Raw genomic sequence first — 85546 nt, 5'->3', positions numbered from 1 at the left:
TAATTATAAAATTCAATCAATAATTATAAAATCAGTAATCAATATTAGTGAGTGCCTTAAATCGCTTATATGATCGTAAGCAATTTAATGTTTCTATATATAAGATTAATAGGAGGAATGAAAATGAAAGTACTATTTGTTTGTTCGGGTGGCATGTCAAGTGCAATTATCGTTAAAGCGTTGAAAACAGAAGGCGAAAAACAGGGAATGAATTTGGAAGTTTTAGCAGTTGGTACTCAGGAATTCGATGCGGAGGTTCGTAATGGCTGGGACGCAGCAATGGTAGCACCTCAAGTTAGACATCGTTTCGATGGGTATAAAGCTTCAGCAGATGAAGCAGGCGTTCCTTGTCAAATCATTCCGCCGCAGGCTTATAGTCCATTGGGTGGACCAACGTTGGTGAAACTAATAAACGAATTAGTAAAGAAATAGACGTACCTATTAACTAGTCAAAAGGGGAAAAAAGAATGAATAAGTTTATCGCTTTTTTAGAAAATAATCTCTCAACACCCATGGCTAAACTATCAGAGCAAAAACATTTACGCGCAATACGGGATGGCGTTGTTTCTGCCTTACCATTCATCATTTTTGGGAGCTTATTCCTCATTATTGCCTTTCCACCTGTTGCAGCAGATTCTGCGGTTGGGGAGTGGGCAGCAAAACATATCGCTGAAATTTTAATTCCTTATCGATTAACGATGTTTATTATGACGTTATATATTACTTTTGGCATCGGCTATAGCCTTTCTCAAAGTTATAAATTGGATCCTTTATCTGGAGGTTTACTATCATTAGCCGCCTTCTTATTCACAATCGGTGTAGAAGTGATGGATGGTGTGGGCTTTGTTCTGCCCATGACCAATCTCGGGGGTCACGGACTTTTTGTAGGAATGATTGTATCCATATTTTCTGTTGAAATTCTACGTCTTTGTAAAACGAAAAATATTACGATTAAAATGCCAGATTCCGTGCCTACTTCAGTAGCCCGTTCATTTGAAGCATTAATACCAGTTACATTTGTGTTAATCGTTATGACCATTATTACAGTTGTTTTCGGTGTTGATTTACATTCACTGATTGATAAGGCCGTTGCACCGCTGGTTAAAGCGGGAGATACCTTACCTGGTGTACTTGTTCCAGTATTTTTAATTACTTTCTTCTGGTCATTTGGTATTCATGGAGTATCAGTTGTCGGCGCGGTTGCTCGGCCTGTATGGGAAGTTTATTTAGCTAATAACTCAGCAGCTGTTGCAGCTGGTCAGGACATTCCTCACATAGCACCTGAAACATTTTTCCAATGGTTTATCTGGATTGGTGGTTCGGGAGCGACGTTGGGGTTAGTGATTGCCATGCTCTTAACCGCAAAGTCAAGTTATAGCAAGGCTATGGGGAGAGCAACGATTGTTCCAAGTATATTTAACATCAATGAACCCGTTATTTTTGGAATGCCGATTGTATTGAATCCGGTATTAATTATTCCATTTATCATTACTCCACTGATTGGTGCTACTCTAGCTTACATTGCAACGACAGTAGGTCTGGTGAACCCTACCTATGTAATGGTTCCGTGGACACTGCCAGCTCCGATTGGTGCTTACCTTTCAACCGGCGGTGATTGGCGGGCTGTTATTCTCGTCCTTATTAATATTACGATTTCTGTGCTTGTTTACCTGCCATTCTTTAAAATGTACGATCAAAAGCTTTTAGAACAGGAAAAACTAGAAGAAACTTCTGATAATAAGGTTGCGATATAAGATAAAAGGAGTTTGGGACTAGTTGCTCCAAACTCCTTTTATGTAAAAGAAAAAGGAGGAAATAACGATGAATGTAACAGCAGGACTTCACTTTTTCAGTTATAAAAGTGCCTTTTTATTTTTTCTTTTATTATTGTTTTTAATCTGATCTTTAACCCAATCATGAATAGTTTGGAGATTGATAAGCAATTATCTCTTTTTATAGGGAATTCCTTTGCGATAAGTGCTGGACTTACGATGATTACGAATATCGTTGAAGGTAAATGTAAAACGAAGAAGCAGTCGGCGATCTTATTCTTATCGTTATTAGCAGTCAGCACAATGGTTTGTTATGTGATTGTATATCAATAAAAGATGAGGTGTATAAATTGAACAACGTAAAAGGGTTGAAAATTGTCACCATCGGCGGCGGTTCTAGTTACACTCCTGAATTAGTAGAAGGTTTTATTAAACGGTATGACGAGTTACCCGTTAAAGAACTTTGGTTAGTAGACATTGAAGCAGGACGAAAAAAACTTGAAATTGTAGGTGCCTTAGCACGAAGAATGGTTAGAAAAGCAGGAGTACCGATGGAGATTCATTTAACATTTGATCGGCGGGAAGCTTTACAAGATGCTGATTTTGTTACTACACAGATGAGGGTAGGGTTACTTGATGCACGAGTAAAAGATGAACGAATTCCATTACAATTGGGGATGATTGGACAAGAAACAAATGGTGCAGGGGGATTATTTAAAGGACTACGAACAATACCCGTTTTACTGGATATTGCTAAAGAAATACAAGAGCTCTGCCCTCAGGCCTGGTTGATTAATTTCACAAATCCAGCAGGTATGGTAACGGAGGCGCTTCTTCGCTACAGCGAACACAAAAAAGTGATTGGCGTATGTAATGTACCTTTCAATATGCACTTGTCTATTTCGAAGATGCTGGAAGTCGAAATGGACAGGGTACGTATTGATTTCGCCGGTTTAAATCATATGGTTTATGGAACACATGTATTCCTTGATGATCAAGAAGTAACCGATAAGGTCTTAGATATGTTAGGGAATTCAGAAATCCAGATGACAATGAAGAATATCGCTCCGCTTCCTTGGAATCCAAGGTTTTTAAAATCGTTAGGAGTCGTACCTTGTCCATATCATCGATATTATTATAAAACAAAAGAAGTTTTAGAGGACGAGCTGGAAGCGTTTAAATCGGGGAATACTCGCGCTGAAATTGTGAAAAAGTTAGAAGAAGGATTATTTGAACTATATAAAGATGAAAATCTTGATATCAAACCTCCCCAATTGGAACAACGTGGTGGTGCATACTATAGCGATGCAGCGTGTAATGTTATTTCGTCTATTTACAATGACAAAAAAGATATTCAAGTTTTAAATGTCCAAAATAAAGGTTCTTTAGTAGAAATTGATTATGATTCAGCCGTTGAAGTATCGTGTGTCGTAACAAAAAATGGGCCGGTTCCATTGAATATGGGCAAATTGCCTATACAAATACAAGGGTTAATCCAACAAATTAAATCATTCGAACGAATAGGGGCAGAAGCTGCTGTCACTGGCTCTTATGACAAAGCATTATTAGCCTTAACCATTAATCCGCTAATACCTAGTGATGAGTTAGCTGAAATGGTCTTACAAAAACTATTAGAGGCACATAAAGAATATCTTCCTCGATTTTTTCAATAATCTTAAATTCTAGTAAATTAGGAGTGTTATCATATGTCAATGGAAATGAATAATAATGAAATGGATATTTTTGAAATCATATCTCATAGTGGAAATGCACGAGGGTTAGCCTTTGAAGCATTATCAGCAGCAGAAGAATTTAACTTCAAAAAAGCCGAGAAGAAGAAATGATTACGGCTCATAAGACACAAACAAAGCTAATCCAAGCTGAATTGAATGGTGCTGCAAGTGAAAAAACGTTACTGATGATTCATGCTCAAGATCATTTAATGACCGCAATGAGTGAACAAAAATTAATTGAACATATGATTCGGATTGTGAAAAAATTAGCGCCAAAAAATGAGAAGTAAAGAGGTGATAAAGTTATCATGAAAAACTTGGTATCTCCATCTATCCAGAGCACTCTACCGTTGAAAGAGACAAGGAATATATTGAACTTGCCCACAAATATGGCTTCAAAAAGATTTTTACTTGTTTGCTTTCAGTTGAAGGTGATAAAAATAAGATAATGAGAGAATTTAAAGAAACGATTTCCTATGCCAATCAATTAGATATGGAAGTTATGGTTGATATCGCCCCTCGAGTATTCGGCGTGCTGGGTATTTCCTACAATGACTTGTCCTTCTTTGCAGATTTAGGGGCTTATGGCATCAGACTGGATATGGGGTTTACCGGAAACGAAGAATCGATTATGACACATAATCCATATGATTTAAAAATCGAAATAAATATGAGCAATGCAACAAAATACTTAGAAAATATTATGGCATATCAGCCTAAAAAAGAGAATTTAACAGGATCCCATAATTTTTATCCTCATCGCTATGCAGGGTTAAGCTATGCTCATTTTCAGAAATGCTGTGAAGAATTCAAAAAACACAATATTCATACGGCTGCCTTTATCAACTCTAGTGCGGCAACGTATGGGCCTTGGCCAATAACTGAAGGATTATGTACAGTAGAAATGCATCGTGATTTACCGATGGCAGTGCAGGCAAAGCATCTCTATGCAATGGGATTAATTGACGAGGTGATTATTGCCAATGCCTATGCTTCAGAAGCTGAGTTAAACGCTCTTAGTCAGGTAGACAGTGATATGCAGACATTTACAATTAATCTTCACGATACTGTTACAGAATTAGAAAAGAAAATAGTGTTAGAAGAATTACATTTTTATCGCGGCGATGTCTCTGATTATCTTATTCGCTCGACTCAATCCCGTGTGAAATATAAGAATGAAGAGTTTAAACCGACATTTACGCCCGATATTAGACGGGGAGATATAATAGTTGAAAATGAACTTTATGGACAATACAAGGGTGAATTGCAGATTGCTTTGAAAGATATGAAAAACTCAGGAAAAACAAACGTGGTCGGACGAATAGTTGAAGAAGAAATTTTCCTTTTGGATTATTTAGCACCGTGGGATAAATTCCGTTTCACGCTATAAATCGATACATATAAATATTTGAGGGAAGGGAGGATGGTTCCTTCCTTTTCTTTATAGAAATGGGAGAATGATATGAGATATATTATGGGTGTTGACGGCGGGGGGACTAAAACAGAAGCAGTTGCTTATGATTTAGATGGCAATAAAATTAGTGAGGGAAAATCTGGATACGGAAATTTGCTAATTAATGAAAAGCAAGCAATAATCAATATTATCCAAGCAATAAAACAGTGCAGCATCACCTTACAAAATGAACAATGTCTTTTTATATGTTTAGGATTAGCCGGCTTTGGTGGAGTGGAAGATCCTCAAAACATAGAATCTGAATTAAAAAAGACTTTTGATAGTCCTTTTATTATTGTTAATGATGGAATGATTGCTCATGCTGCATTATTAAAAGGAAAAGATGGTGTTTTAACCATTTCAGGTACTGGTTCCGTGAGTATTGGCGTACATAATGGGAATGAAAAAATGGCAGGCGGCTGGGGACATATTCTTGGTGATGAAGGAAGCGGATACTGGATTGCTGTACAAGCTTTTATGAACATGACGAAAGAAGAGGATGAAGGAATACCATATAGTCATTTAACAAGGGTAGTCCTCACAGAACTAGGATATTGCAGTGTAACAGAGCTGAAAAAATTTATCTATTCTGCAACAAAGGCAGAAATCTCAGCATTTGTTCCCTACATTGTTCAGCAAGCAGAATCTGGGGATGAATTCTCCGAGAATGTTCTTATCCAAGCAGGATCTCATCTTGCGAGTAGTACATTAACTGTCTGTCAAAAATTGAACTACAGGAAAAATGTTACGGTTGCCATAAAAGGAAGTGTCTTAACAAATATTCCTATGGTGCAAAATTCATTTATTAAACAGGTTAAATCTGCCCTCCCAGAAGCTACATTTATTTTAGAAGATGTGTCATCTACGCTAGGTTGTTACTACCTATCAATGAAGTATATTAGAAAATAGCATGTAAGGAGTTTGATATGCAAGTCGAGAATGTTCTATTTAGAATTCAAAGTTTGATTAATCAATTACCAAATTCAGAAAAAAAAGTAGCGCAATATATTTTAACGAATCCTAAAGAGAGTGTCAGAATGACCATTCATGAATTAGCCGATCATGCTAACGCAAGCAGTTCAGCTGTAACACGATTTTGTCGGTCAATTGAAGTAAATAGTTTTGCAGATTTAAAGGTTTCTCTTTCTTCTCATATTTCACAGCCAGAGAAAAAAGGGTTCTATGATATCGAACCGAATGAAACAATCGCATCCATTAAAGAAAAAATTGTTTCTAACTCTGTGCAAACTATAGAAGAAACAGCGCACTATTTGGATGAAGAAGTGATCAATAAGATAGTGGAGAGTATGAGAAATGCGGATGTGATTTATGTATATGGGTTGGGAGCATCATGGCTGGTTGCAGAAGACATTACCCAAAAGTGGTTGAGATTAGGGAAAGTAGTGAGTGCGAATCAAGATCCTCATATTACGGCAACAGCACTTGCAGCATCTTCAAAGAATACGGTGTTTTTCTGCATATCGAATAGTGGGGAAACGGAAGAAATTCTTCGGCTAGTTGATATTGCTAAAATAAATGACATAAAAACGATTGGTTTATCAAAAATCGGCAACAATGGATTAGCTAAAAAAGTAGATATGTCTTTACATCATGTACGAGCTCCAGAGGCAGAATTCAGAAGTGCAGCCACAAGTTCATTATTTGCCCAATTTCTTACAATCAGCATTATTTTCTATGCTTATGTGTCTAAATATTACCAGGATAATAAAAATGAGATAGAACGTTCTCGAGAATCTGTATTAAAATTCACGAAAAGAGACGCTTAACTGCACCCTAAATGTTAGATGCTATCTAACAAATGGAGGTGCTTTTTTTGTGTGTCTTAAGGAGCTTTTACAGTTTGTCTTATTAATGTATGATTGACGATCGCGATAATATCTGAAAATTTAGAATAGTTATTGACTAAAAGACTATTAATTTATAATATGTAGTTTAACTACATATTTTTACATATAAAGCAAGTAAAACTCCTTAAAAAGAAAAAGGGTAAAGGGTGAAGGATATGAATGGTGGATTGGAACGGGTGCAGCAGGGATGTGCTACCCTTAAGCCTGCTGAAAAAAAGGTGGCGCTTTATGTTCTCAACCATCATGAAAAGGTGCTGATGATGCCGATAAAGCAATTGGCGAAGAAGTGCCAGACAAGTGAAGCAACCGTTATCAGGATGTGCCGGTCACTTCAATTTAGAGGGTATCGAGAACTGAAGCTCAGTATTTCGGCGTCGACTGCAAAACCTCAGGATTTAAATGAGCGGTATCGCGATTTAACAGCTGATGCGAGTGTTGGTGAGATTATAAGAGTGATTTCTAATAACAGTCTTCGTTCAATTGAAGCGACATTATCAGTAATAGATGAAGCAGCTATTGAGCAGGCGGTCGATGTACTGAGCAAAGCACGTAAGATTCTGGTTATTGGAGTAGGTGCTTCGGCGATCGTGGCATTGGATTTTGAACAAAAATGCCAGCGTATCAACCGTTGGTGCGAGGCACTGACAGATAGTCATACTCAGTTGACTTCTGCTGTGCATGTAACGTCTGAAGACGTGGTTATTGCGGTTACATATTCAGGAGAGACTGCTGAAATTATTGATACGGTAAATATAGCTCGTAACAATCAAGCGAAAATTATTTCGATTACGAGCTATGGGAATAACCAGGTTCAAAAATTGGCAGATATTAATTTGTACGTTTCAGCGCTTGAACAGAGTGTCAGAAGTGGAGCAACAGCATCACGTATTGCTCAACTGACTATCATTGATATCCTGTTTATGAGTCTTGCATCTAAGAATTATAGTCAATCGATTGATTATCTTGAGCGTACTCGTGAAGCTATACAGAACCGCTTCAAAAAGTGAAAGGAGTGATTGCATGATTGCTTCCAGAATTAATGAGCTTTTTACTGAACATATTCAAAAGCAAGAGTTTGCTGGAGGTGTCTGTCAGGTTTCCGTTGCCGGTAAGACAATGTTTAAAGAAGCATATGGAATAGCCAATAAAAGTACTAATCTGAAAATGACCATGAATACTAGATTTGACTTAGCAAGTGTGACGAAGTTATTTACGGCTACTTTAATACTACAGCTTATTTCAAATAAACGAGTGTCCTTAGATACTAGTTTAAGTGAAGCACTTCCGGCAGCAGCAGAGAATGAATGCTTAGCACCCATTACCATTCGTCAGCTTTTGACACATACCTCAGGATTAATTGCTTGGTATCCATTGTATACACATTTACCTAATCGTGATTTATTCTCCATTCTTTCAGAGATTTCATTATCAAACGAGATGGAATTAGGTTCTGTTTTGTACAGTGATTTAAACTACATCCTCCTCGGTGAAGTTATCAAGCATCAACTTAAGACTACACTCCACGAAGCTATTCAAACAAATATTTCCATACCGCTCAATCTAGCAACACTTTCCTATGGACCCATCAACAATCTAGCCGCGGCTACTGAGTACGGAAATAGAATCGAAAGAAAGATGTGCGATGAGCGTGACCTGACATTTACTTCTTGGCGTAAGAAAGATGTTCCGATTAGTGGAGAAGTCAATGACGGAAATGCACACTATTTTTTTCAAGGAGTAGCTGGTCATGCAGGCTTATTTGGAAACGCTGCAGATTTAGTTAAGCTGGGTGAATTTTATCTGAGGGGAGGTGATGAAATAATTGATCGTTGTCTTATTGAAACCTCAATGACAAAGCAAAATGGTACACGAGGGCTTGGATGGGACTTATCAGAAACTTTTCCAATAGGCTGCGGACATACTGGTTTTACTGGAACTGCTCTTTGGATTGTCCCAGAACGAAGATTGGTTGTCGCACTTCTAACAAACCGTCTGAATGTTCCAACGCCAATTAATAGTAAGGATTTTAGACAAACTATTTTTTCTGAAATTATGAATGGGGGATTTAATTAGATGAAAAAGTTTTGGGTGCTAGTGTTACTTTCTTGTATTGCGATATTTACGGTTGCCTGCTCTGGTAAAGATACGAAAACAGAAGGAGAAGCTGGGGAAAAGAAGCCAAATGCTGAACAGACGTTAAAAATTGCCAATGATCAGGAGCCCGCAGGTCTTGATCCACATAAAACACCTGCTGCTTCATCTGTACGAATTTACTCTCAAGTATATGAGGGGTTATTAACCTTCGATAAAGACATGAAAATTGTTGGACAGCTGGCTGAGAAATGGGAGCAGCCGGATGACCTAACGTATGTATTCAATCTTGTAAAAGGTGTTAAGTTTCACAATGGCCGTGAAATGACGGCTGAGGATGTCAAGTACAGCTTCGAACGCATCCTTGATGAAAAAACCGCTTCACACATTAAATCATATTTTGCCAATATCGATTCGGTAGAGGCGGTTGACCCCACGACAGTCAAATTTACGCTGGCCAAGCCTGATGCAACATTTCTTGCTAATTTGACTCATTCAAGTGCAGTTGTCGTAGCGAAGGAAGTGGTTGAAGAAAAGGGTGATCTTCAGCAGACTGCGGTTGGTACTGGTCCTTTCAAGTTTGAAAAATGGGTCCCAGATAACAGTGTAACACTTACAAAAAATCCTGATTATTACATCAAGGATACACCAAAGCTTGATAAAGTAGTTTATTACACAATGAAAGAAGAATCTGCACGTCTTTCGGCGATTCGTACGGGCGAGATTGACTTTACCACTGTTTCAGCTAAATCTGCAGAATTACTGGGAAAAAGCAAAGACTTAACCATTAAGCCTTATCAATCGCTGGAATACAGTTATGTTGGGTTTAATGTAAACAATAAGCCATTGAATGATGAAAAAGTACGACAGGCATTGAGCTTGGCAACCGACCGCCAAAGTATTGCCGATATCGTTTGGAATGGTGATGCAGTTATCTCAGGTCCAGTAGCTCCATCAATGAGCGATTGGGCAATTGATGTAACAAAAGAAGAATTTTATCAAAAGGATCAGGATAAAGCAAAAACACTCTTAGCCGAGGCAGGTTATCCAGATGGATTTGAAATCGTCATTACAACCGCTTCCACGTATCCAGACATGGTTGATACTGCCCAATTGTTGCAGCAGCAATGGAAGGAAATTGGCGTGAAAGCGACAATTAAACAAATTGAGTGGGGCGATTATATTGATACTTGGTCTAATAAGAAGGCAGATATCTTAATCGGGCGTAACGGTTCTGGGACAGATCCTGATCGGGCGCTAAATTACTTCTTCCATAGTACTGGTTCTGCAAACGTCTGGAACTTTGCGGATAAGAACTTTGACAGCATTGTTGAAAAAGGAAAGCAGACAATAGATACCGGAGAACGTAAGCAATTATACACACAGGCACAGAAGGAATTACTGAATCTATCTCCAAATCTATTTCTTGTTTCACCGATGAATTTTGTCGCAGTACGTAATAATGTTGAAGGCTTTACACCATATCCGCATAATGCTCAGAATATTATCGGTGTTTCAATAAAATAAGGACAGCGTCAGCTTTCTTAAACAGTAAGGGTGAAGATGATGTATGCATATATTACAAGGCGTCTGTTGATGCTGATTCCCGTTCTGTTCGGCGTTTCGATTTTTATCTTTGTGATGATGCGGGTTGTACCTGGTGATGTAGCAATGACCATTTTGGGTACCGATGCCACACCGGAGTCGCTTGCTCAGCTCCGTAAGGAATTTGGTCTCAATCTTCCATTGCATCAACAATATCTAAACTGGATGGGCGGAGTCTTAAGTGGAGATTTCGGGGAATCGATGCGGTCCGGACAAGCTGTACTTCCAGATATTCTTAGCCGATTTACCATTACCTTTGAATTAACGCTTCTTTCAGCACTGATTTCTTGGATTATAGCCATCCCAATGGGAATCATTGCTGCTATTCGACATAATACAAAAACTGATTTCAGCGTCCGAATGGTTTCCCTGCTTGGTGTTTCGGTGCCCAACTTTGCAATGGCAACGGTTTTAATTCTTGTACTTGCGCTCTTCTTTTCTTACAGCCCGCCTGTAGGATATATCGGCTTCTTCGAAGATCCACTAAGAAATTTACAAATTCTGATTCTGCCGTCTTTAGTCCTTGGCACTGGTATGGCCGGTGCAGTGATGCGAATGACACGATCTTCTGTACTGGAAATATTGAGACAGGATTTTATTCGGACAATCCGTGCCAAGGGAGCTCGTGAACGGGTTATCATCTTTGATCATGCACTGCGTAATGCGATGATTCCAATTCTTACAATCATAGGCATGCAAGTAGGGACACTGCTTGGAGGAGCGGTCATCATTGAGCAAATCTTTTCACTGCCTGGTCTAGGACAGCTCGTATTAACGGCTATTACCCAGCGAGATTTTACGGTTGTTCAAGGGTCTGTTCTGTTTATTGCTTTTGTGTTTGTGATGATTAATTTACTCGTTGACGTCCTCTATTCGTACTTAGATCCACGGATCAACTATAAATAACAGCGATGAGAGAGTGATACCATGAAAGAATTTTTTGTAAAATTATCACATGATAAAGTTGGTATTATGGGCTTTACCGGGATATTTCTTGTTGTTATTATTGGTCTTTTCTCTCCATGGATTGCACCATACAGCCCAGAGAAAATGTTCACCTCTCATGTCATGGAAGGACCAAGCAGTCAATTTCTGTTTGGGACCGATGAATTTGGTCGAGATATCTTATCAAGAATTATTTTAGGAACACAAGTGTCGCTTAAGGTTGGGCTCATATCAGTCGGCATCGGAGCATCAATGGGCCTCCTATTTGGCTTAATCAGTGGTTACTTTCAGGGAAAAGTAGACAGTATTATTATGAGGGTAATGGATGTGCTGTTTGCTTTTCCTGATATTTTACTCGCCTTGGCAATTGTCGCAGTACTAGGACCGAGCCTGAGTAATACCATGATTGCAATTGGGATTGTTTTTACTCCGGTATTCACAAGGACTGTTAGAGCTGCCGTTATTTCTGTGAAGGAAAGTGAATATATTACAAGCGCTGTTGCAATCGGGGTTTCTCCTGTAAAAATTATTATGAAGCATATTACGCCTAATATTCTTGCACCTTTTATCGTTCAGATTAGTTTAGCTTTGTCGGGAGCTATTTTGACCGAAGCAGCACTTAGCTTTCTTGGACTGGGCATTCAGCCGCCTAATCCTTCTTGGGGAGGAATGCTAGACGCAAGCAGGACCTATATGGAATTTGCCCCATGGACGATTTTATTCCCGGCTGCAGCGATTGTATTTACGATTTTCTGTTTTAACTTGTTTGGCGACAGTCTGAGGGACATCCTTGATCCAAAGATGAGAAAGTCCTGAGAATACTTACATTAGGATAGCCCTATTTGTTTTAAGTCAGTTAATAACTATATAAAGGGGTCATTCCTTGGCCACTTTCATAACAAAGAAGAGGTGAGGAACTATGGTAAAGCATATCGGAATTGGTTTAATGTCTGGTACATCTCTTGATGGCATTGATGCCGTCCTCGTGGAAATAGAACAAGTTGACCGAGACACAAACGTTCATACACTCAGTTCCCTATTTCAACCATATTCAGATGAATTGCGCCAACGGCTTCTTCAGCTTTGTTCACCAGATACAGCAAATATCGAGCATATTACATCAATGAATATGTATCTTGGACGTGAGTATGCAAGAATCGTAGAAAAGTTGATTGGTAATAGCGGTGTGAAGCACGAAGATATTTTATTTGTCAGCTCGCATGGACAGACGATTTACCATAAACCAACGGGCACAAATGATTTAGCGGATGTACCGGGAACGCTGCAAATAGGAGATCTTTCCGTGCTGTCTGAATTGACGGGGCTTCCTGTCGTTGGTGATTTCCGTACAGCAGATATGGCAGCTGGAGGTCAAGGAGCACCGCTTATATCTTTTATTGATTACATTTTATTTCGTGATGAAAATAAGTCACGTGCGATTCAGAATATCGGCGGTATTGGCAATGTGACCTTTTTGCCAAAAGGAGCTGCTGAAACAGAGATTATCTCCTTTGATACGGGTCCCGGTAATATGGTGATTGATGCGGTCGTTTATCATGTAACGGACGGGAAGCAAACCTATGACAAGGATGGGTTGATAGCAGCATCTGGGAACATTCACGCTGCTTTTCTTGAACAGCTGATGTCACATCCTTATTTTGTATTAACACCACCGAAAACGACTGGCCGTGAGTTATTCAATAAGCATTTTGTCGATGAAGTGATGGAAAGTGCCAACCAAATCGGTCTTTCAAATGAAGATTTGGTTGCTACAGTGACGGCTTGGACTGCACAGACAATTTCAGATAGCTACAGCAGGTTCCTAGAGACAGAAGGTCGCACCATCGACGAAGTTATTATCGGTGGCGGGGGCAGCTATAATCCTTACTTGCTTGAACAGTTACGAAAAAACCTTCCGGGCAAAATAGTTAGCACCCATGAGAATTTTGCTATATCAAGTGATTTAAAGGAAGCGATTGGCTTTGCTATTCTCGGGTATCATTGCCTGCTTGGCCAGTACAATCAGCTTCCATCGGCAACTGGTGCTGGAAACTCCGTCATTATGGGGAAGATTGCTTATACTCAGCCTCAAGCCTTTCAACGTTTACTTAGCTTATGGGGGAATTAATTATGAACAGCATCCTTGAGATTAAGAATCTATCTATCGATCTTGTTGACGGAAGGAAAACATATCCTGTCGTTAACGATATAAATCTATCAATTAAGAAAAAACAGAGATATGGGATAGTTGGTGAATCAGGGAGCGGTAAAAGCCTTACATCACTTGCCATCATGAACTTACTAGCTGATTCACTAAAGATTACTCGTGGCAGCATCGTTCTAGATGGCAAGCATGAATTAACTAAAATGAAGAAAAAAGAGCTTCGAAAAGTCAGAGGGCATGATATTTCAATGATTTTTCAAGAACCTATGACGGCACTCGATCCCCTTTATCCGATTGAACATCAAATTCTTGAGGTGCTTCGTTTTCATTTCACATTCAGCAAAAAGCAAATGCGTGACATGGCGGTTGAAATGTTGAAAAAGGTGGGGATATCTCGTCCCGAGCAAATTATGAAAAATTATCCGCATCAACTGTCTGGCGGGATGAGGCAGCGGGTGATGATAGCGATGGCACTCATTTGCAGTCCTAAGCTGTTAATTGCGGATGAACCAACCACTGCCCTTGATGTGACCATTCAAGCTCAAATTCTTGATCTGATGAATGAACTTACCGAAGACTTTGATACCTCCATATTAATGATCACTCATGACCTGGGCGTTATTGTCGAAATGTGTGAACGAGTGGCTGTGATGTATGCGGGCGAAATTGTTGAGGAAACGACAGTGGCTAAGTTATTTAGCAATCCAGCTCATCCATATACTAGTGGACTATTAAGATCTGTTCAATCACTTGGCAACCGTACCCAATCGCTTTATTCAATACCAGGAACGGTTCCGACACCAAAGCAGCAGACAGCTGGCTGCCGTTTTGCCTCACGCTGTCCGCATGTCATGCCTGTTTGTAATAGTTCACCCCCGTTTCTTGAAATCGGGAATGACCATTCAACAAAATGTTGGCTTTACGCGAAGGAAGGTGTGGTCAATGCATAAGAACATAGTGCTGGAAGTCAATCATCTTAAACAATATTTTCCGATAAAAACGGGTGTGCTGCGTCGTACGACCGGAAGGGTTAAAGCAGTTGACGACATAAGCTTTGAGGTTCATGAACAAGAGACTTTTTCACTGGTCGGGGAGAGCGGCTGTGGAAAGTCAACAACAGGTAGAACTATACTACGCTTGCTCGAGCCAACCGAGGGTGATGTTTTTTATAATGGTAGAAATCTGCTCGATTATTCAAAGCGTGATTTCCGGAAAGTACGCCGCGATCTACAAATGATATTTCAGGACCCATACAGTTCGCTGAACCCGCGTATGACGGTTAAACAATTACTGATTGAACCAGTTTTAACACATAAACTTGCTTCAAAAAAGGAAGCAGAAAAAATGGTCATTGCGATTGCTGAGAAGGTAGGTTTGTCAACGGAACAGATTAATCGCTATCCACATGAGTTTAGCGGTGGACAAAGGCAGCGAATCAGTATTGCCCGGGCTTTAATTGTTAAGCCAAAGCTAGTTATTCTAGATGAAGCAGTATCAGCACTTGATGTCTCAATCCAAGCACAAATTTTGAACCTTTTAATAGAATTGCAGAAGGAATTTAAGTTGACCTATGTATTTATCTCTCATGATTTGAATGTGGTTCGCCATGTCAGTGACCGAGTTGGGGTAATGTATCTTGGACAGATGATGGAAACAGCAGCAACCGATACGTTATATGAACGACCACTGCATCCTTATACGCAATCACTTTTGTCGGCTATTCCATCTCATGACCCGAGCGTAAAGAAAAAAAGAATCATTCTAAAAGGAGATGTTCCAGACCCTTCCAACCCACCATCAGGGTGTCCGTTTCACCTTAGATGCCCAAAGGTACATGACAGATGCAAAATAGAAAAACCAATCTTTAAAGAATCGGAACCAGAACATTGGGTAGCCTGCCATCTTTATGACAATGAAGAACTAAGTCTCCAGCCCTAGTAAAGATAACCCCTCCGCCAGATTCAGCGGAGGGTTTTGTTTGCGATAATAAAGGAAAGACTGCTAAGGGTTATGTCAAAGCAGTTGTCGTCATATGTATGAAAAGATAGGCGATTTATAGATGCGTATTGGAATGGAATTTGTTAGACTAAAGATAGAAGATTGCGGGGAGTGAACGAAATGAAGCCTATTCTATCCATCATGTACACGGTGTTGTCACTTGGGATTGCGTCGTTGTCAGGTTTTTCAATCTGGGCAGTTAGTTGGATTGGTATGGATATCTCCTACTTATTGTCGTCAGTATATGCACTTGCAGGTGCTGCGGTTGTCTTTACAGGACTTAAAGTTGTAGGAAGACATAAGATGCTTAAGAATATCGGGATGAGTGGACGTGAATATAAATTTGTTAAAGAGAATCTAATCGAGGGTAAAGAGAAGATTAAACGTCTGCAAAAGTCAATGTTCTCCTTTAAAGATTTGTTGGCCTCAAAGCAGAATTATGAAGTATTGCGGAAGGTTAAGCGGATTGATTCGCTCGTCCGAAATGAGCCAAAACGCTTTTATCAAGCCGAGTCCTTTTATTTCTATCATTTGAATTCGCTTGTTGAATTAACGGAAAAGCATGCTTTTCTGAATAAGCAGCCGCATCGCACAGTCGATCTGGTTATTTCGTTAAATGAAACACGTGATGCGATTAAATTACTTGAGAAACAAATTGATAGCGACCTAGGTATCTTGCTTGAGGGGGATATTCAGACGCTGCATATGGAGCTTGATATGGCTAAGCAAACCTTAAACAAAAAGCCGTTGATTAAATGAATATAAATGTATCTGGTCACAGAGCGAGTGATCAAGCAGCCAAATTAGCTAGTCAAATTGATTCTTCTACAGTGGCTGAGTTTGGACTGATTGTGCAGGGAGCTTGTACCGACTTGAATCATTATCTCCTGCGTCATGTACAAAAACATGAAAGTCATGAACTAACCAAACAGCTGCAATTGTTGAAAACGCAGGTGGCAAGATTAAGCGTTGAAAGCCGGAAGAAAAGCAGTAGTTTATGGAGCAGGCTGCTGTTTTGGAGACGTACGATTCCAGAACGAGAAGCACTCGCACGGTTGCACCGGAGCGAAGCAGAACTTGATCGAATGGCAGTGAAGCTGACTCACCTCGTTCGGATCTTTCGTGAAGATGGGAAGATGCTGGGGAAGCTTGAGCAACTTACGTTTGAGTCTTATGCTGAGGTTGAACTTTATCTTTCTGCTTTAGAAATACGTTTGGTTGATTTGAGGGTTGAACAAGCAGGGACCATGCTTCATCAAGCCGCAGAAGAGCGTAAGTATGAGCTGCAGACCAGTCGAACGATATTGCTGCAAACCGGAGAACAGATCAAGATGCTCCAAAATAATACCCAGTTGATCGATGATAAAATTGATCACGCTCTTCAAACCATTATTCCACTCTGGAAAAAGCAAATTGCCGATGTCCGAAACTTGAGTCGCAAACAAACTGACGCAGCGAAGCAATTTGCTGATAGTCTGGAAGAGATTGATGGAATGGTTAGGGAATTGGATAACGTGAAGTAAGACCGGCTGTAGGCAGTCGGTCTTTTTTTTATGGAAGTTGATGAACGAACTTAACTTTATCAAATGATTTACTGCATAAGTAATAAATAACGTAGGCGGTCAGGCTGAATACAATGATAAACGTTAAGGGGATGAAAACGATAAGAATCGTACCGAAAAATAAAGTTATTATGCAGATAACCGTGATCGGCAGGTGAATAATAGAAAGTAATAGGGCGTTTTTGAGTAGGTTTTTCCAATTATCTTTATAATTAACTAAAAGCGGAAACAAGTAAATACAGGTAAACGTATATAATAGGCTGAGAAAAGATAAGAAAACTACATAAATCATTTTTAGCGGATTTTCCAACTGGAGGGCTAAAGAAAAATTAACAGCTACTAGCGTTCCAAATAGTAGGATAATAACGCCTAGGAGTAACCCGTGCCTAAAGTTCTGCTTGAACAGTAAGAAAAAAGACCGAGTCAGCCCTCTGTCATCTTCTTTATTTATCCACTGTCTAATGACGCCGAACATAGCAATGGTAGCTGGAAAAATCGTGATGATGGGAAGACACATCAAAATCCATAATAAATTAAGAATAACCAAATTTGAAAAGCTTTCTAGGGTGCGATAAATAGGACGATCAATACTGAAAAGTTCCCTCAATATTTACACCTCAAATCTGAATGATTTCTATTACCATTATTCTATCAAAAATAGTATGAATTGGATATTTATGTTTATTTTTTCGTTTTTTTTGACATAATAACCCTAATATATATGTAATCGATTACATGAATAGCTGAGAGAAGGTGATAGGATGGTTAATATTCACGATGTAGCACGAAAGGCACAGGTCTCCGTTGCGACGGTCTCTAGGGTGCTGAATAAGAGTTCTGCCGTATCCTTTTCTACAAAAATCAGAGTTGAACAAGCCATAACAGAGTTGAATTATGAGCCGAGTACTCTAGGTAGAAATCTTAGAAAGTTAGAAAGCAGACTATTGCTCGTATTGATTCCGAGTATTTCTAATCCCTTTTACACAGATGTTATTAAGGGGATTGAGGACACGGCTATTAATCTAGACTATAATATCCTCCTTTGTCAAACTAATTCAAATCCAAAAAGGGAATCTATTTATTTTAATTTAATTAAGAATCACTTAGCGGACGGTATTATATCAATGGATCCTACCGTAAATAAAAGGAATTTAATGGATCTTGCAGAAAAACACCCAATTATACAGTGCAGCGAATATGACATTGATGGAAGCATTGCTTATACGACGATTAATAATGAATTAGCTGCCTATCATGCTATAAGGTACTTAATCAAAATAGGTCATAAGAAAATTGCCCTAATAAACTCGGATGAAAAGTTTTTGTATGCACGGGAGCGACGTCAAGGGTATGAAAGAGCGTTAAAAGAATTTGGAATTGAATTAAACCTGTCCTGGGTTTACCATGCTGAAAGTTTAGGCTTTGAAGGGGGCCAACAGGCAATGAGGCAGCTATTAAACCATCCAAATAGGCCAACGGCTGTATTCGCCGTATCCGATATTCTTGCCATTGGAGCTTTAAATGAAATTCATACTAATGGTTTACACATTCCCAATGATATTGCTTTGGTGGGATTTGATAATATTAGTTTTTCTACAATGACCCATCCAACGCTGACGACAATCTCTCAGCCTATGTTTAAAATGGGGTGCATTGCAGCGAAGATGATTATCAACAAAATTCAAGGAAAAAAGGTTGAAAGTATTATTTTAGACCATGATTTAGTCATTCGTGAGTCAACCTAAATACGGTAAAAAATTTCTACGAAATAAAAATTCTGTATTTTCAGAAATTTAATTGACTAATATTTACATCCGTATTAATATGGAGGAGAAATGTAAACGATTACATTTTTATGACTTAAAGAAATAAAAATATAAATATGGGAGGATTGAAGGTAACTTTATTCTATATTTATTTAAACATCTTGGGCTCCTTTGCTTAACTACTCCTGAATAATTGTCAACACACGTTATGTCCTCATGTAAGATCCTTTCATCATTGATTTAAAAAATTCTAAAGATGTAAGAAAGTAATCGTATGAAATATTCAAATTCACCTAAAAAGTAAGCGCTTTCTTTTTTGTGTATACGTATTAATGACTGTTTTTAACCCAAGAAGGGAAAGGGGAATTTAAATGGTATATAAAAAGAGTGTTCTATTTAAATTAATGAGTCTTTTGTTTGTATTTGTCCTTGTATTATCTGGTTGTTCTTCTGATAAAAAAGTGGAGGGAGACAAGGATGGAAAAACAACCATTACCTTTTGGCATTCCACGACTTCTGAAACCGCTAAAGGGATGAATAATGTTATTAAAGCATTTGAAAAGCAGAATCCTGATATTAAGGTTAAATCCGTATATATTGCCAATCAGGGTGAAGGTTCAAATGAAAAACTCTTGACATCAATAGCTGGAGGGAATCCTCCAGATGCTGCCTATTTTGACCGATTTGAAGTAGCCTCTTGGGCAGCAAAAGGTTCTCTGGAAGACTTAACTGAATTAGCGGCAGCAGATGGAATAAAAAAGGAGAATTATTATCCTTATACTTGGGATGAAGCAAGTTATGAAGGGAAACTCTATGGAATACCAACGACAACAGATGCAAGATTAGTATTTTATAATAAAGATCATTTTAAAGAAGTGGGGTTAGATCCTGAAAACCCGCCGAAAACAATCAAAGAATTAGAAGATGCTGCATCTAAACTTACGATTAAAGATGGGAAACGTTTTAAACGAATTGGTTTTATTCCTTGGTATGCACAAGGATGGTTTTATGGTTGGGGGTGGACATTCGGCGGTGATTTTTATGATAAAGAAACGAAAACGGTAACCGCTAATGATCCAAAAAATGTTGAAGCATTGGAATGGATAACTGATTTTGCCAAAAAATATAATGTTGAGGATATTTCCGGGGTTACTGATTCGCAAGGGACAGGTGCAATGGATCCATTTTTAACTGGCCAAATCAGTATGAAGATTAGTGGAAATTTCAATGTTGCGACAATTGACATGTATAAGCCAGATTTAAATTATGGAGTATTTCCTATTCCAACTCCTACAGGAACCGATCATACAACTTGGTCCGGCGGATGGTCAGTGGTTATTCCAAAAGGAGCGAAGAAAAAAGAAGCTGCATGGAAGTTTCTAAAGTTTTTTGGTGAAGAAGAGGGACAGAAACTTTTTAGTGAATCAAGCAGGGACTTTTCGGCTATTGAGTCGGTAAATATTGATCTTGGTTATGCTGATGATCCTATCTTTAAGGAGTTCATTAATATTCTTCCCAATTCAAAAAGTCGTCCAGTTATGACAGAAGGATCTCTATACTGGAATGAATTACAAACTGCTGTAGAAAACTCTACGAGGGATAAAGGCACTCCTAAGGAGAACTTAGATAAAGTGACCAAAACCGTTACAGACGCCCTAGAAAAATAAATACTACTTAGAAGGGGAGGGTTTCTTTCCTCCTCTTTAATAAAAGGGAGGGATAGCTGTGGCACAAGTAACGACAAGTACCCATAAAAAAACTTTAATTCAACCCACATTAAGAAAACCGTTGAGAAAATCATCGTTGAATGGTTGGCTCTTCGCTTCTCCATGGATTATTGGATTGTTATTATTCTATGCTTATCCATTAATTTCTTCTATGTATTATAGCCTGACAACATACAGCATTCTAGATGCGGGGGAATTTGTTGGATTTAAGAATTATACTGAACTTTTTCATGATGAATTATTTTGGAAATCAATTTCAAATACTATTTATTTCGCGGTGTTCTTTGTACCTCTAAGCATACTATTCGGTGTCTCTCTTGCCATGATGCTAAATATGAAGGTTAAGGGGTTAGCCATCTATCGGACGATTTTCTTTCTGCCTACGCTTGTTCCACAGGTAGCTTTAGCTGTACTTTGGATGTGGCTTCTTAATCCCGGATTTGGACTAGTGAATGGCATGCTGGATTCGGTGGGAATCCAGGGACCTAATTGGCTGGGAAGTATGAACTGGTCTAAACCATCGTTGATTCTCATGTCTCTATGGACAATAGGACAACCGGTGATCATTTATCTGGCAGGCCTCGGGGATATATCAGAAGAATATTATGAAGCTGCTGAGGTAGATGGTGCTAGTTGGTTTCAAAAGACCAGACACATTACACTCCCTTTATTAACACCCGTTATTTTCTATAACTTGGTAATGGGATTAATAGGGGCTTTTCAACAATTTACTTTACCGTATACGATGACCCAGGGCCAAGGGACGCCAGCCAACTCCTTAACCTTTTTATGTCATGCATATGTATGATAATGCCTTTAAGTATTTCAAAATGGGATATGGTTCTGCGATGGCGTGGATTCTTTTCGTTATCATTATGATTTTAACAGCCATCATATTCAGTACATCTAAACGATGGGTCCACTACCAAGGAGAATAGGGAGGGATAATGATGAATGCAAAAGTTAGAAAAAAAGTTAACGTAACTTTTACCCATATCATTTTAATCATCGTTTCATTGTTGTTTATTCTCCCGTTTATATGGATGGTTTCCACTTCCTTAAAACCAATCACACAGGTATTCACATTCCCAATCGAGTGGATTCCAGATCCATTTCAATGGATGAATTATCTTGATGCAATCGAGTACATTCCTTTTTTTACGTATCTTAAAAATACTGTCTTAATTACGGTGTTAAGTACATTGGGAGTGATTATTTCTTGTCCGCTTGTTGCTTATAGTTTTGCAAAGCTTGAGTGGAGGGGCAAAAATGTATTATTCGTCATAACCATTGCGGTAATGATGATTCCATCCCAAGTGACCATGATTCCTTTGTTTTTATTATTTAATAAAATCGGCTGGGTAGGCACACCACTGCCGCTAATCGTCCCTGCTTTCTTTGGGGTTCCATTCTCCATTTTCTTACTTAGACAGTTTTTCATGGGGCTGCCTGATGCCTTAAGAGATGCAGCAAAAATAGACGGTGCTAGTGAGTTTCGTATTTATTGGCAGATTATGCTCCCATTAGCTAAGCCCGCCATCCTCGCTGTAGGATTGTTCCAGTTCATGGGAAGCTGGACAGACTTTATGGGACCTTTACTTTATTTAACGGATGAAGCTCAATATACGTTGTCATTAGGACTTCAGCAGTTCCAAAGTCAAATGGGGACAGAGTGGGGGCTGATGATGGCTGTAGCCACGATGATGACCATTCCTATTATTATTCTATTCTTCTTTTTACAAAAGACATTTATTAAAGGGATTACATTTAGTGGAATTAAATAGTTAATTCAAGGAGGTCAACAGAATGACAGGAAAATTAAATGTAGGAATTATCGGTTGTGGAGGTATTGCACATGGCAAGCATTTGCCAAGTCTTAAAAAACTTGAAGAAGTAAAATTGGTTGCCTTTTGTGATATTGATTTAGCAAAAGCTGAAAAAGCCGCCAAGGAATATGGAACATCTGATGCATCTGTCTATGAAGATTATAAGGAGTTATTAGCAGACCCATCCATTGATGTGGTTCATGTTTTGACACCTAATATCTCTCATGCTGAAATTTCAATTGCCGCTTTGGAAGCTGACAAGCATGTTATGTGTGAGAAACCTATGGCAAAGACGTATAAAGAAGCTAAACAAATGGCTGATACAGCAAAACGGACAGGCAAAAAACTAACAATTGGCTATAACAATCGCTTTAGACCAGATAGCCAACATTTATACAAGGTGTGCCAGCAAGGTGACTTAGGGGAAGTGTATTTTGCAAAAGCACATGCCATACGTCGTCGTGCTGTCCCAACATGGGGAGTGTTTTTAGATGAAGAAAAACAGGGTGGAGGACCACTAATTGATATTGGGACGCATGCTCTCGATTTAACCCTATGGATGATGGATAACTATCAACCCAAATCGGTGATGGGAAATGTTTATCATCAATTGGGGAAAAAGAAAGACGCAGCTAATGCGTGGGGTCCTTGGGATCCAGAAAAGTTTACAGTAGAAGATTCAGCATTTGGATTTATAACCATGCAAAATGGCGCAACGATTGTATTAGAGGCAAGTTGGGCATTGAATACACTCGATATTGATGAATCCAAATGTTCCCTCAGTGGTACTGAAGGCGGTGCAGACATGAAGGGTGGATTGCGGATAAACGGAGAAAAGTTCAGCAAATTATATCAAACCGATGTGGAACTAGATGCCGGCGGCGTAGCGTTTTATGACGGTAAGTCAGAAAGTGATGCTGACCTAGAAGCATCACTTTGGATAGAATGCCTCATCAATGATACAGAGCCCATTGTCAAACCAGAACAAGCGCTGGTAGTCACTCAGATACTTGAAGCAATCTATGAATCAGCTAAAACAGGTAATGCCGTTTATTTTGAATAGAGGAGGAATATAAATGATTAATGTAGCTTTATTAAGCAGATGGCATGTACATGCCAATGATTATGAAAAGGAAATACGGGAGAATGAAAATTTTTCCGTTCAAGTTATATGGGATGAAGAAGCGGAACGGGGGAGTAAGTGGGCAGAAGAACTGGGTGTCCGATTTGAACAGGATTTACAAAAGGTTTTGACGGATTCTTCTATTGACGCTGTCGTGGTCAATACGCCTACTAGTATGCATAAGGAGGTTATACTAGCTGCAGCAAAGAACCATAAACATATTTTCACTGAAAAGGTGTTGGCTTTTTCACTAGAGGATTGTCAGGAAATCTATCAAGCAGTAGAAGAGCATGGAGTTAAGTTGGTTGTCTCTTTACCTAGATTAACGAAGGATTATTATTTATATGCTCAAAAAGTGGTAGATGAAGGGTTACTAGGTACGTTAACGATGATTCGCTGTCGGCTTGCTCATAATGGAGCGGTACCGGTTAACCAGGAAACCTCAGGATGGCTGCCGGAACGGTTTTTTGATAAGGAATTATGCGGGGGAGGTTCGTTAATAGATTTAGGAGCACATCCCATCTATTTAACCAATCGTTTAGCTGGTCCTGTTTCCGCACTTCATGCACGGTTACAGCAAACCAAACAATTGGGCGTGGATGACAGTGCTGTTGTTTTACTCGAATATACATCTGGTGCGCTTGGCGTAATAGAAACTAGTTTTCTATCACAGAGCAGCCCCTTCCAATTAGAGTTATATGGCACCCATGGGACACTGCTTATTGAAAATGAAGAGATTCGGTTGCTAAAGGACGGCGGGGTGATGTCTATAGAAAAATTGGACTCATTACCAATGCCGATTGAACAATGGGGAGCACTTATTAAGAATGATAAACCTTCAACGATTACTAAAGAAGATGTGGTTAACTTGACCGTAATAAATGAAGCCGCTGCTTTATCTCATCAACGGAAATGTAGAGTGGAAATAAAAGATATCCTGGGGGAGTCAGATGAGTAATATCCTTCGAGTTGGCATTATCGGGGCAGGGGGTATTGCAAGAAATGTACATCTCCCGAATTATAGTAAACATAACGATAAAGTAAAAGTGGTTGCTATTGCAGATGTCGTAAGAGGAAATGCTGAGGTACTGGCTATTGAGTTTGGTATTGATCATGTTTTTAGTGATTATAAGGAAATGTTGGAAACCGTTGAACTGGATGCGGTGAGTATTTGTACACCTAATAAATTTCACGCTGCTGCGACCATCGCTGCCTTAGAAGCGGGCTGCCATGTAATCTGTGAAAAGCCGCCGGCCATGACGGTTGAAGAAGCTGAATTAATGGCTCACACGGCTCAGAAGATGGGAAAAATATTAACCTATGGATTTAATTTCAGACACACGGAAGAAGTTAGTGCACTGAAAAAATATATTCAGGCTGATGAATTAGGTGAGATTTATGCAGCTAGAGTTCATGCTATCAGAAGACGGGGCATTCCTGGATGGGGAGTTTTTACCAATAAAGAATTACAGGGCGGCGGTCCGCTTATTGACATAGGTGTGCATATGCTGGATACAGCTTTATACTTAATGGACTATCCTGAACCAGACACGGTATTTGGGGTTGCCTATCAAAAGCTTGGAAACAAAAAGGGTGTAGGACTATTTGGAGAGTGGGACTGGGAAAAATTCTCGGTAGAAGACATGGTACGCGGCATGATTACGTTTACCAACGGTTCTTCCATTATTATTGAAACGGCATTTGCGGCTAATATTCAACAACATGAAGAGATGAGTGTTGTGCTAATGGGGGATAAGGGCGGGGCAGATGTATTTCCTTTGAAAATCTATCAGGAAAAACATGACACGCTCGTAGACGTAACCCCTACCTACCTTCCCAAAAACCGCGACCATCCTCTTCAGATGGAACGGTTTATTCAGAGCTGCATCGCAGGTGAACCTCCTATTAGTACACCAAAACAGGGAGTGATTCTACAAAAAATTATTAATGGACTGTATGAATCAGCTGATAAAGGTGAAGCGATAAAACTTAACAATCCAGCAGAGGATTGAGCATCTAAAAGAGCAATTTATATTGAATTGCTCTTTTTTAGATTAGGATTCTTTATATATTTTCAATAGATACCTGTACCCGTCTTTGTAAAAGAAGGCGGGGTATCGTTCATTATCAATAGTTCTCAATAGATTGAATTGCTGGAGTAGGGATTTTGTAATGTCCAACTCGCTATCTTGTGGGGTTCTCTTTTGGAAAAAGGTCTCCTCGCCGATTTGTTCTTCTCCAATTATGGTGTCATAGTGTTTTACATAATTTACTGCCATTTCGCTCATTTTAGCGGCCATTTTCTCTCGCAGTTCATCGATTAATTCATTTCCCTCATATACCACTTTATCCTTGAGGTAGATCACTCCGCTGTCCACTTTTTCTGCTGCTTCAAATAACGATAGCACGATCTCATTCTTACCCTCTATGATTTGCCATGGCATGGGGGACCAGCCTTTTCCCTTTGGCAAATCACTCGCATGGATGACAATATTATGAGGGTGTAATGTTAACTTTTCAGGAGGGCAGATTTTAGTCACACTTAGAAAAAAAGCGATATCACCGTTCGTCATTTCGTTAAAGTCGTATATGATTTCGGTAGTATGATCTTTCTTCAAGATCAATTGAAGTTTTTTGGCATGGTCAACGAACCAACTGTCTTTAGAATCTAGAATAAGTGTTATCTTCATGTTTCGGCTCCCTTTATCTCAGATACCATATACTATGGAATGATTGTCCACAGAGTGATTAATGGGTAAGCCTAATCGATATCCACATTCTTTTTCTTTAACAGTTTATTATGGAGTTTCGAGAGGAAAAGCAGGGCGAGAATGGCGCCGAGGAAGGTTAGCGACATATCCCATTGTGCATCCCACCGGTCGCCTTGTGATCCTAAAAATTCTTCTGAAGCTTTTCCGCCCTTTGAAATGATGGAAGCTAACCATTCGATGATTTCATACAGTGCTGAGATAGCAAGGATATAACTCAATGTAATCGCGGTTAACCACGGACCTTTCTTCAGTGGTGTTTTACGGATGGTGATTTCTCTAAGTACGATGGCGAGTAACCCTTTTAGAAAGTGTCCGAACCGGTCATAGTGGTTCCGGTTTAATTCAAAATGGTCTTTAAGCCAATTAAAGAATGGAACCTTTGTGTACGTATAGTGAGCACCTATGAATGTCGTAATCGAAAGCAGCGCGATAATGAAATAGGATAATGTCGTGAGACGAAACCGCTTGTAGGTTGCCAGGAGAATAATGAGTGCCACAATCGCCGGGAGTGCTTCCATTGTCCAGATTAAGTAACCGTTTGGCTTAATAAGGGACCAAATCAAAACAGCAAGTACGACCACTAACAATAATAAATGAAGCTTAGTACTCTTTTCTTTCAGCAATCTTTTCACTCATTTCATTGTTTTTATCTATTCTTTTCTTTAAATGCCGCTTTTATTAAAAAACACTGCCAACTGTAGAGGTTGGCAGTGTTTTTTAGGTCTATTCTTCTAGGTACGGCCAGATTTGATAGGTATCAGATGTTTCTTTTCCTTGTAATAAGACTTTTTTTACATGTCGTAATTTGTCATCTTTAATTTCGATGGAGAAGTCGCCGCTTTTACCAATGAACAGACGATTTTTAATCGTGACATACATGGTGTCCCCTTCGATTTCATAGTCATAGCCGCTGTATTTAATCGCTCCGCTACTGAAACTTCCATCCGTAGTCAGCGTTTCACCTTCAAAATTTGTGCTGCTGATATAGAGTAGATCCATTTCTGTTGGGTCTGTTTTAAAGAGTGCCCATGAAGCTAGTATTACGATGATTATGACTACGATTCCGATGATTCGTTTCAATGTAGTGCCTTCTTTCTAAGTTTTTTTAGGTGGATTCTTTGTGACAAAAATAGGAGGAATGGAGTATTAAGTCATATTTTAACAGAAAAATTATTGTATTAGTGGATAAATTTATGTAAGATGTACTTAAATGTTAACGTTAACAAAATTTAAACGTATTCGGAATTTAGGTCTAGTAATTTGTTTTTATTAAAAATGTTAACGCTAACATAATTTGAAAAGGATGCGGTGAACTTTATGAAAGACTTTATGGGAGAGAATTTTTTACTATCTACGGATACAGCGGTTGAGCTTTACCATACATATGCCAAGGATATGCCGATTATTGACTATCATTGTCACTTGAGCCCTAAAGAGATTTATGAGAATAAGCGATTCAAAAACATCACGGAAGCTTGGCTGTATGGTGACCATTATAAATGGCGGTTAATGAGAGCAAATGGGATTTCTGAGGAATGTGTGACAGGGAATGCCGATGATTATGACAAGTTTCTGGCATGGGCCAAAACGGTACCAATGACCATCGGAAATCCGTTGTATAACTGGACGCACTTGGAGTTACAACGCTTTTTTGATGTACATGAACTCTTAAACGAAAAAAGTGCTCCGGTCATTTGGGAAAAAGTAAATGGTTTGCTGCAAGGGGAGAACTTTGGTGCCAGAGATTTAATAGTGAAATCAAATGTTAACGTCATCTGTACAACCGACGACCCAATCGATTCACTAGAGTATCATCAGTTATTACAAAAAGATCAAGACTTTAATGTAAGCGTTTACCCTAGTTTCCGCCCAGATAAGGGCTTAGCCATTAATCTGCCAGGTTATCTTGAGTGGGTCAATCAATTGGCAAAGGTATCTGAACAGCAAATTGAAGATTACGATAATTTTCTGAAGGCTTTAGAATCTCGGGTCCGCTTTTTCCATGAAGTTGGCGGCAGAGTGTCCGATCATGCGCTCGATGTCATTGTGTATGAAGAAGGGACGAAAGAAGAGGTCGCCGCGATTTTCGCTAACGTCCTGCAAGGCGGGGAAATCACAAAAGAAGAAGAAAGAAAATATCGGACGTATACCCTGAATTTCTTAGGCGGGTTATATGCGGAGCTCGGATGGACGATGCAATTCCATATCAATGCGCTTCGTAATAATAATGACCGGATGTTTAATGTGCTGGGACCAGATACAGGCTATGATTCGATGAATGATGATGGCATCGCGAAGCCGCTTGTCTCCATTCTTAATGCTATGGAAAAAGAAAACAGCTTGCCAAAAACGATTCTCTATTCCTTGAATCCAAATGATAATCCAATCATCGCAAGTATTATTAATAGTTTTCAAGATGGAAAGACACCTGGAAAGATCCAGTTTGGTCCAGCATGGTGGTTTAATGATTCGAAGGAAGGCATGATTGATCAAATGAAGGCACTTGCGAATGTAGGTCTCTTTACCCGTTTTCTTGGAATGCTGACGGATTCGAGAAGCTTTCTCTCTTACACAAGACATGAGTATTTCAGAAGAATTCTTTGCCAGCTGCTAGGTGAATGGGTTGAAAATGGAGAAGTGCCAAATGATATGGAACTGTTGGGCAGTATCGTGCAAGGGATTTCCTATGATAATGCCAATACCTATTTTGGATTTGAGTAAGTAATAAAAAGAGCTCTCTATTCGTCCTTCGCCAAAAGTAGAATAGAGAGTCCTTAAGAAAAAAATAGTCAGACTTAGTATAACAAAATGTGTGGACATTATAAATCTATATCCTTGGGAGGATACCATGAGTACAAATCTTGCTCCAAGCATACCCATTATAGAAGCACCTAAAGAAAAGCTAAGTTTAAAAGAAAAAATCTCGTATGGGTTCGGTGATTTTGGTAACGGTTTCATGTTCGACTTAGGCCAGTTGTACCTCTTGAAATTCTTAACCGATGTCGCCGGTATCCATGCCGCTGCGGCGGGAATGATTTTCTTAGTCAGTAAGTTGTTCGCAGCCGTAGCCGATCCGATTGTTGGTTCATCGATTGATTATCGGAAAAATATTGGGAAGCGTGGTAAGTTCAGACCGTATTTAGTATTTGGTAGTTTGGCGTTAGCGTTTATCACGGTTTTACTGTTCATTTCGCCTGATTTTTCTTATACAGGAAAACTCGTTTATGCGTATGGAATCTATATGATCTGGGGAGTTGCCTACTCCTTTACCAATATTCCTTATGGTTCACTTGCAGCAGCGATGACGCAGGATGCAGAAGACCGGACGTCACTTGCTACGTTCAGACAAATCGGTTCACTAGGCGCATTATTGATTACAAGCATTGTGGTTATGCCGTTGGTCGTACAATTTGAAAACCCAAGTGTTGGATTCCCTGTGACGATGGGCATTATGTGTGTGATTGGGATTATCAGCTTCTATATTTGTTTCCGCAATACGAAGGAAAGAAATGTATGTACAGCACCTCCAACTGAAAAACTATCGTTCAAGTCGATTTTTAAAACATTTGTTCAAAATAAACCATTGTTAACACTTGTGCTGATGACTATTTTCTCAATATCCGCTTATAATATTAAATCAGCGTTATTAATCTATTTTGCTCAATATAATTTAGGGAGTGTTACGCTAGTTGCTAGTATGAGTTTCATCATTATTGGTTCTTCTTTCTTAGGTGTCATCATGATGCCTAAACTTGTCGCAAGATTCGGAAAGAAGAATACAGCGATGCTCGGATTTGCGATTTGTATTGTGGCTGATTTAATCAATTTCTGTATCCCAACAAATATCTACTCATTTACGATTCTATCAGCAATCGCTTTCATTGGAATCAGTATTCCAAACGGCATTACATGGGCTTTTGTTTCCGATATCATTGATTATGGAGAATGGGTATCAGGAGAGCGGAAAGAAGCAACAACGTATTCATTATTTAATTTTTCACGAAAATTAGCTCAATCGCTTGCAGGTTTCATTTCTGGTATTGGTCTAAGTTTGATCGGTTATATCCCCAATGTGGCCCAATCAGCCGGAACCCTGCTGGGAATTAAGGGGCTGCTGACCCTATATCCAGCCGTAACGTTGACGTTCGCTTTGATTATCATTGGATCATTGTATAAATTAACAGACGAAAAACATGCCGAAATCATCCTGGATCTTAAATCAAGACACGTATAACCGGGAAATTAAATATGGTATGCTTATCAGAAGTATACTTCGTGATTTTAAAGGATGAGTAGAATGGTAACGATAAAAGATATTGCTAGCTTATTAAATGTTTCGCATACGACGGTATCAAGGGCGTTAAATAATAGTCCATTGATTAAAGAGGATACAAGAAAAAAAGTCCTGGATTTAGCTTCTCAGCTGGATTATACGCCTAATTATAATGCCAAAAATCTAGTGCTGAAGAAATCCCACACGATTGGCCTGTTTTTTACGAGTATTACAAATGGAACGTCGCCCAGCTTCTTTTCAGATACGATCAAAGGTGTTAACAGTGTGATTAATGAACAGTTAAATTTGTTTGTCCGGGGGATTGATGATTACCACGATTTTTCGACCATTAACAGCGGACGGTTCGATGGAATCATTTTAGTGAGTCAAAGTGATGAGGATAATATCTTCATTTACCACGTCCTTCAAAAAAAGATCCCGCTCGTCGTCCTAAACCGGCAAGTGGATGAAAAAAAACTGATTAATATCTTATCGAATGATCGAGAAGGCGCGTATCAGGCGATTGAATATTTGATTCAAAAAGGCCATCAGGACATCGCGATTATTGAAGGGAAGGAAGGATTCAATTCAACTCTCAAACGTAGAGACGGGTACGTAAAAGCGTTGATTGATTATCAAATTCCGATTAAAAGTGAGTATATGGTCAAAGGGAATTATGATATGCAGAGCGGGTATCATGCAATGGAACAGCTGCTTTCGATGAAAAAGCCGCCGACTGCTGTATTTTGTTCCAATGATGATATGGCGCTCGGAGCAATGAATTCAGTCTTTGCTCATCAGTTAAAGGTTCCAGATGATGTATCGATTATCGGATTCGATGATATTGGTTTTGCCCAATATACCACGCCACAGTTAACCACGGTGAAGAGGCCGATTGAGGAGATTAGTGTCATTGGAGCTGAAAAATTAGTAGATTTGATGGAGCAGCCGAGTGAACGCGGCGAACTAATCTTTGTTAATACGGAATTAATAGTTCGGAATTCCGTGAACGAATGAGACCCGTTTAGGGTTACCTAAATTGTTAACGTGTGCATTTTGAGGGGAGGAAAAATAAAAATGGAGAAATTAAGTAGAAAAATAGGCGAAGACTACCCCGTCTACCCTGAAAAGGTCCTTCAGTTTGGAGAAGGCAATTTCTTACGCGCCTTTGTCGATTGGCAGTTATATGTTCTAAATAAGGAAACCAATTTTAACGGAAGTGTGGTGGTTGTTCAGCCAAAGGGAACGAATAAAATTGTCGGACTCAATGAACAAGAGGGGTTATTTACTTTATACCTGCAAGGAATGAAAGAGAATAAAGCCGTTAATGAACATATGATCGTCGATACAATTAGCAGAGGCATTGATTTATTTACTGATTATCACCAATATATCGAATTAGCACACAGTGAAGAGCTGCGATTCGTTATTTCGAATACAACCGAAGCAGGGATTTATTTTGAACCGACGGACCGGTTAGAAGACCGGCCGCAGATTAGTTTTCCAGGAAAACTAACAGCGTTCTTATTCCACCGTTTTCAAGCATTCAACGGAGATCAGCAAAAAGGCTGTATCGTGATTCCTTGTGAATTAATTGAAGAAAACGGAATTAAGTTGAGAGAAATCGTTCTTCAATATGCGGAGCTCTGGAATCTTGGTGAAGAGTTTGTTTCATGGATTATGCAAAACAACACATTTTGTAATAGTTTAGTAGACCGTATCGTACCTGGTTTCCCAAAAGACAATATTGACGAAATTACAGAAGAGTTAGGGTATCAAGACGATCTAGTCGTTGTGGGCGAACAGTATCATCAGTGGGTGATTGAAGGTCCGCAGTGGATTAAGGATGAATTCCCCATTGATCAAGTGGCTTTAAACACGTTTATTGTCGATGATTTAACGCCTTACCGTACACAAAAAGTGAGGATTTTAAACGGTGCTCATACAGCGATGACGCCGATAGGGTATTTAGCTGGTTTGGAAACGGTCTCAGAAGCGGTGGAAGACGAAGAAGTCGGCCGTTATATTCATGAACTGATTTATGAAGAAATTGTGCCGACGCTCAACTCTGATGTAAAGGTGTTCGCTAATGATGTAATTAATCGGTTTAGAAATCCATACTTTAAGCATTACTTACTAAGCATAAGCTTAAATTCAATATCTAAATTTACAGCGAGGATTTTACCAACTCTCTTAGATTACCTAGAGAAGAAAAAAGAGCTGCCGCAGCGGATTGTTTTTTCCTTAGCCGCCTTATTACATTTTTATCGGGGGAAAAGAGAAGATGATGCAGCTGTGCTAGACTGGTTTGTCGCATCATGGAAAGCGGTGGATGAGCAAAGTATAACTCTTGATCAATTTGTTCAAAGCTGCCTGAGTAACCAGTGTATATGGGGAATGGATTTAACCAGCGTAGACGGTCTAACGGAATTGGTGACGGAATATTTGGATAAAATCGAACAAGCTGGAATGAGGGATGCACTGATGAGTGTCAATAAGGAGGGGATTTCATGAAGGAAATTATGCAAATCACGGAACAAGACAATATTGTCTTGGCTTTACGAAAGCTGGCTAAAGACGAGAAGATCGTTGTAAACGGAAGCGAAATAGTCATCAAACAAGAGGTTGATCGAGGGCATAAAGTAGCTTTGAAGGATTTAAAAAAAGGTGACCATGTGATGAAATATGGCTTTCCAATCGGTCACGCCCTAGAAGATATTGGAGTTGGCGAGTGGGTTCATACGCATAATACCAAAACGAATTTGTCTGGGACGCAAGAATACAGCTACAAACAAAAATTAACAGAAAATCCATTCCAAAATGAACAGTTAACCTTTAAAGGCTATAAGCGAAGCAATGGGTTAGTCGGAATCAGAAATGAGCTGTGGATTGTCCCAACTGTCGGCTGTGTCAATGGAATTGCCGAGAAAATCATCAAACGATTTGAAAAAGAAGTGAACGATATTGCCCCTTTTGATAATATGCTAGTTTTTAAGCATAGTTTCGGATGTTCGCAATTAGGCGATGACCATGAAAATACGAAGAAAATTTTATTGAATGCCGTTAACCATCCGAATGCCGCCGGGGTATTGGTGCTGGGACTTGGGTGTGAAAATAATGAGATGGTCACCTTTAAAGAGTCACTGGGAAATGTAGATGATAATCGGATTAAATTCCTTGTGTCACAATATGTCACTGATGAAATCGAAGCAGGAGTGGAGCTGGTCAAAGAAATCCATGCTCATGCCCAAAACGACAAGCGGGAAGATGTTCCGTTAGCCGAATTGAAAATCGGTCTGAAGTGCGGCGGGTCCGATGGCTTTTCAGGGATTACGGCCAATCCTCTTTTAGGAAGATTTTCTGATTTTCTGATTGCTCAAGGAGGAACAACTGTCTTGACAGAAGTTCCGGAAATGTTTGGGGCAGAAACGATTCTGATGGAACGAGCGGAAACCGAGGAAGTCTTTCATAAAACGGTCGCGTTAATTAATGATTTTAAAGATTATTTTCTAACATTTAATCAGCCAATCTATGAAAACCCTTCGCCTGGTAATAAAGCAGGCGGGATCACTACGCTTGAGGACAAATCACTGGGCTGTACCCAAAAAGCCGGTTCAGCACCCGTAGTCGATGTTTTAAAATACGGAGAAGTATTACAAAGAAAAGGCTTGAATCTCTTGAGTGCTCCAGGAAATGATTTGATCGCATCCTCCGCACTAGCTGCGGCAGGCTGTCATATCGTCTTATTCACAACCGGAAGAGGAACACCATTTGGCACATTCGTTCCAACGATGAAGGTTTCGACCAATACACCAATCTATGAAGCGAAACCGCATTGGATCGACTTCAATGCAGGCACGCTGCTCGAAGATGACGTATCACCCGAGCTTGTCTTACGCGACTTCATCGACTACATCATCCAAGTCGCCAACGGAGAATTCGTCAACAATGAAAAGAACGACTTTAGAGAACTGGCAATCTTTAAAACAGGGGTAACACTGTGAAAGGAGGAGCAGATGCTTCTTCTTTTTTTGTGTGTCTTGTGAAAATGGGTATCTTTCTCTAGTAATGTTTGGAAATCAAACTAGGATTCTAGTAAATGACGCATTTTCAACAACCCCAGGGATCTTGAAACGTTTTCAAGAGCCTGGAGATGCTTCCGCACATAGATAGGCTTGTTCCGCACCAAAAATGACTGAAGCGCACATGAATTAGCCTTTCCGCACATAAATAAGCTCCAAGCGCACATAAAACCTGCCATTTCGCACAAAGTCGTCGCTGGGAAGCGGCAAATAAGCCCGCAGCGCAGGGTTAAGAGCGGTTTGTCTTGTGAAAATGGGTATCCTTCTCTAGTAATGTTTGGAAATCTAACTAAGATTCTAGCAAATGACACATTTTCAACAACCCCGCTGAAATGCTTCCGCACAGAAATAGGCTTGTTCCGCACAAAAAATGGCTTAAGCGCACATTAACCCTGCGATTTCGCACAAAGTCATTGCTGGGAAGCGGCAAACAAGCTAGCAGGCAGGATCAGGGGAGGTTTTGTTTTGTGAAAATGGGTATCTTTCTCTAGTAATGTTTAGAAGTCTAACTAAGATTCTAGCAAATGACACATTTTCAACAACCCCGCTGAAATGCTTCCGCACATAAATAGGCTTGTTCCGCACAAACAAGTGGCTGAAGCGCACATGAATTAACCATTCCGCACAAAAATGAGCGCCAAGCGCACACAAACAGCATTTTTCCGCACAAAGTCATCGCTGGGAAGCGGCAAATAAGCCCGCAGCGCAGGGTCAAGGGAGGTTTGTCTTTTAAAAAAGTGTATCTTTCTCTACTAACGTTTGGAAATTCCACTTAGTTTAATAAATGACACATTTTCAACAACCCCGCTCTTTTTTGAAACTCACTAAAAAGACGACAGCCTCCCTAAAGGAGAGTCTGTCGTCTTTGTGTTATTTGTTGACTCCGTAGCTGAGCAGGTTGGTGAAGATTCGGTAGCCTCCTGGGACTTGGCCTTGGATTTGGCGGTAGAAGACTAGATTGGTGTAGAGATAGGTGCCTTTTCCGTGTTTCGCCATCAGGATGCCGCCATCGAATGGAGCTTCGTTGGGATCAGCCATGCTGACAAAGGTTTCGAAGCGTTCATCCCATTTCATTGGGTAGTAGAGACCGCGTTCTTGAATCCAGTTGTCCCAGTCTTTGTCGGTAATTTTATTCGGGTAGTTGAACAACGGTGAGTCGGGCTTTAAAACAGTCACTTTAGCCTTTTCATCGGTTACGCGCCATTTAATCGACACATCCCCAAGTTTGAGTTCATACGGTGCGGTAGTCAAGGCATTCCAGCCGTCAGAAGGCTTATGGTATTGAACAACTAGATGACCTCCGTCTTCTACGTATTTCATCAGTCGGTTATTGTTCGCCTTCAAATCTTGCCTTGATAGATAGGCGCGGATTCCGGTTACAATCGTATCGTATTGACTCAAATCGCCGGTTGCTAGATCACTTTCGGTTAGGTTTGTAATGTCAAAACCGGTATTAGTCAGGTACTCATCGACTTTATCAAAGCCGCTGCTAATGTAGCCGATTTTCAGCTTGTCGGGCTTTAATAGCTCAAACGCAACGGTGTTGACTTGTGCTGGGTATTGATAATAAAAGGTACCGATATGATCATAGTGTATTTCTTGGATGGTCGAGCTGAATGCTTTTCCATTGACGGTAGCTTCTGCTGAAATTTTTGTACTGCCTTCCTTAATATCAGAAGGCGGAACCAGCTTGAAGTTCACGCTTTTCTCTTCAGCATGTTTTGTAAAGGCAACATTCGCCTGATGTGGAGTCACACTCCAGCCTGCTGGAACTTTCAACGATACAGCTGTGTTTATCTTGCCTTGTTTGTAGTTCTTTACCTTTAGTGTAACCGGGATTTCTTTTTGAACATCTGCTGTATTGACGGTAATATCTTCAGGGGACAGCGTCAAACTAACATCTGGAAGCACCGCCGTTGTGCCTGCAAGTTCTTCAAGGTGAACGGTTTTCGTGCTGTCAGATTCATAACTGATGGAAGCTGTGACCGCAGGGGCATCATAGGCGTGATAATTCTTGGCCTTTGCTGGGATTTGCAATGTATACGTATAAACTAAGGATTTGCCTGGCTTTAAATTAGCCGGTTTCGTTTTGGTCGTCGCTTTCCAACCGCTTGGAATCTTTAGTGCGGCGTGCGCTTTTTTCAACGTTTGCTTGCCTGTGTTTTTCAGGCTGACCGTAACTGTTGTTTTTTCACCTTTTGTCCAGACGTTTGCTGCTGCTTTTGCGCTTACTTCAAGTCCCGAGGAAACAAAGCTGACTTGTTGCAGCTGCTCTTCTTTTGTGGAAAGTTTATGAAGTAAATCGGCTTTTACTGATTTAGAGAGTTTTGATTTTTCGGTAAGTTTAGTGAGTTGGCTAAGATTTTTTAATCCTTTTTGTGATTTAGTATAGACGCTGTTGGAATTCGGATAAGCTGCTACGATGCCATCCAGCTCTTTTTGCAGTGATTTTAGCTTGGCTCTAACTGAATATTCACTGTAAGGGAGCGTTTGAGCCCATTCAGTCAGGTTATAGGGAACACCTGCAAAAAGGTCATTGTTATTCTTTGCTTTGACTATGCTATGAATTAAATCAAGGTGGGTTTGCTTAGGAGCAGCAGGGATATCTGAGCCCATTCCCTGACTTTTATGCATGTAGCGGGATTGCTCGCCAAGCTGAGGATACGTCATGTTGTAGATTGGATCAAACATTCCGATTTCAATAGAGGTTGTGGCGTTTGCCGCCTTTTCAGCCGGTAGATATAGTTTTTTGATTTGCCAAACAGATAAGCCTTTTTTCAGTTGTTCAGGAAAAACCGAAGGATCAGCAGCATCCTTATAGGCGCGTTCAGTTAAAATGGCCATGGTACGATGATGTCCATGCTGCGTGTCATCGTTGCGGAAGGAGGGCATCACAATATCTGGCTGGTAGGTGCGGATAAAAGCAATTAATCGTTCATAGGTTAACTCTTCTCCCCAATTAGCCAATGTTTCTTCAGGAGTTTTGGAAAAGCCAAAGTCGAAGATCGGATCAGAGGTGGTTTCGCTAAGGTGGTAAGCTTTGACGCCGGTAATCTTCGCCGCTTCGATCATTTCACGGGTGCGGATGATTCCCAGGGCATCGTTTAATTCATCACCAATCTCATTTTGTCCGCCTTCCCCGCGGTTAGCGATTAAACTCGATGTTTTTACCCCAAGACCACGCGAGAGGTAGGCTAGGAAATCACTTCTTTCATCATCTGGATGAGCCCCAGAATTTAAAAAGGTAACCGTCGTTTCTAATGGTTTGACAACATTCCATAAATCAACATCAGGTGTGTTTTTCTCCGCTTGGCCGGTAATAGGAGCCATAGAAACAATCAACAGTATCGAGAACAAAATTAAGAAAACCTTCTTCATTCGTGCACCCCTTTCGATTGTTAAGCATGTTAAAAACACGAACCTTTCAATTACCCCTCCTTTGGTAATAGGTATAAAGTAGGTTAGTAAACCTTCCTAACTAACGAAAGATAACCCCTTACTTAATGTAATACCACATAAGGATAATATTGTAAATATCTGACGGGCGAAATAAATCATTGAATGCGTGCATAGCTTATGATTAGTTAGAATATTTAAAATATTAGTTGTAATTTTTTGGAACTTATTTTATATTGAAGTTAATTAGTAAATTTTACTAACCAAATTAAAGGCCGTGATGTGATGAGGAGTAATCAAACACCTATGAATCTTAAATTGATGAATAAGAAGAGAGTCCTTCAATGTATCCAAAAACATGAGGCAATCTCACGAGCAGAAATCGCAGTAAAGGTTCAGATTTCAAAACCTACCGCATCCTTGTTGGTTGATGAGCTGATCTCAGAAAAGTGGGTCATCGAGAAAGGAAATGGTGAATCGACTTCACAAGGAGGACGAAAACCGATTCAGTTGTATTTCAATGCAAAAGCCGGCTACATCCTCGGTGCAGACATTGGAGGAACAAAGGTTAAGGCGATTTTATGTGATTTAAGAGGAACAATTATCGCGGAAAGTGAGTTTAACACGAGCCGTTATTTACAATCAGGCTTACTTAGTCAGCTCGCTTTTGAGGTTGAACAGATGATTCAGAAAAGCACTATTAAAATGCAAGAGATTCTCGGAATGGGGGTCGGGATCCCAGGGGTTACTGAATCGAAGAGCGGTCTTATTATTGATGCACCAAGTTTGAATTGGGTTCAATATCCCTTTCTTACAGAAGCAAAGCGTTATTTTTCTTTTCCCATTTACATTGATAATGATGTGAATGCCGCAGCACTAGGTGAGCAGTGGCTTGGGAATGCGCAGAATAAGAAGAATGTCTTGTTTATCGCGGTAGGGACGGGAATTGGCAGCGGGATTATTATTAATAATCAGCTGTATCGAGGCGCAACTAGTGCAGCGGGTGAGATTGGCTATATGGTAACAAATAAAAATGATATGAAATCTGCGTTTAGACCTATTTTTCAACGTTATGGATACTTAGAAAGCGTGGCTGGAGGGAAATCAATAGGGATTAACTTAACAGAGGCAATACAGAAGCAGCCGGATCATCCGTTATACGAACAAGCCATGAAAGAAGAGCTTTCAGGGGAATTGGCTTTTTCACTGGCAGAAAAAGGCGACAAGCTGGCAGAAGCGGTCATCGAAGACGCGATAGAACATTTAGCATATGGAATCATCAATGCCGCGAGCTTACTTAATCCAGAAGTGATTATTTTGGGAGGTGGTGTTTTTAAATCTGCAGATTATATTTTGCCGAAGCTGCGCAGCATGATTACGCATTATCTGCCAAGCGCAGTCAAATTGAAAACCTCACAACTAGGCGAAAAAGCGGGCGTCTTAGGCGCCGTTTCACTCTTTTTGCATGAGCATGACAGTCTATTACACTATCAATATGAGGGGGATTATTATTGATGAACATTAAAAAGAAATCGATATTAACGGCGATGACATTGTCGGCTGTAATGGCGCTTGGTGCCTGTAATTCTGATGAAAAAACGGGCGGGGAAACCGAAGATAAAAAAGATAAATTAGAGGAGAAAATCGTTGTCTATTCACCGCATGGCAAGGACATTCTGTCAAAATTTGAGAAACAATTTGAAGAGAAATATAGCGGGGTCGATGTGGAATGGCTCGATATGGGTTCACAGGAAATTCTCGATCGGGTACGATCTGAAAAAAATAATCCTCAAGCCGATGTCTGGTGGGGGGCTCCTTCAACGAGCTTCGATCAAGCCAAGGATGAATCGTTATTGACTCCTTATAAACCAAGCTATGCGTCGAATTTAGATGATAGTTTTTATGATCCGGACTGGAATTGGTCAGGAACTAGTCAGACACCGGAAGTAATTATGTATAACACTAAAGAATTGAGTGCAGATGAGGTTCCGAAGGATTGGGATGAACTACTGGATCCAAAGTGGAAGGATGAAATCATTATTCGTTACCCGCTTGCTTCCGGAACAATGAGAACCATTTTCTCAGCGATGATTTACCGCGATTTTAAAGATAGCGATGATCCCGCAAAAGGATATGAGTGGTTAACGAAACTTGATCAAAATACGAAGGAATATTCAGCCAATCCAGAAATGATGTATAACAAGGTGGCAAAAGGTGAAGGTGCGTTATCAGTTTGGGCGATGCCTGATGTTGTCATGCTGAAGGAAAATAAAAACTACCCGTTTGACTTTGTCATTCCAGAAAGCGGTACACCTGTATTAACAGAAGGAATCGCTGTGGTGAAGGATGCACCTCATCCTAAAGCAGCTGAAGCGTTTTATGAATTTGTGAATTCACCTGAGGCAGCTAAAATTCTAGCTGAAGAATTCTACCGGATTCCAACTAGAAGTGATGTAACCGATCTTCCAAAGTGGATTACGGATACGGAAATCAAAAGCATGGAGATTGACTGGAAAGTCTTTCAGGAAAAGAGTGACGAATGGATGAAGTATTGGGACGAAAACATCAAGAGCGGTGATAAAGAAATTAAAGAATAGGAAGTGTATGGTATGGCGTCGATAAAAATAGAAAATGTCCAAAAGGCGTTCGGCAAGACCATTGCAGTGGATCAATTAAATCTGGAAATTAAAGACGGAGAGTTTTTTACTTTTCTTGGCCCAAGCGGCTGCGGGAAAACGACAACACTCCGAATGATTGCCGGGTTTTACTATCCAACGAAAGGTGTTGTCCGCTTTGGTGATAAGGATATGACGCGTGTGCCCCCGGAGAAACGAAATACAGGCATGGTTTTTCAAAACTATGCCCTTTTTCCTCATATGACGGTATTTGAAAATGCTGCATTTGGGCTCAGGGTTAGGAAAGTACCTGGAGCTGAATTAAAGAAGCGGGTACAGGATGTTCTTCAGAAGGTAAGACTCGACCAATATTCAGACCGTCAAGTGAGTCAGTTGAGCGGAGGGCAGCAGCAGCGTGTCGCGTTAGCACGTGCACTTGTGATTGAACCGGAAATTCTTTTGCTGGATGAACCGTTAAGTAATCTTGATGCAAAGCTTCGTGATGAAATGAGAAGTGAGATTCTTAGACTGCAGCGCGAGTATAAAATCACGACCATTTATGTTACACATGATCAGGCAGAGGCCTTATCGATGAGCGACCGAATTGCTGTTTTTAATTATGGTGTTTGTCATCAAGTGGGAACACCTTCTGATATCTATAATGCACCTGTAAATGATTTCGTCGCGGGTTTTATTGGGGAAAGTAATTTATTGCCTGCACGGGTGGAAGACATGAATCAGGAAAAATTGAGTGTTGGGTTAGTCGATTCCTCCAATGAAATGAGACTTGTTGTACATAATAATCCGCTGAATGTGAAGGGTGATTTAACAATTGGCGACAGTGGACTTGTGACCTCCATTCGCCCGGAAGCCATTACTGTTCACCGAAATGATACCGGCGGTGAGAACGTTTTTAAAGGAAGTGTTGAAAGAGTGGAGTTCTTTGGCTCTACAATTAACGTGAGTGCACGTATTAATCAAGTATTGCTGCAGGCAAATATGCTGAATAATGGTGCTGGCGGATTTAAGGTGGGAGAAGATGTATGGGTCGAGCTTCCCGCTGCACATATTCGGGTGCTTCCGGTTGTCAGTGGTGACAGCCTATGATGAAAAATCGTGAGCATCGATTAACGTTCTTCCTGTTGATTCCGGTCGTCCTGGTGCTCGTGGCGTATGTGCTTTATCCGTCATTACGGACCTTTTTTGAAAGTTTGCAAAGTGACGGGGGACTGACGCTTTCGAATTATCAGGATTTCTTCAGCCAAGAATCAAAAACCAATTTAGAAGCGTTATGGAACTCGGTTTATATTTCCGTCCTAAGTGTGGTAGCTAGCGGGTTAATTGGTATTCCGCTCGCACTCATTTTTAATAGGTATCAATTTCCGGGCAGGGGGCTGTTTGCGACAGCAGCGATTATGCCGATTGTACTGCCGTCACTTGTTGGTGTAATGGCCTTTATGTTTTTATATGGTGAATCAGGTCTTATTCCCAATTTGGTTAAAGATTTATTCGGCCTTAAAGAAGTACCGTTCCAGATTGGCGGCGTGTCGGGGATTTTAATTGTTCATGCTTATACGATGTATGTGTACTTTTATATGATGGTCTCAGCAGCCATAGGTAAAATTGATCCTTCTCTAGAAGAGGCTGCATCTAATCTAGGTGCGAGTAAGTTTAAGGTGTTTTGGAAAGTAACCTTTCCATTAATGACACCGGCGATTGTTGGTGCGTCACTACTTGTATTCATGATTTCTATGGCATCCTTTAGTGCACCGTTTCTTCTAGCAGGCGGGTACCGGGTGTTGAGTTTACAAATTTATTTCTCGAAAATTAACGGTGATATGGAGATTGCCGCTACACAATCTGTGATTCTCTCTGTTGTTTCCATTGGTTTCTTACTCTTAATGCGCTGGTATCAGAATCGTAAGGATTACCGAATGGCGTCTAAAGGAATCGGAGCGCATCGCAGCGAAGTGAAAAATCCGGTGATGAAATGGGTCATGGCTGCAGTTGGTGTAATTGGCGTCATTATTTTACTGCTGCCGCATTTTACGATTTTACTGCTTTCATTGGTCCCAGATGGAACATGGACATTCCAAACGTACCCGTCCACGTTTAATTTTGAAAACTTCCGTCTGTTATTTGAGGATCCGAACATCTTCAAGCCGTTAAAGAACAGCTTGGTGCTTGCAGTAATTGCGACTGCAGGAAATTTGGTTTTTGGTGTGATTGCTTCATACGTACTGGTGAAGCGCAAATTTGTTGGGAAAAGCTTTATTGATATCTTGGTAATGATCCCTTGGGCATTGCCTGCGACCGTTATTGGGATGAACTTGGTTTTTGCTTTTAATGAAAAAAGTATTTTCAGTTTTGGGCAGATTTTAGTCGGGACATTTTGGATTCTGCCTCTTGCTTATTTTATCCGTCATATTCCGCTCGTTGTTCGGTCGACGAATGCGGTGCTTGAGCAGTTGGATGACTCGATTGAGGAAGCATCGAGAAGTCTTGGTGCAAAATGGTTTTATACGTTTAGAAAAGTAATTCTGCCGATTATTATGCCTGGTGTATTATCGGGTACCTTGCTTGCCTTTGTTGAATCAGTGGGCGAGTTTCCAACCTCTGTCTTACTGTATACCATCTCAAATCGGCCGATTTCAATTGAAATTATGAATCAACTTCGGATGTTTAATATGGGTCAGGCAGCTGCATATGGAATGATCCAAATTACCTTAATCGCACTTGTCCTACTTATTTCAAACAAGTTCTTCGGAGTGAAAGCCGAACGATCTTTGACATAGGGAGTGGAAAGATTGAATAAACTTGATGATTTTCTGAAGAATGAAGGGCAGACGTTTCCTGGAAAAACGTATGTCGAAGAACTGCTTATGCCCGTCTTTAATGATCAACGCGATTTTTTATTTCATGTCATGTTCGATATTCACCGTGCACATGTCATCATGCTGACTGAACAAGGGATCATTCCTGAAGTTGAAGCGAAAGTGATGTTACAAGGGATAAATAAGGTGGCACAGACAGATGTTGGGCTGCTGCTTTATGAGCCTCAGTTTGAGGATTTGTTTTTTATGATGGAAGCAAAGATTGGTGAGGAAATTGGTGCAGAGTTAGCGGGCAAGATTCATATTGCCCGAAGTCGGAATGATATGGGGGTGGCCATGTACCGCCTTGTGCTGCGTAGTCATTTCATACAGCTGCTTGGAAGTGCACATTCGTTAAGCGAAGCTATATTGACTCAGGCAGAAAAGCACACCACCACGTATATTACGGGCTACACACATACGCAGCCGGCACAGCCGACAACACTTGGTCATTACTTTCTCGCAATCTATGATGTGTTACAACGTGATATTCACCGTCTCTGGTCCGCCTATGAAAATGTCAATCAGTCTCCGCTTGGTGCTGCGGCACTAACGACAACCGGCTTTCCAATCAACCGAGAACGAACACGCGATTTACTTGGGTTTGATAGAATCGTTGAGAATTCCTACGATGCAATTGGCGGTGCCGATTATCTGCTTGAAACGGCGACTGCCTTGATGACGTGTATGGTCGATACTGGCCGCTGGATTCAAGATTTTCTTCAGTATGTTACACGAGAATTCGGGACTTTTTATGTGGCAGATCCTTATGTGCAGGTGAGCAGCATTATGCCGCAAAAACGTAATCCTGTATCAATTGAACATTCTCGTTCCATCGCAAGCTCCGCATACGGCGATGCACTTGCTGCGATAAACATGATTCATAATACGCCGTTTGGCGATATTGTGGATACAGAGGATGATTTGCAGCCGCATTTGTATCGTTCGTTTACCAATGCGAACCGGGTGTTTAAACTGATGTATGCGGTCATCACGACACTGAAAGTGAATGAAGAGCATACAAAGAAAATGGCCGCTAAATCGAGTATTACTATCACCGAACTTGCGGACACCCTTTCAAGGGAGTACGGGGTTTCCTTTAGAAAAGCTCATTCGATTGCCAGCCATATCTCGAAGGTAACCATCGCAGAAAAAAAGGAGCTCTATGACTGGAGCGTGGATGAAATCAATCAAATTATTAAGGCATTTGTTGTGGTCAGACTGACAGAAGCTGAGTGGAAAAAAATCATCTCACCCGAATACTTCGTCGAAATCCGCAGCGTCCAAGGAGGACCCAACCCAACTGAAGTACAACGAATGATTGACGAACGCAAGCATTCATTAGCTAATAAAATCAAAGACTATGAACAAACCGTAATGACCCTAAATCAAAAACATAAAACGCTAATAGAATTTAGCTTTTAATTGGAAAGAGGCTGTGACAAGATGTCACAGCCTCTTTTGATTTGAATCTTATGACTCCGCTCTATCTAAAAGTTACTTCCACACAATTTAGCCCGTTCCGCACATAAAAGTGGCTGAAGCGAACATGAATTAGCCATTCCGCACATAAACCCTGCGATTTCGCACCAAGTCGTCGCTGGGAAGCGGCAAAGAAGCCCGCAGCACAGGTTCAAAGGACGTTTTGTTTTGTGAAAATGGGTATCTTTCTTTACTAATGTTTGGAAATCTAAATTAGATTTAGTAAATGACGCATTTTCAACAACCCCAGGGACCTTGAAACGTTTTCAAGAGCCTGGAGATGCTTCCGCACATAGATAGGGCTTGTTCCGCACCAAAAATGACTGAAGCGCACACGAATTAGCCATTCCGCACAGAAATGAGCGCCAAGTACACATAAACCCTGCGATTTCGCACAAAGTTGTTGCTGGGAAGGGCAAAGAAGGATCAAGGGTGGTTTTTCTTGTGACTTTCGAACAGGTTTGTAGATTTAAAGATTCAGATAGTAATTTTTAAAGTTTGATATATCAGAAAAATGATAAAAATGAAAAAAAGATTGACGTGCTTCAATTTCTCGCTTATGCTAATTTCATTATTAAATACATAATTGATTTCTTATCCAGAGAGGTGGAGGGATATGGCCCTTTGAAACCTCGGCAACAGGTTCCTTGTGAATACTGTGCCAATTCCATCAGGTTCGCCTGATAGATAAGAAGAACAGAAAGCTAGTTATTATTTATTCTGTCCTCTTCTTAAAAAAGAAGGGGACTTTTTGTTGTTTGGGGATGAAAAAAGGGGGAGTAAAAAATGGAGAAAATAGTTAGAGAGCTTTCTGTGCTGCACGGACCTTCAGGCTTTGAACAGCCAGTTATCCGTTACATAACGTCAGAACTGGAATCATTATCAGACGAGTGGTCTGTGGATCATCTTGGTAATATTACTGCGATAAAAAAAGGAAGTAGACCGGGGCCAAGGCTGATTCTTACAGCGCATATGGATGAGGTAGGCTTTATTATTCGAAGCATTACACCTGATGGCTTGATTAAGGTCGAGTCTTTAGGAGGACATGATATTCGAATACTGGCCGGTCAAAAGGTGCGGGTTCGAACTGGTACTGGGTATTTAATTGGTGTGTTTGGCGGGATTTCTGCCCATTATCGGAAGTTTGAAAGTGAAAGCAAGCTTAAGTCTGTCAGAGAATCCTATATCGATATTGGAGCCCGGTCCAAGAAACAAGCGATCGATATGGGTGCTGCTATTGGGGATTCCGTTACCTGGCTTTCAGACGTTACCGTTTTGGGCAACAGCGATACAGGGAGGCTAGTTGGCAAGGGCTTTGATGACCGGGCAGGCTGTGCGGTGTTGTTACAGGTGCTGAAGGATCTTCCGGATTTCTCTGGAGAGCTCGTTTTTATCTTTACGGTTCAGGAAGAGGTAGGCCTAAGAGGGGCGAAAGTAGCAGCAGAAGGGATTGCCGCAGATGCAGCGATTGCCATTGATACGACAGCAGCCAGTGATACGCCAGAATCTGTCCTGGATGATGAGCTTCATATCGGTGGAGGAGTTGGCATTAAGGTCATGGATGCGAGCTTAATCGCCCATCCAGCCATTAGAGAGAAGCTGAAGACACTAGCAGTAGAGGGAGGAATTCCGTATCAGCTGGAAGTATTTCCTGGAATAGGGACAGATGGTGGAGCTGTTCACCTCTCCAACAAAGGGATACCGACAGGCGTGCTTTCTATTCCATCCCGTAACGCACACTCTCCAATCGAAATTATTGATATCACAGATTTAGAAGCTGCCAAAGACTTGCTTACTTTGTTTATTACTAATGAAGATGAGCTGCTAAGCTTCACTTCCTTTTAAAAATATGTAAATAAGACAGGTGAATCCTATGTATGTAATAAAACGCTTAATAACGATGGTTGTGACCCTCTGGATTATTATGACGCTGACCTTTGTCATTATGAACAGTATACCGGGCGATCCATTTGCGTCAGATGCAAAATCATTACCGGAGGAAATTGTTAAAAATATGAGAGCGAAATATAATTTGGACGAACCGCTGCCTGTTCAATACGTTCTCTATATGAAGGATTTGCTTCATTTTGACTTTGGTCCTTCGATTCAGTCTAAGACAAGAGATGTAAATACATTGATAGCAGAAGGGTTTCTGCCATCAGCTATATTGGGTCTGCAAGCAATGGTTGTTGCCATTATACTAGGTTTGGCTTTGGGCATTATCGCTGCCCTCAATCATAATCGAGGGCTAGATTACCTTTCAATGATTGTGGCAATAGTGGGGATTTCTGTACCGAGCTTTATATTGGCACCTTTGTTGATTAAATACGGTGCTGTCGAGGCAGGAATCCTTCCGGTTGCCTCGTGGGGAACGTGGCAGCATACAATTCTTCCTACTATTGCCTTGGCAGTCGGTCCGCTTGCGATTATCGCCCGATTTGTCAGAACAAGCATGTTGGAGGTCTTAAGCCAAAACTATATGAAAACGGCTGAGGCGAAGGGACTTTCCACGGTATATATTGTCTGTAAGCATGGAATTCGGAATGCAATCATCCCAGTCATTTCCTTTATTGGACCGCTGTTTGCATCAATAATTACCGGAACATTCGTAGTAGAGAAAATATTCGCAATTCCCGGTATTGGAAAATATTTTGTAGACAGTATTTTTAATCGAGATTATCCAGTCATTCTGGGTACAACCATTTTTTACAGCACTATTTTAGTCTTAACGCTATTTCTGATTGATTTGTGCTACAGATTTGTCGATCCGAGAATAAAAATGACGAGCGGAAGTGAATAAGCGTGCCAGAAGTAAATGACAGTATGTTTAAGCCTGTCGATCGCAGCAGGTTACGAATCAGAACAAAGAGCCGTCCTGTTATGGGGTATTGGCATGAAGTGGCACTAAAGCTTGCGAAGAACAAGTTGGCGTTAACGGGTTTCTTTTTATTACTAATCATTCTAACGCTGTCGATAATTGGACCTCACCTCCTGCCTTTCACTCCAAGCCATCAATCATTGACGGAAGGCAACTTAAAACCTTCTGCCAAGCATTGGTTTGGTACCGATGACTTAGGGAGAGATATTTGGGTACGGGTCTGGACAGGGGCTAGAATTTCGCTATTGATTGGGATTATCGCAGCCATTATTGATTTAATTATGGGGGTTTTGGTAGGAGGAATCTCAGGTTATATGGCTGGAAGAAGCCGAGCAGGAGATAGAATAGACGGCTTTTTAATGAGAATTGTAGAGATTTTGTATGGAATCCCTTACCTTCTTGTCGTGATTCTACTGATGGTTGTTATGAAACCGGGATTGACTACGATGATTCTGGCACTCTCGATAACAGGATGGGTGGGCATGGCGAGAATTGTGAGGGGGCAAATTTTGCAGTTAAAGCAGCAGGAATACGTGATGGCCGCTGAAAAGCTGGGGACCTCCCATTTCAAGATTATTTCAAAGCATTTGCTGCCAAATATGATGGGCATTATTATTGTCAATCTAACTTTTACCATTCCACAAGCCATTTTTTCAGAATCATTTTTGAGTTTTTTAGGATTGGGTGTTCAAGCGCCGACAGCAAGCTGGGGAACGATGGCTAACGACTCTCTAGGTGTAGTTTTAAGCGGTCAGTGGTGGAGATTGTTTTTTCCAGCATTGATGATTTCGTTAACGATGTTTGCCTTTAATGCGTTTGGAGATGGGTTACAGGATGCGCTTGATCCGCGTTCTGAGAAGTAAGGAGAGATTATGTATGAGAGTATTAGAAATTGATAATCTACATGTGTCATTCAAAACACGTGGAGGAGAAATCCATGCGGTGAGAGGTGTAGATCTTCATGTAGAAGATGGTGAGACGCTAGCGATTGTAGGAGAAAGCGGCTGCGGAAAAAGTGTGACTGCCCAATCGATCATGGGGATGATTCCAAAACCCCACGGACGAATAAAAGGAGGCAGCATCAAATTTCGAGATCACGAAATGACGACTCTATCGTCTAAAAAACTTAGAGAAATAAGAGGAACAGAAATTGGCATGATTTTTCAAGATCCAATGACATCGCTTAATCCTACGATGAAAATAGGACATCAAATTGATGAAATCTTTATAAAAAAATTAAAACTTTCAAGGGACGAGGCAAAGAAAAAAACGATCAAACTGCTTCAGGAAGTTGGAATAGCGGATCCCACTACACGTTATTCCGATTATTCGCATCAATTTAGCGGTGGGATGAGGCAGCGCGTTGTCATTGCAATCGCCTTAGCAGCTAACCCAAGTTTACTCATAGCGGATGAACCGACGACAGCACTTGATGTAACCATCCAGGCTCAAATACTCGAATTATTAAAACGAATTCAGTTAGAAAGGCAGACATCAATCGTGTTAATTACTCATGACCTTGGTGTCGTAGCTGAACTGGCTGATAGAGTATCCGTGATGTATGCAGGAATCGTCGTAGAATCGGGCACGGTCCATGACTTATTCGAGTCTCCTAAGCATCCCTATACATGGGGACTGCTGAAATCCGTTCCAAATATTCATTCTCAGGAGAAAGAACGGCTTATGGCTATTGAAGGAACACCTCCAGACTTGTTCGATCCACCTATGGGATGTCCGTTTGCACAGAGATGTCCGTATGCGATGGAAGTGTGCATAGAGTATCTGCCCGAGAAAGAGTTCTTTTCCGAAAGTCATAGCGCACGCTGCTGGCTTCAAGATAAGCGGGCAAAAGGGTACAGTGAAATTGCGGCCGGAGGTGAACGTCATGGGTGAGACCATTCTCGACGTACAGAATGTTAAGAAGCACTTTAAGGCGGGCAAGCATCAAACCATAAAATCTGTCGATGGAATCTCCTTTGACATTCGAAAGGGAGAAACATTAGGACTTGTCGGAGAAAGCGGCAGCGGGAAAACGACCTTGGGAAGAACCCTTGTGGGAATCTATGAAGCTACTGAAGGAAAAGTGATTTTCGATGGAAGGGATCTATCCAAACTGGATCGAAAAAGCAAGAAAATGGTCAATCGAGAAATTCAAATGATCTTCCAGGATCCGCAGGCCTCCTTAAATCCTAGAATGAAGGTAGGAGACATTATTGCTGAAGGACTGGATGCCTATCGTTTGAAAAAAGGCAGTGCAAGAAAACAGAGGATTATTGAGTTATTGGAGAAGGTTGGACTAAGTCCCGAGCATGCTGATCGTTTTCCACATGAATTCAGCGGCGGGCAAAGACAGCGTATTGGTATAGCGCGTGCACTTGCTGTGGAACCTTCTTTCATTGTAGCCGATGAGCCGATATCTGCTCTGGATGTCTCCATTCAAGCACAGGTTGTTAATCTATTAGCTGATTTACAGCAAGAGTTTGGGTTGACCTACTTGTTCATTGCCCATGATTTGGCCATGGTTAATCATATCAGCGATCGAATCGGTGTGATGTATTTGGGACAAATGATGGAGCTTGCTGCAAGCGATGAGTTATTCGCTGAACCGCTGCATCCCTATACGAAGGCGTTATTATCCGCCATTCCTGCAAGTGAGCCGAGTTTAAGAGGAGCCAAAGAAAGAATCCTTTTGGGAGGTGATCCGCCAAGTCCTATCGAGCCCCCTTCAGGCTGCCCATTCCGTACCCGCTGTCCTGCAGCGATGGAGGTTTGCGCTAAGCAAAAACCACAGTGGAAGGAAATAAAAAATGAGCATTACACCGCATGCCACTTATATGGATAAGGTGAGAAGAGCATGTACATAAATCAACGTTAGATAACGGGAGGAAATTATGAAGAAATTATCATTATACATACTAACAGTCATCCTGGTCGTTCTTACTGCATTAAGTGGATGCGGCAAGAATGAAAAGACAGCTCAGGGAGGGTCAGCCAAAGAGGTTGATCAAACCATTACAGCCAATCTAGGCGGTGAACCGTATACATTGGACCCGGCCTTTGCATCTGATACGACTTCCTATTGGGTAATTGACCACTTATATGAGGGATTGTATTCATATGATAAGAATGGCAAGGTCGTAAAGGGAACAGCAAGCAAGGTAGATGTATCAGAGGATGGTAAAACGTATACCTTTACGATTCGTGATGATGCTAAATGGTCAAATGGAGATGCCGTAACGGCGAATGACTTTGAATATTCGTGGAAAAGGGTGTTAAATCCAAAGACAGCAGCCTATGATCCTTCTAGCTTCTATTATATTAAAGGAGCCGAAGAGTACAATACAGGCAAAGGTTCGGTAGATGATGTCGCTATTAAAGCGGAAGATGAGAAAACCCTCGTCGTACAATTAGATACACCAATTAAGTTTTTCCCAACTGTTCTGCAAGGACACGGATTCCTGCCAGTCAACCAACAAGTAGTCGAAGCAGATGAAAAGTGGGCAGCAGAGGCAGAAGGCATTGTCTCAAATGGGGCGTATGTTGTGTCTGCTTGGAAGCACAACGACGAAATAACGCTTGATAAGAACAAAGAACACTGGAATACAAAGAATATCGGTCTGGATTCAATCAAGTTTAAAATGATTGCCGACGCCACGACTGAATATCAAATGTTCAAGTCCAAGGAATTGGATTTAGTAAAATCAATTCCCTCTGAAGCCATTGATCAAGAGAAGAGTAGTGATGAATATATCAGCTCCCCTTCTTTTAGTGTTTATACCTATTCATTTAATGTCAACGAGAAACCATTTACGAATAAAAAAATTAGACAGGCATTTGCCTACGCAATCGATCGAGATGCCATTACGAAAAATGTTTCCAAAGGTGGAGAGAAAGCTGCGTACGGGTATGTAGCATACGGAGCAGAAGCCCCTTCAGGAAAGGACTTCCGTGATGAGGTTTCCGACTATTATTCCTTTGATGCAGATAAAGCGAAAAAACTGCTGAAAGAGGGACTTAAAGAAGAAGGCTGGAGTACTCTTCCTGAAGTAACGTTAAAATACAATTCTGAAGCTAATCATAAGAAGATAGCGGAAGCACTTCAGGAAATGTTCAAAGAAAATCTTGGAGTAGAGACAGTGCTTGAAAATCAGGAGTGGAAAACATACATTGATTCATTTAAACAAAAGAACTTCCAAATCGCTCGTATGGGCTGGGTCGGAGATTTCCTTGATCCGTATCCAGTATTGAATTTATACAGTACGAAAAGCTCCAGCAACTTTACAAATTGGAGCAATACGAAATATGATAAACTACTGTCTGATTCCTTAGTAGAGCAGGATGAAGCCAAGAGATATGAATTGCTCCATCAAGCTGAAGAACTATTAATGACCGAAATGCCAATCATACCTATTTATTTCTCATCACAAAATGCACTAGTCAGCAAAAAGGTAGAGGGAATTCGCTTTGACGCTTTAACAAGCCCTGATCTGCGATTTGCCAAGGTTACAGAATAAGCGGATGTACAAGAATTATTTCCTTTCATGTGCGGCATCGATGTTACTCTGCCAACTGCTAACCTTCACATCAGTACTATCACAAGATAGAGTCATAGATGTAAACCATCTCTTTATAGCTGGTTTATTCCTCTTGATGGTTTCGGCTGTAATCTATGTAGTGAACAGTGGCTTTTTTCACCTGTTCTTTATAGGCTTTCAACAGCTTAAAAAGGGATTGTTTAGAGAGCCGGAATATATGAAGGAGATCAATATAGGACTTACCCAGTGGAAACAAAGGCTATACAAAGGAACCGCCAGTTTTGCAGGCGGAATTGGAACAGGGCTAGTAGTGCTATCCACTTATTGGTCATTTTAAGAATTAAAAAAAAGAAGCAACCAGATGTAATAATGGTTGCTTCTTCTTTTTATTTTGCTGATTTTAATAGTTGGATGACTTTTTTGGCAACTGCACCACCTGATGCTGGATTTTGTCCACTGACCACGCGATCATCAGCTACGGCGAATGCTGCCCAGTCGTCGCCTTTCACGTAATTGGCGCCTCTATTGACAAGTTCATCTTCTGTTAAAAATGGAACTGCTTTATCTAATCCAAGGGCGATTTCTTCAGTATTTGCAAAGCCTGCAACCTTTTTGTCCGCAATTAGATAGTTACCTGCCGCATTTTTAATATTTAATAAGCCAACAGAACCATGACAAACAGCTGAGACAATTCCGCCATTTTCATGTATATTACTTGCGATACTTTGTAACTTTTCATCATCAGGGAAATCCCACATTACACCGTGCCCGCCTGTATAATAAATGGCATCATAATCTTTAGGATTCACTTCATCTGCTGATAAAGTAGCACTTAGCTTATTTAAAAAGTCAGGGTTGGAATAATATTGCCAATCTAATTCAGTCATTTGATCTGCTTCCAAGCTGTGTGGATCTATCGGTGTAAATCCACCATTAGGGCTTACATAATCAACGTTATATCCTTCCTTTTCCACTTCGTCTACAAAATGAACAGCTTCTCCTAACCATAACCCTGTTGCACGGTCCTGATTTGGGTACTTAGAAATATTAGTGACCACTACTAAAATGTTTTTCATTATGCATTCTCCTTTTTATTTGATAGTATCAACCTTAAAGGTTAAACCATACTTTAAGTCAAGGAGGATGAATTATGTATTCCATTCAACAAGCTAGCCAACTCGCTCAAATTCCTTCAAGTACTATTCGATATTATGAAAAAATAACGTTAATTCCTCCTATAAAAAGAAACAAACAAGAACATCGTACATTTGATGATAAAGACATTGAAATCCTTAATTTGATCAGATGTTTCCGACATCTAGGTATGTCGATTGAAGATATAAGAGCAAGTATTTCAACCATAAATTTAGAACATGATGAGATGAACACCAAAGCAATTTTATTTCAGCACAAGAAAAAGTTAGAGGAACAAATTGGTATTTTAAATGCCTACATTGATGAAATCGAGAAAAAAATAGTTAGTTGATGAATAAATGGATAGACAGCCTTTTGCTAGTCTATCTAGTGATTAATAAGTTTGAAAATTCTAATAAGTTATTGTCAAACCACTGGCTATTGGATATATTTTAGATACTTATATAGTAGGGGTGGCGTTGTTGTGAAACCAATTATTTTAGGCATCTGTTCCGCCTTCTTTTTTTCGATTACGTTTATTTTAAATCGCTCGATGGAGTTGTCTGGCGGGAGCTGGCTTTGGAGTTCGTCGCTGCGTTATTTTTTTATGGTGCCTTTTTTATTGTGTATCGTACTGGCACGAAAAAATCTGAGGCCGCTTTTTGACATGATGAGGGAACGGTGGGGCAGCTGGATTCTTTGGTCCACCGTCGGTTTTGGTCTATTTTACGCTCCCCTTTGCTTTGCTGCCGCATATGCACCTGGCTGGCTGACGGCTAGTACTTGGCTGATTTCCATCATTTCAGGCTCGCTTTTGGCGCCCTTATTTTTCGTGACAGCAGGTGGGAAAACGGTACGGGGGAAAATTCCATTCCGAGGCCTTACTTTTTCCGTCCTGATCTTAGCAGGAATTGTCCTGATGCAGATCGAACATGCTGGACATATATCTAGCATAGAAGCGGCGCTGGGATTTTTCCCCGTTCTTATCGCGTCCTTTGCCTATCCGCTAGGCAATCGGAAAATGATGGAGCTTTGCGGGGGGAAGCTGGATGTGTTCCAACGGGTACTTGGAATGACAATTGCCAGTTTGCCATTTTGGCTGGTACTATCGGTATTCGGCGTACTGCAAGCGGGGCTTCCCAGTGCTGGGCAAACGTTTCAATCACTGCTCGTTGCTATCAGTTCCGGCGTAATTGCGACCGTCCTTTTTTTCAAAGCAACTGATCTCGTTCGTGGGAACATGACAAAACTAGCTGCGGTCGAAGCGACTCAGTCAATGGAAGTTCTATTTACCGTCTTTGGTGAATTACTGATTGTTTCTACTCTTTTCCCGTCACTGTTGTCTTGGGTGGGGATGTTGATTATTATGGTTGGTATGGTGCTGCACAGTTACTTCTCTCAAAGAATGAACAGGAAGTTAAGGGTACAACTATAGCTTCTTTGTCTTCGATTGGGACGTAACCAATTTTAAACAAAAACGCCTGATGTATTCAGACGCTCTGCTTAGTTTGGTTTCTTTTTTTTACCCATAACCAACAAACGATAATGCCAAGGGTACCCCCAACAGTGTCTAGCACTACATCCTGGATCAGAGGCGTGCGATCACCAGTGATTTTTTGGTGAAGTTCATCTAAAGAAGCATAAAGAATGACGAACATTAAAGCACCAGGAAACCAGAGTTGTTTCTTCTTAAGGAAGTAACTTAGTACTCGATAGGTTAAAAAGCCGAGGACGAAGAAAATCGATAAATGGGCTGCCTTGCGAATAAAGAATTGAACAAATGAGACAACGCCTACGCTCTGAACGCTGACTTCACTTCCTGCATAATTGAAAGAGATACCATCCAATTTATCTTCTAAATGTAAGGGTTCTAGATATGTTTGTAAAACAGGGGTAAGATCCTGTTCTTGATAGGGTTGCGCAGAAAAATTAAAGATAACTAGCATCCAGCATACGAATACAATGAAGAAAATTGTTTTTTTTGTCATGAACGGACCTTTCGAGGTAGGAGTACCTTTTAGTATAATCATTTCCATTTTATAATTCGCACTGAAGCTTGTCTAATTAATAGGAGAAAAACAGTTGATTTTCAATCTATGTACCTAATGTTTTACCAGTAGAAGGTATAGGAAAAACCTCCTAGGCGGGAGGTTTTCCATTTCCTACAGTTTCAATGTTATGAAGAGTTTATAATCGACATACCCTTGACCATCACAGGTTGCACAGTCAATAAATGAATCGTAATTACCCGTACCATCACAGGCGGGACAATGTCTGTACCCGGCAGGCACTTTCTTTACGGGACCTGTATAGAAAAAGGTTGAAAGAATACGTAAAAAGTCTATCACAATCAACACCCTCTCTACTGTAATTATATTCATTATTTGGTAAAAAATCCAGTTTAACTTATAAGTAGATACATAGTTATTTGAATTTTCAGAACAAATATTTGACGGTGTATTTTTCTTGATTTAGTATAAATGTAACAGCTTGATTGCAGGGGCATAAGTGGTTCGTATGTTTGAAGTTTTGAAAAGGAAAGGGGGAATCAATTTTGAAGGGGAAGGTTGCTGTGATGACTGAGGCCGAGGTAATGGAGTATCGGGATTATGAGGTACCTGAGCCTGCGGCAGGCGGAGTTGTGGTAAAGGTTTTGCGGACGAATATTTGCGGATCTGAACTGCATATTTGGAAAGGGATGCATCCGACGAAAAAGAGCGGTGTCCTTGGTCATGAAATGGTCGGGGAAGTGTATTCGCTTGGCGAAGGTGTGGACCGAGATTATGCGGGAGAGGGTATTAAGGTTGGTGATCGAGTCGTTGCTGCCTACTATATTACGTGCAGAAAATGTACGCCATGTCAGGAAGGTAACTTTCATCTTTGTGAACATGCCTATGATTTCTGGAATTTGGAGCCGGATGTTGCCCCTCATTTTCATGGAACGTTTGCGACTCATTATTATATCCACCCTGATCAATATTTTTATAAGGTGCCGGATTCTGTGTCAGATGTTGCGGCTGCCAGTGCTAATTGTGCGCTGTCGCAGGTGTATTTCGGTATTGATAAGGCCCAGATTACCTATGGTCAAAGTGTTGTCATTCAGGGCGCTGGAGGATTAGGGTTGAATGCTGCAGCGGTAGCAAAGGAAAAAGGGGCAACGGTAATTGTCATTGATGGGGTGCAAAGCCGTCTAGAGCTTGCAAAGAAATTTGGTGCAGACCATGTGATTAATTTGAATGACTTTTCGACACTTGAGGCGCGGGCTGAGCAAGTGTTGCGGTTAACTGACGGAAAGGGCGCACATGTTGGCATCGAGGTAACGGGTGTTCCTGCGGCATTCGCAGAAGGTATCCATTTGATCCGGCTTGGTGGAAAATATGTGAGTATCGGCAATATCTCACCTGGTAAACTAACACCGTTTGACCCAGGATTGTTAACAAGAAAGTCCATTCAGGTGCTTCCAGTTGTTCGGTATGATCCATGGTATTTAAAGAAGGCGTTGGATTTTCTGAAGTCTACATCGGAGAAATATCCTTTTAATGAAATGCTTGACCGGGAATTTTCACTAGCAGAAATTAAAACGGCATTAGATGAGTCGGCAGCTAGAAATGTAGTCAGGGGATCGATTGTGATTGCAGGAAAATCCGCGCTAGTAAATGAAAGCGTTACCAATTAAAAGGGGGCTATGATAATGATTAAACCAAAAGTGTATGTGCTGGATACAGGGACGATGCAAATGGATAAAGGATTTATGGTGGCGATGCATAATCCGGCTTCGATAAACAATCAAAATCCGCCGGCTGAGTTTGTTGAATTTCCAGTGTATGCAGTTCTGATTGATCACCCTGAAGGTAAAATTCTCTTTGATACGGGCTGTAATCCAGAGGGGATGGGCGATGACGGCAGATGGCCAGAAGGGGTTCAAGAATTATTTCCATATCAGGCATCTGAAGAGTGCTACCTAATCAACCGACTAGCTCAATTAAATGTCCGGCCGGAGGATATTAAGTATGTGGTGGCTTCGCATTTACATCTTGATCATGCCGGCTGTTTGGAATTGTTCAAAAACGCGACGGTGATTGTTCATGATACAGAGCTGTCAAATACAATGAAAACCTATGCGATCAATAAAGATATGGGGGCTTATGTGTGGGCAGATATTGATCAATGGATCAAAACAGGCGTGAACTGGAAAACCATTATGCCGCATGAAGATGAGCTGGAGCTTGCTGAAGGAATTAAAATTCTGAACTTTGGGCCGGGACATGCCTGGGGAATGCTTGGTCTACATATCGAGCTGCCGGGTGAAGGGGGAATTATTTTAGCATCTGATGCGGTTTATTCTGCTGAAAATTATGGTCCGCCTGTTAAGATCCCTGGGATTATCTACGATTCAGTCGGGTTTTTAAACGCGGTGGAACGAATTAAAAAGTATGCCGAGCGCACCAATTCACAGGTATGGTTTGGCCATGATTCTAAGCAATTTAGAGAGTTTATTAAGTCAACCGAAGGATTCTATGAGTAATTAGGGGGCGTCTAGATGAAAACTGTTGAAGTCATAGTGTGCGGCTCGATTATTGCTGGGAAAGAAATCGTTTCGGATCGGAAAGAATTAAGCGTGACTAACCCGTTTACCAATGAAATCATTGGGCAGATTTTTTGTGCGACAGAAGAAGATGTTCAAGAAGCCGTTGAGATTGCGGACCAGGTTTATCACTCGACAATGAAGCAGATGCCGGCCTATGAGCGTTCGCGGATTTTACGGGTTGCGGCAGATTTGTTGGAAAGCCGTGGAGAAGAATTTGTTCGTCTTCTCGCAATGGAAGCAGGAAAACCGGTTCGTGAAGGACGTGTTGAAGTCAAAAGGGCAGTCCAGGTGCTTCGATTTGCTTCTGAGGGAGCGAAACAGATTAAAGGCGAGCAAATCCCGATGGACAATGCGATTGGCGGCGAACACCAAATTGGCTTTTCAAAGCGCGTTCCGTTAGGTGTAGTGGCGGCGATTACCCCATTTAATTTTCCACTTAATCTAGCGCTGCATAAGATTGCACCAGCGATTGCCGCTGGAAATACGGTTGTGTTAAAGCCGGCGGAGAAAACCCCATTAACAGCAGGGTTAGTATATAAAATTTTTCAAGAAGCGGGGCTTCCAGAAGGGGCATTTAATATTATTATGGGTCCGGGAAGTGAGCTGGGTGAGGCACTTGTGACTCACAAGCTGGTTAAAAAGGTGACGTTTACAGGAAGCGGTCCGGTAGGCTGGCAGATTAAGAACTTAGCGTATAGGAAAAAAGTGACCTTAGAATTAGGGTCAAACGCACCGAATATTATTTTTGATGATGCCGATTTGGAGTCGGCGGTATCATCGATTGTGAGAGGCGGCTATACGTTTGCTGGTCAAGCCTGTGTGTCGGTGCAAAGATTATATGTGCAACGGGGAATCTATGATTCGTTGGCTGAACAGCTGGTGGCTGCCGTGAAAACATTGACGCCGGGCGATCCATTAGACGAAGCAACAATGATTGGTCCGATGATAACTGAAGAAGCCGCCATTCGGGCTGAAGCTTGGGTTCAAGAAGCTGTTGATCAGGGAGCAGACATTCTATGCGGCGGCAAAAGAGAGGGTGCGATGGTTGAACCTACTATTCTAGCAAATGTTCAACCATCGATGAAGGTTGTCTGCGCGGAAGTCTTTGCGCCAATCGTCAGTTTGATACCGTTTGATAGTGAGGAAGAAGTGATCCGTGCTGCCAATGATTCCGAATATGGCCTACAGGCGGGCGTCTTTACCAATGATATTAACCGAGGATTCCGAATGGCTGATTGTTTAGAGACAGGCGGTGTCTGGATTAACGAGGTTTCTGTTTTACGATATGATCATATGCCGTATGGCGGGGTCAAGTCGAGCGGAATTGGTAAGGAAGGCATCCAATATGCAATTGAGGATATGACAGATATTAAGTTTATTGGGATTAATGTGAGAGGGAGGACTATATGAAAATACGAGCAGCAGTGCTTCATGAGTTAGGATTGCCTCAGCCATATGCAGAAAGTAAGCCGATAAAAATCGAAACGTTGGAGTTGGATTCCCCGCAAATGGGTGAAGTATTAATTCAAGTGAAGGCAGCGGGTCTTTGTCATTCAGATTTATCCGTGATAAACGGAAGCCGGCCGCGCCCGCTTCCGATGGCATTAGGGCATGAAGCGGCGGGAATTGTCGTCGAAGTAGGGGAAGGAGTAACCGATCTTGAGCCAGGTGACCATGTGGTGTGTGCGTTTGTCCCAAGCTGCGGACATTGTTTGCCTTGTCAGGAAGGAAGACCAGCACTTTGTGAACCGGGAGCAGCTGCTAATGGTGAGGGAACGCTGTTGAACGATGGACGCAGGCTCCATTTAAATGGTGAAGAGGTGTACCATCATGTTGGTGTGTCAGCATTTGCCGATCATGCGGTGGTCTCAAGAACGTCGCTGATAAAGGTAGTAAAAGATATCCCGTTTGATGAGTTGGCGTTATTTGGCTGTGCCGTAATCACAGGAGTCGGCGCGGTGGTGAATACGGCTAAAATCGAGATGGGCAGTACGGTCGCGATTATCGGTCTTGGCGGAGTTGGGTTGAGTGCGTTATTAGGCGCAGTCACAGCTGGAGCGGGACGGATTATTGCGGTTGATTTGAATGAAAGCAAACTAGCTAAAGCGAAGGAACTGGGCGCAACGGATATCTTTGATTCGAAGCAACCAGACTTTATCGAGGAAATTCGAAGGGTAACCGGAGGCGGAGTCGATTATGCCTTTGAAACTGCCGGAGCCGTTGCTGCCATGGAAATCGCCTATAAGATTACTAAACGAGGCGGAACAACGGTCACAACCGGATTGCCGCATCCAGAGCATAAATTCTCTTTCCCGCAGGTAACGCTGACAGCCGAAGAACGAACCATCAAAGGTTCCTATGTCGGCAGCTGTGTACCTAACCGAGACATCCCAAGATTTATCCAGCTATACAAACAAAATAAACTCCCTGTCCACGAACTCCTAACAGGATCCATCACACTAGAAGAAATCAACGAAGGATTCGATCGACTAGCAAACGGAGAAGCCACAAGAATCATACTAACGTTCTAATCAAGAACCCGTACAAGGAAAATTGTACGGGTTTTTTTGTGTGCAAAGCAAAGAGCAGAGGGGTTGTTGAAAATGCGTCATTTACTAGAATCTGAGTTGGATTTCCAAACGTAAGTAGAGAAAGATACTATTTTTCAAAAGATTGTATGTATTTCAACTACGGTACGTGCGCGGACTGGAGGAGTTTGTGTGCGCTTCAGCCACTTTTTTGTGCGGAACGAGCCAAACTATGTGCGGAAGCATCTCCATGCTCTCTTCCACTGCGAAGAGGTTCCAATGGGGTTGTTGAAAATGTGTCATTTATTAGAATCTAAGTTGGATTTCAAACGTAAGTAGAGAAAGATACTCTTTTTCAAAAGACAAACTTGCGCTGCTGGGATGTTTTAAGCATTTTAGCTACGGTATGTGCGGAAGGCCGTTCAAGGATCAGATAAAAAAAGCAGACCCCGACATTGGGATCTGCCTCGCATTCTATTTATAAGCAGGAATTTCTACGGTTAAATGATAGGAATCTAGCAAGCTATATAAATTATAAATCTGTTTGACTTGTTTTGCTGCCCAGCCGATATCGGTTGCGTACTGGTGGGTGGCATAGCCATATTTTGCTGCACCTGCTGGATTCCATCTCATTTTATAGAGGGTGTCTTGCCCAGCTGAAATATATCCATTGGCAATAAATTTGGCACCGCCGATGATGGCCGCTTCGGGAGTAAACCAGCCGGCATTATACGCATATTGGGCACCGCTGGTAAGTGCGGTTCCGTCATAGGCACCGATACCGTACATATTATAGACTGTTTTTCCATTCACCTCGACACCGGTTGCGAGTGGGGAGGTTCCTTTCCCTGTTTCCAGCAGTGCATGTGAAATAAGATAAATTTCATTTACGCCATACGTTTCTCCAGCTGTAATGAAGGTGGCGGCTTGGTTAGCTAGAATGCCTTTTCCTGCAAGAATTCGTTCATTTACTTCGGAAGCATTCAGGCTTGTCGGTTGAGAAAGCTTTACAAATTGAAACATATTAACGGAATCATTCGCAAAATTATCCGGGTTCAGATTATATTTCACATCGTCAGGGCTTGCATTGACCCATGATTTATTAATATTTACTTCGTACCAATTGTACCCGTCAGAACCCATTTTTTTTGATAGAATAGTCAATTCCTGGTGATCGTTGACAGTGGCGATTACCCAGTTTTCTGGGCCTGCTCCGCCTCTGACACGCCAGCCGATTCCATCAACCGTCCCTTTCGTAGAACTGATAACCGTTAACGCATCCTCACGTATGTACGTTTGATAGTTTTTATCCGTTTGCGCATCGGCGGCCATTTGGAAATCAACCATTTTATTAAGGGACAGATTATATGGTGTAACAATCTTATCAATCGTTTTATTTGAGCCGCTTGGCGTTTCCGCTGCCGTATCTGCTAAAAATGCCGAGCTGACATAACCGGTTTTCCCATTCGCTGTCACTCGTGCCCAGCCATTTTCTTCTGAGTAAACGGTCACTGCCGTATTATTGACAAGCTGTGTCACAACAGAACCAGACGTGGAAGCTTCCGAACGCATATTTAAACTAGACCCATCGCTTACTTTTACAAACTTAATGATGGTCGTTTCTTCAGGTTCAGAAATTGGTGTCTTTGGTTTGTCCGCAGATAAAAAGGATGAATTAACATAGCCTTCTCCGCCATATACTTTAATTTTTGTCCATCCCCCAGACTCTGAAATAACCGTCGTCTCAGCGCCTCTTGTTAATTTTAAAATGACTGCCGCACTATCTGATGGTTGTTTTCGAAGATTAAGGGAGCTCCCTACGCTGACATTAACATATTTGATCACTGGTTTAACTTCTGAAGGTGTTGCAGCCACAGGCTTCGTCGTTGAGAGATATTGTGAGCTGACATAGCCGGTTTTGCCGTTAGAGGTAATTTTTGCCCAGCCTTTGGATTCGGAAGAAACAGTAACCTTTGTACCTTTAGCAAGCTTAGCCAAAACGGCTGCACTTGTGGAGGCGGATTTTCGCATCGCTAGCGTACCAGAGCTGACATTAACATATTTCGTCGTTGTTTTAACGACTGCCACTGGATTCTTTGTGGAGAGATATTGTGAACTGACATAGCCGGTTTTGCCGTTAGAGGTAATTTTTGCCCAGCCTTTGGATTCGGAAGAAACAGAAACCTTTGTGCCTTTGGCAAGTTTAGCCACAACGGAGGCAGTAGCCGATCCGCTTTTCCGCATGTTAAGTGTGCCTGAGCTCGTGTTGACATATTTGGTTGTTATTTTGGCTGCAACGGTTGCCTTCACCGGATTGGTAGTCGAAAGATATTGTGAACTGACATAGCCAGTTTTGCCGTTGGCGGTGACTTTTGCCCAGCCTTTCGATTCGGAAGAAACGGAAACCTTTGTGCCTTTGGCAAGCTTAGTCACAACGGCTGCACTGGGTGACCCGCTTTTTCGCATATTGAGTGTGCCTGAGCTCGTGTTGACATTATTTGGTTGTTGTTTTGGCTGCTGCGGTTGCTTTCACCGGATTCTTTGACGAAAGATATTGTGAGCTGACATAGCCGGTTTTGCCGTTGGCGGTAATTTTTGCCCAGCCTTTCGATTCGGAAGAAACGGAAACCTTTGTGCCTTTGGTCAATTTGGCCACAACGGAGGCAGTAGACGATCCACTTTTCCGCATATTAAGCGTGCCGGAACTGACATTCACATACTGCGTTTTTTCAATAGTAACTTGTGCGGCTGAAACAGGTGCCGCAGAAAGCTGAGCTTCTATAGCTATAGTACTCATCACTGCAAAACAAAAAACTGGAATAACTATTTTTCTCATTTTATTCTCCCTAGTAAAGTTATATTTTTATGTATAGAACTATATTGAAATAGGTGTTAATAACTACTAGTTCGGAATAAAATAATATATATTAATATTTTTAGTGGATTAGTCATCGTTTTTAATCTAATGGTAAAATAATTAATATAAATGTAATCTTAATTAAATATAAAATCCATTTAAAGGATTTTATGTATATTGATATAACTAATAAAAGCTGATGTAGCAAAAGATGAGTTTAATATTGTTTAAAGTGTAGCCGTGGAAGAGAAAATTGTGTATGTTGGAAGAGATGGCAATGAAAAAGCGGTATAAATGATTGTCTTTTTCTTTTAGGAAGCTTAAAATGAACTATTATGCATTTATTATGAGGAAGGACTTATTTAACAGTCACTTTTAAAAACAAATCCTCAACTGGGAGCTTACAAAAAATGAATGAATTAATTTATAACGATTTACTAGCTATTTTAAAAACAAATCATGTGAAAATGAACGAACCATTAAGTAACTATACATTTACCAAAACAGGCGGCAAAGCGGATATCTTAGTTCTTCCGACTAGTTATCTAGAAGTTCGCGATACGTACAACTATGCGTTGACGCATCAGATTCCTATTACGGTGCTCGGAAATGGATCGAACTTGATCATACGAGATGGCGGGATTCGCGGGATTGTTATGGTCCTTGTTCAAATGAAAGAGGTTGAATGTAAAGGAAATCAAATTATTGCTCAAAGTGGTGCGACGATTATTGAAACGTCACGTTTTGCGTTGGAAAAACGATTATCAGGCCTTGAATTCGCTTGTGGAATTCCAGGTACGGTCGGCGGAGCACTCTATATGAATGCGGGCGCATATGGCGGAGAAATTTCTGATGTGTTGAAAGAGGCGCTTGTCCTCACTTCTGAGGGAGAGTTGAAAACCTTCGCAGCCGAGGAATTAGAGTTAAGCTACCGTAGCAGCCGCTTTTCAAAAGAACATTTATTAATCCTAGAGGCAACCTTCGAATTAACGCCAGCGAATGTTGATGAAATAAAAGCGAAAATGGACGAACTCACTTTCCTTAGGGAATCCAAACAGCCGCTTGAGTTTCCGTCATGTGGAAGCGTGTTTAAACGCCCGCCAGGTTATTTCGCAGGTAAATTAATTCAAGATAGCGGATTACAAGGAAAGCAAATCGGAGGAGCTCAGGTTTCGACGAAGCATGCAGGCTTTATCGTAAACGTCGATGGTGCCACTGCCACCGATTATCTAGAACTAATTGAACACGTACAAAAAACGGTGAAAGCGAACTTCGGTGTAGACCTAGAAACAGAAGTAAAAATTATCGGTGAAGATTAATGATTTCAAAAAGACTTTCTCATTGAGAAGGTCTTTTTTTTATTGTATAAAAAGGATTTATTACCCATTTTATGGTACGTTAGAAGCGTGGGGAGGGGATTATAAATGTATACGAGAATCGTTAAATATGGTTTTCTTTTATTGTTTTAATTTTGCTTATTATCCATCTCGCTGTCGGACTCAAACATGGGTTTTGGATCGTAATCGTTTTAGCTATTCTTCAAGCAGCAGCCTATACCATGGCTGAAAAGGCAGATCAGAGTAAAAAGTTAGGGGAGTAAATATGTATAATCACATAATTTGGGATTTTGATGGAACGCTTTTTGATACCTATCCAGTAATGGCAAATGTATTTAGGGAAGCGCTCAAAGAACAAAAAATAGAAGAGCCAGTAGAGGAAATCATCAAACAGCTGAGGGTATCTATTTCTACTGCATTGAAATACTATGAGGAAAAATATCAGATTACCAGCGAATTTATATCGAACTATCAAAAACGAAGAATAGAGGCTGAATTAGAATTATCCAGACCATTTGACGGGATTCAAGAGATTTGTAAATACATCCACTCAACAAATAGAAAAAATTATTTATTTACGCATCGAGGAGAATCCTCAATTATATTATTAAAAAAGTATGGTTTAGTGGATTACTTTACTGATTTCATAACATCTAAACAAGGATTTGAAAGAAAACCAAGTCCTTATGCGATTAACTACCTACTTAACAAACATAATATGATTCACTCAGAATCTATAATGATTGGTGATAGAGAGCTAGATTTATTATCAGGAAAGAACGCAAAGATAAGTGCCTGCTACTTTACCGAAGGAAACGATAATAATAACTATGCAGATTACACGATAAATGATTTCCAGCAACTATACACAATTATTTAAGCTAATTAGGATTTTGGAGGTAAGTTATTCACCATGTTAAGGATGGAAAAAAGATGATAATCACTCAACAATGGAATCAAAAAGATAGTGAATATATTCGGAAAAAGGTAATTGAACATAATCTTTCTAACCTGCCTGATGATGTGAAACATCCAGTTAAGAATATTAGCTTCATTCTAAGGGATGAAGAAGGAGAAATTTTAGGGGGAATAACAGGAACCGTTTTTTGGTGCCACTTACATATTGATTTCTTATGGGTCGATAAGTCACTGAGGGGTAAAGGATATGGGAAAGAGTTATTACTAAAAATAGAGGATTTTGCAAAAGAAAATAAATGCAACCTAATTCAACTCGATACATTTAGCTTCCAAGCTCCTGCCTTTTATCAAAAGTATGGTTACGAAGTAGTTGGTGTGGTAGATGAACATCCAATTAAAGAAAGTCAGCAGTTTTACCTGAAAAAGAAATTGGGTTATTAACAACAAAAACTCTGATTATAGCAAGGAGTGACCTCAAATGGGGATATACCCGGATTGCCCAGTTATTAATAGAAAAATAGAGGTTGGCGGTCTATCGAACTTGCAGCTTATACACAAATTAAAACAACATTCTGTTTTGATGAATGAGCTTGGAGAGAGACTTTTATCTGATGATAGATTTCCTACTTCTAACACAAAGTACAGCGTAAACACTGTTGAACTTACCGTTGGGGATCTTGCGTTTCCTGATGGAGCTGCTTTACCGCAGATTTTTGAGCGAGCCAGTGAACTTGGCTTGGAAGCTTGCCCGCTAGAGTTGGGACCTCATCTGAGAATACAGTATCTAGATCAGCCAGAAGGTAATACGAAAAATCTTTCACAGCAGCATCAAGCTCCATTAGGCTCCATCACCATAGCCTCGACGATAATAAGTGAAGACGATAATTTTCCAAAAGGATTTTACCTTAGAAAAATTAACGGGAAGTTGTGGCTGCGTGGATACACGGCTGATTACCTGCATGTTTGGAATCCTGATGATCATTTTATATTTAGAGCATTTCCCTGAATGGAGGAATGCTTTTTTTGTCTAAAAATAAATGGACATTTCTATTAACAATAAAGATATAATTAGAATCAATAATCATTTATTATGAAACAATAAAATGAGGTGATTTTTATGAAACGAAGTTCAACACTCTTTTTGAAGGCAGCTGTCATTTTTATAGGGATTCCAGTTCTTGCATTGTGTATCTTTTTGTTGCCTCAGATAGTGAATGAAGCAAATGAGGTAGCCGAAAAAGGTTCGGACTTAGCTTATGTGGTATATGGAATAGTAACGGTTATGTATATTACGGTGATCCCATTTTACTTCGCTTTGTATCAATCTTTTACCCTTTTAAGTTATATTGACAGAAACCAAGCTTTCTCGGAATTATCTGTACGGGCTTTAAAGAAAATCAAAAACTGTGCCCTCACAATCAGTGGATTCTACGTGATCGTTCTCCCTTTTGTGTATATCCTAGCCGAGGTAGATGACGCACCGGGGCTCATCCTAGTTGGAATGGTCATGGTCTTTGCTCCCTTGGTGATTGCCGTCTTTGCAGCTGTTTTACAAAGACTTTTAAAAGAAGCCATAGATATAAAATCAGAGAACGACTTAATAGTCTGAGGTGACTAACATGGCAATAATAATCAATATTGATGTAATGTTGGCTAAAAGAAAAATGAGCGTAACAGAACTATCGGAGCGGGTGGGGATAACAATGGCTAACCTTTCTATACTGAAAAATGGAAAGGCAAAAGCGGTACGACTAACTACGTTAGAAGCCATTTGTAAGGCCTTAGATTGTCAGCCCGGAGACCTTCTAGAATACAAAAGTGACGAGGACATTTTAGAATAAACTTCTTCAAAAGAGAGAAGTTCTCAATTAACATAACCATACATTTCAATGACAAAAAGCAGTAGCTAAGATATTAGCTGCTGCTTTTTGTTTTCTTTAATTACTTCGTAAGAGTCCCTATGGTACCTACTAATTTTATGGTTCCTTTCTTGACATCTTCTATCAAATAAACTTTTGTCTCGTTTGAAAATGAGTCTGGAGCCATGAAAGAGTTACTCTCTGATATTTCTTTTTTGGCTACAATAGAAAGTGGATCAAATATTGTATTTAAAATTAGATAAATGGATTCATCATCCACATAAGCTAAGAAATTATCAGGCTCTATACGATAGAATGCATTTTCTGATGTTGCCCGCAAAGTGATTCCCGTATCCGCATCGTTTTGGCTAACGCTTGAAAGTTTGATATTAGAAATTTCGATTTCATTTAGAGGGATTTCTAAACCCGTTTGATAGCTCTTTTCGAGCATGAACAGATAGCCTGCTGTACTAATAATGACAATGACTAATAAAGAAATTATAAGTTTGAATTCTTTTTTTCTGTTTCGTATCTAATGAAAGTTGTTTAACCATTTTAGCATCCTCTCGTAATAGAATATCAAGAGAAACATCATACAAATCACTAATAGCCACTAAGTTATCTAAATCAGGATAACTTCTTCCCACTTCCCAACTAGAAATAGTGGATCGAGAAAGATTTAGTAAATTTGCAACATTTTCTTGAGTAAGCTTTTTTTCTAATCTAGCTTTTTTTAACTTTGAACCAATCTCCATCATGTTTTCTCCTTTCGAATATATTATCTATAGTTTTTCTACGTAATCCTAGCCAAGATTGCTATCATTGGTATATAAGCGATGACAAGATTCTTGTCATCGCTTATATACCAACGTTTTAAACGTGTATGTTTGCACGCTGAGTTGACCGGAAAATGCAACAATAGGGAAGAAAACCACCCAAATTCACTTTCCAGTTAATTTATTTGAGAAAAATAATGATCCAAGATTAATCAGAAAAGTATTTTTTTACATTAAATTAATATACTTCATATATCTTGGTTTTACTAGAACTTAAAAAACCGGCGCTTAATAGGCGCCGGTTTTTCGTTATTCTTGATCATTTTTGTAATAGGGGTTTAGATGAATTAATACTTCTGATATATTATCGTGCTTTGATTTTAATTGATTGCGGATATCCCGTGTGAGGTCATGTCCTTCTTGAATATTTTTAAAATAGTCAATACTGATTCTAATGTCGACTAACACATAGGCACCTAATTCTCTGGCTCGGATGCTGTCAATCCTTCGTACTTCTTCGAAACTGAGAACGACTTTCTCAAATTCCTGAAGGGTATCGCTATTCACATTTCGTTCTAGTAGGATATCAAACGACTCCATCAACATTTCTTTTGCTATTTTAAAAATGAGATAGGCGACAATGATTGTAGCTACTTTATCCGAATAAAGGAGAAATTGCAGGTCTAGTTTGTCTCCAACAATGGACAACACAACACCTAATGCTGCGGCAACGGATGCAAGAATATCCGCCTTATGATCGAGTGCAATGGCCTTAATCGCGTTACTCCGGTGTTCTTTTGATACAGCTAATGAGTAACGGTATAGCCAATGCTTAATGGCATATGAAAGCAAGGCCGTCCATAATGCGATTAAACCGGGCACTTTGACTGGATGGAAAAAGCCCGCTATGGCTTCATAAACTAAGTAAATGGACACTAATAATAATATTATTCCAATAGATGCAGAAACAAGAATTTCTGCTTTTCCATGGCCGTATGGATGTTCGTCATCAGCAGGTTTGCTGGCTATTTTTAATACTAATAAAACAATAACTGAGGCAAAAACATCTGCTGCGGAGTGAATACCATCAGCAAAAACGGCATCACTATCGCTAAAATAACCGACAAATAGTTTGCCTAACATTAATAGTACGTTAAAGGCAACGCTTATGACGGCTACCTTACGAACAACTGAATCTCTTGCAACCAACTTCATCACTCCAAAAAAATTCTAGCGTTTATATCGCTTGAACATCTTACCAATAAGTAATCGTGTAAGTCTATAGCAATCTTTTTACGTTATCCTATAAAAGTAATGTGGAACTAATAAAGTTTCTCTTGGGAAACAATTTGATACCTTTTCGAATCAATTCGTGGATAAGGAGATTTAGCAAGAAGCCTATATGTTATGTAACGGGAAGGTAATTGCAAAAAGTCCTGAATTTCAGAAATTGTTGGATTGCATTTTATTAGAATAGCAAAATCATGTAAGGTGAAAAGATGAGCATCTGTAGAAAAGTGATTACATTGAGGGCATGTCCAGCGAGAGCGTTCACGGAGCATGGGTAGAGCAAAGCAAGCAGGGCAAGTGACTCCCTTAAAAAAATCGAGTGTCGTTATCGAATATTTTTCACGGAGATTTGGGTAAGATGGAGTGTGCTGAGCGAGCAGCATTTTGGAGAGTTTTCTAATGTCTTTCGGTGGGAAATGTTCAGTTTTATATTTTGATTCGATTGTTTGTAACTTTGGAAAAAGGTTTTCTTTATGTAATACGATTTGTTTAGTATCAGAGTAACCGGGTGAACTTTCAAATGACAACAAGAATTTCAACGGGGACCTGTGGGGATTTATGATCTTTTAACCAGGTCAATAAAAGCATTTGCTGCCGTTTTACTTGGGAGATAGGGTCAGTGAATGATTTCTCGAGGTTATCTTTTGTTTGGATGAGTTGTGAAAATTCACGATCGAAGAATAGTGTACCTGCATAATTTTTGACTTCTAAAATAAGAAGATGGGTTGAGCAAACGAGCAGGATATCGATTTGAAAGTAATAGGGTTCAGTATTGGGGGTATACGGTAAGCGGAGATCATGAAAAATTGTATGCTTTTTTGAAGAAAGGGCACCTAAAAAGTAATCCAGCGATTGTTCACCTCGATAACCGGCTTTGGTAATTCGAAGTTCTTCCTTAATCTCGTCTATCCGTGGGTGTTTAGGTGAAAGACGACGCACGAGGGCTTCCAAAACTTGAATGGAAAGCGGCGGTTTAATGGGTTTGATAAACAAAGTATTCCTCCTTTATTATGATTCTATCTAAAAATTCTCCGGAATAAGTCGAAATTCCTGCATCGTGTGAAGATTTTTTAAGTACGAACGCTTTTTATGTGCGGATGAATCTCCATACTAAATGCGTCATTTACTAGAATCTAAGTTTGATTTCTAAAACATTCTAGAGAAAGATACCCATTTTAACAAAACAAAACGCTTTTAACTCTGGGCTGCTGGGATGTTTATCTCACTCGGAGACGCCTATGTGCGGAAATGCGGAGTTTTTGTGCGCTTGGGGTCAATTTGTGTGCGGAAAGTGGCAAAGAGTGTGCGCTTCAGCTGGTTTTATGTGCGGAAGCTTCTTGAGCCCTGACGTTTCAATGGGATTAAATCCAAACAAAAGGAAGCGCTCAATATGCGCTTCCTTGTTTGTGTTCTTTCTTTAGGATGTATAGGTAAAACAGTAGTGATAGGAAGACGGAGCCTGCGGCGGTCCAGTAGATGCTGGCATAGCCGTACATATAGGCGATTTGGCCGAATATGATGGCTCCGATTCCGACGCCGAGGTCGAAGAAGGAGAAGAAGGTGGCGTTGGCCATTCCTTTACGGTTGCGAGCCGCTTTTTCCATCGACCAAGCTTGTAGGGCTGGGCTGACTGATCCGAATCCAAATCCGTAACAGATTGCCGCGGTATAAAGGACGGTATTGCTTGGCAGCCAGGCAAGCAGCAACATGGCGATAATCATCAAAAAGACGGATGGAATAAAGACGAATTTATGTCCATGTTTATCGTAGAGTTTGCCTGCGAATAGACGAGTGGACATTAGTGACAGTGCATAAATCAGAAAGTACCACTGAATCCCAGATATGCCTTTTTGTGCTGCGTATAGCGGTAAAAAGGTCGCGATACCACCAAAGGTGACCGTGATAAATAATAACAATATCGACGGGGGTAAGGCTGTTTTTTCATAAAAATCAAATTTGATGGTCGTTGTTTTTACCGCACCCTTTTCAACTTCCGTGTAACGAAGTGTGGTTGCAATAAGGAAGGCAGCTAGACCTAACCCAGCAGAAATGAGAAAGAGAACTTTAAATGATACGACACCCACAAGCAGTAGTCCAAGTGATGGTCCCATGGCAAGTGCAAGGTTTCCGGAAAGGGAGTAATACCCCATTCCTTCACCACGCCTTTTTGCTGGTATCAGATCAGTAGCGATGGTCCCAGAGGCAGTGGACGAGAAACCCCAGCCTGCTCCTTGAACAATTCGCATCGCAAAGAGAAATGCCATGCTTCCCATAAAACCAAACGAGCCGACTGAGATGACATAGATGATAAGTCCGATTAGAAAGACGAAACGGCGTCCCTTGCTTTCAAGAAGTTTGCCGGCAAATGGTCTGAGCAGTAATGCAGAAAAGGTGAAGATCCCAACAACAACGCCGATTAGACGTTCGCTTCCACCTAAATGTGTGACAAAAAGCGGGATGGTCGGCAGGGTCATTTGAAAGCCTAAAAAAATGAAAAAGTTGGCCACACAAATTAAGACAAAATCCCGTGTCCATATTTTATCCGTGCTGAGAGGATTTGGTTTAGTTAGTGTACTCAAGTGTAAAATCCTCCTTGTATTTAGTCAAAATCTATTTTACAAGAAAAAAGTTGAATTTGCTATGGATTGAGAATATATATTTCGGATTACTAAATATTTTTGGCACAGCAAAAAGGAACAGCTCCAAATTTATGGGATGCTGTTCCTTTTTAGGCCCCATCAAGAGGGCTGTCTTCTTTGACATGTAAACTCTGCATGGACTTCTCACCTTTCAATTAAATAATCAAACAGTAAGAAGTTAAGCAAGCTGTTCTATTCTTGTTTTGCTGATTGCTTGTAAGATAAACATTTTTTCTTGTGGTGTAAGCATGATCCAACTACCGGCTTTAATTTTCAATATACCCACCCCTTCTTAAAAAATGATGAATCTATCAACAAAATCTGTCATAAATGGTAATTTAACTATGTAACTCTATAATACCGCCTTTTCTTCTATATTAAACTAATCAATTAACTACAAAATTCGTAGAGAAATGAGGAATTTGTCAAAGCAAGGTTCAAATTGCGTATCCCCTAAGAAAAATGATCACTTATATAGAAGAAAAAGACGAAATATAGCGTAATATTTCCTAGAAAATAAATGTTTTGGTCTTATTCAACTTCTAGCTGGGTTTTTAATTCATTTTGAACATTTTGCAGTTCTGTATTGTCAACAATTCCATAGTAGACGCCGTTTATTTTTTGCCCTGTTTCTTTAATCGTGCTTTGTACGATTGATTTGGTTGCAGAGCGGTAATTGGATTGGATGTCTACCATTTGGTCAAACTCAAGGTTGGTTTGTATATTTTTACTGAGCGCAGAAAGAATATCGCTGAAATTAGCGACAGATGAAATACTTGCGCCTTTCTGGAGGACGGCTTGAATGATCTGACGCTGACGTTCTTGTCGACCAAAATCACCGTTTGGATCGGAATGTCGTTCACGCGAATAGCTAAGTGCTTCTTTTCCATTTAACGTAAGCGTTCCAGCCGGGAATTTTTGATCTCCATTGGTAAAAGCAGCCGAATTCTCAACTGTCACACCGCCAACTGCATCGACAATATCTTTAAAGCTTTCCATATTTACCTTTACATAATAGTCAATAGGGATATCGAGAAAATGCTCAACCGTGTCCATTGACATTTCTGCACCACCAAAAGCCCAAGCGTGATTGATTTTATCAACGGTGCCTTTGCCAATAATATCTGTCCGTGTATCACGAGGGATACTGAGAAGTTTGGTTGTATTTAGATTCGGATTTACGGCCATGACGATCATGGTATCTGAGCGGCCGCGATCTCCTTCTCGTTCATCCACACCCAGCAATAGAACTGAAAATGGCTGCTGTTTTTGTAAGGAGACTGGTTCTACACGTTTTTCTGAAATTTCACGATTAATAGGAGTATGCATTGTGGCTACCGTACTTGTAAGAGAATGATAGACATAATAAGCTAAGCCGCCTGCAACAAGAATAAAAAATAAGACAACAAACCCAAAAAATTTGAGCCAAGGATGTTTCTTTTTTCGTTTATCCATTACGATCCCACTTTCTATTTATAATAACTTCATTATAAAGAACAAATTCGGAAAAAGATATGGAGTTTTACTGGATGGAATCCGAATTTGTTCTTTTTAGAATATTATTTAAAAAGGTATTGCACACTTTTATCGTTTTAGTGTACTATATCACTAGAACACTAATATTTGGAAGGGGTTGGCTGTATGAAGCCATTTTTGGGATTGATGAAGAAGGAGTGGAAACTAGGGAGGAAATCGCTGGTTTGGCTTTTGCTGCTGCAAATGGTTTTAGTATTGATAACGTACCTGCTGGGCAACCACTACCAGGTGCCTGGAATCATGTTTGTTGGGATTATTCCCTTACTGCTGATTCATATTTTAATGGTACCGGTCATGTTGCTGACACTTCTTAATGTCGAAGGGAAATCACAGCTCTGGCTTCATAATCCTCAATCGTCTATGCTTCTGCTCGGATCAAAGCTGCTAACTGGACTCGGACTGCATTTGATTTCCTTACTATTTTCAGCGGTGGTTCTCGTCTTCGCGCTTATGAATTCTTCTTCGATGCTATCAAACGAACAGATGCAGGGATATGGAATCTTTGAGTTAGGAACCGTTTTGGGCGTCATTACAATTTTTAGTTTATTTTTGGCTGTAGAATGCCTGCTGCTGTGGGTGATCTATCATGCTTTAGTGAAATTTCCTCAAATAAAAAATGTCCGTTGGCTGATTATTACTATATTATTTTTCGGTATTAATTTTTTATTAAACTTTTTCCAAGATACGGCTCTGTACCAAGCCTTAGATGAAATTGCCAGGGTGACTATTTTTCAATTTAATTCGTTTAGTGTAGATACGGATGAATTTTCGTTAGCAGGAGAAGTTATCGATTTTTCTCTGCTGACATTCTCAATCGATACTTTATTTGTTGTCGGCTTGTTTTATCTTGCTTGCTGGGTATTTGATAGAAAGCTTGAGGTGTAAAAATGCCAGATGAATTTCATGCATCAAAGCCGATTTATCTACAAGTAGTGGATCGTATTTACTTTTCCATTGTCCGTGGTGAAATTAAACATGGGGAAAAATTGCCGTCGGTTCGCGATATGGCGGTGCAAATGGGGGTTAATCCGAATACAATTCAACGGACTTATACGGAGATGGAGAGGGATGGAATGGTGGAAACGAAAAGGGGCCAGGGAACCTATGTAAAGAATGATCCAGCAGTGGTTGTTGAATTACGAAATAAAATCAAAACGGGAATCGTTGAAGAATTTGTGGAAAGTATGAATGAAATTGGTTTGACTAACGACGAAATGCTTGAGGGGCTGCAGCAGTTTTTTTCGAAACGAGAGGGTGAAGTGTAATGACAGTGGAGTTAAGGAATGTTAGTAAGAAATATGGTAGTCTGGCTGCTTTAACGGACGTGTCTATTACGTTTGAACCAGGGAAAATTTATGGTTTAATTGGTGAGAATGGGAGTGGAAAGTCGACAACCTTGAAGCTGATTGCTGGTCTCGTTAAACCTGATTCTGGGGAAGTCATGGTCATGCAGGAAAGCGTGACACGACGGATTGCGAAAAGCGTTTCGTATATGACGGAGCTTGATTTCTTTTATCCGATGTATACAGTTGATGAAATGCTTCATTATTATGAATCACAGTTTGCCGATTTTAACGCTGATAAAGCTGCTAAAATGCTCGAGATGATGAAGCTTGATCGTACGAAACGGATACAGGCATTATCAAAGGGATACCGCGGCCGTTTACGACTCGTTCTAGCGCTGGCCCGTGAGACTCCGGTCGTACTGCTTGATGAGCCGTTTTCCGGACTCGATCAAATGGTCCGTGAAGCCATTGTGAAAAGTTTACTTTCCTTTATCGATTACGAACACCAAATCGTCATTCTGACCACACACGAAATTGATGAAGTAGAGACGCTCCTCGATGAAGTCGCCATCATTAAGAATGGATCAATCATCGCAAAGGAACCTGTCGAAGTGATCCATGCCACTCAAGGTAAATCCATTATTGAATGGATGAAAAGCATCCTCCGCACAGGAGCCTAAAGACTAACACGCCGCATTATATCCGAAAAGGATCCGATGAGGCGTTTTTTTGTCGGCAGAGCGAGCAAATCAAATCAAAGATTTTTTAACACCCACACCAGCTGAGAATTCCCCATAGGCATATAACGATTTAATGAAAGAGTGGGTAAGTGCATATGCCATAAAGGATTAAGGCGCATATACATGCTGTATGGCTATCACTAAAGTACAAACAACTATGGGAGGCAAGTGCACTATGGCGGATACAATTAATTTGACATATCTAAATGATTTAGTTGGAAGAGTCGTGAAAATCAATAAGGCAGGTCCAGATTTAAAGACTGGAAAACTACTTCAAGTAAACGATGATTATCTTACGTTGCAAACAAAAGAACAGCAGGTGGTTTATTTTCAGTTGAAACATGTTAAGGCCGTGGTAGAAGATACAAAAGGGAATGTAAATCCAACTGATTACCCTGAACTAAGTTTTTATGAAGAAGATACGAAAACGATGGGGGATTTACTGGGGCAACTTCTTCTGGGGTCGGTCCAAATCAATGGTGGAGGTCCTGCATCACGTGTTGGAAGACTGCTAGCAGTAAATGATGAATTTTTGACATTGGAAACGAAAAAGGATGGTCTTGTGCTGTATCATCTTGACCATATTAAAAGTGTGAATGAAGTTGAACTAAAAGAAAAAGAAAACGAATCCGTATATGAGCTTGAACCAGCTTTTGCTGAAGCGGTCACTTTGCCTCAGTTATTTGCAGCGCTAAAACGCCAATGGGTCACCGTTAATAACGGACCGGATAAGGTTGAAGGTGTGCTATCAGAGTTTGATGATGAAACCCTTGTTATTGTTCACGATAAGGAAGTATATTATGTTTCTACATTCCATCTGCAATCAATCGTAGTTCCCATCCAAGGCAGAGAAGATGAAGTTTCTGAGGATGAGAACTCCGACAGCGACTCAACTAACTCCAACGAGAACTCTCAAAACAAGACAGAAAAGAGTTCTAATAGCCAAACTAGAAGAAACTCCAAAAGCAATGTGTACAGAAAAATTTTGATGGAGAGTATTGCACGATCACAAGCTGCTATTAATGATCGTAATTAAGGGAAACTTAGGTACAGCCAACCGCTGTACCTCTCCTTTTCGAAAAAATAGTACAGGCCATAAAAAGGGAGCTAAATTATGTTATCCACGTACTTAGAACAGTTCATTTCAATTCAACTTTCTGAAGAGATTGAAATCACTGGGGTTTTAAAGGATGCAAGTCCAGATATGATTATTCTATCCGAATGTGAGAGATACCGTTACATTCCAATTCGGCATATTCAACAGATTACTTTCCCTGACTGTCAGATGAAAACTGTCAAGCTTGGATACGGAAAAACGTCCTTTCGCAAATCATTAATGAGTGCAAAAGGACGCTGTGTTTACGTGCTTCTTGGAAAAAACACGGTGTTGAACGGCTATATTATGAGTATCATGACAAATTATATTGTCTTTTATTCTCCTATTTATAAAACCATATTCATCTCGATGGATCATGTGAAAAGCATGACTTTCGCTGAGATGGACGCTCCGTATGGACAAGTTACAAGAGATTTCCAGCCTTCTACACATGCACTGTCAAGAATGTTCGAGGAGCAGTTGCAAAAATTAATCGGAAAACTTGTGGTCTTTGACTTAGGTGACATTCCTCAGAAAACCGGCACATTATTGGGTGTAGAAGATGGTCTAGTCTGCTTTATGACTGCTAAAGGGGATGAAACTTTTTTGTCCATTAAACATATACGCCTATTTTTTACGCGTTAATTTTTCATAAACGGCGGCTAGAGCTTGTTCAAACTTCCCGCTTTTTTTCGGTTTATAGTATTGCTTTCCAAGGAGTTTGTTTGGCAGATATTGTTGTTCAACCCAGCCGTTATCAAAGTCGTGAGGATACAGGTAACCAATGCTTCGACCAAGTTCCTTCGCTCCCTGGTAATGACCATCTTTCAAATGATCGGGTACATCACCGCTGTGACCTGCCCGTATATCAGCTAGTGCAGCATCAATCGCTAGGTAAGCTGAGTTCGATTTTGGTGAAAGACAGAGCTCAACAACTGAATTGGCAAGCGGAATCCGTGCCTCAGGAAAACCGAGTCGTTCCGCAGCTTCAACGGCCGCAAGTGCGCGAGGACCAGCTTGAGGGTTGGCTAGACCGATATCTTCGTAAGCAATTACGACTAGCCGGCGGGCGATACTGACAAGATCACCGGCTTCGATCAGCCGTCCTAAATAATGAAGGGCTGCGTTGACATCACTGCCGCGAATTGATTTCTGCAGTGCAGAGAGGACGTCATAATGGGCGTCGCCATCTTTATCATGCGAAAAACTTTTTTTCTGAATGCATTCCGCAGCAATGTCAACATCAATGTGAATGGTCCCACTCTCGTCCGGCGTGGTCGAAATCACGGCGAGTTCAAGGGCATTAAGTGCACTGCGGACGTCACCGTTCGAGGCGGTCGCTAAGTGTGCAAGTGCTTCGCTGCTCACGTCGGTTTGGTAGCTGCCAAGACCGCGATTGTCATCAATCAACGCTCGATTCAGTGCGGTTATGATGTCCGCTACTTCAAGCGACTTCAGCTCAAAAATTTGACAGCGACTGCGAATCGCTGGATTTATCGCATGAAAGGGATTACTCGTTGTCGCCCCGATTAAAGTAATCATCCCATTCTCCAGATACGGCAGCAGAAAATCCTGTTTTGCTTTATCAAGACGATGGACTTCATCCAACAGAAGAATGACTTTACCAGACATTTTCGCTTCAGCTGCTACGACTTCCATATCTTTTTTATTATTCGTGACTGCATTTAAGGTGCGAAAAGCAAACTGAGTGCTACCAGCAATCGCACTCGCAATCGACGTTTTCCCTACACCAGGCGGACCATATAAAATCATCGATGAAAGCTGCTTGGCCTTCACCATCCGTTCAATAATTTTTCCTTCGCCTACCAGATGCTGCTGGCCAATTACTTCCTCAATTGACCGCGGCCGCATCCGAAAAGCAAGCGGCTTAATACTCATCTTCCTCACCCCACCATACATACTCGTGTTATCGGAATTATAACGCTAAGTCGAAAAAAAGGCTAAGGATAGGGTGGGACCTTTTAATTTAATAGAAGGAGATAGGTTACGCTTGAATTAAGATTAGAAAATACACGAAGATCAGCAGGCTTTTGAATGAAAGATACTGAATATATTACTAACCAGTATTTCTTTTACAGGAGGCGTTAGATTGTGGATTTTCTAGGAAAATACAAAGAATTCCCTCAAACTCTTCAGATGTTAACTAAAATAGACCTAGAATTACAAAAGGAGGGAGTCAGCTTATTCGATCAATTATCACTTTTCTTACTAGATGATGATTATTCTTATGACGTCACTCCGTATGATGTCATTCCCTTTGCAAACATAGGTGCTGATGGGATCCATTATGGGTTCCTCACTGATTTTGGCAGGGTGAAGGATTTAGAAGAAGCTTTCATCGTTTGTATTAGCCCCATGAATTTCGGTAATCATGTGCAAATCATAGCTAGAAACATTAAAGAGTTTATAGACGTAGTCCTCACCCTGAATGATGCCTCGAGTATTGAGAACCTTCTAGATTATTCAACAAAAGAGGAATATCGTGATTTTTTAGATTGGATGGCTAAAGATGCAGCGATGAACCCAGAGTTCACTGAACAAAGCCCCTTTATTTGCGAAAGGATTCAACAGAAACTCAACCGAAAACCGATTGACGATTTATATGAATATGTAGAAGTGATTGTACCTGAGCAAAGAAAAAAATTGGCGCCCATTAATACTTTTGATACTTTAGGCGTTGTAAGTAATCATGCAGGACACAACCAAGAAATATTTCCGATGAATAGTGATTCAATCATCAATTTAAAAGAACTCAAGAGTTTTTTTAAGCGGAATGAAAATGAAACCAAATTAGCGACTATACGAAACTTGCAATTTTTTTACCTCATACAGGATGATGATGAATTGAAGGGAATTGTGAAAGCTGAAATGCAGAAGATGGGTTTGATAGACGAAGTGAACAGAATGGAATTGTAAAAGTTTCAACTATCCAAGAGTACAATTCAAGTAGGTATTTTTTTATGTGCAAGTACTTTTTAAATCCCTATCGACATAGTAAGGATAGGTAAATGCAATTGTACTTGGAATATGCTATAATTTTTAGAGCCTATTAATAGATAAGATGAGATAAAACAGATAGATAAAGACACCGTATTGTCAGGTGAAACTGTGAAAAGATAGAGGTGTTAAGAGTGAAAATATCAACTAAAGGCCGTTACGGCTTAACGATTATGATCGACTTAGCGAAGAATTATGGTGACGGACAAAGTCCAACATCCTTAAAATCAATTGCGAAGAATAATGATTTATCTGAACACTATTTAGAGCAGCTGATTGCTCCGCTTCGAAATGCTGGTTTAGTCCGGAGTATTCGAGGTGCGTATGGTGGATATATTCTTGGGAGAGAGCCTGGACAAATTACCTCTGGTGATGTGATTCGTGTGCTTGAAGGACCTATTTCACCGGTGGAGGGAATTGAGGATGAAGAGCCAGTGAAGCGTCAGCTTTGGATTCGTATTCGTGATGCGGTCAAAGGTGTGCTTGATAATACAACCATCGAGGACCTTGCTAATTATAAAGATGAAGGCGAACAAGATTCGTATATGTTTTATATTTAAATGGAGGCGACGTGGAAGTGGAACGATTTTATTTAGACCATGCCGCAACATCGCCCATGCATCCGTCCGTCATTGACAGGATGATGAGTGTGATGGCGGCGAATTTCGGTAATCCGTCAAGCATCCATTCATTTGGCCGGGAGGCACGTCATAGTTTGGATGAAGCTCGAGTGGAGATTGCTGCAAGTATCGGCGCGAACCGCCAAGAGATTGTATTTACGAGCGGCGGGACGGAAGCTGATAATACGGCCATGATTGGTGTTGCTCATTCGTATCAGCATCGCGGCAAGCATATTATTACAACAGAAATTGAACATCATGCGATACTTCACCCGGCCCAATTCCTTGAAAAAGAAGGCTTTGAGGTGACGTATTTACCAGTCGATAAACAAGGACTGATTTCCTTAGCTGACCTTAAACAGGCATTGCGCGAGGATACGATACTTGTTTCAATCATGTTTGGGAACAATGAAGTAGGAACGATTCAGCCAATCGCTGAGATCGGCAGCATCCTGCAAAACCATCCTGCTTTTTTCCATACCGATGCCGTACAGGCTTACGGTGTAGTCAAAATTAATGTCAATGAGTTGGGAATTGATTTACTGTCGGTTTCAGCCCATAAAATCAATGGGCCCAAGGGAATCGGCTTTTTATATATCCGCGATGGCATTAAGCACAAGCCTCATCAGCTTGGCGGTGATCAAGAGCGAAAACGTCGTGCGGGAACAGAAAGCGTGCCGGCAATCGCTGGTTTTGCTGAGGCAGTCAAAATTGCACAGCAGAGCCTATTGGAAAAAAATGCTCGGTATGAGTCATTTAAACACTTGATGATTGATGTGTTTAATCAAGCAGGAATTGCCTATTCAATAAATGGTTCACCTGAGCATACACTGCCACATGTGTTTAATATTAGTTTTCCGGGAACGAATGTGGAGTCGATGCTTGTTAATCTAGACCTTGCAGGAATTGCTGTTTCAAGCGGATCTGCTTGTACAGCGGGTTCGATTGAGCCATCGCATGTCCTTGTAGCGATGTTTGGCAAGAATGATGAACGGACAAAAAATTCGATTCGATTTAGTTTCGGTTTTAATACCACTGAGCAGGAAATTAGCCAAGCAGCGGAAGAAACAGTTACAATCATCAACAGATTGGTCAAATAAAGAGTTAAAAGGAGTTTCATTATGAATAAAGCACCAAAGGACACTCGTGTCGTTGTTGGGATGTCAGGAGGCGTTGATTCGTCAGTTGCAGCCTTGCTTTTGAAGGAACAAGGCTACGATGTAGTCGGGATCTTCATGAAGAACTGGGATGATACTGATGAAAATGGTGTCTGTACCGCGACAGAAGATTACAATGATGTTATTGCTGTATGTAACCAAATTGGAATCCCATATTATGCTGTAAACTTTGAAAAGCAATATTGGGACAAGGTGTTTACGTACTTCTTAGATGAATATAAAGCGGGCCGGACGCCGAATCCGGACGTTATGTGTAACAAAGAAATTAAATTTAAGGCGTTTCTTGAGCATGCAGTGAGCCTTGGAGCCGATTATTTGGCTACTGGTCATTATGCGCGCGTTGAGTTCCGTGATGGTGATTACAAAATGCTTCGCGGAATTGATGAGAATAAGGATCAATCGTATTTCCTTAATCAACTTACGCAAGAACAGCTTTCAAAAGTAATGTTCCCACTTGGCGGCATTGCAAAGCCTGAGGTTCGGAAAATTGCCCAAGAAGCTGGACTTGCAACGGCTGCTAAAAAGGATTCAACCGGAATCTGTTTTATCGGCGAACGTAATTTCAAAGAGTTCCTCGGACAATACCTGCCGGCACAGCCTGGTAATATGGAAACATTCGATGGAAAAGTAATGGGAAAACATTACGGCTTGATGAACCATACAATCGGCCAGCGCCACGGTCTTGGAATCGGCGGCAGCGGTGAACCTTGGTTTGCAATTGGTAAGAATCTGAAGGACAATATTTTGTATGTAGGCCAAGGCTTTCACCACGAAAAATTATACTCAGACTCCCTTACAGCCGTGAACGTCAGCTGGGTCGCAAACCATGAACCAGCGGCAGAATTCAAATGCACAGCAAAATTCCGCTACCGTCAACCGGACAGCGGCGTAACTGTAAAAATGCTTGAAAACGGTGACGCAAAAGTCATCTTTGACGAGCCAGTTCGTGCCATCACCCCAGGCCAAGCAGTCGTCTTCTACGACGGCGAAATCTGTCTCGGCGGCGGAACTATCGATGAAGTCTTCAAAAATGACCAAAAACTAACCTATGTAGGTTAATAAGAGAAAATCCCCAGCTGAAGATCGCTGGGGATTTTTTTGATTTTCAGCGGGTTACTAGGTCGTATGGAAGAATGAATACGAGTTCAGGGAGAATGATTGACAATTTGGGCAGAATCAATGTGAGTTGAGGAAGAATGAATCCGAGTTCGGGGAGAATCAGCCAGTAGAGAATGCAGTAAAGGAGACTGAATAAGGGCAAGTTACTCGTTTTTTGTTTACGGGGATGTCCAAAAAGAGTATCAAAAGGTCGTAGGGAAGAATGAACCCGAGTTCGGGGAGAGTGATTGACAGTTTGGGCAGAATCAATGTGAGTTGAGGAAGAATGAATCCGAGTTCGGGGAGAATCAACCAGTAGAAAATGCAGGCAATGAGACTGAATAAGGACAAGTTACTCGTTTTTACGCTGTTTTGTTCACGGGGTTATCCAGAAAGAGTATCAATGGGTCGTAGGGAAGAATGAACTCGAGTTCGATGAGAATGATTAGCAGTTCGGGCATAATCATTGCGAGTTGAGGCACAATTAATTGGAGTTCGGGAAGAATCAACCAGTAGAGAAAGCAGGTATTGCAGCTGGAGCGGATGTAGTAACGAGAAAAAACCCTCAAGACTAGCTCTTGAGGATTTCTTGATTTTTTTATCCCATCAGGTTAGTGACAAAATAGAGAAAGACGAAGGATCCTAGGCAGCTTATGCTAGTCACGAGTACTGAAATGGAGAGATAAGGGTTATAACCAGATTTCTTTCTCGAACGAGTTAAAAAAAGAATAGAAAGATATAAACTGATGCTGAAAAAGATAACCCATAGAATATTTAGTTTAAACGTATCATAATTGCTAAGAAAATTAGTTATGTAGAAAACATTACCTATGAGCAAAACAATTAAGAGAAATCTTCTCAAAACAACACCTCCTTCAAAAACTATTTTGTTATATTTTACCATAATATTTTGTTGTGTCATAAATATTTCTAAATGAAGACGTTTTGTGTCTTTAGCCTGTTAAATGGTATACTTTTCGTAGATACATCAAGTCTTAGCAATTATATGGAGTGTGAATAGAATGGACAAAAATCAACAAGGAATTCAGTTTATGCAAGAAGGTAAGTATGAAGATGCAGTCCGCGTTTTTTCGGAGGCAATCGAGGAAAATCCGAATGAACCGGTGGCTTACATAAATTTTGGAAATGTCTTGACTGCCGTGGGAGAAACTGATCGCGCGGTGTCTTTTTATCATAAAGCTCTTGAACTAGATGAAAAAGCCGGTGCCGCTTATTATTCACTGGGGAATTTATATTTCGATGGTGATAAATTTATTGAAGCAAAGGACATGTTTGAAAAAGCTATTCGTACAGGTCTTGAAACGTCAGATACCTTCTTTATGCTTGGTATGACGCTGCAGCAGTTAGATCAGGCGAAGCTTGCTATGCCATATTTGCAGAGGGCAGTCGAGTTAAATCCAGAAGATGTGGATGCGCGCTTCCAGTATGCCCTTTGTTTAGCGAATGCGGAATTGTATGAAGAGTTGATTAAGCAGTTAAATATCATCGTGGAGCAGGATCCTGGGCATGCCGATGCTTATTACAACCTCGGAGTTGCTTATGCTGGGTACAAGGAAGATGCCGACTTGGCAATAACGTATTTTGATAAAGCACTTGAGGCGCAGCCGGACCATATGCTTGCGGCGAATGGAAAGAAACTGATGGAAACTTTCAAAGCTGAAAATTAATTTCGAGCGGATGCAAAAAGGAGGGGAGTAAGATGGTGCAGGATTCGATGGATCTCTTTAGTGAGGAGAAGCCGTTTATGAAGGGGCGCCATTTGGTGACGATTTTTCATAATGAACAAAATATGTATTCCGTTGTTAGAATTCGGGTCGATGAGACGAATTTGAGCTATGAGGAAAAAGAAGCAGTCGTCACCGGCTACTTTCCGCGTATCCATGAGGATGAAACGTATACGTTTTACGGGAATATGAAAGAGCATGCGCGATTTGGACTTCAGTTTCATGTTGAGCATTTTCGAAAAGAAATGCCTCAGACGAAGGACGGAATTGTTAGTTATTTGTCGAGCGATTTATTTAAAGGCATCGGTAAAAAAACGGCTGAAAGCATTGTCGATACGCTTGGTGAGAACGCGATTTCAAGGATTCTTGCTCAGCCATCGCTGCTTGACAGCATTCCGAAACTTGCTGGTGAAAAAGCGAAGACGTTTTACGACACACTCGTTGAGCACCAAGGACTAGAGCAAGTAATGATTGCCCTGAATCAATACGGATTTGGTCCACAGTTGTCAATGAAAATCTATCAAACGTACAAACAAGAAACGATTAGTTTGTTACAAAAAAATCCCTATCAGCTTGTTGAGGATATTGAGGGCATTGGATTTGGACGTGCAGATGAACTAGGTTCTCAGCTTGGTTTAAACGGTAGTCATCCTGACCGAATTAAGGCGGCGTGTTTATATACGCTCGAGTCACAGTGCGCTCAAGAAGGCAATGTCTATCTTGAGGCGGAGCAGCTGCTGGAAAGTGTGAAAGCACTGCTTGAAG

General features: G+C 40.7%; 81 protein-coding genes, 1 pseudogene and 1 riboswitch. Of the genes and pseudogenes, 65 read left to right on the top strand and 17 right to left on the bottom strand.

Features of this window, described 5'->3' with window-relative positions:
• Positions 1-123: 123 nt before the first annotated feature.
• The 18 genes and pseudogenes from WYK_RS06920 to WYK_RS06840 all read left to right on the top strand — a co-directional run bounded on the left by WYK_RS06920 (position 124) and on the right by WYK_RS06840 (position 17152).
• Positions 124-432, top strand: coding sequence for a PTS sugar transporter subunit IIB (locus WYK_RS06920; protein WP_040373805.1), 309 nt, complete (start codon positions 124-126; stop codon positions 430-432).
• A gap of 35 nt (positions 433-467) precedes the next feature.
• Positions 468-1754, top strand: coding sequence for a PTS sugar transporter subunit IIC (locus WYK_RS06915; protein WP_040373804.1), 1287 nt, complete (start codon positions 468-470; stop codon positions 1752-1754).
• A gap of 171 nt (positions 1755-1925) precedes the next feature.
• Positions 1926-2105, top strand: coding sequence for a hypothetical protein (locus WYK_RS25555; protein WP_235782460.1), 180 nt, complete (start codon positions 1926-1928; stop codon positions 2103-2105).
• Between the two features lie 35 nt (positions 2106-2140).
• Positions 2141-3445 carry a 6-phospho-beta-glucosidase gene (locus WYK_RS06910; RefSeq protein WP_040373814.1) on the top strand — a complete coding sequence of 435 codons (1305 nt, stop codon included), beginning with the start codon at positions 2141-2143 and terminating at the stop codon, positions 3443-3445.
• 33 nt (positions 3446-3478) lie between these two features.
• Positions 3479-3795 (top strand): annotated as a pseudogene (locus WYK_RS06905) (PTS lactose/cellobiose transporter subunit IIA).
• Between the two features lie 32 nt (positions 3796-3827).
• Positions 3828-4895, top strand: coding sequence for a DUF871 domain-containing protein (locus WYK_RS06900; protein WP_040373803.1), 1068 nt, complete (start codon positions 3828-3830; stop codon positions 4893-4895).
• 72 nt (positions 4896-4967) lie between these two features.
• Complete coding sequence (locus WYK_RS06895; RefSeq protein WP_040373802.1) at positions 4968-5867, top strand: BadF/BadG/BcrA/BcrD ATPase family protein; 900 nt, start codon at positions 4968-4970, stop codon at positions 5865-5867.
• Positions 5868-5884: 17 nt separating this feature from the next.
• On the top strand, positions 5885-6745 hold the full coding sequence (locus tag WYK_RS06890; protein WP_040373801.1) for a MurR/RpiR family transcriptional regulator: 861 nt from the start codon (positions 5885-5887) through the stop codon (positions 6743-6745).
• 236 nt (positions 6746-6981) lie between these two features.
• Complete coding sequence (locus tag WYK_RS06885) at positions 6982-7833, top strand: MurR/RpiR family transcriptional regulator (RefSeq protein ID WP_040373800.1); 852 nt, start codon at positions 6982-6984, stop codon at positions 7831-7833.
• Between the two features lie 13 nt (positions 7834-7846).
• Positions 7847-8899 (top strand): serine hydrolase domain-containing protein, encoded by a 1053-nt coding sequence (locus tag WYK_RS06880; RefSeq protein WP_040373799.1) that lies wholly within the window; start codon positions 7847-7849, stop codon positions 8897-8899.
• Positions 8900-10444, top strand: a complete 1545-nt coding sequence (locus WYK_RS06875) for an ABC transporter substrate-binding protein (protein ID WP_040373798.1) — start codon at positions 8900-8902, stop codon at positions 10442-10444.
• A 36-nt stretch (positions 10445-10480) separates the two neighbouring features.
• Entirely contained in the window at positions 10481-11428 is a 948-nt protein-coding gene (locus tag WYK_RS06870; RefSeq protein ID WP_235782459.1) for an ABC transporter permease, read from the top strand.
• A gap of 21 nt (positions 11429-11449) precedes the next feature.
• Entirely contained in the window at positions 11450-12283 is an 834-nt protein-coding gene (locus WYK_RS06865; protein WP_040373796.1) for an ABC transporter permease, read from the top strand.
• Between the two features lie 103 nt (positions 12284-12386).
• Entirely contained in the window at positions 12387-13595 is a 1209-nt protein-coding gene (locus tag WYK_RS06860) for an anhydro-N-acetylmuramic acid kinase (RefSeq protein WP_051387361.1), read from the top strand.
• A 2-nt stretch (positions 13596-13597) separates the two neighbouring features.
• The gene (locus WYK_RS06855; protein WP_040373795.1) at positions 13598-14581 is read left to right on the top strand and encodes an ABC transporter ATP-binding protein; all 984 of its coding nucleotides are present in this window, start codon (positions 13598-13600) and stop codon (positions 14579-14581) included.
• Positions 14574-15569: an ABC transporter ATP-binding protein gene (locus tag WYK_RS06850; RefSeq protein WP_040373794.1), complete on the top strand. Its 996-nt coding sequence runs from the start codon at positions 14574-14576 to the stop codon at positions 15567-15569. The genes WYK_RS06855 and WYK_RS06850 overlap by 8 nt, the downstream gene beginning before the upstream one ends.
• 180 nt (positions 15570-15749) lie before the next feature.
• A complete protein-coding gene (locus WYK_RS06845; protein WP_040373793.1) occupies positions 15750-16388 on the top strand; it encodes a 5-bromo-4-chloroindolyl phosphate hydrolysis family protein in 639 nt (212 codons plus the stop codon).
• Positions 16385-17152, top strand: a complete 768-nt coding sequence (locus tag WYK_RS06840; RefSeq protein WP_040373792.1) for a toxic anion resistance protein — start codon at positions 16385-16387, stop codon at positions 17150-17152. Before WYK_RS06845 ends, WYK_RS06840 begins: the two co-directional genes overlap by 4 nt.
• A 28-nt stretch (positions 17153-17180) precedes the next feature.
• Here the strand turns inward: WYK_RS06840 and WYK_RS06835 are convergent, their stop codons facing one another.
• Positions 17181-17798, bottom strand: coding sequence for a YesL family protein (locus WYK_RS06835; RefSeq protein ID WP_040373791.1), 618 nt, complete (start codon positions 17796-17798; stop codon positions 17181-17183).
• A gap of 154 nt (positions 17799-17952) precedes the next feature.
• On the opposite strand from WYK_RS06835, the gene WYK_RS06830 reads away from it, so the two are divergent.
• From WYK_RS06830 to WYK_RS06800, 7 genes are all read left to right on the top strand, one after another.
• Positions 17953-18936, top strand: coding sequence for a LacI family DNA-binding transcriptional regulator (locus WYK_RS06830; protein ID WP_040373790.1), 984 nt, complete (start codon positions 17953-17955; stop codon positions 18934-18936).
• Positions 18937-19328: 392 nt separating this feature from the next.
• Positions 19329-20624, top strand: a complete 1296-nt coding sequence (locus WYK_RS06825; protein WP_235782458.1) for an ABC transporter substrate-binding protein — start codon at positions 19329-19331, stop codon at positions 20622-20624.
• A gap of 58 nt (positions 20625-20682) precedes the next feature.
• Positions 20683-21492: a carbohydrate ABC transporter permease gene (locus WYK_RS06820; protein WP_328286266.1), complete on the top strand. Its 810-nt coding sequence runs from the start codon at positions 20683-20685 to the stop codon at positions 21490-21492.
• Positions 21493-21634: 142 nt separating this feature from the next.
• Positions 21635-22468, top strand: a complete 834-nt coding sequence (locus tag WYK_RS06815; protein ID WP_040373789.1) for a carbohydrate ABC transporter permease — start codon at positions 21635-21637, stop codon at positions 22466-22468.
• Positions 22469-22490: 22 nt separating this feature from the next.
• The gene (locus tag WYK_RS06810; protein WP_040373788.1) at positions 22491-23573 is read left to right on the top strand and encodes a Gfo/Idh/MocA family protein; all 1083 of its coding nucleotides are present in this window, start codon (positions 22491-22493) and stop codon (positions 23571-23573) included.
• 13 nt (positions 23574-23586) lie between these two features.
• Positions 23587-24591, top strand: a complete 1005-nt coding sequence (locus WYK_RS06805) for a Gfo/Idh/MocA family protein (protein ID WP_040373787.1) — start codon at positions 23587-23589, stop codon at positions 24589-24591.
• Complete coding sequence (locus WYK_RS06800) at positions 24584-25645, top strand: Gfo/Idh/MocA family protein (protein ID WP_040373786.1); 1062 nt, start codon at positions 24584-24586, stop codon at positions 25643-25645. The genes WYK_RS06805 and WYK_RS06800 overlap by 8 nt, the downstream gene beginning before the upstream one ends.
• A gap of 42 nt (positions 25646-25687) precedes the next feature.
• Here WYK_RS06800 and WYK_RS06795 read toward each other — a convergent pair whose 3' ends face one another.
• The 3 genes from WYK_RS06795 to WYK_RS06785 form a co-directional block, all read right to left on the bottom strand.
• Entirely contained in the window at positions 25688-26323 is a 636-nt protein-coding gene (locus WYK_RS06795; RefSeq protein WP_040373785.1) for a formyltransferase family protein, read from the bottom strand.
• Positions 26324-26394: 71 nt separating this feature from the next.
• The gene (locus WYK_RS06790; protein WP_040373784.1) at positions 26395-27027 is read right to left on the bottom strand and encodes a DUF2238 domain-containing protein; all 633 of its coding nucleotides are present in this window, start codon (positions 27025-27027) and stop codon (positions 26395-26397) included.
• Positions 27028-27127: 100 nt separating this feature from the next.
• A complete protein-coding gene (locus WYK_RS06785; protein ID WP_040373783.1) occupies positions 27128-27484 on the bottom strand; it encodes a hypothetical protein in 357 nt (118 codons plus the stop codon).
• A 237-nt stretch (positions 27485-27721) separates the two neighbouring features.
• Here WYK_RS06785 and uxaC point away from each other — a divergent pair, with 237 nt between their 5' ends.
• The 5 genes from uxaC (at position 27722) to WYK_RS06760 (ending at position 34681) form a co-directional block, all read left to right on the top strand.
• Positions 27722-29125, top strand: a complete 1404-nt coding sequence (gene uxaC / locus WYK_RS06780) for a glucuronate isomerase (protein WP_040373782.1) — start codon at positions 27722-27724, stop codon at positions 29123-29125.
• A 127-nt stretch (positions 29126-29252) separates the two neighbouring features.
• Positions 29253-30638 carry an MFS transporter gene (locus tag WYK_RS06775; RefSeq protein ID WP_040373781.1) on the top strand — a complete coding sequence of 462 codons (1386 nt, stop codon included), beginning with the start codon at positions 29253-29255 and terminating at the stop codon, positions 30636-30638.
• A 63-nt stretch (positions 30639-30701) separates the two neighbouring features.
• The gene (locus WYK_RS06770; protein ID WP_040373780.1) at positions 30702-31694 is read left to right on the top strand and encodes a LacI family DNA-binding transcriptional regulator; all 993 of its coding nucleotides are present in this window, start codon (positions 30702-30704) and stop codon (positions 31692-31694) included.
• Between the two features lie 60 nt (positions 31695-31754).
• The gene (locus tag WYK_RS06765; RefSeq protein ID WP_040373779.1) at positions 31755-33191 is read left to right on the top strand and encodes a tagaturonate reductase; all 1437 of its coding nucleotides are present in this window, start codon (positions 31755-31757) and stop codon (positions 33189-33191) included.
• On the top strand, positions 33188-34681 hold the full coding sequence (locus WYK_RS06760; protein WP_040373778.1) for a UxaA family hydrolase: 1494 nt from the start codon (positions 33188-33190) through the stop codon (positions 34679-34681). Before WYK_RS06765 ends, WYK_RS06760 begins: the two co-directional genes overlap by 4 nt.
• A gap of 948 nt (positions 34682-35629) precedes the next feature.
• On the opposite strand, the gene WYK_RS06755 is transcribed toward WYK_RS06760, so the two are convergent.
• Positions 35630-38137, bottom strand: coding sequence for an NEW3 domain-containing protein (locus WYK_RS06755; protein WP_040373777.1), 2508 nt, complete (start codon positions 38135-38137; stop codon positions 35630-35632).
• A gap of 324 nt (positions 38138-38461) precedes the next feature.
• Between WYK_RS06755 and WYK_RS06750 the strand changes: the two genes are divergently transcribed.
• The 12 genes from WYK_RS06750 to WYK_RS26285 all read left to right on the top strand — a co-directional run bounded on the left by WYK_RS06750 (position 38462) and on the right by WYK_RS26285 (position 52875).
• On the top strand, positions 38462-39670 hold the full coding sequence (locus tag WYK_RS06750) for an ROK family transcriptional regulator (RefSeq protein WP_040373776.1): 1209 nt from the start codon (positions 38462-38464) through the stop codon (positions 39668-39670).
• Positions 39670-40752 carry an extracellular solute-binding protein gene (locus WYK_RS06745; RefSeq protein ID WP_235782461.1) on the top strand — a complete coding sequence of 361 codons (1083 nt, stop codon included), beginning with the start codon at positions 39670-39672 and terminating at the stop codon, positions 40750-40752. Before WYK_RS06750 ends, WYK_RS06745 begins: the two co-directional genes overlap by 1 nt.
• A gap of 12 nt (positions 40753-40764) precedes the next feature.
• The gene (locus WYK_RS06740; RefSeq protein ID WP_040373774.1) at positions 40765-41877 is read left to right on the top strand and encodes an ABC transporter ATP-binding protein; all 1113 of its coding nucleotides are present in this window, start codon (positions 40765-40767) and stop codon (positions 41875-41877) included.
• Positions 41874-43565, top strand: a complete 1692-nt coding sequence (locus WYK_RS06735; RefSeq protein WP_040373773.1) for an ABC transporter permease — start codon at positions 41874-41876, stop codon at positions 43563-43565. The genes WYK_RS06740 and WYK_RS06735 overlap by 4 nt, the downstream gene beginning before the upstream one ends.
• 12 nt (positions 43566-43577) lie before the next feature.
• Positions 43578-45068 carry an argininosuccinate lyase gene (gene argH, locus WYK_RS06730; protein WP_040373772.1) on the top strand — a complete coding sequence of 497 codons (1491 nt, stop codon included), beginning with the start codon at positions 43578-43580 and terminating at the stop codon, positions 45066-45068.
• Between the two features lie 648 nt (positions 45069-45716).
• A riboswitch (SAM riboswitch) is annotated at positions 45717-45819 on the top strand.
• Positions 45820-45911: 92 nt separating this feature from the next.
• Positions 45912-46970 carry a M42 family metallopeptidase gene (locus tag WYK_RS06725; RefSeq protein WP_040373771.1) on the top strand — a complete coding sequence of 353 codons (1059 nt, stop codon included), beginning with the start codon at positions 45912-45914 and terminating at the stop codon, positions 46968-46970.
• Between the two features lie 28 nt (positions 46971-46998).
• Positions 46999-47925: an ABC transporter permease gene (locus tag WYK_RS06720; RefSeq protein WP_040373770.1), complete on the top strand. Its 927-nt coding sequence runs from the start codon at positions 46999-47001 to the stop codon at positions 47923-47925.
• A 23-nt stretch (positions 47926-47948) separates the two neighbouring features.
• Positions 47949-48866 carry an ABC transporter permease gene (locus WYK_RS06715; RefSeq protein ID WP_040373811.1) on the top strand — a complete coding sequence of 306 codons (918 nt, stop codon included), beginning with the start codon at positions 47949-47951 and terminating at the stop codon, positions 48864-48866.
• Positions 48867-48879: 13 nt separating this feature from the next.
• Complete coding sequence (locus tag WYK_RS06710; RefSeq protein ID WP_040373769.1) at positions 48880-49896, top strand: ABC transporter ATP-binding protein; 1017 nt, start codon at positions 48880-48882, stop codon at positions 49894-49896.
• Positions 49889-50845, top strand: coding sequence for an ABC transporter ATP-binding protein (locus WYK_RS06705; protein WP_040373768.1), 957 nt, complete (start codon positions 49889-49891; stop codon positions 50843-50845). Before WYK_RS06710 ends, WYK_RS06705 begins: the two co-directional genes overlap by 8 nt.
• A 49-nt stretch (positions 50846-50894) precedes the next feature.
• Positions 50895-52517, top strand: coding sequence for a peptide ABC transporter substrate-binding protein (locus WYK_RS06700; RefSeq protein WP_040373767.1), 1623 nt, complete (start codon positions 50895-50897; stop codon positions 52515-52517).
• Between the two features lie 4 nt (positions 52518-52521).
• A complete protein-coding gene (locus WYK_RS26285) occupies positions 52522-52875 on the top strand; it encodes a DUF3899 domain-containing protein (protein WP_081704800.1) in 354 nt (117 codons plus the stop codon).
• A 49-nt stretch (positions 52876-52924) separates the two neighbouring features.
• On the opposite strand, the gene WYK_RS06690 is transcribed toward WYK_RS26285, so the two are convergent.
• Entirely contained in the window at positions 52925-53614 is a 690-nt protein-coding gene (locus WYK_RS06690; protein WP_040373765.1) for a type 1 glutamine amidotransferase domain-containing protein, read from the bottom strand.
• 74 nt (positions 53615-53688) lie between these two features.
• On the opposite strand from WYK_RS06690, the gene WYK_RS06685 reads away from it, so the two are divergent.
• The gene (locus WYK_RS06685) at positions 53689-54024 is read left to right on the top strand and encodes a MerR family transcriptional regulator (protein WP_040373764.1); all 336 of its coding nucleotides are present in this window, start codon (positions 53689-53691) and stop codon (positions 54022-54024) included.
• Positions 54025-54156: 132 nt separating this feature from the next.
• Complete coding sequence (locus WYK_RS06680) at positions 54157-55107, top strand: DMT family transporter (RefSeq protein WP_040373763.1); 951 nt, start codon at positions 54157-54159, stop codon at positions 55105-55107.
• Between the two features lie 55 nt (positions 55108-55162).
• Here the strand turns inward: WYK_RS06680 and WYK_RS06675 are convergent, their stop codons facing one another.
• Both WYK_RS06675 and WYK_RS24490 read right to left on the bottom strand, forming a co-directional pair.
• Positions 55163-55660: a VanZ family protein gene (locus tag WYK_RS06675; RefSeq protein WP_040373762.1), complete on the bottom strand. Its 498-nt coding sequence runs from the start codon at positions 55658-55660 to the stop codon at positions 55163-55165.
• Positions 55661-55834: 174 nt separating this feature from the next.
• Positions 55835-56020, bottom strand: coding sequence for a hypothetical protein (locus WYK_RS24490; RefSeq protein ID WP_152526426.1), 186 nt, complete (start codon positions 56018-56020; stop codon positions 55835-55837).
• Between the two features lie 206 nt (positions 56021-56226).
• Here WYK_RS24490 and WYK_RS06670 point away from each other — a divergent pair, with 206 nt between their 5' ends.
• From WYK_RS06670 to WYK_RS06655, 4 genes are read left to right on the top strand one after another with little or no spacing between them, the layout of a single operon-like run.
• Positions 56227-57348: a zinc-binding dehydrogenase gene (locus WYK_RS06670; RefSeq protein WP_235782456.1), complete on the top strand. Its 1122-nt coding sequence runs from the start codon at positions 56227-56229 to the stop codon at positions 57346-57348.
• A gap of 15 nt (positions 57349-57363) precedes the next feature.
• Positions 57364-58197, top strand: a complete 834-nt coding sequence (ahlS, locus tag WYK_RS06665; protein WP_040373761.1) for an AhlS family quorum-quenching N-acyl homoserine lactonase — start codon at positions 57364-57366, stop codon at positions 58195-58197.
• Positions 58198-58212: 15 nt separating this feature from the next.
• Positions 58213-59670, top strand: a complete 1458-nt coding sequence (locus WYK_RS06660) for an aldehyde dehydrogenase family protein (protein ID WP_040373760.1) — start codon at positions 58213-58215, stop codon at positions 59668-59670.
• Positions 59667-60791: a zinc-dependent alcohol dehydrogenase family protein gene (locus WYK_RS06655; RefSeq protein WP_040373759.1), complete on the top strand. Its 1125-nt coding sequence runs from the start codon at positions 59667-59669 to the stop codon at positions 60789-60791. Before WYK_RS06660 ends, WYK_RS06655 begins: the two co-directional genes overlap by 4 nt.
• A gap of 471 nt (positions 60792-61262) precedes the next feature.
• Here WYK_RS06655 and WYK_RS06650 read toward each other — a convergent pair whose 3' ends face one another.
• Both WYK_RS06650 and WYK_RS23260 read right to left on the bottom strand, forming a co-directional pair.
• A complete protein-coding gene (locus tag WYK_RS06650; protein ID WP_081704798.1) occupies positions 61263-63254 on the bottom strand; it encodes an SH3 domain-containing protein in 1992 nt (663 codons plus the stop codon).
• Positions 63255-63282: 28 nt separating this feature from the next.
• Positions 63283-63624 carry an SH3 domain-containing protein gene (locus WYK_RS23260; protein ID WP_051387360.1) on the bottom strand — a complete coding sequence of 114 codons (342 nt, stop codon included), beginning with the start codon at positions 63622-63624 and terminating at the stop codon, positions 63283-63285.
• Between the two features lie 431 nt (positions 63625-64055).
• On the opposite strand from WYK_RS23260, the gene murB reads away from it, so the two are divergent.
• The 6 genes from murB (at position 64056) to WYK_RS06615 (ending at position 67741) form a co-directional block, all read left to right on the top strand.
• Positions 64056-64964, top strand: coding sequence for a UDP-N-acetylmuramate dehydrogenase (gene murB / locus WYK_RS06640; RefSeq protein ID WP_040373758.1), 909 nt, complete (start codon positions 64056-64058; stop codon positions 64962-64964).
• A gap of 283 nt (positions 64965-65247) precedes the next feature.
• On the top strand, positions 65248-65862 hold the full coding sequence (locus tag WYK_RS06635; RefSeq protein ID WP_040373757.1) for an HAD-IA family hydrolase: 615 nt from the start codon (positions 65248-65250) through the stop codon (positions 65860-65862).
• Between the two features lie 53 nt (positions 65863-65915).
• On the top strand, positions 65916-66341 hold the full coding sequence (locus tag WYK_RS06630) for a GNAT family N-acetyltransferase (RefSeq protein WP_040373756.1): 426 nt from the start codon (positions 65916-65918) through the stop codon (positions 66339-66341).
• Between the two features lie 37 nt (positions 66342-66378).
• Entirely contained in the window at positions 66379-66906 is a 528-nt protein-coding gene (locus tag WYK_RS06625) for a hypothetical protein (protein WP_040373755.1), read from the top strand.
• Between the two features lie 111 nt (positions 66907-67017).
• On the top strand, positions 67018-67509 hold the full coding sequence (locus WYK_RS06620) for a DUF2975 domain-containing protein (protein WP_040373754.1): 492 nt from the start codon (positions 67018-67020) through the stop codon (positions 67507-67509).
• A gap of 10 nt (positions 67510-67519) precedes the next feature.
• A complete protein-coding gene (locus WYK_RS06615; protein WP_040373753.1) occupies positions 67520-67741 on the top strand; it encodes a helix-turn-helix domain-containing protein in 222 nt (73 codons plus the stop codon).
• Between the two features lie 100 nt (positions 67742-67841).
• Here WYK_RS06615 and WYK_RS23255 read toward each other — a convergent pair whose 3' ends face one another.
• From WYK_RS23255 to WYK_RS06590, 6 genes are all read right to left on the bottom strand, one after another.
• Positions 67842-68210: a hypothetical protein gene (locus WYK_RS23255; protein ID WP_051387359.1), complete on the bottom strand. Its 369-nt coding sequence runs from the start codon at positions 68208-68210 to the stop codon at positions 67842-67844.
• Positions 68211-68229: 19 nt separating this feature from the next.
• Positions 68230-68517 carry a helix-turn-helix domain-containing protein gene (locus tag WYK_RS06610; protein ID WP_201769111.1) on the bottom strand — a complete coding sequence of 96 codons (288 nt, stop codon included), beginning with the start codon at positions 68515-68517 and terminating at the stop codon, positions 68230-68232.
• A gap of 327 nt (positions 68518-68844) precedes the next feature.
• Positions 68845-69744: a cation diffusion facilitator family transporter gene (locus tag WYK_RS06605; RefSeq protein ID WP_407951441.1), complete on the bottom strand. Its 900-nt coding sequence runs from the start codon at positions 69742-69744 to the stop codon at positions 68845-68847.
• A 597-nt stretch (positions 69745-70341) separates the two neighbouring features.
• On the bottom strand, positions 70342-70818 hold the full coding sequence (locus tag WYK_RS06600) for a nuclease-related domain-containing protein (RefSeq protein WP_040373751.1): 477 nt from the start codon (positions 70816-70818) through the stop codon (positions 70342-70344).
• A gap of 392 nt (positions 70819-71210) precedes the next feature.
• On the bottom strand, positions 71211-72404 hold the full coding sequence (locus WYK_RS06595; protein ID WP_040373750.1) for an MFS transporter: 1194 nt from the start codon (positions 72402-72404) through the stop codon (positions 71211-71213).
• A gap of 591 nt (positions 72405-72995) precedes the next feature.
• Positions 72996-73919, bottom strand: a complete 924-nt coding sequence (locus WYK_RS06590) for an LCP family glycopolymer transferase (RefSeq protein ID WP_040373749.1) — start codon at positions 73917-73919, stop codon at positions 72996-72998.
• Between the two features lie 186 nt (positions 73920-74105).
• Here WYK_RS06590 and WYK_RS06580 point away from each other — a divergent pair, with 186 nt between their 5' ends.
• From WYK_RS06580 to WYK_RS06560, 5 genes are all read left to right on the top strand, one after another.
• A complete protein-coding gene (locus tag WYK_RS06580; protein ID WP_152526425.1) occupies positions 74106-74885 on the top strand; it encodes a hypothetical protein in 780 nt (259 codons plus the stop codon).
• A 2-nt stretch (positions 74886-74887) separates the two neighbouring features.
• Complete coding sequence (locus WYK_RS06575) at positions 74888-75265, top strand: GntR family transcriptional regulator (RefSeq protein ID WP_040373746.1); 378 nt, start codon at positions 74888-74890, stop codon at positions 75263-75265.
• Positions 75265-75966, top strand: a complete 702-nt coding sequence (locus tag WYK_RS06570) for an ABC transporter ATP-binding protein (protein ID WP_040373745.1) — start codon at positions 75265-75267, stop codon at positions 75964-75966. The genes WYK_RS06575 and WYK_RS06570 overlap by 1 nt, the downstream gene beginning before the upstream one ends.
• A 235-nt stretch (positions 75967-76201) precedes the next feature.
• Positions 76202-77062 carry a hypothetical protein gene (locus tag WYK_RS06565; RefSeq protein ID WP_040373744.1) on the top strand — a complete coding sequence of 287 codons (861 nt, stop codon included), beginning with the start codon at positions 76202-76204 and terminating at the stop codon, positions 77060-77062.
• Between the two features lie 78 nt (positions 77063-77140).
• Positions 77141-77767 carry a hypothetical protein gene (locus tag WYK_RS06560; RefSeq protein WP_051387357.1) on the top strand — a complete coding sequence of 209 codons (627 nt, stop codon included), beginning with the start codon at positions 77141-77143 and terminating at the stop codon, positions 77765-77767.
• Here WYK_RS06560 and WYK_RS06555 read toward each other — a convergent pair.
• Positions 77750-79021 (bottom strand): replication-associated recombination protein A, encoded by a 1272-nt coding sequence (locus WYK_RS06555; protein ID WP_040373743.1) that lies wholly within the window; start codon positions 79019-79021, stop codon positions 77750-77752. The two genes, WYK_RS06560 and WYK_RS06555, sit on opposite strands and share 18 nt — an antisense overlap.
• Before the next feature lie 213 nt (positions 79022-79234).
• On the opposite strand from WYK_RS06555, the gene WYK_RS23250 reads away from it, so the two are divergent.
• The 6 genes from WYK_RS23250 to WYK_RS06525 all read left to right on the top strand — a co-directional run.
• Complete coding sequence (locus tag WYK_RS23250; RefSeq protein ID WP_051387356.1) at positions 79235-80059, top strand: hypothetical protein; 825 nt, start codon at positions 79235-79237, stop codon at positions 80057-80059.
• A gap of 215 nt (positions 80060-80274) precedes the next feature.
• A complete protein-coding gene (gene cymR / locus WYK_RS06545) occupies positions 80275-80700 on the top strand; it encodes a cysteine metabolism transcriptional regulator CymR (RefSeq protein ID WP_040373742.1) in 426 nt (141 codons plus the stop codon).
• Between the two features lie 17 nt (positions 80701-80717).
• Positions 80718-81860, top strand: coding sequence for a cysteine desulfurase family protein (locus WYK_RS06540; protein ID WP_040373806.1), 1143 nt, complete (start codon positions 80718-80720; stop codon positions 81858-81860).
• A gap of 21 nt (positions 81861-81881) precedes the next feature.
• Positions 81882-82997, top strand: coding sequence for a tRNA 2-thiouridine(34) synthase MnmA (mnmA, locus tag WYK_RS06535; protein ID WP_040373741.1), 1116 nt, complete (start codon positions 81882-81884; stop codon positions 82995-82997).
• A gap of 1061 nt (positions 82998-84058) precedes the next feature.
• Entirely contained in the window at positions 84059-84724 is a 666-nt protein-coding gene (locus WYK_RS06530) for a tetratricopeptide repeat protein (protein ID WP_040373740.1), read from the top strand.
• Positions 84725-84756: 32 nt separating this feature from the next.
• Positions 84757-85546 (top strand): helix-hairpin-helix domain-containing protein (locus tag WYK_RS06525; RefSeq protein WP_040373739.1); only part of this gene is annotated, 790 nt, incomplete at its 3' end.

This window comes from Peribacillus psychrosaccharolyticus ATCC 23296 (assembly GCF_000305495.1).
GTDB lineage: Bacteria > Bacillota > Bacilli > Bacillales > DSM-1321 > Peribacillus > Peribacillus psychrosaccharolyticus.
Note: the sequence above shows the minus strand (reverse complement) of the source record. Positions and strands in the feature narration are given on the sequence as shown.

Coding starts and splice junctions, on each gene's coding strand:
- WYK_RS06920 (WP_040373805.1), top strand. CDS start 124: ATGAAAGTACTATTTGTTTGTTCGGGTGGCATGTCAAGTGCAATTATC.
- WYK_RS06915 (WP_040373804.1), top strand. CDS start 468: ATGAATAAGTTTATCGCTTTTTTAGAAAATAATCTCTCAACACCCATG.
- WYK_RS06895 (WP_040373802.1), top strand. CDS start 4,968: ATGAGATATATTATGGGTGTTGACGGCGGGGGGACTAAAACAGAAGCA.
- WYK_RS06890 (WP_040373801.1), top strand. CDS start 5,885: ATGCAAGTCGAGAATGTTCTATTTAGAATTCAAAGTTTGATTAATCAA.
- WYK_RS06885 (WP_040373800.1), top strand. CDS start 6,982: ATGAATGGTGGATTGGAACGGGTGCAGCAGGGATGTGCTACCCTTAAG.
- WYK_RS06880 (WP_040373799.1), top strand. CDS start 7,847: ATGATTGCTTCCAGAATTAATGAGCTTTTTACTGAACATATTCAAAAG.
- WYK_RS06875 (WP_040373798.1), top strand. CDS start 8,900: ATGAAAAAGTTTTGGGTGCTAGTGTTACTTTCTTGTATTGCGATATTT.
- WYK_RS06870 (WP_235782459.1), top strand. CDS start 10,481: ATGATGTATGCATATATTACAAGGCGTCTGTTGATGCTGATTCCCGTT.
- WYK_RS06865 (WP_040373796.1), top strand. CDS start 11,450: ATGAAAGAATTTTTTGTAAAATTATCACATGATAAAGTTGGTATTATG.
- WYK_RS06860 (WP_051387361.1), top strand. CDS start 12,387: ATGGTAAAGCATATCGGAATTGGTTTAATGTCTGGTACATCTCTTGAT.
- WYK_RS06855 (WP_040373795.1), top strand. CDS start 13,598: ATGAACAGCATCCTTGAGATTAAGAATCTATCTATCGATCTTGTTGAC.
- WYK_RS06850 (WP_040373794.1), top strand. CDS start 14,574: ATGCATAAGAACATAGTGCTGGAAGTCAATCATCTTAAACAATATTTT.
- WYK_RS06845 (WP_040373793.1), top strand. CDS start 15,750: ATGAAGCCTATTCTATCCATCATGTACACGGTGTTGTCACTTGGGATT.
- WYK_RS06840 (WP_040373792.1), top strand. CDS start 16,385: ATGAATATAAATGTATCTGGTCACAGAGCGAGTGATCAAGCAGCCAAA.
- WYK_RS06830 (WP_040373790.1), top strand. CDS start 17,953: ATGGTTAATATTCACGATGTAGCACGAAAGGCACAGGTCTCCGTTGCG.
- WYK_RS06825 (WP_235782458.1), top strand. CDS start 19,329: ATGGTATATAAAAAGAGTGTTCTATTTAAATTAATGAGTCTTTTGTTT.
- WYK_RS06815 (WP_040373789.1), top strand. CDS start 21,635: ATGAATGCAAAAGTTAGAAAAAAAGTTAACGTAACTTTTACCCATATC.
- WYK_RS06810 (WP_040373788.1), top strand. CDS start 22,491: ATGACAGGAAAATTAAATGTAGGAATTATCGGTTGTGGAGGTATTGCA.
- WYK_RS06805 (WP_040373787.1), top strand. CDS start 23,587: ATGATTAATGTAGCTTTATTAAGCAGATGGCATGTACATGCCAATGAT.
- WYK_RS06800 (WP_040373786.1), top strand. CDS start 24,584: ATGAGTAATATCCTTCGAGTTGGCATTATCGGGGCAGGGGGTATTGCA.
- WYK_RS06795 (WP_040373785.1), bottom strand. CDS start 26,323: ATGAAGATAACACTTATTCTAGATTCTAAAGACAGTTGGTTCGTTGAC.
- uxaC (WP_040373782.1), top strand. CDS start 27,722: ATGAAAGACTTTATGGGAGAGAATTTTTTACTATCTACGGATACAGCG.
- WYK_RS06775 (WP_040373781.1), top strand. CDS start 29,253: ATGAGTACAAATCTTGCTCCAAGCATACCCATTATAGAAGCACCTAAA.
- WYK_RS06770 (WP_040373780.1), top strand. CDS start 30,702: ATGGTAACGATAAAAGATATTGCTAGCTTATTAAATGTTTCGCATACG.
- WYK_RS06765 (WP_040373779.1), top strand. CDS start 31,755: ATGGAGAAATTAAGTAGAAAAATAGGCGAAGACTACCCCGTCTACCCT.
- WYK_RS06760 (WP_040373778.1), top strand. CDS start 33,188: ATGAAGGAAATTATGCAAATCACGGAACAAGACAATATTGTCTTGGCT.
- WYK_RS06755 (WP_040373777.1), bottom strand. CDS start 38,137: ATGAAGAAGGTTTTCTTAATTTTGTTCTCGATACTGTTGATTGTTTCT.
- WYK_RS06750 (WP_040373776.1), top strand. CDS start 38,462: ATGAATCTTAAATTGATGAATAAGAAGAGAGTCCTTCAATGTATCCAA.
- WYK_RS06745 (WP_235782461.1), top strand. CDS start 39,670: ATGAACATTAAAAAGAAATCGATATTAACGGCGATGACATTGTCGGCT.
- WYK_RS06740 (WP_040373774.1), top strand. CDS start 40,765: ATGGCGTCGATAAAAATAGAAAATGTCCAAAAGGCGTTCGGCAAGACC.
- WYK_RS06735 (WP_040373773.1), top strand. CDS start 41,874: ATGATGAAAAATCGTGAGCATCGATTAACGTTCTTCCTGTTGATTCCG.
- WYK_RS06725 (WP_040373771.1), top strand. CDS start 45,912: ATGGAGAAAATAGTTAGAGAGCTTTCTGTGCTGCACGGACCTTCAGGC.
- WYK_RS06720 (WP_040373770.1), top strand. CDS start 46,999: ATGTATGTAATAAAACGCTTAATAACGATGGTTGTGACCCTCTGGATT.
- WYK_RS06715 (WP_040373811.1), top strand. CDS start 47,949: ATGTTTAAGCCTGTCGATCGCAGCAGGTTACGAATCAGAACAAAGAGC.
- WYK_RS06710 (WP_040373769.1), top strand. CDS start 48,880: ATGAGAGTATTAGAAATTGATAATCTACATGTGTCATTCAAAACACGT.
- WYK_RS06705 (WP_040373768.1), top strand. CDS start 49,889: ATGGGTGAGACCATTCTCGACGTACAGAATGTTAAGAAGCACTTTAAG.
- WYK_RS06700 (WP_040373767.1), top strand. CDS start 50,895: ATGAAGAAATTATCATTATACATACTAACAGTCATCCTGGTCGTTCTT.
- WYK_RS26285 (WP_081704800.1), top strand. CDS start 52,522: ATGTACAAGAATTATTTCCTTTCATGTGCGGCATCGATGTTACTCTGC.
- WYK_RS06690 (WP_040373765.1), bottom strand. CDS start 53,614: ATGAAAAACATTTTAGTAGTGGTCACTAATATTTCTAAGTACCCAAAT.
- WYK_RS06685 (WP_040373764.1), top strand. CDS start 53,689: ATGTATTCCATTCAACAAGCTAGCCAACTCGCTCAAATTCCTTCAAGT.
- WYK_RS06675 (WP_040373762.1), bottom strand. CDS start 55,660: ATGACAAAAAAAACAATTTTCTTCATTGTATTCGTATGCTGGATGCTA.
- ahlS (WP_040373761.1), top strand. CDS start 57,364: ATGATTAAACCAAAAGTGTATGTGCTGGATACAGGGACGATGCAAATG.
- WYK_RS06660 (WP_040373760.1), top strand. CDS start 58,213: ATGAAAACTGTTGAAGTCATAGTGTGCGGCTCGATTATTGCTGGGAAA.
- WYK_RS06655 (WP_040373759.1), top strand. CDS start 59,667: ATGAAAATACGAGCAGCAGTGCTTCATGAGTTAGGATTGCCTCAGCCA.
- WYK_RS06650 (WP_081704798.1), bottom strand. CDS start 63,254: ATGCGAAAAAGCGGGTCACCCAGTGCAGCCGTTGTGACTAAGCTTGCC.
- WYK_RS23260 (WP_051387360.1), bottom strand. CDS start 63,624: ATGAGAAAAATAGTTATTCCAGTTTTTTGTTTTGCAGTGATGAGTACT.
- murB (WP_040373758.1), top strand. CDS start 64,056: ATGAATGAATTAATTTATAACGATTTACTAGCTATTTTAAAAACAAAT.
- WYK_RS06635 (WP_040373757.1), top strand. CDS start 65,248: ATGTATAATCACATAATTTGGGATTTTGATGGAACGCTTTTTGATACC.
- WYK_RS06630 (WP_040373756.1), top strand. CDS start 65,916: ATGATAATCACTCAACAATGGAATCAAAAAGATAGTGAATATATTCGG.
- WYK_RS06625 (WP_040373755.1), top strand. CDS start 66,379: ATGGGGATATACCCGGATTGCCCAGTTATTAATAGAAAAATAGAGGTT.
- WYK_RS06620 (WP_040373754.1), top strand. CDS start 67,018: ATGAAACGAAGTTCAACACTCTTTTTGAAGGCAGCTGTCATTTTTATA.
- WYK_RS06615 (WP_040373753.1), top strand. CDS start 67,520: ATGGCAATAATAATCAATATTGATGTAATGTTGGCTAAAAGAAAAATG.
- WYK_RS23255 (WP_051387359.1), bottom strand. CDS start 68,210: ATGCTCGAAAAGAGCTATCAAACGGGTTTAGAAATCCCTCTAAATGAA.
- WYK_RS06610 (WP_201769111.1), bottom strand. CDS start 68,517: ATGATGGAGATTGGTTCAAAGTTAAAAAAAGCTAGATTAGAAAAAAAG.
- WYK_RS06590 (WP_040373749.1), bottom strand. CDS start 73,919: ATGGATAAACGAAAAAAGAAACATCCTTGGCTCAAATTTTTTGGGTTT.
- WYK_RS06580 (WP_152526425.1), top strand. CDS start 74,106: ATGAAGCCATTTTTGGGATTGATGAAGAAGGAGTGGAAACTAGGGAGG.
- WYK_RS06575 (WP_040373746.1), top strand. CDS start 74,888: ATGCCAGATGAATTTCATGCATCAAAGCCGATTTATCTACAAGTAGTG.
- WYK_RS06570 (WP_040373745.1), top strand. CDS start 75,265: ATGACAGTGGAGTTAAGGAATGTTAGTAAGAAATATGGTAGTCTGGCT.
- WYK_RS06565 (WP_040373744.1), top strand. CDS start 76,202: ATGGCGGATACAATTAATTTGACATATCTAAATGATTTAGTTGGAAGA.
- WYK_RS06560 (WP_051387357.1), top strand. CDS start 77,141: ATGTTATCCACGTACTTAGAACAGTTCATTTCAATTCAACTTTCTGAA.
- WYK_RS06555 (WP_040373743.1), bottom strand. CDS start 79,021: ATGAGTATTAAGCCGCTTGCTTTTCGGATGCGGCCGCGGTCAATTGAG.
- mnmA (WP_040373741.1), top strand. CDS start 81,882: ATGAATAAAGCACCAAAGGACACTCGTGTCGTTGTTGGGATGTCAGGA.
- WYK_RS06530 (WP_040373740.1), top strand. CDS start 84,059: ATGGACAAAAATCAACAAGGAATTCAGTTTATGCAAGAAGGTAAGTAT.